The following is a 111,881-nucleotide window of genomic DNA, read 5'->3' on the forward strand; positions in this document are numbered from 1 at the left end:
CATCCGGGCGGCGATGGCCTCGGCGGCGCGGTGCGCTTCGGGCAGGTGGCTCGGGTTCGGTTCGCCGTGGCCCTGCGCGCTGGTGAGGCCCAGTCGCCCGAAGCGGCGGCGTAGCGAGAGGGTCAACGAGTTGTCGGCCGTCTGCATGACGAGCGCGATGATGCCGCGCTCGCTCCAACGGTGCAGCGAGGCGAGCCGGAACTGGCGGGCGGGCGATCGCAGCACGAGCCGGACTACCCGGCCGAGGCGGCGGGCGAGCGGGAGCTCGCCCGGCACCATCACGGTCGCCAGCGCGCCCATGAGGTTCGAGCCGGGGCCGTACCGCACGTTCTCGACGTGGGTGCGGTCGTCGACGTGGAAGGAAGTCGTGATGGCGATGCCGTGCGCGAGGCCGAGCGACTCGGGCACCGCGGTCGCCACGGCGCCGTCGAGCGCCTCGGAGTTCGTGCGGGTGAGCCGGCCGACGGTGTCGGAGATCCCGGGCAGCGCGCCGGAGTGCTTCATCCGGTGCAGGAGCTGCTGCGTGCCCCAGGTGCCGGCGGCGAGCACGACCCGCTGGGCGGTGACGGTGCGTTCGCCGCGCCGCAGGCGGCCGTCGGTGCGCCGGGTGGTGACGGCGAAGCCGCCGCCCGGCAGCTCACGCACCTCGGTGACGGTGCGCAGCGGCTCGATGGCGACGCCCCGGCGTTCGGCGAGCGCGAGGTAGTTCTTGACGAGCGTGTTCTTCGCGCCGACGCGGCAGCCGACCATGCAGTTACCGCAGAGCGTGCAGCCGGTGCGCTCCGGTCCCTCGCCGCCGAAGAACGGGTCGGCGGTGCGTTCGCCGGGGCGGCCGAACCAGACGCCGACCGGGGCGCGCCGGAAGGTGTCGCCCACGCCGAGGTCCTCGGCCGCACCCGCCATGATCCGCTCGACGGGGCCGTGATGCGGGTAGCGCTCGACCACCCCGAGCATGCGTTTGGCCGTCGCGTAGTGCGGGGCGAGCTCGCTCGCCCAGTCGGCGAGTCCTCGCCACTGCGGATCGGCGAAGAAGCCGGGTCCGGGCTCGTAGAGCGTGTTCGCGTAGTTCAGCGAGCCGCCGCCGACCCCGGCGCCCGCGAGGATCATCACGTGCGGCAGCCGGTGGATGCGTTGCACGCCGTAGCAGCCGAACGCTGGGGCCCAGAGGTAGCGACGCAGGTTCCAGCTCGTCTTCGCGAAGTCCTCGTCGGCGAACCGCCTTCCGGCCTCGTACACGCGGACGCGGTAGCCCTTCTCGGCGAGTCGCAGCGCCGCCACCGAGCCGCCGAAGCCCGAGCCGACGATGACGACGTCCTCGTCGAACGTCGCCTGCGCGCTCATGCTCGACCGCCCTCGGCGTGCGCGGCGTCGCCGGCCTCAGGCCGGGGGGTCGCGTGCGGCACCATGATGCGCAGCGCGCCCGCCCGCGACACGATCTCGCACGCGCCGCTGCCCACGCGCTCGCCGTCGGCGTAGACCGTGAGCCCCGGGGCCGAGACGTGCACCTCGCGGGCGCGCCGGTGGGTGACCTCCGGCCGCCGGTCGTGCCGGCCGCGCAGCAGCAGCGGGAACAGGCGGACGAGCCGCAGCCTCGTCAGCGGGGCGACGTGCACGATATCGAGGAGCCCGTCGTCGGGGAGCGCGCCGACGCACACCGGCATCCCGCCGCCGTAGCTCTCGGTGTTTCCGACGGCGACGAGGGTGCCGGGGGCGTGCTGGGCCGCCTCGCCCTCGATCCGGATCGTGAAGTCCATGGGCCGCAGCCGAACGAGCTCGATGGCGAGCGCCAGATAGTAGCGGAGAGCCCCGTGCGGCCAGCGCAGCCGGTTGGTGCGGTCGCTGACCTTCGCGTCGAAGCCGAGCGCGGCGACCGTCAGGAACGGGGTCGACCGGCCCTCGCTCCGCACCACGCCGACGTCGATGATGCGCACCGTGCCGGTGAGCGCGAGCGCGGCGGCCGCTGCGGCGTCGTCGCGCGGGAGCCCGAGCGCGCGGGCGAGGTCGTTGCCGGTGCCCGCGGGCACGAGCACGATCGGCGTGGGCCCGGCGAGGAGCAGGACCTCGAGGATCCCGGAGAGCGTCCCGTCGCCGCCGACGACCACGAGCGCGGTCGGGGCGTCCTCGAGCGCCTGCGCGGCGAGCGCCGCGGTGTCGGCGGCCGAGGCGCCCTCGTAACTGCGCACCTCGGCGCCGTGCGCACGCAGCCCGGCGATGGCGGCCGCCGCGGCGGCGCGCCCGCGCCCCTTGCCGGCGAACGGGTTGGCCAGCACCGCGATGTGCCCGCCCACGCTCATCCCTCCCGGCGCGTCGCCGGCTCGGCGGCGATGACCGCGCCGGGGTTCAGGATCGCGCGTGGATCGAGCTCGCGCTTGATCGCCCGGAGGATGCGGATGCCGGTCTCGCCGATCTCGGCCGGCAGCCACGGGGCATGGTCGCGGCCCACTGCGTGGTGATGACTGATGGTGCCGCCGGCGGCGAGGATGGCGTCGTTGACCTCGGCCTTCACCCGGTCCCAGACCTCGAGCGGCTCCTCGCGGATGCCCGCGAGGACGGTGAAGTACAGCGAGGCGCCGGTGGGGTACACGTGCGAGACGTGGCACATCACGTACGACTTCGCCCCGGCCGTGGCGAGCCCGTCGCGGAGGGTGCGCTCGACGGCCTCGCGCAGCGCGGGGAGCTTCGACCAGGTCGTCGCCGTCTCGAGCGTCTCGCAGAACACGCCGGCGTCGAGCAGGGCGTCGCGCAGGTACGGCCCGTCGAATCGGCTGCCCAGCCAGTCGGAGGCGGCACCCGCGCCGGAGGAGGTGCCGCCCGCGGCGCGCAGCAGCTCCGCGGTCCGCGCCCGACGTTCCTCGAGGTGCGCGCCCTCGTAGACCGTGACGGCGCTCGCGCCCTTCGCGAGCGCTTTGCCGAGCTTGCCGAGCTGGGCGAGGCTCACGGCCGTCTCCGCCTCGTCGGAGAGCCGGATGACGGTGGGGCCGCCGCCGTGCTGGGCGACCCGGCGGAGCCCCTCCGCACCCGCGGCGAAGTCGGGGAAGGTCCAGGACTCGAAGACGCGCTCCCGGGGCACCGGGTGCACGCGCACCCGGACCTCGGTGATGACCCCGAAGATGCCCTCCGAGCCGAGGAAGACGCGGACGAGGTCGGGACCGGCGGCGGAGCCGGGGGAGCGGCCGAGTTCGAGCTCGCCGGTCGGGGTGGCGACCCGCAAGCCCGTCACCATGGCGTCGAAGCGCCCGTAGCCGGCGGAGTTCTGGCCCGAGGAGCGCGCCGCGGCGAAACCGCCGACGGTCGCGTAGCGGAAGCTCTGCGGATAGTGGCCGAGCTCCAGTCCGCGTGCGGCGAGAAGCGCCTCCGCCTCGGGGCCGGTGGTGCCGGCGGCGAGCACGGCCTCGCCGCTCAGTTCGTCGAGGGCGAGGAGGCCCGAGAGTCGGCGGAGGTCGAGGCTCACGACGGCGCGCTGGGCGCCGCGCTCTGGGTCGAGGGCGCCGACGACGCTCGTGCCGCCGCCGAACGGGATGACGGCGATGCCCAGCGAATCCGCGAGCTCGAGGCATGCGAGCACCTCGCCGTGATCGTGGGGGCGGACGACCGCGTCGGGAGCGAGCTGCTCCGGTTCGCGGCGGCGCAGCAGGTCCGGGGTGGAGCGGCCGCCGGCATGGCGCAGCCGGGCCTCGGGGGAGAGGTCGACGTGCTCCGCACCGACCGCTCGGCGGAGGGCGGCGACGTCGTCGTCCGTGAGCGCGGACGGAGCGAGACGCACGGCATCGAGTTCGACGGGCGGGGCCGGCCGACGGACGCGGCCGAGCAGGAGCGGCAGGAGCGTGCGCACCGCGAGCGGGAGCTCCTTGGCCTTGGCCGGGTCGCCCCAGCCGTTCCACCGCATCGGCGGGTCGGCGTCGACCCTGTCGCGTGCATCGCTCATGCGTTACAGTGTGACAGATCATGGAAGAACGTCAAGCGATGCTGCCGCCGTTCGGGGAGGGCGTCCCGGCGTGGGACGCGACGCAGTCGCGCGTGCTCGACGCCGCTGACGAGCTCATCCGCCGCCGCGGCGTCGGTGGCGTCACCATCGCCGAGCTGTCCCGTCGATCCGGACTCAGCCGGCCCACCGTCTACCGCAGCTGGAGCGACGCCGACGACGTGGTGCGCTCGGCACTGCTGCGGCGCGTCATCCGCCTCCTCGACACCTTCGAGCGCCCCGCGAGCACCCGCACCGAGCTGGTCGACGACGTGCTGCGCTTCTCCGCCGGATTCCGCGCCGACGTCGTCTACGGGCGTCTGCTCGACGAGGAACCCGAGGCATTCACGAGGTACACGCTGCAGCGGGTCGGCTCGAGTCAGCGGATGATCCTCGCCTGGCTCGCCGCGGCGATCGCGGCCGCACAGGACGACGGCTCGGTGCGCCGGGGCGAACCCCGGGAGATCGCGGTCATGCTGCTGCTCATCGCCCAGTCCGCCGTGCTCTCGCACGGCACCGTCACCGAGCTCATCGACGAGGATGCCTGGGAGCGCGAGCTCCGCGCAGCGCTCGACGGGCACCTGCGGCCATGACCGGGCCGGTGGCCGAGCTCGACGCGCGGCGGCGGCCGCACGAGCTCGAGCGCGCCGCCGCGGAGCCGGCAGACCTCCTCGTCGTCGGCGGTGGCATCACCGGCGCCGGCGTCGCCCTCGACGCGGCATCCCGAGGCTTGCGCGTCGTGCTCGTGGAGGCGCAGGACCTCGCGTTCGGCACCAGCCGGTGGAGCTCCAAACTCGTGCACGGGGGGCTCCGCTACCTCGCGACCGGCGACGTCGCGACGGCCCGGGAGAGCGCGTTCGAGCGCCACCTGCTGATGACCGCGATCGCCCCGCACCTCGTCCGACCGCTGCCGCAGCTCCTGCCCTTCCTGCCGGGCGTCTCGTTCCGCCAGCGCGCCGCGGGCGCGATCGGCATGGGGCTCGGCGACCTGCTCCGCGTGCAGGCGCGCACCCCGCGCAGCGTGCTGCCCCCGCCACGGCCCGTGACGGCCGGCACGGCGCGCCGGCTCGTGCCCGGGCTCGAGCGCCGGGGCCTCCGCGGCGGCATGCTCTCGTACGACGGGCAGCTCGTCGACGACGCGAAGCTCGTCGTCACGGTGGCCCGGACGGCCGCCGCGCACGGGGCGCGGATCCTCACTCGCGTCCGCGCGCTCGAGCTGCGCGCCGACGGGGCCTCAGCGCAGGACACGACGACGGGGGAGCGCTTCGAGCTCCGTGCCCGGGCCGTGGTGAACGCGACCGGCGTGTGGGCGGGCGGCCTCGACGACGGCATCACCGTGCGACCGAGCCGCGGCACGCACCTCGTGCTCGACGGTGCGCTCCTCGGCCATCCGACCGCGGCGCTCACCGTTCCGCACGAGGGCTCGATCAGCCGCTACGTGTTCGCCCTGCCGCAGCAGTCCGGTCGCGTCGTCGTCGGCCTCACCGACGAGGACGCGCCGGGCCCGGTGCCGGAGGTGCCCGAGCCGAGCGAGGCCGAGATCGCCTTCCTCCTCGCGAGCGTGAACCGGGTCGTCGAGACCCCCGTGCGCCGGGAGCAGGTGCTCGGCGCCTTCGCCGGGCTGCGACCGCTCATCGACAGCGGCGCCGACCGCACGGCCGACATCTCGCGCCGGCACCTCGTCGCGGTCTCCGGCGGCGGGTTCGTCTCCGTGCTCGGCGGCAAGCTCACGACCTACCGACGGATGGCGGAGGAGGCGGTCGACCTGGCGGTGGCGACGCGGGCGATCGAGGCGCCGCCGAGCCGCACCGCCGGACTGCGGCTCGTGGCGGTCGACGACGCTGTCGCGCGCTCCCGCCGGGCCGACGCGGCGGAGCCGATCGTCGAGGGCATCCCCGTCCGCCGCGCCGACGTCGAGTACGCCGTGCGGGTCGAGGGCGCCCTCACCGCCGCCGACGTGCTCGACCGGCGCACGAGGATCGGCTTCGTCGCCGCCGACCGCGCGCGCTGCCTGGCCGCCGTCGAGCAGCTCGTCGCCGAGGCGCTCGGGCAGGGGTGAACCCGTTCGGTGCATTCGGGTCCGCTCGGGGTCGGAATCGGGGGATATCCCCATACCGACCCCGAGGCGCGATCCGTAGCGTTGGAGCCATGACCACCACCATCGATCCCACCGTCACCCCCGTCCACCCGGCGGGCGGGGCTCAGCAGCCCGCCCCGGCGCAGCCCCAGACGGCCGAGACGAACGGCTTCTCGATCGCGAGCCTCGTGCTCGGGCTCGTGTCGATCGTCGCCGGCTTCACCTTCCTGGTGCCGATCGGCGGTCTCGTGCTCGGCATCGTCGGCCTCCAGCGCGAGCCCGCCTCGCGCACCATGGCCATCTGGGGCGTCGTGCTGAACACCGTGATGCTCGTCGGTACCGCGCTCGTCGGCTTCGGGATGCTCGCCTTCGGCGCGCTCACGCTGCCCTTCCTGCCCTTCGTCGCGACCGCGTTCTGACGGTCGCACCGCGAACGGGGCGCGCCGGCGGGCGCGCCCCGTTCGGCGTGCCAGCGGTCAGCCGCCGGCGGTCAGCCGTCAGCCGCCGGCCGTCAGCCGCCGGCCGTCAGCCGCCGGCGGTCAGCCGTAGAAGCCGCGCAGCAGCGCCTCGGTGCCGATGAGGTGCTCGGCCATGGCCTGCGCCGCCTCGTCGGGGCTGCCCTTCAGGATCGCTGAGACGATGGCCCCGTGCTGCTCGTCGGAGTGCGCGATGTTCGGCGCGAGCAGCGGGATGCCGTCGAGCAGCTCGTTGATGCGCATCCGCACCTCGGCGACGAGCGGGGTCACCGACTCCGCCCCGACCACCTCGGCGATGACGAGGTGCAGCCGGGAGTCCGCGACCCGGTAGCCCGCCTCGTCGGCCTGGCCGCACGCGAGGTGCGCCTGCCAGAGCCGTTCCCGGTCGGCGGCGCTCAGCTCGCTCTCCGCCGCGCGGCGGGCGACCCCGACCTCGACCACGGCCCGCAGGGCGAGGGTGTCGTCGAGCGTCCGCCGCTCGATGGGGCGGGGTACGCCGGGGCCCGGCTCCGGCAGCGGATCCGAGACGAAGGTGCCGCCGTAGCGACCGCGCCGGGCGACCACCCAGCCGGCGTCGGCGAGGGAGCCGATCGCCTCGCGCAGGGTGTCCCGGCTCACCTCGAGGGTCGCGGCCAGCTCGCGTTCGGCCGGCAGGCGCTCGCCGGGCGCGATGAGCCCGAGCCGGATCGTCTGCAGCAGCCGCTGCACCGTCTCCTCGAAGGCGTTCGCGGGCCGCGCGGGCCGCAGCAGCAGGCCGGCGTCGAGCATGCCCGCCTGCTCCGCTCCCCGCTCGTCCATGGTTCCGAGCCTAGAGGGGGGTGACGTAGGCGGCGCTGATGCCACCGTCGACGAGGAAGGTCGACCCGGTGATGAAGGAGGCGTCGTCGCTCGCGAGGAAGGCGACCGCCGCCGCGAGCTCCTCCGGGTTCGCGAAGCGCCCGACGGGCACATGCACGAGCCGGCGCTGCGCCCGCTCGGGGTCCTTCGCGAAGAGCTCCTGCAGGAGCGGCGTGTTCACCGGGCCGGGGCAGAGCGCGTTCACCCGGATGCCCTGGCGCGCGAACTGCACGCCGAGCTCCCGGCTCATGGCGAGCACCCCGCCCTTCGAGGCGGTGTACGAGATCTGCGAGGTCGCCGAGCCCAGCACGGCCACGAAGGAGGCGGTGTTGATGATCGAGCCGCGGCCCTGCGCGACCATGTGCCGGAGCGCGGCCCGCGAGCACAGGTACACGCTCTTCAGGTTGACGTCCTGCACCTTCTGCCAGGCCGGCAGCTCCGTGGTCTCGATGGAGTCGTCGTCGGGCGGCGAGATGCCGGCGTTGTTGAAGGCGATGTCGACCGAGCCGTAGACCCGGGCGGCCTCGTCGAAGAGGTGGTCGACCTGCGCCTGGTCGGTGACGTCCACCTGCACGAAGAGGCCGTCCACCCCCGCGGCCGCGGCCGCGCCGCTCGTCGGGTCGAGGTCGCCGATGACGACCTTCGCGCCCTCCGCCGCGAGGCGGCGGGCGGTGGCGAGGCCGATGCCGGAGGCGCCGCCGGTGATGACGGCGACGCGCCCGGCGAGGCGCTGAGTGAGGTCGAGCGGGGTGACGGTCATGGTGCTCCCTGGGGTTTGCGGTGGTCGGATCGGGGCGAAGTGCGGGCCCGCCGGCTCAATCGACGGCGATGAAGACGTTCTTCGTCTCGGTGAAGGCGGCGGGGGCGTCGGGCCCGAGCTCGCGGCCGAGCCCGGACTGCTTGAACCCGCCGAACGGGGTCGAGTAGCGCACGGAGGAGTGCGAGTTCACGGAGAGGTTCCCGGATTCGACGCCGCGGGCGACGCGGATGCCGCGGCCGATGTCCCGGGTCCAGATCGAGCCGGACAGCCCGAAGCGGCCCGCGTTCGCGAAAGCGACGGCATCCGCCTCGTCGTCGAAGGGGAACACCGACACGACCGGGCCGAAGATCTCCTCCGTCGCGGTGCGCGCGTCGCGGGCGGGCGTGAGCACCGTCGGCGGGAACCAGAACCCCGGGCCGTCGGGCGCACTCCCGCGGAACGCCACGTCGCCATCGTCGGGCACGAACTCGCGCACCCGGTCGCGGTGCGCCGCCGCGACGAGCGGGCCCATCTCGGTGCCCTCGTCGCGCGGGTCGCCGACCTTCACCCCCTGCACGGCCGGTTCGAGGAGCTCCATGAAGCGCTCGTAGACGCTCCGCTCGACGAGGATGCGGCTGCGCGCGCAGCAGTCCTGGCCGGCGTTCTCGAACACGCCGTACGGCGCGGTGGCCGCGGCGCGCTCGAGGTCGGCGTCGGCGAAGACGATGTTCGCGCTCTTGCCGCCGAGCTCGAGGGTGACCCGCTTCACCTGCGCGGCGCAGCCGGCCATGATCCGCTGGCCGACCTCGGTGGAGCCGGTGAAGACGACCTTCCGCACCGTCTCGTTCGTCACGAACCGCTCGCCGACGACGGAGCCCTTGCCGGGGATCACCTGGAACAGGCCCTCCGGCAGGCCGGACTCCAGGGCGAGCTCAGCGAGCCGGAGGCTCGTGAGCGGGGTCCATTCCGCGGGTTTCAGCACGACGGCGTTCCCCGCCGCGAGGGCGGGGGCGAAGCCCCAAGAGGCGATCGTCATGGGGAAGTTCCACGGCGTGATGACGCCGACGACGCCGAGCGGCTCCTGGAAGGTGACGTCGAGGCCGCCGGCGACCGGGATCTGCCGGCCGAACAGCCGCTCGGGGGCGGCCGAGTAGTAGTCGAGCACGTCGCGGACGTGGCCGGCCTCCCAGCGGGCCTGGCCGATCGGATGCCCCGAGTTGCGCACCTCGATGGCCGCGAGCTCCTCGACGGCGCCGTCGACGGCCTCGGCGAAGCGGCGGAGCGCCCGCGCCCGGTCCGCGGGAGCAGCGGCCACCCAGTCCCGCTGCGCCACGGCGGCGGCGGCGATCGCGGCATCCGTCTGCTCGACGTCGGCGCCCTCGACCACGGTGACGAACTCCTCGTCGGCGGGATTCACGATGGTGTGCGTCATGGCGCGGTCCTCTCTGGGGCGGCGGATGCGGGGGAGGTGGCGGCCGCGTCGGCGGGCACGGCGGCCGCGCCCCGCTCGCGCGCCGCCCGGTGCGCCCGGGCGGCCTCGACGAGCCCGGCGAACAGCCGGCGGTCGCGGGCGTTCTCCTCCGGGTGCCACTGCACGGCGACGCCGAACGGCGCGGCGGGCAGTTCGACCGCCTCGACGACGCCGTCCTCGCTCCGCGCGGTGACGACGAGGCCCTCGGCGACCCGGTCGAGCGCCTGGTGGTGGTAGACGTGCACGGGCAGGGCGTCGGCCTCGCCGACGAGCCCGGCGAGGCGGGACCCGGGCTCGACGCGTACGGTCGTCTCGCCGAACACGGCGGGTGCGGGCTGGTACGCCGCCGAGCCCACGAGATCGGGCAGGTGCTGGTGCAGCGTGCCGCCGAGGGCGACGTTCAGCATCTGGGCGCCGCGGCAGATGCCGAGGAACGGCACGCCGTCGTCGATCGCGGCGGTGAGCAGGGCGTCCTCCCAGTCGTCGCGGTCGACCCGCGGGGCGCCCGTGCGCTCGTGCGCGGGCTGCCCGTAGCGGGCGGGGTCGACGTCGGCGCCGCCGGCCACGATCAGCCCGTCGAGCGAGGCGAGCACCCGGCGTGCGAGCGGCGCGTCCGCCGGCTGCGGCGGCAGCAGCACCGCGATGCCGCCCGCGTCGGTGACGGCGTCGAGGTAGACCTTCGGCAGGAATGACGCGGGGACGTCCCACACCCCGGTCTGCGCCTGCTCGAGGTAGGTCGTGATGCCGATGATCGGAGCGTCGGCGCTCGCCGCGGGGGAGCGGCTCGGCTCAGAGTCGTTCGAAACCACGCACCCGCTCCCAGTCCGTCACGGCCGCGTCGTAGGCGGCCAACTCGACGCGCGCGTTGTTCAGGTAGTGCTCGACGACCTCGTCGCCGAACGCCGCGCGCGCGATCGCCGAGCCGGCGAAGAGCTCGGCCGCCTCGCGGAGGGTCGCCGGCACCCGCGCGACATCGGACTCGTAGGCGTTGCCGGCGAACAGCTCCTCGGGCTCGAGCTCCTGCTCGATGCCGTGCAGGCCCGCGGCGATGAGCGCGGCGACCGCGAGGTACTGGTTGACGTCGCCGCCCGGCACCCGGTTCTCGACCCGCATGCCATGGCCGTGGCCGACGACGCGGAGGGCGCAGGTGCGGTTGTCGAGGCCCCAGGCGATCGCGGTCGGCGCGAAGCTGCCCGCGACGTAACGCTTGTAGGAGTTGATGTTCGGCGCGGAGAAGAGCGTGAGCTCGCGCATGGCCGCCAGCTGCCCGGCGAGGAAGTGCCGGAACAGCTTGGACATGCCGTGCGGGGCGGACTCGTCGGCGAAGACCGCCTCGCCGTCGGCGCCGCGGAGCGAGATGTGGATGTGGCAGCTGTTGCCCTCGCGCTCGTCGTACTTCGCCATGAAGGTGAGCGCCTTGCCGTGCCGGTCGGCGATCTCCTTCGCGCCGTTCTTGTAGAGCGAGTGGTTGTCGCAGGTGGTGAGCGCGTCGGCGTAGCGGAAGGCGATCTCCTGCTGCCCGAAGTTGCACTCGCCCTTGACGCCCTCGCAGTACATGCCGGCGCCCTCCATCGAGCGCCGGATGTCGTGGAGGAGCGGCTCCATGCGGGTGGAGGCGAGGAGGGCGTAGTCGATGTTGTAGTCGCTCGCCGGGGTCAGCTCGCGGTAGCCCTTGCGCCAGGCCTCGCGGTACGAGTCGTCGAAGACGATGAACTCGAGCTCGGTGCCGACGAAGGCGGTGAGGCCGCGCTCGGCGAGCCGGTCGAGCTGGCGCTGCAGGATGCGCCGCGGCGAGGGCTCGACGGGGGAGTCGTCGAGCCAGCGGAGGTCGGCCGTGACGATCGCGGTCTGCTGCAGCCACGGCGCCATGCGCAGCGTCGCGAAGTCGGGGATGAGCGCCATGTCCCCGTAGCCGCGCTCCCAGCTCGACATCGCATAGCCGTCGACCGTGTTCATCTCCACGTCGACGGCGAGCAGGTAGTTGCACGCCTCGACGCCGTGCGCGGCGGCGTCTTCGAGGAAGAGTCGGGCCGACACCCGCTTGCCGATGAGCCGCCCCTGCATGTCGGTGAACGAGACGATGATCGTGTCGACGTGGTCGTCGGCGATCGCCTGGCGCAGCTGGTCGAGCGTGAGGGGTCCCGTAGGTGCCGACATTCGTTGCTCCTCCTCGAGTGGAATGGTCGGTTGTGGCGACCATTACATCACGACGAAGCGTCGCTGGGAATGGATGCCTCGCAGCCGACCTGGATGTTTCAAGAAGATTTCTTCACAAAAGGTCTGTACGGCCGACCATTGACGCCCCTATCATCGTGGCCAACACACCGCACCCCCGCGCTCGCCCGAACGGCGCGCGCCATGAATGCAAGGGAGCACCATGGCCAAGGACACGCTCAAGGTGTCGGGCGTCACGTACTCGACGGCCGACGAGGGGTACTTCGAGAAGCGCCGGCTCAAGCGCTCGGCCGGCGTCTGGGGGCTCTGGGGCCTCGCGGTCGCCGCCGTCATCTCCGGCGACTTCTCGGGCTGGAACTTCGGCATCGACTTCGCCGGCTTCGGCGGCATGCTGATCGCCTTCGCCGTGCTCATCGTGATGTACTACGGCCTCATCTTCTCCATCGGGGAGATGAGCTCCGCCATGCCGCACACGGGCGGCGCCTACTCGTTCTCGCGCGCCGCCATGGGGCCGTGGGGCGGCTTCGTCACCGGACTCGCCGAGACCATCGAGTACGTCGCCACCACCGCGGTGATCGTCTACTTCTCGGCCGCCTACGCCGACGGCATCACGAGCGAGCTGCTCGGGTTCTCGATGCCGGCGCCGATCTGGTGGGCCATCCTGTACCTCGCGTTCATCGCGCTGAACGCGGCCGGTGCGAACATCTCGTTCAAGTTCGCGATCGTCGTCTCGATCATCTCGATCGCAATCATCCTCGTGTTCTCGGCGATGGCGCTGTTCTCCGGCCAGTTCTCCTGGGACGCCCTCTGGGACATCGCGCCCGACGCCGGCCAGACGGCCTTCCTGCCGCACGGCGTGCTGCCGATCCTCTTCGCGCTGCCGTTCGCCATGTGGTTCTTCCTCGGCATCGAGGAGCTGCCGCTCGCCGCGGAGGAGTCGCACAACCCGGTGCGCGACATCCCGCGCGCCGGCCTCATCGCCCGGGCGACGCTCATCATCACCGGCCTGCTGGTGCTGTTCCTGAACACCGGCGTCATCGGCGCCGAGGCGACCGGCACCGCGGGGGAGCCGCTGCTCGACGGGTTCCGGGCGATCGTCGGCGACGGCGCGGCCGCCGTGCTCGCGCTCTTCGCCCTCGTCGGCCTCCTCGCCTCGCTGCAGGGCATCATGTTCGCCTACGGACGCAACATGTACTCGCTGTCCCGCGCGGGGTACTATCCGAAGTTCCTCTCGCTCACGGGGTCGCGGCAGACGCCGTGGGTCGCGCTGGTCGCCGGCGCCATCATCGGCTTCGTGGCGCTGATCATCGTGGATCTCGCGGGTGGCGCGTCGGGCGTCGCCGGTGCGATCGTGCTGAACATCGCGGTGTGGGGCGCCGTGCTCGCGTACCTCATGCAGATGGTCGCCTTCGTGCTGCTGCGGCGGAAGTTCCCGAACGCGAGCCGGCCCTACCGGAGCCCGTGGGGTGTGCCGGGTGCCGTCGCCGCGGCGGTCATCGCGGGGCTCATCTTCGTCGGCTTCCTGCTGAACCCGACCTTCGTCCCGGCGATCATCGCGATCGCGGTGGTGTACGTGGTGATGCTCATCGGCTTCGGCGTCTGGGGGAGGCACCGGCTCGTGCTCTCCCCGGAGGAGGAGTACGCGGTCTCCGGCGGCCTGCACGGCGATCCCCAGGCCGAGGGATACGGCGGCGCGGTCGAGGAGACGCTGCTCGCGAGCGACGGCGTCGACGAGCCGGCCGAGGGGCGCCCGGCGGGTGGCCCGGGCGGTGCGGCGCCGCTCGGCTGAGCGGGAAGCGGGATCCCGGCGTGGGGGCGCCGGGAGGGGTCGGCCGGCGGGGCGCGGGGGGTGCTCCGCCGGCCGGCGCTTCGGGCTAGGCTCGGTAGAGGCGCGGAACCGCGCCGGTACCACCCGCCGGGCGACCCTCGGCGGCCGAGGCGATGGAGCCAGCGTGTCGATCTCCGCACACCCGACCCACGAGCGCCGCCTGGAGGCGAACATGATCGGACCCGACGTCCCCACCCGAGTCGAACGCGACTCCCTCGGCGAAGGCCGCGTGCCGATCGACGCCTACTGGGGCGTGCACACGCTCCGCGCCCTCGAGAACTTCCCGATCACCAAGCGCCCCATCTCCGTCTACCCCGAGCTCGTCGTCGCCCTCGCCTCGGTGAAGCAGGCCGCTGCCCGGGCGAACCGCGAGCTCGGCGTGCTCACCGAGCAGAAGGCCGCCTGGATCGACGAGGCCTGCCAGCGCATCATCGACGGCGAGCTGCACGACCAGTTCGTGGTCGGGGTCATCCAGGGCGGCGCCGGCACGTCCACGAACATGAACGCGAACGAGGTCATCGCGAACTTCGCGCTCGAGATCGGCGGCTACGAGAAGGGCCGCTACGACGTCCTGCACCCGATCGACGACGTCAACCGCAGCCAGTCGACGAACGACACCTACCCGACCGCGGTGAAGCTCGCCATGGCGTTCTCGCTGCGCACGATGCTCACCGAGCTCGACCTGCTGCGCATCGCGTTCGGCAAGAAGGGGCGCGAGTTCCACGAGGTGTTGAAGGTCGGCCGCACGCAGCTGCAGGACGCGGTGCCGATGACGCTCGGCCAGGAGTTCCACGGTTTCGCGACCACGCTCGGCGAGGACGTCGACCGGCTCCGCGAGACCATCAAGCTGCTGTCCGAGGTGAACCTCGGCGCCACCGCGATCGGCACCGGCATCACCGCGGAGCCGGGCTACACCGCGGCCGTGGTCCGCACGCTCAGCGAGATCACCGGGCTCACGCTCGAGTCGGCCCCCGACCTCATCGAGGCCACCAGCGACACCGGCGTCTTCATGACCTTCTCGAGCGCGCTGAAGCGCAGCGCCATCAAGCTCTCGAAGATCTGCAACGACCTGCGGCTGCTCTCCTCTGGCCCGCAGGCGGGCCTCGGCGAGATCAACCTGCCGCCGAAGCAGGCGGGATCGTCGATCATGCCGGGCAAGGTCAACCCCGTGATCCCCGAGGCCGTCAGCCAGGTGGCGTACGCCGTGGCGGGCGCCGACCTCACCGTCACGATGGCCGCCGAGAGCGGTCAGCTGCAGCTGAACGCGTTCGAGCCGGTCATCGCGCACTCGCTGCTGCAGTCGATCACCTGGATGCGTCAGGCGTGCTGGACCCTCCGCGTGAACTGCGTGGACGGCATCACCGCGAACACCGACCGCCTGGAGCACATGGTCTCGACGAGCGTCGGCGTGATCACCGCCCTCATCCCGTTCATCGGCTACACCGAGGCCGCGACGCTCGCGAAGCTCGCGCTCGCGACCGGCCGCCCGGTGGCGGACCTCGTCGTCGAGGCCGGGCTGATGAGCCGTGAAGAGGTGGAGCGTCAGCTCTCGCCGTCGAAGCTGTCCGGCATCCGACCGATCACGACGGCCATCCCGGTGCAGCAGCTGCAGGCCGAGCCGAGCGAGTAGCGGGCGACGCGAACGGCGCCCCGGCCGAGGCCGGGGCGCCGTTCGCATGCGGGGGTGGGGCGGCTCAGACGACCCGGCAGTGGGTCGTGAGCGAGCCGATGCCCTCGACGGTGATCGTGACGGTCGAGCCATCCTGCAGGAACACTTGCGGGTTGCGCGAGTAGCCGGCGCCGCCGGGGCTGCCCGTGCTGATCAGGGTGCCGGGCGGGATCGTCGCCGAGCGCGACAGATACGAGATGATCTCCGCGACGCTCCGCACCATCTCGTTGGTCGAGGCGTCTTGCAGGATGCGGCCGTCGAGGTTCGTCGTGAGCCAGAGATCCTGCGGGTCGGCGATCTCGTCGGCGGTGACCACGACCGGGCCGGTCGGGGTGAAGCCGTCGAAGGACTTGCAGCGCGACCACTGCGCCTCGCTGAACTGGATGTTGCGCGCCGTGATGTCGTTCACCACGGTGTAGCCCCAGACGTAGTCGAGGGCGTCGCGCACGTGCACGCCGCGCGCCGGACGGCCGATGATGACGCCGAGCTCGGCCTCGTAGTCGACCTGCGTCGAGAGGTCTTCGGACCAGCTCGTCGTGGCGCCGTGCGAGGTGAGCGAGTTCGGCCAGAGCGAGAAGATCGTCGGGGCGGTCTCGTGGCGGAGCTTCAGCTCCTGCGAGTGCGCGGCGTAGTTCGCGCCGATGGCGAGGATGTGCGGGGGGCGCAGCACCGCGGAGGCGTGGCGCAGCTCGGAGACGGGGGTGAGCTGTGCACCCGCCGCGAGGGCGACGTCGACCGCGACGCGGACGGCGCCGAGCCCCTCGGGGCCCTGCTCGATGAGGTCCTGCAGGTCGCGCGGGGCCGGGTCGAGCACCTCGTCGAGGAAGAGCGCTGCTTCGGCGATCACCACCGCGAGCCGGGGGGTCGTCTGGCCTTCGACTCTCAGGTGCGCGAATTTCACCATTCCAAGCTATCGGGTGGCATCCGGGCGGAACCTGACGGCATGTACAACACTCCAGCGGGATCCTTCCACAATGGCGACAGTTGCTTCCGCCATCCGAAATGAACCGTCAGGTTGCGGCGCGCCAGAGGTGCATCGACGCATAGCTCCGCCACGGCGCCCAGCCCGCTCCGCGGCGGGCGAGCTCGGCGGCGTCGCCCGGGAGTCCGAGCGCCAGCGCGCCGGCTCGGAGAGCGAGGTCGCTCGTCAGCAGCACGTCGGGCGCGCGCGTCACGCGCATCGCGACGTAGCCGGCGGTCCAAAGGCCGATCCCGCGGATGGCGAGAAGCTCCTCGGTGAGCTGCTCGCGGGAACGGTCGGCCGACACCACGAGTTCGCCGTTCGTGAGCCGCTCGGCGACATCGACGATCGTGGCGATCCGCGCCTTCGGGCCGGCGAGCACCTCCCCGCCGCGTTCGGCGATCGCCGCGGCGGTGGGGAAGAGGAGAGTGAGCTCGCCTGAGGTCGCCGAGGGCATCGGCTCGCCGAGGGCGGCCGCCAGCCGGCCGAGCGCGGTGCGTGCCGCGGCGACCGAGATCTGCTGGCCGATGAGGGCGCGGAAGAGCAGTTCGTGGGCGTCGAGGCAGCCGGGGACACGGATGCCGGGGACGCGCGCCACGGCCGGCGCGAGTGCCGGATCGTCGGCGAGCGCCTCGTCGATCGCGACCGCGTCGGCATCGAGGTCGAAGAGCCGCCGCACCCGGGCGACGAGCGGTGTCAGGTCGCCGAGGGTGCTCAGCCGGGCCTCGACCTCGATCGCGCCGCCGCCGGCGGCGTTGGTGAAGGCGAGCCGGGCCGGGCCGCCCGGCAGCCGCAGGGTGCGCTCGAAGCCGCCCTCCGTCGCCCGTTCGACGCCGGCGACGGCCCGGGTCGCGAGCCACGCGAACACGCCGTCGGCGTCGAACGGCTCGCGCGCGGGAAGCCGGAGGTGCACCTGGGCGCCGCCGTCCGCGGTCACCTCGGACGGCGGCGCACCCACCCCGGAGCGATGCGCGGCGGCGCGCAGCTCCAGCGGCGTGCGGTCGTAGACCTCCCGGATCGTCTCGTTGAACTGGCGCACGCTGCCGAAGCCCGCCGCGAACGCGATGTCCGCGGCCGGCATGCTCGTGGAGAGCAGCAGGGTGCGGGCCGTCTGCGCGCGGTGCGCCCGCGCGAGCGCGAGCGGGCCCGCCCCGAGCTCGGCACTGAGCACCCGTGTGAGGTGCCGGGTCGTGTAGCCGAGGCGTGCGGCGAGGCCGGGCACCCCCTCGCGCTCGACGACCCCGTCGGCGATGAGGCGCATCGCGCGGGCGGCGAGGTCATCACGGAGGTCCCACTCGGGAGAGCCCGGAACGGCGTCGGGGAGGCAGCGCTTGCAGGCGCGGAGCCCCGCCTCGTGCGCGGCGGCCGCGGTGAGGTAGAAGGTCACGTTCGACGGCTTCGGCGAGACCGCGGGGCAGCTCGGCCGGCAGTAGATGCCGGTGGAGTGCACGCCCGTGATGAACTGCCCGTCGAAGCGGGCGTCGCGGGCGCGCATCGCCCGGTACCGCTCGGCGAAGACCGGATCGGCGAGGGCGGCGTCATCGCGGGCGGCGGCCCGCTGCGGGCGGTCGGTGATGATGGGCATGCGTCCAGCCTGCCACCGTCCACCGACCATGACTCGCGGAATTCGGACACGAGCGGCGGGGCTAGGCTGCATCCATGTCGAACGAGGTCGTCCAGCAGTTGATCGCCGAGCTCGGGGACGCGGTCGTCCTCGACGGCGCGGCGCTCGACGCGAGCCGCGAGGACCGCTCGGGCCACCGCGCGGAGGAACGGCCCCTCGCCGTCATCCGCCCGGCGACGGTCGCGCAGGTGCAGGCGACGATGCGCATCGCGCACGCGACCCGGACCCCGGTCGTCCCGCGCGGCGCCGGCACCGGGCTCGCGGGCGGCGCGATCGCGAGCCCCGGGGCCGTCGTGCTCGACGTCTCCGGCATGGACCGCATCCTCGAGGTCGATGAGGACGATGAGCTCGCCGTCGTCGAACCCGGGGTGCTGAACGGCGCCCTGAACGCGCAGCTCGCCCCGAGCGGGCTCTGGTTCGCGCCCGATCCGGCCAGTCGCGAGATCTCCTCGATCGGCGGCAACATCGCGACGAACGCGGGAGGCCTCCTCTGCGCGAAGTACGGCGTCACGCGCGAGGCGGTGCTCGGGCTCGCCGTGGTGCTCGCCGACGGGCGGCTGATCCGCACGGGCCGCCGCACCGTCAAGGGCGTCACCGGCTACGACCTCACCGCGCTCCTCACCGGTTCCGAAGGCACCCTCGGCGTCATCGTGGAGGCGACGGTGCGGCTCCGGCCGATCCCGCTCGGCGGCCCCGTGACGATCGCCGCCGCGTTCCCCGACGTCGAGGCGGCCGCCGCGGCGTGCGCCGCGGTCACCGCGGCCCGGCTCAGGTCCGCGATCCTCGAACTGCTGGACGCCGGATCCATCGCCCGGATCGCCGAGTACCTCGGCGCGACGGCGCTCGTCGACACCCCGCTCGCGGGACTCGCGCCGGGCGAGGCCTTCGTCGTCGCCCAGTGCGACGATGCCGGGGCCGAAGCCGACGCCATCGCGCTCGCGGCCGTGTTCGAAGCGGCGGGCGGGCGCACCCGACGCTCCGGCGACGTCGCCGAGGGGGAGCGCCTGCTCGGCATCCGCCGGGCGATGCACCCGGCGATGGCGGCGCGCGGCGAGGTGCTCATCGAGGACGTCGCCGTCCCCCGCTCGAAGCTCGCCGAGATGTTCCGGGCGATCGAGGACATCGGCGCGCGCCACGGCGTCGAGATCCCGACCATCGCGCACGCCGCCGACGGCAACCTGCACCCGAACTTCGTCTACGACGGCGGCGAGGTGCCCGCGCACCTCTGGGCTGCCGCCGACGAGATGTTCCGCACCGCCGTCCGCCTCGGCGGCACCCTCACCGGCGAGCACGGCGTCGGCATCCTGAAGCGCCGCTGGCTCGCCGAGGAGCTCGGCCCCGACGTCTTCGAGCTGCAACAGGGCATCAAACGGCTCTTCGACCCGCTCGGCATCCTGAACCCCGGGGTGATGTTCGAACCGGCGCCGCCGGCTCGCTAAGCTGCGCGCGTGAGCTTCCATCCGCAGGCCCAGCCCCAGTTCCTCCCGCCGGCCGCGACGCCGCCGCGCCGCTCGGCCGGCCTCGTCTTCGCCGTCGTCGGCATCTCGGTCGCCGGCCTCGTGGGCCTGCTGGTGCTCGCCTACCTCGCGGTCGCGCTCGGGATGTCGAGCCTCGTCGTCGGTTCCGTGCTCGCCCTCGTGCCGCTCGCGATCGTGCTGCTCGCGGTGCGCTGGGTCGACCGCTGGGAACCCGAACCGCGCTGGGCGCTCTGGTTCGCCTTCCTCTGGGGAGCGGCGGTCTCCGTGGCGATCGCCCTCATCGTCGACCTCGGGGTGCAGATCGCGGTGGCGGTGACGACGCCGGGCGGCGCGAGCGACGAGGTGGTGCAGTCGGTGGTGCAGGCGCCGATCGTGGAGGAGACGGCGAAGGGCGTGGGCGTCCTCCTCGTGTACCTGTTCTCACGCTCGCACTTCGACGGCCCCGTCGACGGGCTCGTCTACGCCGCCACCGTCGCCGCCGGCTTCGCCTTCACCGAGAACGTGCTCTACTTCGGCGTCGCGCTCGCCGAGGGCGGCACGGAGGAGCTCGGCGCGACGTTCGTCGTGCGCGGGCTCTTCTCGCCCTTCGCTCATGTGCTGTTCACCGCGTGCACGGGGCTCGCGCTCGGCATCGCCGCCAATCGCGGCGGCGGAGCGCGGGTCGGCGGCTGGTTCCTCGGCGGCCTGGTGCTCGCGATCGGCTTGCACGCGCTCTGGAACGGTTCCCTCGTCTTCGCCGACGCCGTGGCGCTCTACGTGACCGTGCAGGTGCCGATCTTCGTGGCCGCGATCATCGTCACCGTGCTGCTGCGCCGCCAGGAGGTGCGGGTCACCCGGCTCCGGCTCGGCGAGTACCAGGCGGCGGGATGGTTCGACGCGGGCGAGGTCGAAGGCCTCTCGACCCCGGCCGGCCGCCGGGCCGCACTTGCCTGGGCGAAGGCGCAGCGACCGCCGCGCACGGCCGCCGTGCGGAGCTTCATCGCGGACTCCACGCGACTCGCGTTCACCAGGAACGCGATCGCGACGGGCCGGGCCGACGTGCGCCGCCTCGAGGACGAGCGGGTGCTGCTCGAACGGGTGACGGCCGCTCGCCGCGCGATCATGGGGTAGTGGCGGGCCGTGGCCGTGGCCGTGGCCGGCACGGAAGAAGCTCGTCGCCCTGGGGTGTGGCACTGCCGACAGCTCTCCTGGGCGACGAGCTCCTTAGGGTTCCAGGGTGCACGCTGTTCGCAGTCAGCGCAAGAGCGGAGTGGACGCCCGTCCGCGATTGCTCTCGGCCGTGGCATCCGTTTGGATGGACGCATGACCGACACCAACAGCAAGCCTGAGATCGACGCCCCCGAGGGCCCCGCCCCCACCGAGCTCGTCATCGAGGACATCGTCGTCGGCGACGGCGCCGAGGCCCAGCCCGGTTCGACCGTCGATGTGCACTACCTCGGCGTCGAGTACGACTCGGGCGAGGAGTTCGATTCCTCGTGGAGCCGCAACCAGTCCATCAACTTCCCGCTGCAGGCGCTCATCGCCGGCTGGCAGGAGGGCATCCCCGGCATGAAGGTCGGCGGGCGCCGCAAGCTCACCGTCCCGCCGCAGAAGGCCTACGGGCCCGCGGGCGGCGGCCACCGCCTCTCGGGCCAGACCCTGATCTTCGTGATCGACCTGCTCGGCGTCAGCTGAGCGAGCGAGTCCACGACGAGGGCCGGCGGGGGATCCCCGCCGGCCCTCGCCGTCTGCGCGGGCCGCGCTAGCATTCCTGCTGTGCTGCCCCCGTTCCTGCCCTATCTGGGCCTCTCCGTCGTACACCTCGTGCTGCTCTCGATCGGGCCGGACTGGTCGGTGACCGCGACGAAGGCGCTGCTCATGCCGGCGCTCATGCTCGCGGTGCTGCTCGCCGCGCCGCGACCGCGGGGGGCGGCGTGCCGGCTGCTGATCGTCGGCCTCGTCTTCTCCTGGGGCGGTGATGTGGCGCTGAGCTTCCCGGGCGACGGCTGGTTCACGATCGGCCTGGGCTCGTTCCTCGCCGCGCACCTCGTCTACCTCGCCCTCTTCCTGCAGCTGTCGCGCGGCGCGGGCGAGGTGCGGCTGCGCCGGCGGCGGCGTCTCCCGCTCTGGGCGCTCATTGTCTACCCGGTGTGGTTCGTCGGCTTCCTCGCGCTGCTCGGCCCGCACACCGGGGCGCTCCTCGTGCCGGTGGCGGCCTACGGGCTCGCGCTCGGAGCGATGGCGACGCTCGCCGCCGGGAACGGCCCGATGCTCGCGACGGGCGGCGCGCTGTTCGTGCTGTCCGACTCAGTGCTCGGGCTCGGCCGGTTCCTGCCGGGCTACGACTTCGCCGGGCACGATGCCGTCGTGATGGTGAGTTACCTCGCGGCGCAGGGGCTCATCGCCCTGGGCGTCGTGGTGCACCTCCGCGTCGGGGCGAGGCGGTCTGCCGCACTCGGTCGACCAGCTCCTGCCACGGCCCGGTGAGCTGGCGCTCGGCGAGTTCGACCTCGTTCGGCGGGCAGCTGATGCGGTAGACGTAGCGGTCGGGCTCGGGCGGCGCCGCGGGAACCTCGTGCCAGGGCAGCTCGTCGATGAGCAGCACCCAGTCGTCGCGATCGGGTTGCTCGTCGACCTCGACCTCCCAGGTGAGGCGGAGCCCGGCGAGTCCGCCGCTGCGTTGCACGATGACGTCCATCGCGCCAGATGCTACTCCGCCCGGCCCGGCTCTGCGGGCTCGGGCTCGATGCCGACCTCGCGCCAGCCGCGCAGGACCGCCCCGTGCTCTCGCGACCCGGCGCCGAACCGCTCGGCCGCCGTGCGCAGGGTCTCGGCCGCGAAGCCGGAGAAGGTCTCGTCTTCGCGGAGCCGGCCGGAGACGAGCGCGTCGTACCAGACCCGCCCGACGTGCTCCCAGGCGAAGCCGCCGAGCTCGCGCGCGGCGAGGGCGAACGCACGGTTGGGGATGCCGGAGTTCAGGTGCACCCCGCCGTGGTCGTCGCTCGTCTCGACGTAGTCGCGGAAGTGCGCCGGCTGCGGGTCGCGGCCGAGGACGTCGTCGTCGTACGCGGTGCCGGGCTCGAGCATGGAGCGGAGGGCCCGGCCTTCGACCTCCGGTGTGAAGATGCCCTCGCCGATCAGCCAGTTCGCGGCCTCGGCGTCTTGCCCCAGGGCGTACTGCTCGACGAGCGCGCCGAACGCGTCGGAGACATGCTCGTTGAGCGCGCCCGACTGCCCCTCGTAGCGCAACCGGGCGGTGTGCTCGGTGAGGCCGTGCGCGAGTTCGTGGCCGATGACGCTGAGCGAGCCGGTGAAGCCCTGGAACACCTCGCCGTCGCCGTCGCCGAACACCATGCGCTCGCCGTCCCAGAAGGCGTTGTCGTAGCGGTCGCCGAAGTGCACCGTGGCCTCGAGCGGCATGCCCGCGCCATCGATCGAGTCTCGGCCGAACACGCGCTCGAACATGCGGTGCGTGTCGCCCAGGCCGTTGTACGCCTCGTCGACGGCCTCGTCGCCGGTGGCCGGTTCGCCCTCGCGGCGGACGAGCCGGCCGGGCAGCTTCTCGAGCCCTTCGGCATCGGAGATGCGGCGCACCGGCGTCGACGGTGCGTCGGGCAGCACGCTCGGCAGCCCGGGCAGCGGGCCGGGACCGAGTCGTGGTGAGGGGGGACGCAGCAGCGCGCGGCGCGCGGCCTCAGCCGCGAGCGGGAAGCGCGGGCCGGCGGCCTCGGCGATGCGATCGAGGAGGTAGGGCGGGACGATCTCCGGCATGACTCGATGCTGCCACCGACCGCCGACAGCGGCCACCTCTAGGCTGGAACGATGCCAGCGCTTCCGACGGGCGAGCTCCGCCGCCATGCGATCGGGCTCCTCCCTGCCGCCGCCGTGTGCGGCGCGGCCGTGCTGCTGTTCGGGCTGCAGCTGGTCTGGCCGGGCTACGCGCTGCTCGCCGCAGGGCTCGTCGGGGCGTGGCTCTGCGATCGCGCCGGCCGCACCGAGCGGCTCGCCGCCGACCTCGCGCTCATCGCGCTCGGCCAGCTGATCATCTCGACCGTCTCGCTGAAGGCCGACCTCTCGAACGCGGGCATGATCCGCTTCACCGTCGTCCTCGGGCTGGCGGTGGCCGTCCCGTACCTCGTCTCGCGCTTCCTCTACCGCGAACGGGTGATCCGATTCCCCTGGCGGACGGGGCAGCGCTGGACGCTCGTGCAGTGGGGCTACCTCGCCGCCGTCGTCGTGGCGGGATGGCTCATCCTGCCGTTCTACTTCATCACCTCCGGCGTGTACGAGAACTGGCCGACCGTCGTCGCACCCGACGAGATCGCACGCCTGTTCGTCGGGGTGAACGCCGTCGGCACCTGGGACGAGCTCTTCTTCATCTGCACGGTGTTCACGCTGCTCCGCCGGCATTTCCCGGTGTGGCAGGCGAACCTGCTGCAGGCGACGGTGTTCGTCTCCTTCCTGTGGGAGCTCGGCTATCAGTCGTGGGGTCCGTTGCTCACGATCCCGTTCGCCCTGGTGCAGGGCTGGACGTTCACGCTCACGAAGTCGCTCACCTACGTGCTGACCGTGCATCTGCTGTTCGACGCGGTCGTCTTCGCCGTCATCGTCTACGCGCACAACGGTTGGCCCGCGATCTTCCTGCTCGCGCCGTAGGGTTCCGACGTGCGGGGGAGACGGTTCCGCCGTGCGGGGGAGGCGCGGCATCCGCCGGATCCGCTTCGCTGGGACCCATGAGCGATTCCGAGACGACCACGGTGCAGGGGCCGACCGGGGCGGGCGCCGCGGGCGCCGCCGACCGCCAGCGGGCGAAGAACTCCGAGCGCGGCGCGGTGCTGCCGACGTCCGTGCCGTGGCGCGCGGTGGTGGTCTTCCTCGTCATCGCGCTCGGCGGGGCCTGGCTCGTCGAGCTGCCGGTGTGGCTCTCGGGGGAGGGGCTCGCGAGCCCGCTGTTCGGCCCGCTCACGCTCGCGATGATGTTCACCCCGACGGTCGCCGCCCTCGTCGTGGTGTTCTGGGTGCACCGCGCCCCGAGTGCACCGCGCTGGCTCGGGCTCTGGCCCCTGCGGCCGGCAGGGCGGACCTGGCTGTTCATCGCGCTCGGCGCGGTCGGCTTCACCCTCATCCCGTTCGCCGCCCTCCTCCTCGGCGAGGCGATGGGACTCATCCGCCTCGACCTGACCGGGTTCAGCGGCGTCGCCGCGGCGCTCGCCGCGAGCGGCGGGCAGGGCGCGGATGCCGCGACCGTCGTGACGATCACGCTGCTCATGCTGCCGGTCGTGACGCTCGTGAACTGCGGCGCGACCTTCGGCGAGGAACTCGGCTGGCGCGGTTGGCTGCTGCCGGCGCTGCGGCCGCTCGGCACCTGGGCGGCGCTCCTCGCGAGCGGCGTGATCTGGGGGCTCTGGCACGCGCCCGTCATCCTGCTCGGCTACAACTACGGCCGCACCGACCTCGTGGGCGTCCTCTGCATGGTCGTCTTCTGCGTGCTCGTCGGCACCGTCTTCGGCTGGCTGCGCCTGCGCAGCGCCTCGGTGTGGCCGGCGGTCGTCGCCCATGCGGCGCTCAACACCGCCGGCTCGCAGTTCCTGATCTTCGTGGACGCGAGCGATCTCCCGGCAGATCCGTGGGGCTCGATGCTCGGCTGGCCCGGCTGGATCCTCTTCGCCGTCGTGATCGTCCTGCTCGCGATCACGGGGCAGTTCCGGAAGCAGCCGCAGCCCGGGCTCACGCTCGCCGAGTCGCGCGCCTGAGCCGGGCGAGCCCGTCGCTCCGGCAGGCGAGCGGCGCGCTCAGTCGGGCCGCTCGACCTCCGCGCCGTGCTCGGCGAGCCAGTCGAGGAGCACCGTCGCGTGGTTCACCCGCTGATCGCGCGCGCCGAAGAGCAGGGTGACGCGAGGCTGCTCCCGGCCGAACTCGAGCAGCTCGGCACCCGCCGTGCCCGCGTCGAGCTCCTGCCGGTACTGCGCGGCGAAGTGCGCGAAGTCCTCGAGCTGACGGTGCCAGGCGGTGCGGAGCTCGGGGGAGGGGGCGACGTCCGTGTCCCAGCGGTCGAGCTCGGCCCGCTCCCGGCTCACGCCGCGCGGCCAGAGCCGGTCGACGAGCACTCGGACTCCGTCGTCGGCCGAGGCCGCCTCGTACACCCGCTTGATCGCGAACACCATGCCTCCAGTCTGGGGCAGGCCGGCCTCCCGCGCTCTGCTAAGCTAGTTCGGTTGCCGTCCACCGGCCGCGCATGAAGAGAGCCCAGGCATCAGGCCCCGGGCAGCGCGCAACGAGAAGAAAGGGGATCCCTCTATGGCACTGGATTCAGAGACCAAGAAGGCGATCATCGAAGAGTACGCGACGCACCCCGGTGACACTGGATCCCCTGAGGTCCAGATCGCGATCCTCACCAAGCGCATCAAGGACCTCACCGAGCACCTGAAGGAGCACAAGCACGACCACCACTCGCGTCGTGGTCTGCTGCTCCTCGTCGGTCAGCGTCGTCGTCTGCTCGGCTACCTCGCCGACGTCGACATCGAGCGCTACCGTACGCTCATCGAGCGTCTCGGGCTGCGCCGCTAAGCACGGCAGTCCGCGCGGCTCTCGACGACTCCGCGAACTTCTTGCGAAGGCCCCCGCACCTGCTCCTCGGAGCAAGGCCGGGGGCCTTCGTCATGCCCGGCGTCCGGCGACCCGCCCGGGGTCAGCCCCTGGCCCGGTAGGCGCGCACGGCCATCCGGTTGCCGCATCGTGTCGAGCAGAACCGGCGCGAGCCGTTCTTCGAGAGATCGAGGTAGGCGGCGTCGCAGTCGTCGGCCCCGCAGCGGCGCAGCCGGTCGAGCTGATCGGCGCGTACGACGTCGACGAAGGCCATGGCGACCTCGACCAGGATGCGCTCGGCGAGCGGAGCCTCGGCCGAGGTCGCGTGGATGTGCCAGTCGAGCGCGTCATGCCGGACGAGCCGCGGCACCGCGTCGGACTCGGCGAGGATCGCGTTCACCTCGGCGACCGCGTCGTCGCGGTCGCACGACCACAGGGCGCGCAGGCGCTCGCGTGCTGCGGTCACCTCGGCGAGCTCGCGGGCGTCGCCGTCGCGTCGGCCCGAGTACCACCAGCGATCCAGGATGGCGGCGAGCGCCGCGGGATCGGCGAGCTCGTCGGCGCCGGACCCGCTGGCCTCGGGCACCGTGTTGGCCAGGGCGGCGGCGAACTGCAGGGCATCGATCGTGTCATTGGTGAAAATCATTTGACTCCTGACTTTCGCGTGCCGTACTGTCACGAGCATAACGGTGTTCGCCCATGACGGCGGGCACTTCGGCGACGGAGTCGAGGAGGGCTCGTGCGCGGATCGCGCGGTGTGACGGGGATCGCCCTGGGCGTGGCGGCGGGGCTCGCCTTCGGGGTGGGCGGCGTCTTCGTGAAGCCGTTGCTCGAGAGCGGCTGGAGCCCGGGTGCGGCAGTGCTCGCCCGCATCTCGATCGCCGCCGTCATCCTCGCCGTCCCCGGCCTGGTCGCCCTCCACGGCGACCTGCGCCCGCTGTGGCGGGCGCGCTGGACCGTGCTCCTGTTCGGCTTGATCGCCGTCGCCGGCGTGCAGTTCTTCTTCTACGCCTCACTCGAGCGCATCCCGGTTTCGCTCACGCTCCTCATCGAGTACCTCGCACCGATCGCCCTGGTGCTCCTCGCCTGGGCGCGCTCCCGACGGATGCCGCAGCGCATCGTGCTCGCGGGCTCCGTGCTGGCGCTCACGGGGCTCGTGCTCGTCATCGGCCCGGGCGGCGGCCGGCTCGACCCGCTCGGGCTCGCTTTCGCGGCGCTCGCGATGGTCGGCGTCTGCGTCTACTACCTCGTCGGCGAGTCCGCCGCGGCGCAGCTGCCGCCGCTCGCGCTCATCGCGGCGGGCTTCGTCGTCGGGGCGGTGGCGCTCGCACTCCTCGGGGCGACCGGACTGCTGCCGATGCGCTTCGTGTTCGACGACGTCGCCTTCCTCGGCGGCGACGCGCCCTGGTTCGTCGCGCTCCTCGCGGTCGGCCTGCTCTCCACGGCGTTCGCCTACACGGCGGGCCTCGCCGCGATCGGCCGCCTCGGATCCCGTCTCGCCGCATTCCTCGGCCTCTCCGAGGTGGTCTTCGCCGCCATCGCCGGCTGGGTCTTGCTCGGCGAGGTGCTGGGCGGCCTGCAGATCCTCGGCGGGGTGCTGATCCTCGCCGGCATCGTGTGCGTGAAGCTCGAGCGCCGGCCCGTGACGCCCGGCGCCCTCGGCGAGCGAGCTGTCGCGGCCTCCGCGGTCGCCGTCGAACTCGGCGCGGAGCCGATGCCGGTCACGGCTTCGCTGCCGCTCCCGCCCGGTGCGGACGACGGACGAGCGGCTTAGGCTCGGCGCATGCGCTTCGGCATCGTCATCCTTCCCCAGTACCCGTGGCCGGACGCCGCCCGGCGATGGCAGGCGGCGGAGACCTTCGGCTTCGACGTCGCCTGGACGTACGACCACCTCTCCTGGCGCTCCCTCGCCGACGAGCCGTGGCACGCGACCGTGCCGACGCTCACCGCGGCGGCGATGGTGACCTCGCGCATTCGGCTCGGCACCTTCGTCGCGAACCCGAACTTCCGTGACCCGGTGCCGTTCGCGAAGGAGCTCGGGACCCTCGATCAGATCGCGGGCGGGCGCGTGGTCTCCGGGCTCGGCTCCGGTGGCACGGGTTTCGACGCGCACGTGCTCGGTCAGGCCGCGCTGTCGCCCCGGCAGCGCCACGATCGCTACGTCGAGTTCGTGGAGGCGCTCGATCGGCTGCTCCGCTTCGAGGAGCCCGGCTCAGGCGGCATCTCGTACGCGGGTGACTGGTTCACGGCCGAACGTGCCCGGATGGTCGGTGCGCCGGCCCAGCCGCCGCGTCTGCCGATCCAGCTCGCGGCGAACGGTCCGCGCGGCCTCGCGCTCGCCGCGCGGCTCGCCGACGGCTGGATCACGACGGGGCGCTCCGAGCTCGACGCGGAGGCGTGGTGGCGGCACGTCGGCGAGCTGTCGCAGCGCTTCGCGGAGGCGTGCGCCGCCCAGGGCCGCGAGGTCGCCGGCGTCGCCCGGGTGCTCTCGCTCGACGAGGGCGAGCGATACTCGCTCGCGAGCGCCGCCGCGTTCGAGGACGCCGTCGAACGGGCCCGGGCGCTCGGCTTCGACGAGGTCGTCGCGCACTGGCCGCGCGAGTCCGGCATCTACGCCGGCGACGAGCGGGTGCTCGAGGACGTCGCCGCCCGGCTGCCCGCTCTGCGCTGAGACGGTGCGCCCGGGCGGAGCGCCACCGCGCCGCCCCGCCGCGCCGCAGCGCTGGGAAGGCGCCGTGAGTCGGCCGCTGGCGAGCAGATACCGTTGAGGGCATGTCAGCCCCCCGCCGCAAGCCCCTGCTCCTGTGGGAGCCGTTCCCGTACCTCGCGCTCTTCGTCGTGCTGCTGGCGACGAGCTTCGTGCGGCCGGGGGCCGAGCCGTGGCTGTTCTGGCCGCTCATCGTGCTGCTCACGGTGGCGCTCGTCTACCTGGTGATCTCGATCGGCCGGGAGAAGCGGGGCGCGAACCCCGACCAGTGGGGAAACCTCCTCGGGGTCGACGACCTCACCCTCGTCGAGGCTCCCTCGGCCTACCGCGAGCTGCGCACCGTCGTGCCGATCGACGGCGCCGCGCATCGGCAATCGGGCATCGAGATCGCCCGCACGCAGGGCGGACCCGAGCAGCCGGCGGTGCTCGTGCCGCGCGCGAGCCGCTGGATGGCCCGCCGCTACCGGGTCGGCGTGCAGCTCGTCGGCGGGCAGCGACCCCGGCACGCGGGCTACCTCGGTCAGGCGGCGGAGGACCGCTACGTGGACCGGCTCGACGCGCTGCGCGGCGAGGGCAGGTACGTGCGAGTGCCGGCGCGCATCGTCGGCGACGGCCGGCCGTTCAAGGTGGAGCTCGACCTCAGCGGACTCGACGAGGCGATCTGAACCGGCTCGCCCGGCGCGCTGAAGCCCGGGTCAGGAGGCCTGGCCGTCTTCCTCGCGCGCGAGCTGCTCGCGCACCTGATCCATGTCGAGCTCGCGGACCTGCGAGACGAGGTCGTCGAGCACCGGGCGGGGAAGCGCACCGGCCTGAGCGAAGACGCCGATGCCGTCCTTGAACGCCATGATCGTCGGGATCGAGGTGATGTTCATCGCCGCGGCGAGCTGCTGCTGGTCCTCGGTGTCGACCTTCGCGAAGACGAGGTCGGGGTTCGCCGCGGCCGCGGCCTCGTAGTTCGGCGCGAACTGCAGGCAGGGGCCGCACCAGGACGCCCAGAAGTCGACGAAGACGGTGCCGCCCTCGAGGATCGTCTTCTCGAAGGTGTCCATGGTGAGCGCGACGGTAGCCATGCGCGCCAGCCTACGTGCCGCAGCTTTGAAGCCGCCCAGTGTTCGCTCTCGGCGATGGCCGGGCGATGCCCCGCGCTTCCGCCGATTCGAGCAGCCTCGGCGCTATCGTGAGGGCGTGACTGAGCACGGTCCCGATGAGGCCGAACGGGCGACGGATGCCGCCATCCGGAGCACCCCGGCGGGCGTGCTCGCGCCGCCGCCCGCGGGGTGGGCGGCGAGGGCGGCCGAGCTCGATCGCGCCATCCCCGACTTCGACTGGCGCGCGCTTCCGGCCGGGGCCGAGCGGCTCTGGTTCGACGTCCCGAGCGGCCGGCTCGCCGGCCTCGGCATGGGGCCGGCCGACGGCGCCCGGGTGCTCCTCGTCCCGGGCGCGACCGGGTCGAAGGAGGACTTCGTCCTCATGCTGCCGCTTCTCGTCGACGCCGGCTACCGGGTCGAGGCGTTCGATCTCGCGGGGCAGTACGAGTCGGCCGGGGCCGGCCCGTGGCGACTCGATCCGCCCGCCGCCCGCTACGAGCGCTCCCTCTTCCTGGACGATCTCCTCGCGGTGCTCGCCGCGGGTCGCGGGCCGGCGCACGTGCTCGGTTACAGCTTCGCGGGCACGCTCGCCCAGGAGGCGCTGAGCCGCGAGCCAGATCGCTTCGCGAGCCTGGCGCTGCTCTCGAGCCCACCGGAGCCGGGGCAGGCGTTCCGTGGGGTCAAGCGCATCGGCGCGGTCTCGGGATTCACCACGCCGCGGCAGGGGGCCGCCCTCATGCTGTGGGGCATCCGGAACAATCTGAACCGTGTGCCGCCCGGCCGGCTCGCCTTCGTGCGCGAGCGGTTCCGGCTGACGCGGCGCGACAGCGTGGACGATCTCATCGCCTGCATGATGGCGACCCCTGACCTGCGGCGCGAGGTCGCGGCATCCGCCATCCCGAAGCTCGTCGCGGTCGGGGCGCACGATCTCTGGCCGACCGAGCTGCACGAGCGCTCGGCGCGCGAGCTCGGCGCGCGCTTCGTCGTGTATCCGACGGGGCACAGCCCCTGCGAGACGACGCCGCACCAGCTCGTCCGCGACCTGCTGGCGCTTTACGCCACGGCCTGATCGCCGGCGTCCGCTGCCGCATCACGCGCAGCCTCCCGGTGTTCGGCCCGCCTGGCGAGCGCGGGCCACTCGCGCCACTCCACGGCGAGCGTGTGAAACGCCATCCGCAGTCGGCGGCCGAGGGCGGCCCAGCTGTCGAAGGGGCGCGCCGACACCTCGACGACGAGCGTGGGCTCGTACGCGACCGACATGCCGGGGCGGAGCCACCAGGCGAGATCGAGGTCGTCGTGCACGTCGGCGCGGTCGCGGTGCACGATCCCGCGCAGCTCGCGCCAGGCGTCGGCCCGGAGCGCGTAGTTCGAGCCGAACAGCGGGGGATGGCCGAGCAGGATGCCGATGGCCCAGAAGTAGCCGCCGATGTAGAGGTACCTGGCGACCCAGCGGGTGAACGCGGTGCCGCCGTAGAAGCGGCCCGGGCCGGTGACGGCGGTCGGGGCGTCGGTGCGAGCCATCCGCTCCTCGACGCGGGCCAGCCAGTCGGACGGGGGCACCGAGTCCGCGTCGAGGCGGGCGAGCAGTTCACCGCGGGCGGCGTCGAAGCCCGCGGCCGTGGCGGGCCAGATGCCGCGCCGGGGCTGCGTCACCACTCGGGCGCCGGCCGCGAGCGCCACGGCGGCCGAGTCGTCGCGGGAGCCGTTGTCGACGACGATCACCTCGTCGGGCGGACGGGTCTGCCCGGCGAGTGCGGCGAGGCACGCCCGGAGCATGGCGGCATCGTCCAAGCAGGGGATGACGACCGAGATGCTGCCCATCACCCCGGAGTCTAGACCCGGGGTGCGCGCCGACGCCGGTGGCAGGGCAGACTGGATCCGGCGCGTCATCCGCGTCGCCGTCGTCGGGATCGGCAACGTGGGAATAGCTTCGGGGCCCGCCTCGTTCACACTCTATGCAAACGCATTGAACAGCCATCGACCCGCACCCCAGGAGGACGCCGTGCAGTTCGGAATCTTCACCGTCAGCGACATCACGCAGGACCCGACGACCGGCCGCACGCCGACCGAGGCGGAGCGGATCCAGGCGACGATCGCGATCGCCAAGCACGCCGAAGAGGTCGGCCTCGACGTCTTCGCGCTCGGCGAGCACCACAACCCGCCGTTCTGGTCCTCGTCGCCCACGACGACGCTCGCCTACATCGCCGGCCAGACCTCGACGCTGCAGCTCTCCACCGCGACGACGCTCATCACCACGAACGACCCGGTGAAGATCGCCGAGGACTACGCGATGCTGCAGCACGTCTCCGGGGGGCGCGCCGACCTCATGATCGGCCGCGGCAACACCGGGCCGGTCTACCCCTGGTTCGGCAAGGACATCCGCCAGGGCCTGCCCATCGCCGTCGAGAGCTACGAGCTGCTGCACCGCCTCTGGCGCGAGGACGTCGTCGACTGGGAGGGCAAGTTCCGTACCCCGCTGCAGGGCTTCACCTCGACGCCCAGGCCGCTCGACGGCGTGCCGCCGTTCGTCTGGCACGGCTCGATCCGCACGCCGGAGATCGCCGAGCAGGCCGCCTACTACGGCGACGGCTTCTTTGCGAACCACATCTTCTGGCCCGCCTCGCACACCCAGCGCATGATCGCGCTGTACCGGCAGCGCTTCGAGCACCACGGCCACGGCACCGCCGCGCAGGCGATCGTCGGCCTCGGCGGCCAGGTCTTCATGCGCCGCAACTCGCAGGACGCGGTGCGCGACTTCCGGCCCTACTTCGACAACGCGCCCGTCTACGGTCACGGCCCGAGCCTCGAGGAGTTCAGCCAGCAGACTCCGCTCACCGTCGGCAGCCCGCAGGAGGTCATCGACCGCACCCTCGGATTCCGCGACTACGTGGGCGACTACCAGCGCCAGCTGTTCCTCGTCGACCACGCGGGCCTGCCGCTGAAGACCGTGCTCGAGCAGCTCGACCTGCTCGGCGAGGTCGTCGGGGTGCTCCGCACCGAGTTCGCGAAGAACCGCCCCGCCGAGGTGCCCGACGCCCCGACGCACGCCGCCCTCGTCGCCGCGAAGTACGGTGACGAGGCGCCCCGCCAGGCGACCCCGAACGCCAACCGCGGCGACAACCTGACCGTGGGCGCCTCGCCCTATCAGGACGCCGCCGCCCCCACCGGCTCGGCCTTCGGGCCCGCCGCGACCCGTGCCGGAGGTGCACGTTGACCGCCAAGCAGATCGTCGTCGTCTCGGCCGGGCTCTCCACGCCGAGCTCCACCCGTCAGCTCGCCGACCGGCTCGCCGCCGATGCGGTGGCCGCCCTCGCCGAGCGAGGGGTCGAAGCGGAGGTGCGCACCTTCGAGCTGCGCGAGCTCGCCCACGACATCACGAACCACCTGCTGCTGGGCTTCGCGCCGCCGAAGCTCGAGGAGGCGCTCGACGCCGTGGCCTCGGCCGACGGGCTCATCGCGGTCACGCCGATCTTCACGACGAGCTACGCGGGCCTGTTCAAGTCGTTCATCGACGTGATCGACCCGCAGGCGCTCACCGACCTCCCGGTGCTCCTCGGCGCGACCGGCGGCACGCCCCGGCACTCGCTCGCGATCGACTACGCGATGCGGCCGCTGTTCACCTATCTGCACGCGGTGCCGGTGACCACCGGGGTGTTCGCCGCCACGAGCGACTGGGGCGGCGCGGACGGCGACGGCGTGCGCTCGCTGCCCGAGCGGATCTTCCGCGGTGCGAAGGAGTTCGCCGAGCTCGTCGAGCGCACCGACCGCTCGCAGCACGTCGCCGACCCGTTCCGGCTCGACCGGCCGATGGGTCACCTCATCGGCGGCCTCGCCGGCGAGTAACCCTCCGCCCCCGGAACCGAGTTGCCCGACTTTCATGAAAGTTGGGCAACTCGGCGTTTCGGCGGGCTCAGGGGGCGAAGCGGCGGACGAGCGCGTCGACCCCGAGGCCCGCGACGATCGCGACCGGGATCGAGACGACGAGGGCGAGCAGCGGCTGCTCGGCGAACGCCGAACCGACCACCGCCCCCATCGCCGTGTTGAACACCGCCCAGGCGAGCCCGGCCGCCGCCGACAACGGGAGGTACCGGCCGAGCGGAATCCGCACGGCCCCGGCGGCGAGGTTCACGGCGATGCGGGCGAAGGGCACGTAGCGGGCGGTGAACACGAGCACCGCGGTGCGCCGGCCCACGGTGCGTCGCACCCGTTCGATCGCGGCGGCCACCCGCGGCCTCCGCTGCCACGCCCAACGATCGAGGCCTCCCGCACGGCCGATGGCGTAGCAGGCGAGGTCGCCGACGACGGCGCCGACCGCGGCGACCGGGACCACGAGGAGGGGATTCGGGTGCCCCGTCGTCGCCGCGAGCGCCCCGAGCGCCACGACGAGCGTCTCGCTCGGCAGGATGACGAGGAAGGCATCGCCGACGACGAGCGCGAAGAGCGCGGGCAGCAGCCAGGGCGAGGCGGCGAGCGATCCGAGGGCGTCGACTGACACCCCGCCTTGCTATCCCGGCGGGGTGAACGGCGGGTGGCCGAGCGGCGACCGGCCCGCGACCGCGGTCAGTCGTCGAGCACGAAGGTGACTTCGAGCGTCACCGACCAGCCGGTGATCACCCCGTCGCTCGCCTCGATCTTCTGCTCCTTCACCCACGCCCCCGAGACGTTCCGGAGCGTCTCCGACGCCCGGGCGACGCCCGCGGAGATCGCGTCGTCGAAGCTCTGCTCGGAGCGCGCGGTGATGGTGGTCACGCGGGCGACGGATGCCATGGGATCCTCCTCGATCGGGGTGGCGGCGGTCGCGGATGCGGCACCGCTCCGTCCATGCAACGCCGCCTGCAGCCCGGCGGCAAGCGCCGAGCGCCGTCCGTCCGGCGACGCGTTCGCGACCGGTCGGCGAACGCCCGCCGACGCGGCGGTGAATCCTCGGTGCCCGGGGCCGCTTCGGCGCCGAGCGGCGGTGCGCTCGGGCACCCTGGTCTCGTGAAGGTCGCGATCCTCGCCGAATCGTTCCTCCCGCACATGAACGGGGTCACCCACTCGCTCCTCCAGGTGCTGGGTCACCTGGAGCGCGCCGGACACGAGGCGCTCGTCGTCGCGCCGCGCGCCGGCCGCGTCCCCGAGCAGGCGCTCCGCGGTGCGCGGCTGCTCCAGCTGCCCTCGACGCCGCTGCCTCGCTATCCGCAGGTGCGGATCGCGGTCCCCGGTGTGCGCCGGCTCGCCGCCGCGCTCGCCGAGTTCGCCCCCGACGTGGTGCACCTCGCCTCGCCGTTCGTGCTCGGCTGGCAGGGCGTGCGCGCCGCCGAGGCGATCGGGGTACCGAGCGTCGCGGTCTACCAGACGGATGTCCCGGCCTACGCCGCGCGGTACGGCGTGCCGGCCGCGACCCCGGCGCTGGAGCGGCACGTCGCCCGACTGCACGGCCGGGCGACGCTCACGCTCGCCCCGTCGAGCTCGGCGCTCGAGCGCCTGGACGCGCTCGGCGTCCGGGATGCACGGCTCTGGCGTCGCGGGGTCGATCTCGAGCGCTTCCGCCCCGCTCGGCGCGACGAGGCCTGGCGGCGGCGCATCGCGCCCGGTGGCGAGGTCGTCGTGGGGTACGTCGGCCGGCTCGCCCCGGAGAAGCAGGTCGAGGACCTGCTGGCCCTTCGCGACGTGCCCGGCATCCGGCTCGTCGTCGTCGGCGACGGCCCGTCCCGCGACGAGCTCGAGGCGCTGCTGCCCGACGCCGTCTTCACCGGTTTTCTGGGCGGCGACGAGCTCGCGACGGCCCTCGCGAGCTTCGACGTGTTCGTGCACCCGGGTGAGAGCGAGACGTTCTGCCAGACGGTCCAGGAGGCGCACGCGAGCGGCGTCCCGGTGGTCGCCACCGGGGCCGGCGGTCCGCTCGACCTGGTCCGGCAGAGCGTCGACGGCTGGCTGTACCGACCGGGGGATCTCGCCGAGTTCGCCGCCCGCGTGGCCGACCTCGCGGGTGATGCCGCGAAGCGCCGCGCCTTCGGCCGGGCAGCCCGCCGCAGCGTCGAGGGCCGGGGCTGGGACGTGCTCTGCGAGGAGCTGCTCGGGCACTACCGCGACGCGCGGGCGCTCGCCGCGGGCGTCTCGAAGGCGGTCGCCGAGGCCGCGTCGCCGGATGCCTCGTCCGCCGCTCGGTCGAGGCAGCCTCGCCGCGGCGCGAGTGACGCACGGGCGGTGCCGAGCACCCCGCTCCGCTTCGTCGCCGTGGGCGACTCGCTCACCGAGGGGCTCTGCGACGACTCGCGCACGGCGCCGGGGGAGTACCGCGGCTGGGCCGACCGGTTGGCGATGCTGCTCGCGATGAGTCGGCCCGGTCCCGGTGTCGAGTACGCGAACCTGGCCGTCCGCAGTCGCCGCATCCGCGACGTCGTCGACGAGCAGCTGCCCGCGGCGATCGGGCTCGGCGCGGAGCTCGTCGGCGTCTTCGTGGGCGGCAACGACCTGGTGCAGCGCGGCGCCGACCCCGTCGCGCTCGCCGAGCGGCTGGGCGAGGGCATCCGAGCGGCCGCCGACACGGGCTGCCGGGTGCTCGTCGTCACGCCCTTCCTGCCCGAGCGCTGGGAGGTCAGGGGACTCCGCGCCCGGTTCGCCCGCTTCGACGAGCGGCTCCGTGAGCTCGCCGCGGAGCACGGCGCCGTCCTCGTCGACGTCGAGCACGCGCCGGAGCTGCGCGCCCGTTCCAGCTGGGCAGCGGACCGGGTGCACCTGAACCCCGCCGGCCACCGCACCCTCGCCTACGCCGCGGCGCGCGCGCTCGGCATCCCCGACGCCGCCGTCCTCGCGGACCTCGAGCTCGCCCTGCACGACGGCGCGCACTCGACGCGGGTCTCGGGGCCGACCTGGATGGCGGTGCACGTGCTGCCGTGGGTGGTCCGCCGACTGCGCGGGCGGACCGCGGGCGAAGGGCGCTTCCCGAAGCGTCCCGCGCTGGCCGCGCTGCGGGTTCCGGCCCCCGCCGAGGCCGCTCTGCTAGAGTCGAAGCGGTTGCCCGAGTGGTCACCGCCTCGCAGCTCTGCCTCGCAGCAGGCTGCGAACCGCAACTGAACACCGAGCACCTTCGGAGCAGGCCGGCAGGAAGCTGGTCCCCTGTGGTGGCTTACCGACTCGATTCGGTGGACTTCTACTGGTGGCCAGCGTGAGTGCATCGTCCTGATGCGATTCGTATTGCCTGTTCCTGCTCCTTCGTATGCAGTCGTGCCCACACGGGGTGCGACGGGAAACAAAGGAGAGAGACCTCTTGGAAGGTCCTGAAATCACGTTCGCCGAGACCGTCATCGACAACGGCAAGTTCGGCACCCGCACCATCCGCTTCGAGACCGGACGCCTCGCCCAGCAGGCGCAGGGCTCCGCGGTCGCCTACATCGACGAAGAGACCATGCTGCTCTCGGCGACGAGCGTCTCGAAGCAGCCGAAGGATCACTTCGACTTCTTCCCGCTCACGATCGACGTCGAGGAGCGCATGTACGCCGCGGGCCGCATCCCCGGCTCGTTCTTCCGCCGCGAGGGCCGCCCCTCGACCGAGGCGATCCTCACCTGCCGCCTGATCGACCGGCCGCTGCGCCCCTCCTTCGTCGAGGGCCTGCGCAACGAGGTCCAGGTCGTCGTGACCGTCCTCGCCATCGAGCCCGACGAGCTCTACGACGTGCTCGCCATCAACGCCGCGTCGCTCTCGACGCAGCTGTCCGGCCTGCCGTTCTCCGGCCCGGTCGCCGGCGTCCGCGTCGCGCTCATCGACGGCCAGTGGGTCGCGTTCCCGAAGCACAGCCAGCTCGAGGAGGCCGTGTTCAGCATGGTCGTCGCGGGCCGCGTCGTGACCGAGGCCGACGGCTCCGAGGACGTCGCGATCATGATGATCGAGGCCGAGGCCACCGACAACGCGTGGAACCTCATCCAGGCCGGCGCCGTGAAGCCCGACGAGACCGTCATCGCCCAGGGCATCGAGGCGTCGAAGCCCTTCATCAAGCAGCTCGTCGTCGCGCAGCAGCAGGTCGCCAAGACCGCCGCGAAGCCGACCGCCGACTACCCGACCTTCCCGCCCTACCAGGCGGACACGAAGGCCGTCGTCGAGGCGCTCGCGCTCGACGAGCTCAAGGGCATCTACCAGATCGCCGGCAAGGTCGAGCGCCAGGACGCCGACGACGCGCTCAAGGCGCGCGTCAAGGAGCAGGTCGCGGCCAAGGTCGAGGCGGGCGAGCTGCCCGAGTCGGCGAACGCCGAGGTCTCCGCCGCCTACAAGTCGGTGACGAAGCACGTCGTGCGTTCGCGGGTCCTCGAGGAGGGCGTCCGCATCGACGGCCGCGGCCTCGCCGACATCCGCCCGCTCGACGCCGAGGTGCAGGTCGTGCCCCGCGTGCACGGTTCGGCCATCTTCCAGCGCGGCGAGACCCAGATCCTGGGCGTCACCACGCTGAACATGCTGAAGCTCGAGCAGCAGATCGACTCGCTGAGCCCGGTCACCAAGAAGCGCTACATGCACAACTACAACTTCCCGCCCTACTCGACCGGTGAGACCGGCCGCGTCGGGTCGCCGAAGCGTCGCGAGATCGGGCACGGCGCACTCGCCGAGCGCGCGCTCGTGCCGGTGCTGCCCACGCGCGAGGAGTTCCCCTACGCGATCCGTCAGGTGTCCGAGGCCCTCGGCTCCAACGGCTCGACCTCGATGGGCTCCGTCTGCGCCTCGACCCTGTCGCTGCTGAACGCCGGTGTGCCGCTGCGCGCCCCGGTCGCCGGCATCGCCATGGGCCTCATCTCCGACACCGTGAACGGCGAGACCCGCTACGCGGCGCTCACCGACATCCTCGGTGCCGAGGACGCGCTCGGCGACATGGACTTCAAGGTCGCCGGCACGAGCGAGTTCGTCACGGCCATCCAGCTCGACACGAAGCTCGACGGCATCCCCGCCTCGGTGCTCGCCGGCGCGCTGACCCAGGCCAAGGAGGCCCGCACCACCATCCTCGCCGTGCTCAACGCGGCGATCGACGGCCCGGACGAGATGGCCCCGACCGCTCCGCGCGTCATCAGCGTGCAGATCCCGGTCGACAAGATCGGCGAGCTGATCGGCCCGAAGGGCAAGACGATCAACGCGATCCAGGACGAGACCGGCGCCGACATCTCCATCGAGGAGGACGGCACCGTCTACATCGGCGCCACCGACGGCCCCTCGGCCGAGGCGGCCCGCGCCCAGGTGAACGCGATCGCGAACCCCACCAACCCGGAGGTCGGCGAGCAGTTCCTCGGCACCGTCGTGAAGATCGCCACCTTCGGCGCCTTCGTGTCGCTGCTGCCGGGCAAGGACGGCCTGCTGCACATCTCCGAGGTGCGCAAGCTCGCCGGCGGCAAGCGCGTCGAGAACGTCGAGGACGTGCTGGGCGTCGGGCAGAAGCTGCTCGTCGAGATCACCAAGATCGACGACCGCGGCAAGCTCTCGCTCGCCCCGGTCCTGCAGGAAGACGCCGACGCCGAGGGTCGTGCCGCCACTGGCGAGCACACCGACGCGCCGGCCGAGGGCGCCGAGGTCGAGTGACCGCGGTTCCCGCCTGACACGCGGATGCCCCGCCCGATTCGTTCGGGCGGGGCATCCGTCGTTTCCGGGCCGCTGCGGACGACGCGCAGCGCCGGCCCGTCGCTCAGAGCGGGAGATAGCCCGCGCTGCGGAACAGCTCGTCGCGCTCGGCGAGGGCGCGCTCGGCGGCGGCCCGGGCCTCGGCCCGGCCGAGCAGCTGCTCGCGGTCGGTGCGGCGGCTGGCGCGGCGCAGGCCCCAGCTCGCGAGCCCGAGGCCGCTGCGGACGGCGAGGCCGGCGAGGCGGCCGGCGCCGGGGGAGAGGGTGGCGGTGGTCATGATGGTCACTCCTTCCGAGTGCGGTCCTGGGTGGCCTCGCCGCGCACGAGCGGGAAGGCGTTGAGGTGGATCTGCACGGGCATGGAGCCCGGCGTGGGCGTGCGCTTGTAGCGCTCGCCGAACTTCAGGAACACCGCGTCGATCTCGGCGACGAGCTCGGCGAGCTGCTCGACGGTGAGCCGGAGGTTGATCGTGTCGCTGGTGGCGACCTCGAGCCACTCCTTGCCGAAGACGTGCGGGCCGTCGGCGACGAAGTCCCGGTAGTTGCGGTCGCGGATCGTGAGCCACTCGTCTTCGACGAGCTTCGCGGCCAACCGCTCGGCGCTGCCCGGGGGCAGGTCCTGCGGGTCGGGTACGGCGACCGAGCCGGGCGTGCGCTCCCACCACCGTTCGCGGCCGGTGCCGCGGCTGGTGTCCTCGCGGACGAGGCCGGCGCGCTCGAGCTGGCGGAGGTGGTAGCTCATGGAGCCGCTCGACTCGCTCAGCCGTTCGCCGAGGCCGCTCGCGGTGAGCGGGCCGTAGGAGGACAGCTCGTCGTAGATGCGGATGCGGAGCGGGTGGCCGAGCGACTTCAGGGCCGTCGCCGACAGCACATGGTCGATGCCGGGATGGCGGGTGCTGCTCGGCTGTGCCGCGATGTGGGACGGGGTGGTGTCGCTCATGGATGCAAAGATACCCTTGCAAAGAAAGCTTTGCAAGTATTTATTTGCAAGTATTCGTTTGCAACGGTTTCTTTGTGATCGCGCCGCGCGCGGTGCGGCTCAGCGATCGAGCAACGGCCCGAGTCGGTAGGGGATGAGCTCGCCCATCGAGAGCGAGGTCTCGGTGCGTTCGACCCCGTCGACCGCGAGGATCTCCCCGTCGATGCGGAAGAGGTCGTGCGCGTCGCGGCAGACGACGCGCACCAGGAGATCGACCGATCCGGAGAGGCCGTGCGCCTGCAGCACCTCGGGGATCGCCGCGATCCGCTCGACCACCTCCGAGAGCCGCTTCTGGCGCACGTGCACCGCGACGAAGGCCTCGAGCGGGTACCCGAGCGGCGCCGGATCGATCGCGCGCTCGAAGGAGGCGAAGGCGCCGGATGCCTCGAGCCGGGCGAGCCTGGCCTGCACCGTGTTGCGGCTGAGACCGAGCCGCTCCGCCAGGGCGACGACGGTCGCCCGGTGGTCGGCGGCGAGGGCGGCGAGGAGGGCGCGGTCGAGCTGGTCGAGAGTGCTCATGCTGCGCAGTGTAGCGAGATTGTGTGGATTCCGATTGAGCAACATGCTCAGTCGATACGGCGATGCTTGAGCTGTGTGACCTTCGGACGTAGCCTCGGGGGTATCCGGCGACGTGGCCGGCGAGTCGGAGGGCCCACGAAGCGCTCCGCCGAAACAGGAGGATCAACGATGACCCTTTCCGACCGGGATGCGACCGGACTCTTGACGAGGCCCGGGTCGTTCGTTCAGCTCGTCGACGAGACGGGCGCCCGGCGCCACGATGCCGAGTTCGACCCCTGGGTCGCCGACGTCGACGCCGCGGCGCTCGGCCGGCTCTACCGGGACATGGTCATCGTCCGCCGGCTCGACGCCGAGGGCGTCGCCCTGCAGCGCCAGGGCGAGCTGGGGCTCTGGCCGCCGCTCGCCGGGCAGGAGGCCGCGCAGATCGGCTCCGTCCGTGCGCTGCACGACGACGACTTCGCGTTCACCAGCTACCGCGAGCTGGCGGTCGCCTGGGCGCGCGGCGTCCCGCCCGAGGGCCTCGTCGCCACCTGGCGCGGCACCGCGTCGTCCGGCTGGGACCCGGCCGCGCATCGCGTCGCCGTGCCGCAGATCATCATCGGTGCGCAGGCGCTGCACGCCACCGGCTACGCCATGGGGCTGCGCTGGGACCACTCCGACGCGGCGGCGATCGCGTACTTCGGCGACGGCGCGACGAGCGAGGGCGACGTCAGCGAGGCGTTCGTCTTCGCCTCGAGTTTCGAGGCGCCCGTCGTCTTCTTCTGCCAGAACAACCAGTGGGCGATCTCCGAACCCGTCGGGCTGCAGTCCAAGCAGGAGCTGGCCCGCCGTGCCGACGGCTTCGCGATGCCCGGCATCCGGGTCGACGGCAACGACGTCCTCGCGGTGCTCGCCGTCACCCGCATGGCCCTCGAACGCGCCCGCCGCGGTGAAGGCCCGAGTCTCATCGAAGCGGTGACCTACCGGATGGGGCCGCACACGACCGCCGACGATCCCAGCCGGTATCGCGACGACACGGAGCTCGCCGCCTGGCGCGAGCGCGACCCCATCGCCCGCGTGCTGGCGCTCCTCGACGGACTCGGCGCCGACGTCGCCGGCCTCGAACGCGAGACCGCCGAAGCTGCAGGCCGCGCGGCCGCCGAGCTCCGTGCCGCGTGCCTCGGCCTCACCGACCCGCCCGCGCTCAGCGTCTTCGATCACGTCTACGCGGAGCCCAACACCCACGTCGAGCGTCAGCGCGAACGGTACGCGCGGTATCTCGCGCTCTTCGACGGGACGCCCGACGAGGCATCCGACGAGCACGGAGGCGCGCGATGACCACGCTCACCCTCGGCAAGGCCCTGAACCGAGGCCTCCGCAACGCCCTCGCCGCCGACGACCGCGTCGTGCTCATGGGCGAGGACATCGGCACCCTCGGCGGGGTGTTCCGCATCACCGACGGGCTCCAGGCGGAGTTCGGCCGCGAGCGGGTCGTCGACTCGCCGCTCTCGGAGGCGGGGCTCATCGGCACCGCGGTCGGGCTCGCGTACCGCGGGTTCCGTCCGGTCGTCGAGATCCAGTTCGACGGATTCATCTACCCGGGCTTCGACCAGATCGTCGCGCAGGTGGCGAAGCTGCACTATCGCTCGCGGGGTGCGGTGAAGGTCCCGATCACGATCCGCGTGCCGTTCGGCGGCGGGATCGGCGCCGCCGAGCATCACTCGGAGTCTCCCGAGGCGTACTTCGCGCACACCGCCGGGCTCCGGGTGGTGGTCTGCTCGAACCCGGCCGACGCGCACGTGATGATCCAGCAGGCGATCGCGAGCGACGATCCCGTGCTCTTCTTCGAGCCGAAGCGCCGCTACCACGTGAAGGGCGAGGTCGACGAGGAGGCGAGCCTCGCCGACGCGAAGCCGATGGGCATCGCGACGGTCGTCACCGCGGGCGACGACGTGACGCTCGTCACCTACGGCGGACTCGTGCAGACGGCGAAGGACGCCGCGGTCGCCGCGGCCGAGGACGGCATCTCCATCGAGGTCATCGACCTCCGCTCGCTCGCCCCCGTGGACTATCCGACGCTCGAGGCCTCGCTGCGACGCACCGGGCGGCTCGTGATCGCGCACGAGGCCGGGCAGCAGGGCGGCGTGGGCGCGGAGATCGCGGCGAGCCTCACCGAGCGCTGCTTCGACTTCCTCGAGCACGCGCCGGTCCGGGTCACCGGGCACGACATCCCCTACCCGCCGGCGAAGCTCGAGCAGCACCATCTGCCGGATCTCGACCGCATCCTCGACGGCGTCGACCGGGTCCTCGGCCGCGCGAACTCGCTCTCGGAGGTCGAGGCATGAGCGGCGTGCGGGCATTCGCGCTTCCGGACCTCGGCGAGGGGCTGACGGAGTCCGAGCTCGTCGCGTGGCGGGTCTCGGTCGGCGACCGGATCGAGCTCAACCAGATCGTGGCGGACGTCGAGACGGCGAAGGCCGTCGTCGAGCTGCCCTCGCCGTTCGCGGGGGTGATCACGGCGTTGCACGCCGAGCCGGGGCAGACGGTCGAGGTCGGCGCCCCGCTCTTCTCGTGCGAGACCGGCGACGCCGCGGTCGCCGATGCCCCCGCCGGGGGTGCGTCGAAAGACGCGGATGCCTCGGGCGTAGCGGATGCCGCAGGCGAGGCGCCCGAGGAGCCGGATCGCGAGCCGACCCTCGTCGGCTACGGGGCGACGGCGGATCGCGGGCCGCGGCGGCGCCAGCGGCCCGCGTCCCCGGGCGCGGGCGCCGGAGGCGGTACCTCGGTCGCGGGCAGCGGCGCGGCATCCGGTGCCGGCCCGGTCGTGGCGCCGTCGCGGCGCGGCGAACGGCCCCGTTCGACGCCGCCGGTGCGCCGGCTGGCGCGGGAGCTCGGCCTCGACCTCGAAGCGATCGAGGGCACGGGCGAGCGCGGGCTGATCACCCGCGACGACGTCGAGCGCGCCGCGACCGCCGCACCGATCCCAGCGACCGAGGCGTCCGCGACGGCCCCTCCGGCGGGCGGTCGCCCGGCGGAGACGCGGATCCCGATCCGCGGGGTCCGCAAGCACACCGCCGCCGCCATGGTGCGCAGCGCGTTCACCGCGCCGCATGTGACCGAGTTCCTCACCGTCGACGTGACCGCGACGATGGATCTCCTGCGCGGCATCCGCGAGGACCGTGAGTTCGCCGGCCACCGGATCACCCCCCTGGCCATCGTCGCCAAGGCGGTCTGCCTCGCCGCGGCGCGCACCCCCGAGGTGAACGCCCGCTGGGACGAGGAGGCGCAGGAGATCGTGCAGTTCGGCGGCGTCAACCTCGGCATCGCCGCGGCGACCGAGCGGGGGCTCGTCGTCCCCGTCATCCCGGGAGCGGAACGGATGACGCTCGTGCAGCTGGCCGACGCCATCGGCGCACTCGCGGAGACCGCCCGGGCGGGGCGCACGAGCCCGGCCGAGCTCTCGGGAGGCACGATCTCGATCACGAACATCGGCGTCTTCGGCATCGACGCGGGCACGCCGATCCTGAATCCCGGAGAGGCGGCGATCCTCGCGACGGGCCAGGTGCGCCGGCAGCCGTGGGAGCATCGCGGCGAGATCGCGCTCCGAGAGGTGATGACGCTCTCGCTCTCCTTCGACCATCGGCTCGTGGACGGCGCGCAGGGCTCCCGATTCCTCGGCGACGTCGGTCGCCTCCTGCGGGAGCCGGGGCTCGCCCTGACGATGTGAGCGGACCGCGGCGGGGGATGGCGGCACCGTCCCCCGCGGCGTAGCCTCGGGCTGGCGGGCCGTGCGCGCGGCCCGGGACGGAGGCCAGGATGGACGACCGCACGCTGCTCCTCGCCGACGAGACCGCCCAGGCGCTCGCCGGGACGCCGTTCGAGCACGCCGTCGATCATCTCGTCGCGAGCTACGAGACCGGGGACTTCTCGGCGGGGGTCCGGTTCCTCGACCGCGTCGCCGTCGTCGCGGACGAGCTCGGCCACCACCCCGACGTGCACGTGCGCTGGGGCTCGGTCACCTTCGAACTGCGGTCGCACGACGTCGGCGGGGTGACCCGGCGCGACGTCGAGCTCGCGCAGCGCATCCACGCGCTCGCGAGCGAGTAGCCTCGGCCGCAGGCTGCCGGCGATCAGTCGAGTTCGTAGACGACCCGTTCCGTCTCGCCGCCACGGGCGGGAGCGAACACGAGTTCGCGCGCGACCTCGGCGAAGCCGAGCTTCGCGAGCACCGCTCGGGAACCTGCGTTGTCCGCGGCCACCCTGGCGCGCACGGGCCGCTCGGGCAGGCCGTCGAGCAACAGACGGAGGGCGCGGGTGGCGATGCCGCGACCCCAGTGGTCGGGGTCGATCCACGAGTCGAGCACGGCCGCGCCCTGCTCCCGGCGGACCTCGACGTCGCCGACGATGCGGCCGTCGGCGCGCACGGTCCGGGTGGTGAGCGCGGGATCGGCGAGCCGCTCGGCCCAGCGGGCGGCGAACGTCGAACGATCGTCGTCGCCCGGCGTGAACGCGGCCTGCCGAACGGCGGTCTCGTCGTGGTGGAATCGGTACAGTGCGTCGAGATCGGCGGCGCGTGTGGGGCGCAGCGTCACGACATGAGGCTCGCCCATGTCATTTCCTCCAGAATGCCGCGGATGGTGGTCGCGGCGGGTCGGCGCCCAGGGGTGCGGGCGCTGTGCGGAGTGGAGTTCATGAGGCCGAAGGCGGCGTGTGCCCGGACTCTGAGCTCCTCTTCGGCCAGATCCGGCCGGAGTCGATCGAGCACGCCCACCCAGTGTTCGACGTACCTGCGCTGGAGGGTGCGCATCTCGTGCCGTGCGGCGTGGTCGAGCTGGGTGACCTCGCGCTCCTGCACGGCGATGACGTCGGCGTCGCCGACGGCGAACTCGACGTGGAATCGGATGAGGGCGCGGAGCGCCGCCTCGGGCGCCGCGTCGACGGCGAGCACGCGTTCGGCGCCGTCGAGGAGCGCCCGGCTCGCGTCGACCAGGATGGCGGCGAGCACGGCGCCCTTGCCGGGGAAGTGTCGGTAGACGGCCGGTCCGGAGACTCCGACGGCCGCGCCGAGCTCGTCGAGGGTGACCCCGGCATAGCCGCGGGCGGCGAAGAGGGTCGCCGCGGCATCGAGGATCGCGGCGCGTCGGTCGGCCTTCCGGAGGCTCCGCGGGGTGGGGGCCTCGACCTCGGTGCCACTCGTCATGCCGCTCCACCTGCTCGGGATTCAGTGAATGCAGGTTAACCGGGCGGCGTTCGCTCGGTCAACCGGGCGCGGGATCCCCGGGTGCGGGCGGCCGGGGTGGTCGCCCGGGGAGGAGCACGTCGCGCCGGGAGGCGCCGAAGCGCCGCGGAGGCCTCCGCGGGTGACCATCTCCTCCGGCGGTGCGAGCGGGCGGGGCGCGGTGGCAGCGGGATGCCGCACGCCGTGCTTGCCGTTTCGGTTAGTCGCCACTAACATAAACTCGAGTTAGCGGGCATTAACCGAATTTCCCGCCGACGCCACGATGGAGAGGCGGACATGGGCGCGTTGCAGACCGCAGTCGACCCGGCATCCGATCGCGCGGTCGCGAACGCCGCCGCCCACGCCGAGCTCGCCGCCGAGCTGCGCGAGCGGCTGGCGCGCGCCGCCCGCGGCGGCCCCGAGTCATCGCGGGAGCGCCACGTCGCGCGCGGCAAGCTGCTGCCGCGCGAGCGGGTCGAGCGGCTGCTCGACGAGGGCAGCCCGTTCCTCGAACTCTCCCCGCTCGCCGCTGAAGGGCTCTACGGGGGCGACTCGCCGGGTGCCGGGCTCATCACCGGCGTCGGCCTCGTGCACGGCCGACCCGTCATGGTCGTCTGCAACGACGCCACGGTGAAGGGCGGCACCTACTACCCGATGACGGTGAAGAAGCACCTCCGGGCGCAGGAGGTCGCGCTCGAGCACCGTCTGCCCTGCATCTCGCTCGTCGACTCCGGCGGCGCGTTCCTGCCGATGCAGGACGAGGTGTTCCCCGACCGCGAGCACTTCGGCCGCATCTTCTTCAATCAGGCGACCATGTCGTCGCGCCGTATCCCGCAGCTCGCCGCCGTCCTCGGCTCCTGCACCGCGGGCGGCGCCTACGTGCCGGCGATGAGCGACGAGACCGTGATCGTGCGCGGGCAGGGCACCATCTTCCTCGGCGGGCCGCCGCTCGTGAAGGCGGCCATCGGCGAGGTGGTCACGCCCGAGGAGCTCGGCGGCGGAGAGCTGCACGCGCGCACCTCCGGGGTCGTCGACCATCTCGCCGAGGACGACGAGCACGCCCTCGAGCTCGTCCGGGACATGGTCGCCACGCTCCCCGCGCCCGCCGAGCGCGCCTGGGCCGTGCGCGAGCCGCGCCCGCCGCTCGTCGATCCGGCCGAGCTCACGAGCGTCGTCCCCGTCGACGTGCAGCAGCCCTACGACGTGCGCGAAGTCATCGCCCGGCTCGTCGACGGCAGCGAGTTCGCCGAGTTCAAGCCCGACTACGGCGACACCCTCGTGACCGGCTTCGCCCACCTCGACGGGCACCCGATCGGCATCGTCGCGAACAACGGCGTGCTGTTCAGCGAATCGGCGCTGAAGGGCGCGCACTTCATCGAACTGTGCGACCAGCGCGGCATCCCGCTCGTCTTCCTGCAGAACATCTCCGGCTTCATGGTGGGCCGCGACGCCGAGGCCGGCGGCATCGCGAAAGACGGCGCGAAGATGGTCACCGCCGTCGCGACGACGCGCGTGCCGAAGCTCACCGTCGTCATCGGCGGCTCCTTCGGGGCCGGGAACTACTCGATGTGCGGGCGCGCGTACTCGCCCCGCTTCCTCTGGATGTGGCCGAACGCGCGCATCTCGGTGATGGGCGGCGAGCAGGCCTCCTCGGTGCTCGCCACCGTGAAGCGGGACCAGCTCGTCGCGCGCGGGGAAGACTGGCCAGAGGCCGACGAGGCGGCGTTCCGTGCGCCGATCCGAGCGCAGTACGAGGAGCAGGGCAGCCCGTACCACTCGACTGCGCGGCTCTGGGACGACGGCATCATCGAGCCCGGCGACACCCGCACGGCGCTCGCCCTCGCCCTCGAGCTGGCCAGCCGCACCCCGCTGCCCGAGCCCCGCTTCGGCCTGTTCAGGATGTGACCGCGATGACCGATCAGCAGCTCCGCCGCCCCGCCGGCCCCCGCCCCTTCGACCGCGTGCTCGTGGCCAACCGCGGCGAGATCGCCGTCCGCGTCATCCGCACCCTGCAGCGACTGGGCATCGATGCCGTCGCCGTCTACTCCGACGCCGACCGGGACGCCCCGCATGTCGCGCTCGCCGACCGTGCGGTGCGCATCGGACCCGCGCCGGCCGGTGAGAGCTACCTCGACCCCGAGCGCCTCGTGCGCGCCGCGGTCGAGAGCGGGGCCGAAGCGGTGCACCCGGGCTACGGCTTCCTCTCCGAGCACGCGGGCTTCGCCCACGCGTGCGCCGAGGCAGGGCTCATCTTCATCGGCCCGGGGGCGCGGGCGCTCGAGGTCATGGGCGACAAGATCCGGGCGAAGCGCCACGTCGCGGCGAGCGGCGTCCCGATCGTGCCGGGCGTGGCCGACCCGTCGCTCGACGACGAGGCTCTGCTGGAGGCCGCCGAGGGCGTCGGCTTCCCGATCCTCGTGAAGCCCTCGGCCGGCGGCGGAGGCAAGGGCATGGAGCTCGCGCACGACCGACGCGAGCTGGCGGCCGCGCTGCCGACGGCGCGTCGCGTCGCAGCGGCCGCGTTCGGCGACGACACGCTGCTCCTCGAGCGCTTCATCGAGCGCCCGCGGCACATCGAGGTGCAGGTGCTCGCCGACGCGCACGGCGGCGTGGTGCACCTCGGCGAGCGCGAGTGCTCGCTGCAGCGGCGCCACCAGAAGGTCATCGAGGAGGCACCCTCGGCGCTGCTCGACGAGGCGACGCGCGAGCGCATCGGCCTCGCGGCCTGCGAGGCGGCGAGAAGCGTCGACTATCGGGGGGCGGGAACGGTGGAGTTCCTGGTCTCGGATGCCGCGCCGGGCGAGTTCTTCTTCATCGAGATGAACACCAGGCTGCAGGTGGAGCATCCGGTCACGGAGCTCGTGACCGGGGTCGATCTCGTGGAGCAGCAGCTCCGGATCGCCGCGGGCGAGCCCCTCGCGCTCGCCCAGGACACGCTGCGCCTCGACGGGCACGCGATCGAAGCCCGCCTCTACGCCGAGCGGCCTGCCGACGGCTTCCTGCCCTCGACCGGGCCGGTGCTCGCGTGGGTGCCGCCATCGGGCGAGGGCATCCGCGTCGACGCCGGCCTGCGGGAGGGGCAGGAGATCACCGCGCACTACGACCCGATGCTCGCGAAGCTGGTCGCCTGGGCGCCCGATCGTGCGACGGCGATCGCGAGGCTGCGCGCCGCGATCGAGCAGACGGTGCTGCTCGGCGTCGACACGAACCTCGACTTCCTCGGCGAGCTCCTCGACGATCCCGAGGTGCGCGCCGGTCGACTGCACACGGGGCTGATCGACGAACGCCCGGCGCCGGTCGATGTCCCGCCGACTGAGGCCGCGTTGGCCGAGGCGGCGGCGCTCGCGGAGCGCGAGGCGCTCGCCGCAGCCGGCCCCGTCGCCCGCGCGTGGCAGCGTGAGCGGGGCTGGCGGGCATCGCGGCGGGCTGCGGCCGCCGAGCCGCCCGCCGCCGCGCCCGCCGCCGCGCCCGCCGCCGCGGTCACCGACGCGCCCGCCGACGCGGTGGAGGCCGGGGCCATCGCCGTCCGCGCGCCGGACGGCGCGATCTGGGTGCATGTCGACGGTCGGGCCGAGCGCATCGTCCCGCTCGGACGCCGTGCCGCGCTCGAACGACGCCTCGCCGCCGCGGAGCGCGGGGGAGCGGCGGATCCGGTGCTCCGTGCGCCGATGCCCGGCAGCGTCACGGCCGTGCTCGTGGCCGACGGCGAGGCGGTCGAGGCGGGCGCCGCGATCCTCGCCATCGAGGCGATGAAGATGGAGCACCGTGTCGTCGCCCCGTTCGCCGGGGTCGCGCGGGTCTCGGTCGCGGTCGGCGCGCAGGTGTCCCGAGACCAGGCCGTGGCACGGGTCGAGCCGGTCGAGGGCGGCGCGAGCGACGGCCGCCTCCCCGACCCCGACTCCGACCTCCCCGATCCCGGCCGCGCCGAGCCCGACGCCGCCGAGCCCCCGGCCCACGAGGCCACGACCCATGAGCAAGGAGCACCGCAGTGGACTACCAGCTGAGCGACGAGGAGCAGGCGCTCTTCGACCGCGTCAAGGACTTCGCCGACACCGTCGTCGCGCCCGCCGCGTACGAGTACGACACGAAGCGCCGGCTGCCGCTCGAGATCATCGCCCAGATGGGCGAGCTCGGTCTGTTCGCGCTGCCGTTCCCGGAGTCGGTGGGCGGGCTCGGCAAGTCGTACTTCCAGCTCTGCCTCGCCGTCGAGGCCCTCGGGCGGGTCGACCAGTCGATCGGGGTCACGCTCGAGGCGGGGGTCGGCCTCGGCGTCATGCCGATCTACCGCAACGGCACACCCGAGCAGCACGCGGAGTACCTGCCCGACCTCGTCTCGGGGCGCGCCCTCGCCGGCTTCGGGCTCACCGAGGCCCGCGCCGGATCCGACGCGGGCGCGACGCAGACGACCGCCGTGCTCGACGGCGACGAGTGGGTCGTCAACGGGTCGAAGCAGTTCATCACGAACTCCGGCACCCCCATCACGAAGCTCGTCACCATCACCGCGGTCACCGGCGAGCGCGAGCTGCCCGACGGCACGGTGAAGAAGGAGCTCAGCTGCATCATCGTGCCGAACGGCACCCCCGGCTTCACCGTGGAGGAGGGGTACGACAAGGTGGGCTGGCACACGAGCGACACCCACCCGCTCACGCTCCGCGACGTGCGGGTGCCGGCCGCCAACCTCCTCGGTGAGCGCGGCCGGGGCTATGCGAACTTCCTGCAGCGGCTCGACGAGGGACGCATCGCCTTCGCGGCCCTCGCGACCGGCGCGGCGCAGGGATGCCTCGAGGAGGCGCTGCGCTACGCCAAGAGCCGCGTCGTGTTCGGTCACGAGATCGGGCGCAACCAGCACATCGCCTTCAAGATCGCGAAGATGCAGGCCAGAGTGCACCAGGCGCGGCTCGCCTGGCACGACGCCGCCCGCAAGATGGACGCCGGACTGCCCTTCAAGATGGAGGCCTCGATCGCGAAGATGGTGTGCGGGGAGGCGGCGATGGACAACGCGCGAGACGCGACGCAGATCTTCGGCGGCTACGGATTCATGAACGAGAACCCGGTCGCCCGCCACTACCGTGACTCGAAGATCCTCGAGATCGGCGAGGGGACCACCGAGGTGCAGCTGATGATCATCACGAGGGAGCTCGGGCTGACGGCCTGAGCGGCGAGGAGGTCGCCATGACGGATGCCGGCGCCGAGACTCCGGCGATGCGCGAGATCGTGCAGCGGGGGCTCTGGTTCGAGGAGTTCGAGGAGGGGGTGCGTTACGTGCACCGCCCGGGGCGCACCGTGACCGAGGCCGACAACGTGCTCTTCACGACGCTGACGATGAACCCGCAGCCGCTCCATCTCGATCGGGCCTTCGCCGAGACCCAGCCGTTCGGCCGAGTGCTCGTGAACTCGATGTTCACGCTCTCCACGCTCGTCGGGCAGTCGGTCGCCCAGCTCACCCTCGGCACCCTCGTAGCGAACCTCGGCTTCGGCGAGATCGCGTTCCCGGCGCCGGTGTTCGTCGGCGACACGCTCTCGGGCGAGAGCCTCGTCGAGGGCAAGCGGCTGTCGTCGTCGCGGCCGGGCGAAGGGGTGGTGACCCTCCGGCACACCGCCCGCAATCAGGAGGGCGTCGTCGTGGCCCGCTGCACGCGGAGCATGCTGGTGTGGACGCGCGAGGCGGGGGAGCGGGCCGCCGCCGGGGGAGCACGACCATGAGCGGCGCGTTCCGCTTCGGCCCGGCCCTGCTGTTCTGTCCGGCCGACCGGCCCGACCGCTACGCCAAGGCGCTCGAGCGCGCCGATGCGGTCATCCTCGACCTCGAGGATGCGGTCGCCGCCGCGGCGAAGCCCGCGGCGCGACGGGCGCTCGTCGAGCATCAGCTCGACCCCGAGCGGGTGATCGTCCGGCTGAATCCGGCGGCGAGCGGCGAGCTCGAGGCCGACCTCGAGGCGCTCGCGCAGACGGTATACCGCACCGTGATGCTGGCGAAGTGCGAGGGGACGGCCGACCTCGTCGAACTCGGTGAACTCGAGGTGATCGCGCTCTGCGAGACGGCCCGCGGGGTGCTCGCCGCGGGCGAGCTGGCCGCCCTCGCCCCCGTGATCGCCCTGATGTGGGGCGCGGAGGACCTCATGGCGTCGCTGGGGGGCACCTCCAGCCGGTTCTCGGACGGTCGGTACCGTGACGTCGCACGGCATGCCAGGTCCCAGGTGCGCCTCGCGGCCGCCGCGTACGGGGTCGCCGCCGTCGACGCGGTCCACCTCGACCTCGACGACGACGCGGGGCTGCGGGCGGAGGCGGACGACGCGGTCGCGCTCGGCTTCGAGGCGACCGCGTGCGTGCACCCGCGTCAGGTCGAGCTCGTGCGGGCGGCGTACCGGCCGGATCCGGGCGCGCTCGCGGAGGCGCGGGCCGTGCTCGCCGCAGCGGCGGGGGAGGGCGGCGTGTTCGCGTACGAGGGGCGCATGGTGGATGCCCCGCTGCTCCGCCAGGCCGAGGCCGTCGTTCGCCGAGCGGGCGGTTCGCCAACGATTCGGTAACGCTTCGGCGGTCGTTCACGGCCGGTGGTATCCCTGCCCCGTACGCTCGAAAGCGATCCTGGGGAGGAGGACTGGTGGCACGCCACACGATGACGAGAGCCGAGCCGCACGAGCTCGAGGCGGTCGAGGTCGAACTCGACGCGGCGTCCATCGACGAGCCCACCGAGCTCCTGGTCCAGTCGAACCCCGTCTCCGGTCCGATCCGTGTGCCGCGCACGGCCGCCCTCGGCGACACCGGCATCGCGGTGCACCCGCTGGCCCTCGGCGGCAGCGTCTTCGGTTGGACGCTGTCGCACGAGGCATCCTTCGCCGTGCTCGATCGCTTCGCCGGCCTCGGCGGCGAACTCGTCGACACGGCCGACGCGTACGCCTCCGGCCGCAGCGAGCAGATCATCGGCGCCTGGCTCGCCGATCGCGGTCTCCGCGATCGCATGACGATCATGACGAAGGCCGGCCGGCACCCGGAGCACCGCGGCCTCTCGCCGCGATCGCTGCAGGGTGCCGTGGACGCCTCGCTCGTCCGCCTCGGCGTGGAGCGCATCGACGTGCTGTTCTTCCACGGCGAAGACGCCGAGGTCCCGCTCGAGGAGAGCCTCGGCGCCGTCGACCGGCTCATCGAGGCGGGCAAGGTGCGTTCGATCGGTGCCAGCGACTTCTCGCCGGAGCGCCTGATCGAGGCGCGAGTGCTCGCGGCGAACGGGCTGCCGAGGTTCCAGACCGTCACGACCGCGTACAACCTGATGGACCGGCGGGGTTTCGAGGGGGCGCCCGAGCTCGTCGCGCACGCCCAGGGGCTCGCGGTGCTGCCGTACTTCGCGCTCGCCGGCGGGTTCCTCGGTGGTCGTGTGCGCCGCCGCACCGACCTTCGGCACGACGCGAGGGGGGCACGCGTGGCGCGTCACCTCGGCCGGCGCGGTCACCGCGTGCTCGCCGTGCTCGACGACATCGCCACGGAGCACGGCGTCACCACCGCCACGATCGCCGTGGCGTGGCTGCAGTCGCGCTCGACCGTCGCTGCGCCGGTCGCGGGCGTCTCGCACCCCGACCAGGTGGATGCGCTGATCGCCGCGGCCTCGGTGCAGCTGCAGCGCTCGGAGCTCGTCGAGCTCGACCGCGCTTCGGCCTGATCCGTTCACCCCGCCGGACCTCCCGCTGTGCCGTGGTCGCCCGGAGAGGGGCGACCCACCTCCGGGGGACGTGGCTTAGGCTGTTCGGGATGAACGGCGCTGTCGACCTCCCTCTCGGCCTGGCCGAGCTCTCCTTCCGGGCGGCCGGGGAGTCGCTCGTCCGGCGCAGCGTCCTCCCTTCGGGCGTGCGGGTGCTGAGCGAGCAGGTGCCGGGCGCACGGAGCGCCACGATCGGCTTCTGGGTCGCGGTCGGCTCGCGCGACGAGCAGCCCACCGAGGCGGGCCATCCGGCCACCTACGGCTCGACGCACTTCCTCGAGCACCTGCTCTTCAAGGGCACCGCCGGGCGCAGCGCGCTCGACATCGCGGTCTCCTTCGACGCGGTCGGGGGCGAGCACAACGCACTCACCGCGAAGGAGCACACCTGCTACTACGCGAAGGTGCAGGACCGCGATCTGCCGATGGCGGTCGAGGTCCTCGCGGACATGTTCACGTCGTCCCTGCTCGACGCGGGCGAGTTCGAGACCGAACGCGGCGTCATCCTCGAGGAGCTCGCGATGGCCGGCGACGACCCGGCCGATGTCGCCGGTGAGCGCTTCTTCGCCGCCGTGCTCGGCGAGCACCCCCTCGGCCGACCCATCGGCGGCACGCCCGAGACCATCCGGGCGGCCACCCGCGACGCCGTCTGGGAGCACTATCGGGCCAACTATCGGCCGCAGGACCTGGTCGTCACGGTCGCGGGGGCGGTCGATCACGACGAGCTCGTCCGCCTGCTGGAGACGGCACTCTCGGCCGCGGGCTGGCGCATGGACCAGCAGGGGGCCCCGGTCGAGCGTCGGACCACGGCCCCGGCCCCGCTCCAGCGCGGGCCGGAGCTCACCGTCGTGGAGCGCCCGATCGAGCAGGTGAACCTGCTCGTCGGCGTGCCCGGCCTCGTCGCCTCCGACGCACGACGTCCGGCGATGAGCGTGCTGAACGCGATCTTCGGTTCCGGCATGAGCTCGCGCTTGTTCCAGGAGGTGCGCGAGCGCCGCGGCCTCGCCTACTCCGTGTACTCCTTCGCACCGGCCTACTCCGACGCGGGCCTCTTCGGCATGTACGCCGGCTGCGCCCCGCAGAAGGCAGGCACCGTCGCCGGGCTGCTCCGCAGCGAGCTCGAGCGGCTCGCCGAGCACGGAGTGACCACGGAGGAGCTCGCCCGGGCAGCGGGCCAGCTCGGCGGCGCCTCCGCGCTCGCCCTCGAAGACTCCGACACGCGCATGTCGCGTCTCGGTCGGGCCGAGCTCACGCTCGGCGAGTTCCAGGATCTCGATGAGGCGCTCCGGCGCATCGCACTCGTCACCGTCGACGACGTGCGGGCGCTCGCAGCAGACCTCGTCTCCCGGCCGTTCTCGGTCGTCGCCGTTGGCGCGACCGACGAGGCCGCCCTCAGCGGAGCGGCCGAGGCCGTCTCCGCGACCAGCGTCGCCTGAGCGCGGCATCCGATCGACGACAGGGAATCGAAACCTCGTGGCACACCACCTCTACCTCGTACGCCATGGCGAGCAGCTCGACGCCGAGCACGGCATGCCGGACGGACCGCTCTCGCCGAGGGGACGCCGACAGGCGGAGCTCCTGGCGGAGCGGCTCGGCGGCATCCCCTTCGACGCCGCGTGGCACTCGCCGCTGCAGCGTGCCGCGGAGACGGCGGAGATCGTCGCTGCGAAGCTCCCGGCCGTGACGCCGGAGCCCTCGGCCCTGCTGTTCGACTGCATCCCCTCGGGACCGGCGCCAGAGACGCCCTCGGCCTACGCCCCGTTCTTCGGGGCCGTCACGGACGCCGAGATCGAGGCGGGCAGCGCGCAGATGGCCGACGCCGTGGCGGAGTTCCTCCGCTCGCACCGCGACGACCGGCACGAGCTGCTGATCACGCACAACTTCGTGATCGCCTGGTTCGTGCGTGAGGTGCTGGGCGCCCCCGACTGGCGCTGGGTGTCGATCAACCAGGCGAACTGCGGCCTCACCGTGCTCACGCAGAAGCCGGGGCGGCCATGGAGCCTCGTCGTGCACAACGACCTCTCGCACCTCCCGCCGGAGCTGCGCACCGGACTGCCCGAGCCGTACGCGCTCTGAGCGCGGCGGCTCGCGCCTCGTGGCGCGCGGCCTACCGAGGGCGGAGAGGCGGATGCCTCAGCCGAGTCGCTTGCCGAACCAGTCCGTCGCGTTCGGGTTCGCGTTGTAGGGCTCGATCGGCGTGAAGCCGCTCGCGCGGTAGAGCCCGCCGGCCGCCTCGAGGCTGCGATTGGTGTCGAGCACGAGCTCCTGCGCACCGAGCTCCCGCGCCCGCTCCTCGAGGGAGTCGAGCAGCCGCCGGCCCTCCCCGCCGCCGCGTGCCGCGGGAGCGAGCCAGAGGTGCTTGACCTCGAAGCGGATCAGCTGCTCGGGCTCGGGGGAGCGTTGGATGCGCCGCACGCCGCCGCAGCCGACCGCACGCCCGTCCTCGGCCGCGACGAGCAGGAACGCGCCGGCCGGCGGGGCGAACTGCGCCGGATCGGGGAACGTCGGGCGGTACTCGCCCTGCTCGGGCGGGAAGCCCACGGCCCGCTCGGCGAAGTACGCCGTGAGCATGGCCTGCGCGTCCGCGTCGGCGACGTCGACCTCTCGGTGCTGCAGCATGGGTCCAGCCTACGGCTGAGCCCGGTGGGAGCCGACGGCCCGGGCGCCCGCTCGGGATAGGCTGGCGGGGTGACGATACGGGTCGCGGTGGCCGGAGCCACCGGCAAGATGGGACAGCTCGCGACGAGGCTCATCGAGGCCGCAGACGATCTCGAGTTGCACGCCGGACTCGACTCGCGCACCCCGCTGAGCGCGCTCGACGGTGCCGATGTCGTGCTCGACGTCACTCACCCCGCCGCGAGCGCGGCGATCGTGGAGCACGCGGTGCGGGGAGGCATCCCCGTCGTCGTCGGCACCTCCGGCTGGTCGGCCGACCGCATCGTCGGCATCGAGCGGCTCGTACGCGACACGGAGGGCGCGCGCGCCGTGCTCTTCGTCCCGAACTTCTCCATCGGCAGTGTGCTCGGCTCCGCGTTCGCGGCGCTCGCCGCTCGGTTCTTCGACTCGATCGAGGTGGTCGAGGCGCACCACGCAGGCAAGGTCGACTCACCGTCGGGTACGGCGGTGCGCACGGCCGAGCTCATGGGCGAGGCCCGAGCCGCGGCCGGCGAACCGCCCGTCGCTGCGCCGCACGTCGACCAACGGGCCCGCGGTCAGCTCGTCGCCGGTATCCCCGTGCACAGCCTGCGCATGACCGGACTCCTCGCCGAGCAGAGGGTGCTCCTCGGCGGCGACGGCGAGACCCTGCAGATCACCCACTCGACGCTCTCGTCGAGCTCCTACGAGGCGGGCATCCTCCTCGCCCTCCGTCGCGCACCCGACGCGGACGGCGTGAGCGTGGGACTCGACGCGCTGCTCGACCTCGGGCTCGGCGCGCGATGAGCGTGCGCGTCGGCGCCGCCGTCATGGCGGTGCTGCTCGCCGTCTACCTCGTGCTGGTGGGCTGGCGAGCGGTGCAGTTCATCGGTACCGGCGAGCCGATCGCGGTGGCGATCGGGGTGGCGCTGCTCGTGCTGCCGCTGATCGGGGCCTGGGCGCTCTGGCGCGAGGTGCTCTTCGGGGCCCGCTCGCAGACCTTGATGACCAGGCTCGCGGCGGAGGGCGGCACCGAGCTCGGGCTGCCGATGCTGCCGAGCGGCCGCCCCGAGCGGCAGGCCGCCACCGAGCGCTTCGACGAGTTCCGGCTCGCGGTCGAAGCCGAACCGGAGTCGTGGCGCGCCTGGCTTCGGCTCGGGCTCGTCTACGACGCCGCGGGCGATCGGCGACGGGCCCGCCAGGCCGTGCGCCGGGCGATCGAGCTCTCCCGGGCCTGAGGCCTCAGCGCGCCGAGGCGAGCATCGCGTCGAGCGCCGTCTCGACCGAGGGGCGGGTGAAACGGTAGCCGTCGGCCAGGAGCCGCTCGGGAATCGCGGCCTGGTCGGCGAGCAGCAGCTCGTCGGCGGCCACCCCAAGCCCTAGCCTGAGAAGCGGGGCCGGGACGGCGAAGAAGTACGGCCGACGCAGCCGGGTGGCGAGCGCGGCGAGGACGTGATCGGCGGTGGCCGGCGCGGGCCCGACGAGATTCACCGGGCCGGCGAGCTCCGAGTCGAGCAGGTGCAGCATCGCCCCGACCTCGTCGTCGAGGGCCACCCACGGCCAATGCTGACGCCCGCTGCCGAGGCGGCCGGACAGCCCGAACCGGGTGAGCCCGGCGATGCGGCGCATCGCCCCGCCGCGACCGACGACGATGCCGGAGCGCAGCAGCACCGTTCGGGTCGCAGGTGGCGCGCGCAGCGCCTCCGCCTCCCAGACCTCCACCACCTCGGCCAGGAATCCCTCGCCCCGTCCGGCCGACTCGGGGAGCGACTCGCCCGGCCGGTCGCCGTAGGCGCCGACGGCGGAGGCGCTCAGCAGCACCGCCGGCGGGGAGTCGGCCGCCCGCATCGCCTCGACGAGGGTCCGGGTCGCGGCGACCCGCGAGGCGACGATCTCGGCGCGGTACCCGCGCGTCCAGGGCAGGCGCGCGAGGGAGGCGCCGGACAGGTTCACGACCGCGTCGGCCCGCTCGATCTCGGTGAGGTCGATCTCGCCCCGCTCCGGCGCCCAGGCGGACTCGTCGCCAGCCGATGCCGGGCGGCGCACGAGCCGCACGACCTCGTGCCCCGCGGCCCGCGCACGGGCCACGAGCTCGGTGCCGAGGAAGCCGGACGCGCCGGCGACGAGCACCCGCACGATCAGGCCAGCTCGGCCTCGATCGTGATCGGGATGCCGGTGAGCGCCTGCGAGATCGGGCAGTTCTGCTTCGCGTCCTCGGCGAAGGTCTGGAACTCCGCCTCGCTGAGGCCCGGAACGCGTGCGCTCACGAGCAGGTGGCTGCCGAGCACACCCTTGCCGGCCTCGAAGGTCACGGCAGCCGTCGTCTGGATGCTCTCGGGCTCGTGCCCGGCACCGGACAGCGCGTGCGAGAGCGCCATCGAGAAGCAGGAGGAGTGCGCCGCGGCCAGCAGCTCCTCGGGCGTCGTCGTCGCGTCGGCGCCCTCCGAGCGGGCGCGCCAGTTCACGTTGAACTCGGCGAGCTTCGAGGAGTCGAGGCGGACGCTGCCGGAGCCGGCGACGAGGCTCCCGTTCCAGACGGTGGTGGATTCGCTCGTGACGGCCATGGGGTCCTCCTCTTCGCGCCGGGGATCCGGCGTTCGTTCGGTGCGTCGAGCGTCACATGACGCGGACTCCGGCCGCTCGGGCCGGGCCCGGCGTCCCGTTCGGGCGCCCGCCGGAGCTCGTCTTCGAGCCGTGAACCAGCCTAGCGAAGCGAACCGGCGAGCGGTCGAGCGGGGCGGATCACCCGGGCGCGGATCAGCAGCAGATACAGCTGGCAGCCCAGGCAGAAGCCGAACGCGGCGTTCAGGAAGGCGGCGACGAAGGCGGCGGCGGCCGCGATCGGCACGGCGAGCGGAAGGCCGAGTGCGCCGAGGACGACCCCGGCGCCGGCGACGACGAAGCCGACGCCCTGGGCGAAGGTCGGCGGACGCGGGTCCTCGAGCTCCGTGGGCGGTGCGAGCCGCGGGCGGAGGAGGCCACGGTAGAGGAGCCCGAACGGATGCCGGGCGACGCCGGCCAGGGCGCCCCAGGCGAAGAGGAGCGTGAGCGCGGTCAGCAGCAGCCAGGCCGCGGCGTTCGCGCCGGCGAGGCCGAGTACGACGTCGGCGAGCAGCAGCGCCGCGGTGACGGCCGCGCTGAATCGCGGCCCGCGCGGGTCGATGGGGGCGGGTTCAGCTCGTGACACTGGTCCTCCTCGTGAGCGAGTCGACGAGCTCAACGAGCTCGTTCATGCGGGGCGGGCCGCCGATGCGGGCGTGTTGGCGTCCGGCGGCGTCGAGCACCAGCGTCGTCGGCGTCTGCAGCACGGCGAAGCGCGCGGCGAGCTCCGGATCGTCGGTGAGGTCGATCTCGAGGTGCCGGACGCCGGCGGAGCCGGCGGCGAGCTCGCCGAGCAGGCGGGCGGTGGCGGGGCAGCGGCTGCAGTACGCGGTGGAGAACTGCACGAGCGTGATGCGCTCGCCGAACGAGGCCGGGTCGACGCCGAGCGCGGCGGCCGCGGAGTCGGCCGGCGAGGCATCCGCCGCCGAGGCATCCGTCGGTGCGGCGCCGGGGGAGCGGACCACCCGCCCGCTGCGCGCTCGCAGCAGCACCCCGAGCACCGTCGCCGCACCGAGCAGGGCGAGGGCGATGAGGAGGGCCGTGGTCCAGGGCATGCGGCGATGCTAGGCGCGGCGGATCCCGCCCGCGAGGATGTTGCGCCGGGTGACGCGGCGTGACGCCCGGCGGCCCAGCGCGGCACGCCCGCGGCGTCGGCGGGCGGGGCTAGCATCGAGGGGTGGCAGCTGCGATCCCGACCCCGTACGAAGACCTGCTCCGCGACGCGCTCGAGCACGGCACGCACAAATCCGATCGCACCGGCACGGGCACCACGAGCGTGTTCGGCCGGCAGATCCGCTTCGACCTCGCGCAGGGCTTCCCGCTCATCACGACGAAGCGCGTGCACTTCAAGTCGATCGCGTACGAGCTGCTCTGGTTCCTCCGCGGCGAGTCCAACGTGCGCTGGCTGCAGGAGCACGGCGTCTCCATCTGGGACGAGTGGGCCGACGCCGAGGGCGAGCTCGGTCCCGTGTACGGCGTGCAGTGGCGCTCCTGGCCGACGCCTGGCGGCGAGCACATCGACCAGATCGCCCAGGTGATCGAGCAGATCCGCCAGACGCCCGACTCGCGCCGGCTCATCGTGTCGGCGTGGAACCCGGCCGACATCCCCGACATGGCGCTCGCGCCGTGCCACGCGATGTTCCAGTTCTACGTGGCCGACGGCAAGCTCTCGTGCCAGCTGTACCAGCGCAGCGCCGACCTGTTCCTCGGCGTGCCGTTCAACATCGCCTCCTACGCCCTGCTCACGCTCATGGTGGCTCAGCAGACCGGGCTCGAGCCGGGCGACTTCGTCTGGACGGGCGGCGACTGCCACATCTACGACAACCACCTCGAGCAGGTGCGCACCCAGCTCGAACGCGAGCCCTACCCGTCCCCGACGCTGCGCCTCGCGCGGAAGCCCGAGTCGATCCTCGACTACGAGTACGACGACTTCGTCGTCGAGGGCTACGAGCACCACCCCGCCATCCGCGGCGCGGTCGCCGTATGAGCGACGGCGCCGCCGGCTCGGCCCCCGCGGCCGCGCTCGGGCTCGTCTGGGCCGAGGCGCACGGGGGAGTGATCGGTGCCGGTGGCGGCATGCCGTGGCACGTGCCCGAAGACCTGGCGCACTTCAAGGCCGTGACACTCGGCGCGCCCGTCGTGATGGGTCGCAAGACCTGGGACTCGCTGCCCGAGCGCTTCCGCCCCCTGCCGGGCCGAGCGAACATCGTGGTGAGCAGGCAGGCCGAGTGGGCGGCCGACGGCGCGCAGCGGGCCGGCACGCTCGACGAGGCGCTCGCGCTCGCGGTGGCGGATGCCCCGGCCGGTCGGGTGTGGGTCATCGGCGGCGGCGAACTGTTCCGTGAGGCGGTCCGGCGCGCGGATCGCCTGGAGGTGACCGAGCTCGACCTCGAGGTCGCGGGCGACGCCTTCGCCCCCGAGCGCGGTTCCGAGTGGCGGCTCGTGGCCGTCGATCCCGAGTCGGCCGGTGGCGAGCCGCGCTGGCACACCTCCCGCTCCGGCATCCGGTACCGCTTCCTCACGCTCGAGCGCTGACCGGCGCCCGCCGGCCACGCCCGCCCGCCCGTCACGCCCGCCGGCGCGAGTTGCACGACGATCCGCCCGGCGCGCCCGCTCGGCCCGCGCGTCGTCGGATCCGTCGTGCGACTCGCACGCACGCACCGGGCCCGCGCCTCGTCCTCACCAGCCACCCGTCGGCCCGATTCGTGCACAGATGCACCCCGCCGGAAGCCACGCGCACCGCACCGCACCAGGCTGCCGGTATGCCCCTCCCTCCCGCCCTCGTCCGTCGCCGGTGCTTCAGATCGGGCGGCGTCGCCCGCACCAGCGAGCTCGCGGCGAGCGGCATCGACCGATCCTCCCTCGCCCGTGCGGTGGCCGACGGTGAGATCGTCCGGCTCCGAGAGGGGGTCTACGCGGTGCCCGACCTCCCGGTGCCGGTGCAGACCGCGATCCGTCACGGGGGAGCGCTCGGATGCCTCAGCCGAGTCCACGCCGCCGGGCTCTGGGTGCTCGAGCCGCCCGAGACCGTGCACGTGTCGATGCCGCGAACCGGGCGGAGGCGTCGCCACGAGGGCTGCCGCTGCGTCACGCACTGGAGCCGCGCGCCTGCGACGGAGCCTCGGGCGTCGCTCGAGGAGGCCCTGCTCCAGCTCCACGGCTGCCGAGGGTCCGAGGAGTTCTTCGTCGCGCTCGAGTCGGCGATGCGCAAGCGATTCCTGACGAAGCCCCGCGTGGCGGCGCTGCGGGCGCGGCTGCCCGCGAAGCATCGCTGGCTCGTCGACTTCGCCCGGTGGAACGCCGACAGCGGGCTCGAGTCGCTGCTCCGGCTGCGGCTGCGCTCGCTGGGACTCGAGCTTCGGTCGCAGGTCCGGGTACCCGGGGTCGGCCGGGTCGACTTCGTGCTGGGCGACCGCGTGATCCTGGAGGCCGACGGCAAAGCGAACCACGTCGACGCTCCCGATTCGCCGTCGTCCGCCTCGAAGCGGCACAAGGATCTCGTGCGCGATGCCGCAGCGGCCGCGCTCGGCTTCGAGACGCTGCGCTTCGACTACGCCCTCATCGTCCACGACTGGCCGACGGTCGAGGCCGCCATCCTCGCCCTCGTCGCCGGCGGACGGCACCTCGATGCGCGAGTTGCACGATGAAGCGGTCGGCGGGCGCTCCGTGTGCGGCGCGTCGTGACGTTCATCGTGCGACTCGCGGGCGAGGTTCCGCGAAGCGCAACGGATCGTCGCCCGGCGCGCGGAACCGATAGCCTGGAGGGCGTGACTCAGGAAAACCCCTTCGGACAAGTGCTCGTCGCGCTCGTCACGCCCATGACGGCGGACGGCGAAGTCGATTGGGCCGGGGTCGAGAAGCACATCGACGACGTCATCACGAACGGCGCCGACGGCATCGTCGTCACCGGCACCACGGGGGAGACCTCGACGCTCACCGACCCCGAGAAGCTGCGGCTCGTCGAGGTCGGCAAGGACGTCGCCGCGGGCCGGGCCAAGATCATCACCGGCGGCGGCTCGAACGAGACGGCCCACGCCATCGAGCTGTACCAGCACAGTGAGAAGGCCGGCGCCGACGGCATCATGATCGTCACGCCGTACTACAACAAGCCGACCCAGGCCGGCATCCTCACTCACTTCCGCATGGTCGCCGACGCGACCGACCTGCCGGTCATCCTCTACGATATCCCCGGCCGCACGGGCGTGCCGATCACGTACGAGACCATCCTGCGGCTCGCGAAGCACCCGAACATCCTCGCCGTGAAGGACGCCAAGGGCGACTTCAGCGAGGTCAGCCGGGTGCTGAACCAGACCGAGCTGATGTACTTCTCCGGCGACGACGCGAACGTGCTGCCGCACCTGGCGATCGGCGCAACCGGGCTCATCGGCGTCACCGCCAACATCGCGCCGGCGCCCTACCGGGCCATCGTGGACGCGGTGAACCGGGGCGACCTCGCCGCGGCGACCGCTGAGCACCAGCGGCTGGAGCCGCTCGTGCGCGCGACCATGACGCACGTGCCCGGCACGGTGGCGGCGAAGTACATCCTGCACGGCCTCGGCCGCATCGGCAGCCCGCGCGTGCGTCTGCCGCTCGTCGGCCCCGAGGAGTGGGAGGCCGCCCTCATCGAGGACGAGATCGCCCTCGTGCAGGGCGTGCCCGGCGCCGACTTCCACAACTTCCGGCCCGACCGCAACGCCGCCGCCGGCGGTGCGTTGCCGAAGATCGCCGGAACCACGCGCTGAACGGCGCCCCGAGACATCCGCTGGGCCGCGCGGCCCGCACCGTCAACTGAACATCAACACGAAGGAGGGCCTATGCCCGACGTCTTTGAACCCGCCACGCTCGAGGCGGGCACGCTGCGCGTGATCCCGATCGGCGGCCTCGGCGAGGTCGGCCGCAACATGACGAGCTTCGAGATCGACGGCAAGATCCTGATCGTCGACTGCGGCGTGCTCTTCCCGGAGGAGCACCAGCCCGGCGTCGACCTGATCCTGCCCGACTTCGGCTTCCTCGAGGAGCGCCTCGGCGACGTCGTCGGCGTCGTGCTGACGCACGGTCACGAAGACCACATCGGCGCCGTGCCCTACCTGCTGAAGCGCCGCGCGGACATCCCGCTGATCGGCTCGACCCTGACGCTCGCGCTCGTCGAGGCGAAGCTGAAGGAGCACCGCATCCAGCCGTACAGCCTCACGGTGCGCGAGGGGCAGCGCGAGACGCTCGGCCCCTTCGACCTCGAGTTCGTCGCGGTGAACCACTCGATCCCCGACGCGCTGGCCGTCGCGATCAAGACCCGGGCGGGCAGCGTGCTGGCCACCGGCGACTTCAAGATGGACCAGCTGCCGCTCGACGGCCGGCTCACCGACCTGCGCGATTTCGCACGGCTCGGCGAGGAGGGCGTCGACCTGTTCCTCGTCGACTCGACGAACGCGGATGTGCCGGGCTTCACCCCGCTCGAGCGCGAGATCGGGCCGGTCCTCGACCAGGTGATCTCCCGGGCGACGAAGAAGGTCGTGGTGGCGAGCTTCTCGAGCCACGTGCACCGTGTGCAGCAGGTGCTCGACGCGGCGCACTCGAACGGGCGCCGGGTCGCGCTCCTCGGCCGCAGCATGGTGCGCAACATGACGATCGCCGCCGAGCTCGGCTATCTGAAGGTGCCGGAGGGCGTGCTCGTCGACTACAAGAAGGCCGGCGACATCCCCGACGAGCAGATCGTCTACATGTCGACCGGGTCCCAGGGCGAGCCGATGGCCGTGCTCAGCCGCATGGCGAGCCGCGACCACCAGATCGAGATCGAGCCCGGCGACACCGTCATCCTCGCCTCGAGCCTCATCCCGGGCAACGAGAACGCCGTCTACCGCGTCATCGACGGGCTCACGAAGCTCGGTGCCAACGTCGTGCACAAGGGCAACGCCCGGGTGCACGTCTCGGGCCACGCCGCGGCCGGCGAGCTGCTCTACTGCTACAACATCCTGAAGCCGCGCAACGTGCTGCCGATCCACGGCGAGTACCGGCACCTGGTCGCGAACGCGAAGCTCGCGCAGGACACCGGCATCCCGGCGCGCAACACCTTCATCGGCGAGAACGGCACCGTCTTCGACCTGAAGGACGGCGAGGTGCGCGTCACCGGGCAGCTCGACCTCGGCTTCGTCTACGTCGACGGTTCGACCGTCGGCGAGATCACCGACGCCGATCTGAAGGACCGCCGCATCCTCGGCGAGGAGGGCTTCATCTCGGTCATCGTCGTCGTGGACGCCGCGACCGGCCGCGTCATCTCCGGGCCCGAGATCCATGCCCGCGGCTTCGCCGAGGACGACGCGGTGTTCGAGGACGTGAAGCCGAAGATCGTCGGCGCGCTCGCGGATGCCGCGCAGAACGGCGTGCGCGACGCGTACGCCCTGCAGCAGATCGTGCGCCGCACGCTCGGCACCTGGGTGAACCGGCGACTCCGCCGTCGGCCCATGCTCGTGCCGCTCGTCATCGAGGCGTAGTCCGCCGCCGTCCCGTTTCCTCGCACCGCCCGCGGCTCCGGCCCGGGCGGTGCGTGGCGTTTCGGAGGCGGCGCGTGCACCCCGGTGACCTGGAAGTGGCGCGTCAGCGACCGGCGCTCGGGGTTTTCCCGGATTCATCCCCGAGACGTATGAAGCGGAGCCGATTCACCCCATATGGTGGTCCAGTGCCCGGGGGCCGGGCTGAAGGATTGGGGTGTCGTGGGCGTCTGGCGCAAGTGGATCTTTCCGATCATCAGGGTGGTGCTCGTCGCGGTCGTCGCGGTGGCGCTCGTGAAGCTCGCGTTCTTCCCCGACCGCGCCGAGGACGACGCCGCGCTGCAGCCGGGCGGCAGCCTCACCCAGCCCGAGGTGATCGTCTCGACCGGCACCATCACGAACGATCTCGTGCTGAGCGGCACGGTGAACGCCGACGCCGCGGTCACCGTGAAGGCCACCGGCACCGGCACGGTCGACGAGATCTTCATCGGGGCGGGGAGCACGGTCACCAGGGGTGACAAGATCTTCGACATCAAGGTGGAGAACCCGCCCGCGGTGGTCGAGGCGCCCGGCCCCGACGGGCAGCCGATGAGCGTGCCGGCCGAACCGACGTACCGCTTCGAGAAGGTGCTCGCCCCCGCCGACGGCGTCCTCACCTCGCTCGACGTGATCGAAGGGCAGCCCGTCACGACGGGCGCCGCGGCCGGCAAGGTCGCGCCGCCGTCCTTCAACGTCACGGCCACACTGAGCCCCGAGCAGCAGTACCGGCTCACCCAGCAGCCGAGCGAGGCGACCGTCGCGATCACCGGCGGGCCGGCTCCCTTCACCTGCACCGGGCTCACCATCGGCACCCCGCAGACTGCGAGCGGCGACGGCGGCGGCGACGGTGGCGGTGACGGCGGCAGACCGTCCGATACCGGCGCGACCGCCGCGACGGTGCGCTGCGCGGTACCGGGCGACGTCCGTGTCTTCCCCGGTCTCGCCGCCGAGGTCACGATTCAGGCCGGCTCGGCCGAGAACGTGCTCATCATCCCTACCACCGCGGTGAAGGGCGGCGCGGAGACGGGCGTCGTGTGGGTCGTCGACGCCGAAGGCGCCCAGACGGAGCGCAGTGTGAAGCTCGGCCTCAGCGACGGCACCCAGGTCGCGGTCGCCGAGGGGCTGGCCGAGGGCGACACGATCCTCGAGTTCGTGCCCGGCGCCCCCGCGGTCGTGCCGGGCATGGACGGCTGCGAGCTGCTGCCGGACGGCAGCCAGGTGTGCCTCGGATGAGGCTCGTCGAGGCCATCGACGTGGGTCGCACGGTGCAGATCCCGGACGCCGACCCGCTCACGATCCTCCGCGGCATCGACCTCACGGTCGAGGCGGGCGAACGCGTGTCGATCGTCGGGCGCAGCGGCTCCGGAAAGTCCACGCTCCTGAACCTGCTCGGACTCATCGACAGTCCGACCGAGGGCGAGCTGCGCATCCTCGGCGAGGACGCCGCGCGGCTCCGCGGCGCCCGGCGCGATCGGATGCGCGGTCGCGAGATCGGGTTCGTCTTCCAGCAGTTCAACCTGCTGCCCGGTCGCACGGCGATCGAGAACGTCCAGACGCCGCTGCTCTACGCCGGTGGCGCCTCCTTCTGGCGTCGCGAGCGGATCGCGCGCGAGATGCTCGAACGGGTCGGCCTCGGCGAGCGCACCGCTGCGCGGCCCGAACGCCTCTCCGGCGGCGAGCAGCAGCGTGTCGCGATCGCCCGTGCCCTGGTCCGCCGTCCGCGGCTGATCCTCGCCGACGAGCCGACCGGTGCCCTGGACCTGGAGACCGGCGGCACCGTGATGGAGCTCATCGAAGAGGTCGCCGCCGAGACTGACGCCGCCCTCGTCACGATCACCCACGACCCGGCCATCGCCCGCCGGGCCGACCGCCATCTTCGTCTCAGCGAGGGCCGGCTCGTGCCGCTCGACGATCCCGTGCCCGCCGGGAGCGCCGCATGAACGCGCTGGCACGGATCGCGACCGGCTTCGTGAGCGCCGTCGCCGAGGCGATGGAGGAGCTGCGCATCCACCGCGGACGTGTGCTGCTCTCGCTCGTCGGGGTCGCGGTCGCCGTGTGCGCGCTCGCGACCGTGGTCGGGGCGGGCGCGGTCGCCGAGCAGGGCGTCCGCGAGACGTCCGAACGCGGCGGCGGACGTGCGGCGACGGCGACGTTCAACGTGAATGCGACGACCCCGCCCGAGCCCGAGCGCGTCGATGCCGCCTGGCGCGAGGTCCTCGACCGCTACGCCGTCGCCTACGGCACGAGACTGAGCTACGGCGAGATGCTCGTGCAGTTCACGGACGGCGCGGTGGCCGTGCCCGTGCAGGCCGTCGATCCGGCGTACGGCATCATCCACCGGGTCCGGGTCAGTGAGGGCGTCTGGTTCGGCGACGCCGACGCAGAGCGGCTCGCGCCGGCCCTCGTCATCAACGAGGCGTTCTGGGACCGCCTCGGCCGCCCGCCCCTCGCGACGCATCCGACGGTGGAGCTGCTCGGCGAGGGCGGCCGCACCGCGGTCGTCGTCGGCGTCACGCCGCGCAACGGGGAGTGGGACACCGAGCCGACCGCCTTTATGCTCGCCGACGCATACGCCTCGCTGCCGGTGCCGGGCGGCACCGGCTCGTCCATGATGGGCAGCCTGCTGCCGAGCTTCGAGGCGTGGATCGACCGGAACCAGGCCGACCCGATCGTCGAGGCGATCCGTCGCGACTTCGCGGCCGCGCTCGGCGATGGGGCGCAGGTCGACGCCTTCCGCACCGACTACGCGGCGTTCGGTGACGATCCGCTGCTCTTCGTCAAGCTGCTCGTCGTCGGAGTCGCCGTCGTGATCCTCCTCCTCGGTGCGCTCGGTCTGGTGAACATCGCCCTGGTGACGGTCCGCACCCGCATTCGCGAGATCGGCATCCGGCGCACCTTCGGCGCCACCGCGGGACGGGTGTTCTTCGCCGTCCTGATGGAGAGTGTCGTCGGCACCTTCGTCGCGGGCGTCGTGGGGGTCGGGGCCGCGATCCTGCTCGTGCGCAGCCCCCTGATGACGATGGTGCTCGGCGGCGGGGAGCTCGAAGACCTCCCCGGCTTCCCGATCGAGGCCGCCGTGATCGGGCTCGGTTCGGCCGTGCTGGTGGGGGCCCTCGCCGGGATCCTGCCCGCGTTCGCGGCGATCCGGGTGCGGGTCATCGACGCGATCCGGTTCTGAGCGTGTGCCAGCGGATCCGGAACATTCCCGCGCAGCTGCAGGCCGGTGACGGCGGGCGGTCGTAGCCTGGTGGGCATGGCAACGAGCACGAAGTCGACGGGCCGTGCCTCGGGTACCTCGACCCGCGGCACCGCCGCGCGAACTGCCGCGACCAAGAAACTGCCCGCCGCGACGGCGAAGCAGAGCAAGGCCGCCCAGGCGAAGGCCGCGCAGTCGGAGGGGCCGAACCTGCTCGTCCGAGCCTGGATGGGGCTCGCGCACGTCGCGGGCGGCGCGGCTCGCGCGCTGGGCCCCGAGACGCTGCAGAAGGAGGAGCGCCGCGACGGGTTGCCCTTCTTCCTCGTGCTGCTCGCGTTCGCCGGGGCCGTCATCGAGTGGTTCCTGATCAACGATCCGGTGGCCCAGACGCTCGACGCCTGGAGCTTCGGCGCGCTGTTCGGGCGCGTCGCCTTCGCCCTGCCGGTCGTGATGCTGCTGTTCGCGGTGTGGTTGTTCCGCCATCCGAGCTCCGTGCACGACAACACGCGCATCGGGATCGGCCTGGGGCTGCTCCTCGTCACCGTCTCCGCGCTCTGCCACATCTTCGGCGGGCAGCCCGAGCCGAGCGAGGGCATGGCCGTCCTGGCCAAGGCCGGCGGGGTGCTCGGGTGGATGCTCGCGCAACCGCTGATCTTCCTGATCACCCCGATCGGCGCCACCGCCGTCGTGATCCTGCTCCTGCTGCTGGCGCTCCTCATCATGACGAAGACGCCGCCGAACCGGATCGCCGCGCGGTTCCGCGAGCTCTACGTCTGGCTCTTCGGTGCGCCCGAGTCCGAGCTCGCAGACGACGAGCCCGCGACGAAGCCCAGCCGGCGCAAGAAGGAGCGCAGCGAGCCGGTCGAACTCGACGGGCTCGACGATGACGACGACGAGCCCAGCGCGAGCGGTCTCGTTCCGTGGTGGCGTCGAAACAGCTCGAACCGCGAAGAGGACCCGGGGTTCGAGGCCCCAGGCGTCGACGGGCTCACCGAGGTGTTCGGTCCCGGTTCCGCCGACGGCAGCTTCGAGTCGGCGATCGAGGGGGAGGGCGGCTACGACGCCGAAGTGCTCGGCGAGCTCGAGCGCGCGGAGTCCGCGGTGGCGCGGTTCACGGGCGAGGTCCCGCACGGCGGCACCGGGCTGCGCGGCGACGACGCGGGCGCCACGGCCGTGCTCGAGCCGCTCGCCGGCCTCGACGACGACCCGTCGGGCGAGGCCGGAGCGGAGCTCGTGCCCGACGCGGCCGCCGAACCGCAGCCCGACCGCCCGTACCATCTGCCCGCCTCCTCCACGCTCGCGGCGGGAGCTCCGGCGAAGACGCGTTCGCAGGCGAACGACGACGTGGTGCGCGCGATCACCGGCGTGCTCGAGCAGTTCTCCGTCGATGCGAAGGTCACCGGCTTCTCGCGGGGTCCGACCGTGACCCAGTACGAGATCGAGCTCGGGCCGGGCGTGAAGGTCGAGCGGGTCACCGCGCTGTCGAAGAACCTCTCCTACGCGGTCGCCTCGAACGAGGTGCGCATCCTCTCGCCGATCCCCGGCAAGAGCGCGATCGGCGTGGAGATCCCGAATGCCGACCGTGAGATCGTCACGCTCGGCGACGTGCTGCGGGCGCCGGCCGCGGCGAACGCGAAGCACCCGATGACGATCGGTGTCGGCAAGGACGTGGGCGGCGGCTACGTCATCGCGAACCTCGCGAAGATGCCGCACCTCCTCGTGGCAGGCTCGACCGGCTCGGGCAAGTCGAGCTTCGTCAACTCCATGATCACGAGCCTGCTGATGCGGGCGAAGCCGAGTGACGTGCGCATGGTGCTCATCGACCCGAAGCGCGTCGAGCTCGCCCCGTACGCGGGCGTCCCGCACCTCATCACCCCCATCATCACGAACCCGAAGAAGGCGGCCGAGGCGCTGCAGTGGGTCGTGAAGGAGATGGACATGCGGTACGACGACCTCGCGTCGTTCGGCTTCCGCCACATCGACGACTTCAACAAGGCCGTCGTGAACGACGAGATCGTGCTCCCGGCGGGCAGCGAGCGGGTGCTGAAGCCGTACCCGTACCTGCTCGTCGTCGTCGACGAGCTCGCCGACCTGATGATGGTCGCCCCGCGCGACGTCGAGGACTCGATCGTGCGCATCACCCAGCTCGCGCGCGCCTCCGGCATCCACCTGGTGCTGGCGACCCAGCGCCCCTCGGTCGACGTCGTCACCGGTCTGATCAAGGCGAACGTGCCGTCGCGCCTCGCGTTCGCGGTGACGAGCGTCACCGACTCCCGCGTCATCCTCGACCAGCCGGGTGCCGACAAGCTCATCGGCCAGGGTGACGGGCTCTTCCTGCCGATGGGGGCGTCGAAGGCGCTCCGCGTGCAGGGCGCGTGGGTGAGCGAGTCCGAGATCGAGCGAGTGGTCTCGCACGTGACGCGCCAGGCCCGACCCGACTATCGCCAGGACGTGCAGGCCGCGGTCGAGCGGAAAGAGATCGACTCGGACATCGGCGACGATCTCGAGCTGCTGCTCGCGGCCGCCGAGCTCGTGGTGTCGACGCAGTTCGGCTCGACCTCGATGCTGCAGCGCAAGCTCCGGGTGGGCTTCGCGAAGGCGGGCCGGCTCATGGACCTGCTCGAGTCGCGCGAGATCGTCGGTCCCTCCGAGGGATCGAAGGCGCGCGACGTGCTCGTGACCGCCGAGCAGCTCCCGGGCGTCCTGGCGAAGCTCCGCGGCGAACCCTCCGGTCCGGCTGCAGCGCAGGCACCGGCGCAGGCACCGGCACCGGCGGCTCAGGCCGCCCCGGTGGCGACGCAGGTCGACGACCGCTACGACGACCCGGTGGGACGCATCCCGGAGGGGCTCGAAGAGGTCGAAGCGGTCGACGACGAGGATGCCTGGGGCCTGACCGGTCGTGACTGACCGGGTAGCCTTGGCCCTATGACCTCCTCCGCCGAAGGGCGTGCTCGACCGGCGAACTGGAACCTGCCGAACGCGATCACGGTCGTGCGCATCCTGCTCGCACCGATCTTCTTCTGGTTGGTGCTCGCCGATGCGGGCGAGGGCGGCGGCCTGCGCTGGGCGGCGACCGCACTCTTCGTGGTCGCGATCGCCACCGACGGCATCGACGGGCACATCGCCCGAAGCCGCGGGCTCGTCACCGACCTCGGCAAGATCCTCGATCCCATCGCCGACAAGCTCCTCACGAGCGGCGCGCTCATCTGCCTCTCGATCCTCGCCGAGGTGCCCTGGTGGGTGACCGGACTGATCGTGCTCCGCGAGGTGGGCATCACGGTCTGGCGGTTCGTGGAGCTCGGCCGGGGCAACGTGGTGCCGGCGTCCTCAGGGGGCAAGCTGAAGACCGTCGTGCAGGCGGTCGCGATCTCGGTCGCGCTCGCGCCGCTGCCGGTGCTCTTCGGCGAGTGGATGGCCTGGGTGAACGCGGTGCTCATCGCTGCGGCGCTCGTGCTCACCGTCTGGTCCGGCCTGCTGTACGTGCGTGACGCGGTCCGGCTCGCCCGTACGGGGCGCGCAGGGCGCGCATGAGCGACGGCGCGGATGCCTCGGCCGATCCCGCACTCCGGGTCGTCGGGGCCGCATCCGCCGACGAGACGGCCGCGCTCGTCGCCGAGCTGACCCGTCACGGCCTGCGCCTCGCGATCGCCGAGTCGCTCACCGGGGGACTCCTGGCCGCCGAGCTCATCCGCATCCCCGGTGCCTCGGCCGTCGTCAACGGCGGCATCGTCGCCTATGCCACGCCCCTCAAGCACCGACTCCTCGGCGTCGATGCCGAGCTCCTGGCGGTCGAGGGCGCGGTGCATCCCGAGGTCGCCAGGCAGATGGCCCGTGGCGCCCGTTCGGCACTCGCCGTCGGAGGCCGCGACGCGGAGCTCGGCATCGCCACGACCGGGGTCGCCGGGCCGGACCCGCAGGACGGCCGGGCGCCCGGCACGGTGTACCTGGGTCTCAGCGGGCCGGCGGGGGAGCGTGCGGTCGAACTCCGGCTGTCGGGCGATCGGGCGGAGATCCGCGCGGAGACGGTGCGCCGGGCCATTCGAGAGCTGCGCGCCGAGCTCTAGCGGGTCGAACGTCGCCGGTAGCGGTGCTCAGGGCGGCCCGCCGCGCCGTAGCGGGGGGCGACCTCGGCGGCGCCGATCGCCACGAGGTGCTCGAGGTAGCGCCTGGCGCTCACCCGACTCATGCCGAGCGATCGGGCGATCTCGGCGGCCGAGGCATCCGGTGCCGCGTTCGCGAGCTCGGCCGTCACCCGGCCGAGACTCACTCCCGACAGTCCCTTCGGCACCGCCGGCGAGCCGCTCGGCGCGGCCGCCGTGCCGAGCAGCCGGTCGACCTCCTGCTGGTCGAGCGCATCGGGCCGGCGCTCGCGGCGAAGATCGCGGCGCACCTCGTCGAGCCGCTCGCCGAGCGTCGCGCCGGTGAACGGCTTGACGAGATACTGGCGAACCCCGAGCAGCCGCGCCCGGCGCACCGTATCGAGGTCGCGCGCAGCGGTGACGGCGATGACCTCGACCTCGTCGCCCGACGCGCGCAGCGCGCGGAGCACCTCGAGGCCGCCGAGATCGGGCAGGTAGACGTCGAGCAGGACGAGCTCCGGACGGTGCTGTTCGATCGCGGCGAGGGCAGCGGCCCCGGTGTGGGCCTCGGCGACGACGACGAAGCCGGGCCTGGCGTCGACGAACGCCCGATTGACCTGGGCGACGGCGAAGTCGTCATCGACGATGACGACGCGGACGTCGCTCATGCGTCGGCCCTCGCACGGTCTCTGGCGGAGGGGAGCCGCACGACGAAGCGGGCGCCGCCGGCGGGGGAGGTGCCGGCCTCCGCGGTGCCTCCGAGCCGCTGCGCGATCCGCTGGACGATCGTGAGCCCGATGCCGCGGCGGGCTTTGCCCGGCGCCGGCGGCTTGTCGCTCACGTCCGGCTGGAAGATGGCGGCACGCCGCTCCGCGGGGACGCCCGGGCCGTCGTCGTCGACCTGCACGAGTACGACGTCGGGCTCGAGGTCGTCGCGAACGAGCAGTCGCACGCCGCCGCCGAGCACGCAGGCTTCGACGGCATTGTCGAGGAGGTTCGCCACGACGGTGCGGAGGTCGTCGGCCGCCGGGTGCCCGCTCTCGAGGTGGGAGGCGGGATCGACCTCGAGCCCGATGCCGAGCTCGTGGGCACGGGAGCGCTTGGCGAGCACGAGCGCGGCGGTCTCGGCGTCGGCGATGCCGCCGTGGTCGTGGAGCGAGCTGAGCGCGCCGCCCGCACCGACCCGTCCGATGAAGGCGGTCGCGGCCTCCAACTGCCCGAGCTCGATGAGCCCGCCGAGCACGTGCAGCGTGTTCGAGAACTCGTGCGACTGGGCGCGGAGATCGTCCGCGAGGCTCTGCGCGCCCTGCAGCTCGCGGAGCATGGTCTCGAGCTCGGTGCGGTCACGGAGGATCGCGATCCAGCCGACCTCGCGGCCGTCGACGCGGATGCGGTCGGCGTGCACGAGGAGCACGCGTTCACCCGAGAGCACCGGGGTCTCCGCGGGTTCGTCGGCGACGATGAAGCCCGCGAGCTCGCCGTCCAGCACCTCGTCGACCGCGCGGCCGAGCACCGCGCCGGCATCGACGCCGAGGAGACGGGCCGCCGCGTCGTTCACGAGCACGATGCGCCGCTCGCCGTCGAGGGCGACGAGGCCCTCCCGGATGCCGTGCAGCATCGCCTCGCGGGTCTCCAGCAGCCCCCGGATCTCCTCCGGTTCGAGGCCGTAGATGCGTCGCCGGATGAGCCCGCCGATCCACGCGGAGCCGAGCACTCCGACGAGGGTCGCCCCGACGAGCGCCGCGAAGAGCGCCCACAGGCCGCCGAGGAAGTCCTCGCGGAGTTCGGCCTCGAGGATCCCGACCGAGACCTGGCCGATCACGGTCGTCCCGTCCGCCGCGAAGATCGGCACCTTGACCCGCCAGGATTCGCCGAGCGTGCCCGTCTGCGTGCCGACGTAGATCCGGCCGGAGAGCGGAACAGAGGGGTCGGTCGAGACCCGCTCGCCGATCCGCTCGGGATCCGGGTGCGAGTAGCGGATGCCCTCGTCGTTCGCGACGACGACGTAGGTCACGTCGGAGGCCTCCCGGATGACCTCGGCGATCGGCTGGATCGTGCGCGAGGGCGCCTCATCGTCGAAGGCGTCGATGATCACGGGCAGCGAGGCGACGGACTGGGCCACGGCGACCATCCGGTCCTCGTACGACTCGCGGAGCTGCTGCTCCTGCAGCAGGGCGGCGACGAGCCCGGTGCCGACGACGGTGGCGAGCACGATCGTCACCTGCAGCAGCAGGAGCTGCATGCGCAGCGACATCGACCGGCCCACTGGAACAGTGTGCCGCACGCGGGGGCGGCTCCAGGCATCCGGAGCCGTGAACACTACGACCGAAACGACCGCAACGACCCTTACGACGCTTACGACCGCAGTGTTCCGCCTGGCGGAAGCGAAGCTCTAGCTTCGTGCCGTACCGATCGACCGGCCAGGGTGGCCGGCGCTCAAGGAGGAGTCTTGCGATCAGCATCCGGACCGCGGTCCGCGGTCCTTTCCCGACCCACAGCCCGGCGCTTCGGCGTCGCAACGCTCGCGCTCGCGACCGGACTCGGCCTCGCGGCCTGCTCCGCCACGGGAGCGCAGCCCACCGGCGGAGGTGACGCCGAGGCGGTGTCGCTCGACGCCGTCCAGCTCATCGCTCCGGCCGACCCGGGCGGCGGCTGGGACCAGACGGCCCGCGCCCTCGGAGAGGTGCTCACCAGCGAGGACCTTGTCGGCAAGGCGCCCGTCGAGAACATCGGCGGCGCCGGCGGCACCGTCGGGCTTGCGGCCCTCGCGAACGAGAAGGACCCGGCCACGCTCATGGTGACCGGCCTCGTCATGGTCGGTGCGGTCGAGACGAACGCCTCGCAGTCGCGCATCGAGGACGTCACCCCCATCGCCAGGCTCACCGAGGAGCCGCTCGTCGTGGTCGTGCCCTCGTCGTCGCCGTACGAGTCCGTCGGCGACCTCGTCGACGCGATCGTGAAGGAGGGCGCGGCGATCTCGGTCACCGGCGGCTCGGCCGGCGGTGCCGATCACATCCTGGCCGGCATGCTCGTCACCGAGGCGGGGGTCGACCCCGCCGATGTGCCGTCGACGCTGAACTACATCCCGAACTCGGGCGGCGGCGAAGCGGTCACCATGCTGCTCGGCGGCACCGTGCAGGCCGGCATCTCCGGCGTCGGCGAGTTCGTCGAGCAGGTCGAGGCGGGCGAGCTCCGTGCGCTCGCGGTCTCCTCGGGCGAGCCGAGCGAGCTGCTCCCCGAGGTGCCGACCCTCGCCGACGAGGGCTACGACATCGAGCTCACCAACTGGCGCGGGCTCCTCGCCCCTCCCGGCATCGACGACGCCGACCGTGAGGCGCTCGTCGAGCTCGTGACCGAGCTGAACGCCTCCGACGCATGGAAGACGACCCTGGCCGACAAGGGCTGGAGCGACGCCTTCCTCGTCGGCGACGAGTTCCAGGAGTTCCTCGACGGCAACATCACCGAGGTCACCGAGACGCTGCAGACGATCGGCCTGGTCGCGAAGTGACCGCCGAGACTCCGGACCCCGCCGGCACCCCCCGGCCGGCGGGGGCCGGACCCCGGCGACCGATCGGCGAACTCGCGTTCGCCGTCGTCTGCGCGCTCCTCGGCGTCGGCGTCATCGTCGGCGCCGGGGCCATCCGCGTTCCCCCCGGTTCGGCGAGCGTGCTCGGCCCGCGGGTCTTCCCGTACTTCGTCGGCGCGCTGCTGCTCGTCGCGGCGGTCGCGGTGATCGTCGCCATCGCGACCGGGCACCGGGGCCAGCCCGACGACGGGGAGGACGTCGACCCGAACGCGAAGACCGACTGGCGGGCGGTCGTACTGCTCGTCGCCGTGTTCTGCTCGCAGCTCGTGCTCATCGAGTTCGTCGGCTGGCCGATCGCGATCGCCGTCGTCTTCGCCGGGGCGGCGCTCACCCTCGGCGCGAAGCGCTGGTGGGTCGCCGTGCTCGTCGGGCTCGGGCTCGGGCTCGCCACGCAACTGCTCTTCGGGACCTGGCTGGGCCTCTCGCTCCCCGCCGGCCCCCTGCTCGACTGGATCCCGATCTTCAATGGATAGTCTCGCCGCCCTGCTCGAGGGCTTCGCCACGGCCCTGCAGCCGCAGTACCTGCTCTACGCCCTGTTCGGCGTGTTCGTCGGCACCGCGGTCGGCGTGCTGCCGGGCATCGGCCCGGCCATGACCGTCGCCCTCCTGCTGCCGCTCACCTACTCGCTCGATCCCACGGGCGCCCTCATCCTCTTCGCCGGCATCTACTACGGCGGCATGTACGGCGGCTCGACCACCTCGATCCTCCTGAACACCCCGGGGGAGTCCGCCTCGATCGTCACCGCGCTCGAGGGCAATCGCATGGCGAAGGCCGGTCGCGGAGCGGCCGCACTCGCGACGGCAGCGATCGGCTCCTTCGTCGCGGGCACGATCGCGACCGTGCTGCTGACATTCCTGGCGCCCGGCATCGCGAAGCTCGCCGTGCAACTGGGCCCGGCCGACTACTTCGCCCTGATGGTCGTGGCGTTCCTCACCGTGGGCGCCCTGCTCGGCTCGAGCGTGCCGCGCGGACTCGTCTCCCTCGGCCTCGGCCTCATGCTCGGCCTCGTCGGCACCGAGGTGCTCTCCGGCCAGCAGCGGTACACCTTCGGCGTGCCGAGCCTCGCCGACGGCATCGACGTCGTGCTGATCGCGGTCGGCCTCTTCGCCCTCGGCGAGACGCTGTACGTCGCCTCGCGCCTCCGGCACGGCGCGGTGCAGATCATCCCCGTCACCCGCGGATGGCGCAGCTGGATGACGCGCAGCGATTGGCGGCGCTCGTGGAAGCCGTGGCTGCGGGGCACCGCGATCGGCTTCCCGATCGGCACGATCCCCGCCGGTGGCGCCGACGTCGCGACCTTCCTCTCCTACGCGAGCGAGCGGAAGCTCGCCAAGGGGCGGGCCCGCGAGCAGTTCGGGCGCGGCGCGATCGAGGGCGTCGCCGGCCCGGAGGCCGCGAACAACGCGGCCGCCGCCGGGGTGCTCGTGCCGCTGCTGACGCTCGGCCTGCCGACCACGGCGACCGCGGCGATCATCATCTCCGCGTTCCAGTCCTACGGCATCCGCCCGGGTCCACTCCTCTTCGAGAACCAGTCGGGCCTCGTCTGGGCCCTCATCGCGAGCCTGTACATCGGCAACGTGCTGCTGCTCGTGCTGAACCTCCCGCTCGTCGGGATGTGGGTGAAGGTGCTGCGCATCCCGCGCCCGTACCTCTACGCCGGCATCCTGGCCTTCGCCGGCCTCGGCGCATACGCCCTGCACTTCAACGTCTTCGACACGCTCACCCTGCTCGTCGTCGGCGTCGCGGGCTTCCTCATGCGACGCTACGGCTACCCCGTCGCCCCGATGGTCGTCGGCGGCATCCTCGGGCCGATGGCCGAGGAGCAGCTGCGCAAGTCGATGGCGATCAGCCAGGGGGATCTCCTCTACCTCGTGCACAGCCCCTTCGCGATCGTCGCGTACTCGACGATGGCCGTGATCGTCGTCACCGGCATCTGGCTGAAGCGCCGCCGGGCGAAGCTCGAGGCTGCGCCGAAGCTCGTGCCGACCTCGGCGATCCAGGCGATCGACGAACCGACGAAGTGACTCCGCGCGACGCCGGACGGGCCTCGCGGCGATCCCGCCGGATCGCCGCGGGGACCTGCGGAATACCGACCGGTTCCGAGCCGTTACATGTGACGAGTTCACACGGGAATTCCAGTGTGCAAGGCTAGAGTCTGACTCACGGGAGACGTCGGTTAGACTGACCCTCCCGTTCCGGTCCATCCGGACCGAGAGGCAGAAGAGAAGGAGGTTCCGATGGTTCTGGTTCGTCAGGAGATCGGCGATGTGCTGAGGGACTTCCGGCTGCAGAAGGGGCGCACCCTTCGTCAGGTGGCGTCCAAGGCGTCCGTCGCTCTCGGTTACCTCAGTGAGGTCGAACGTGGGCAGAAGGAAGCATCGAGCGAGATCCTCGCCTCGGTCGCCGAAGCGCTCGACACTCCCATCTCGGTGATCATGCACGAGGTCGGCGACCGCATCGCCGTCCTCGAGGGCGTCACCGCGGTGCCCGACAGCCTGCCCGACGAGCTCGTCGCCGAGTTCGACGCAGACATGATGGTGCGCTGAGCCACGTTCTCAGTGCTCCCCGATTTCCCGAACGGCCGGTCATCGACCGGCCGTTCGGCTGTTCCGGCCGCGCGGCCGTCAGGAGGTCGACGTGAAGCTCAGCGAATTCCAGCTCGCCGTCGCTGAGGAGTTCGGCGAGGGGTACGGCGGGGTCCTGGTCGCCGACCTGGCGCTCGCGCCGTTCGGCGGTCGCACCGCCAAGGAGGCCCTCGCCGACGGGGTTCCGGCGCGCGAGGTCTGGGCTGCGCTCTGCGAGGCGACGGATGTCCCGATGCCCCATCGCCACGGGCCCGCGATCCGCGAGCCGCGCACCGCGAGCTGAGATCGACCGAAGATCTGTTCGACACGCCGAGTCGGGTTCGAACATGCGTTCGGTGCTGCGGTACTGTCCTCAACAGGTGAGGTGTTCCACGGATCCGTCCACGGTCCACCGCCTTCGGCACCCGGTGTCGGTGGCGGTGACTAGCGTCGGAGGCGTCGGATCTTCCGATCCGAACCAGCCTTGTCGTAAGGCGGGCGGGGTCACGGCCCCGCTCGAGGCGCGACAGCCTAGAGGCAGCCGACCGAATCAGAAGGAGCCCACCTCATGCCCTCTCCCGCAGACCGCGAGAAAGCCCTCGAGACCGCACTCGCCCAGATCGATCGCCAGTTCGGCAAGGGCTCCGTCATGCGCCTCGGCAGTGAAGAACGCGCCCCGGTCGAGGTGATCCCGACCGGCTCCATCGCCCTCGACGTCGCGCTCGGCGTCGGCGGCCTGCCCCGCGGCCGCATCATCGAGATCTACGGCCCGGAGTCCTCGGGCAAGACCACGCTCACCCTGCACGCCATTGCGAACGTGCAGCGCGCGGGCGGCATCGCCGCCTTCGTCGACGCCGAGCACGCGCTCGACCCCGACTATGCGAAGAAGCTTGGGGTCGACATCGACTCGTTGCTCGTCTCGCAGCCCGACACGGGTGAGCAGGCGCTCGAGATCGCCGACATGCTCGTCCGTTCCGGGTCGATCGACCTCGTCGTCATCGACTCCGTCGCCGCGCTCGTGCCCCGCGCCGAGATCGAGGGCGAGATGGGCGACTCGCACGTCGGTCTCCAGGCCCGCCTCATGTCGCAGGCGCTCCGCAAGCTGACCGGTGGGCTCAACCAGACGAACACCACCATGATCTTCATCAACCAGCTCCGCGAGAAGATCGGCGTGTTCTTCGGTTCCCCCGAGACGACCGCCGGCGGCAAGGCGCTGAAGTTCTACGCCTCGGTGCGCCTCGACATCCGTCGCATCGAGACCCTGAAGGACGGCACCGAGGCGGTCGGCAACCGCACCCGCGTCAAGGTCGTCAAGAACAAGATGGCCCCGCCCTTCAAGCAGGCCGAGTTCGACATCCTGTACGGCGTCGGCATCTCCCGCGAGGGCTCGCTCATCGACTACGGCGTCGACCAGGCCATCGTGAAGAAGTCCGGAGCGTGGTACACCTACGACGGCGACCAGCTCGGCCAGGGCAAGGAGAACGCGCGCAACTTCCTCCTGCAGAACCCCGACATCGCCGCCGACATCGAGCAGAAGATCCTCGTGAAGCTCGGTATCGGCAAGCAGGGCCAGCAGGCCGCCGAGACCGGCGGCAACGTCGAGTCCATCGACGCGAAGCGTCGGGGCGCCTGAGCCAGATGAGCCGTCGGCACGAGCCGGGTGACGGGCGCGAGCGCTCGGGGGCGGTCGGTCAGCCGACCGACTCCGAGCGTCTCGCGCCCGTCGCGTACCTGCCGTGGGCGGTCCCCGGGGTCGAGCCGGGTGCCGTCCCGACGGGTCGGTCCGGCGGAACCGGCCCGCAGCGCCCTGCGTCGCAGTCGTCGGCAGGGGGCCCGGGCGCAGCACCGCCGGCGCCCGCACCGCGCTCGGCCGCCCCACGGTCGCGCGACGCCGAGGGGCGAGCCCGCCGTGGCAGCGAGTGGTCGCACCTCGTGGCCGTGACGCCGGAGTCCTCCGATGAGGGGAGTGCGCCGCATCCGGGCGGTCGCTCGGGCCCGAAGGGCAGCCGGGGGCGCCGCCGTCCGGCAGACGAGATCACCGAGACCGACGAGCCGGGTCCCGAGCGCGACGAGCGCATCGATCGCATCGTCGTCGGAAGACTCCGGCGCTCGGCGCTGTCGGTGTCCGAAGTGCGCGCCGTGCTGGTGGAGCACGGGCTCGACGATCTCGAGGTCGAGGAGTGGCTCGAGCGCTACGAGCGCCTCGGCTATCTCGACGACGCGCGGCTCGCCGAGCAGCTCGTGCACAGCCACGGCGAGCGACGCGGTCGGGGGAGCGGGGCGATCCTCGCCGAGCTCGGCCGGCGCGGCGTCGATGCCGCGGTGGCGCGCGAAGCCGTCGGTGAGCTCGATCCCGACATCGAGCTCACGAACGCGATCGCGGTGGCCGAGCGCCGCGCGCGGCAGCTGGGCGGGCTCGATCGCACGGTCGCCGAGCGCCGGCTCTCGGCATTCCTTGCCAGGCGGGGCTACCCGGGGGACGTCGTGCGGGAGGCGGTGGCGACGGCGCTGCCTCGTGAACGCTCGTAGACTGGGGCGATCATGAGCACGCTTCACGAGGTCTCGCCGGGCGAGGCCGTCCCCGTCCAGGCAGAGTCCGCCCCCCGCACCTACGAGGTGCGCACCTTCGGCTGTCAGATGAACGTGCACGACTCCGAGCGGCTCTCCGGCTCGCTCGAAGCGGCCGGCTACGTGCCGGCGAACGGCGCCGAGGCCGATGTGGTCGTGATCAACACCTGCGCGGTGCGCGAGAACGCCGACAACAAGCTGTACGGCAACCTCGGCCACCTCGCCGGCGTGAAGCGACGACACGCGGGCATGCAGATCGCGGTCGGCGGCTGTCTCGCCCAGAAGGACAAGAACGTCATCCTCGAGAAGGCGCCGTGGGTCGACGTCGTCTTCGGCACGCACAACATGGGTGCCCTGCCGAGCCTGCTCGAGCGGGCGCGCCACAACGACGAGGCGCAGCTCGAGATCCTCGACGCGCTCGAAGTCTTCCCCTCCACCCTGCCGACGAAGCGCGACTCCACCTACAGCGGCTGGGTGTCCATCTCGGTCGGCTGCAACAACACCTGCACGTTCTGCATCGTGCCCGCCCTGCGCGGCAAGGAGAAGGACCGCCGCCCCGGCGAGATCCTCGCCGAGGTGCAGGCGCTCGTCGACGACGGCGCCATCGAGGTCACGCTGCTCGGGCAGAACGTCAACTCCTACGGCGTCGAGTTCGGCGACCGGCACGCGTTCGGCAAGCTCCTCCGGGCCGCCGGCCAGATCGACGGGCTCGAGCGCATCCGCTTCACGAGCCCGCACCCCGCCGCCTTCACCGACGACGTCATCGACGCCATGGCCGAGACGCCGAACGTCATGCCGCAGCTGCACATGCCGCTCCAGTCGGGCTCCGATCGCATTCTCAAGGCCATGCGGCGCTCCTACCGCTCCGAGCGATTCCTCGGCATCCTCGACCGTGTGCGGGCGAAGATCCCGAACGCGGCGATCTCCACCGACATCATCGTCGGCTTCCCGGGTGAGACCGAGGAGGACTTCCAGGAGACGCTGCGCGTCGTCGAGGCGGCCCGCTTCGCGTCCGCGTTCACCTTCCAGTACTCGATCCGCCCGGGCACCCCCGCCGCCACGATGGAGGAGCAGGTGCCGAAGGAAATCGTGCAGGAGCGGTACGAGCGGCTCATCGCCCTCCAGGAGCGCATCTCCTGGGAAGAGAACCAGCGCCTCATCGGCCGCACCGCCGAAGTGCTCGTCGCGACGGGCGAGGGCAAGAAGGACGCCGAGACGCATCGGCTCTCGGGCCGCGCCGAAGACAGCCGGCTCGTGCACTTCGAAGTTCCCGAGGGCTCCGAGGTCCCGCGACCCGGCGACGTCGTCACGGTCGTCATCTCGCAGGCGGCGCCGTTCCACCTCATCGCCGATTCGCCCGACGGCGCGCCCCTCGTCGTCCGGCGCACCCGCGCCGGCGACGCCTGGGACCGTGCCCAGGCCGAGAGCTGCGGCGTGCCGTCCGACGGCGCCGCCGCGGGCGCCCCCGGTCCCGTCTCGCTCGGGCTGCCCGCCGTGCGCGTCTCACGCGAGCCGCTCGTCTCCCCGGGCGTCGGCACCATGCCGATCTACGACCCCACCGACGGTCAGCGCTGACGTGACGCTCGTCGCGGTGGTCGGCGCCACCGGCACCGGCAAGTCGGCCTTCGCCCTCGACCTCGCCGAGGCGTATGCGCGCACCGGACGGCGCGCCGAGATCGTGAACGCCGACGCCATGCAGCTGTACCGCGGCATGGACATCGGCACCGCGAAGCTCCCCGTCGCGGAGCGCCGGGGCATCCCGCACCACCTGCTCGACGTGCTCGACGTGACCGCCGAGGCCTCCGTCGCCGCGTACCAGCGCGACGCGCGCGCGGCCGTCGACCGCATCACGGCCGACGGGGGCGTCGCCGTGCTCGTCGGCGGATCCGGCCTGTACGTCTCGAGCGTGATCCACGACTTCCGCTTCCCAGGCACCGACCCGGCGGTGCGCGCCCGGCTCGAGGCCGAACTCGCCGAGCGGGGGCCGGGGCTGCTGCACGCCCGGCTGCGCGAGATCGACGCCGAGACGGCGTCGGGGGTCGACGCGCAGAACGGCCGGCGCATCGTGCGGGCGCTCGAGGTGATCGAGGTGACCGGTGAGCCCAAGGCGGCCCGCCTCCCCGACGAGCCGGTGCCGTGGCGTCCGCACCGCATCGTGCACCTCCGCAGCGAGCGCGCCGCCCTCGTCGCTCGGCTCGACGAACGGGTCGGGCAGATGTGGCGCGACGGCCTGGTCGACGAGGTCGCCGGGCTCGTGCCCCTCGGGCTCGAGCGCGGAGTGACCGCGCGCAAGGCCATCGGGTACGCGCAGGCGCTCGCGGAGTTGGCGGGACGGATGCCCCGGGCCGAGGCGATCGCGGAGACCCAGCAGCTCACCAGGGTGTACGCCAGGCGCCAGGTGGGCTGGTTCAAGCGCTACCGGGACGCCGCCGTGCTCGACCCCCTCGACGACGTCGCCCGCGCCGCCGAGCTCGCCCGACTCGCCGCCCTAGACTGAAGCGCATGTCGTTCGATCTCAGGTTCACCAAGGGGCAGGGCACCGGCAACGACTTCGTGCTCTTCGCAGATCCCGAGGGCGACCTCGAACTGACCCCCGAGCAGATCCGGGCGGTCTGCGACCGGCGCTTCGGCGTCGGCGCCGACGGCGTCATCCGCGCGGTCCGCAGCCGCAACCTCGAGGCCGGGGCAGACGCCCTCGCCGAGGACGCCGCGGCCGTCTGGTTCATGGACTACTGGAACGCCGACGGCTCCGTCTCCGAGATGTGCGGCAACGGCATCCGCGTCTACGCCGCGTACCTGCTCGACCAGGGCCTCGCCGAGCTGCCCGACGGCGGCGAACTGGTCATCGGCACCCGCGCCGGGGTGCGGCACGTGCGCCGGGCCGGCAGCGGGTACCAGGCCGACCTCGGCGTCTGGCGCCTCGCCGGTGGCGAGCCGCTCGTGCGCGCGAAGAACCTTCCCGTCGCGAGGCCCGGCCTCGGGATCGACGTCGGCAACCCGCACGTCGTCGTCGCCCTCGCCGACGAAGCCGAGCTCGAGGGCCTCGACCTCGGCTACCTGCCGGTGCTCGATCCCGCACCCGAGGCCGGCGCGAACGTGGAGTTCGTGGTCCCGGCCGACCCGCTCGTCGAGGACGGCGTCGGACGCATCCGCATGCGCGTGCACGAGCGCGGCTCCGGCGAGACGCTGTCGTGCGGCACGGGCGCCGTCGCCTCGGCGCTGGCGGTCCGGCACTGGGCCGGCGCCGGCGCCCCCGACACGTGGCGGGTGCAGGTACCCGGCGGCGTGCTCGGCGTCCGCATGGTGAGCGCCCCCGACGGCGAGCACGTCTCACTGTCCGGCCCCGCCGAGCTCGTCTACGACGGCGTGCTCGCGCTCGCATGAGCGGACCCGACCGCCGCACGCCAGCCCGCTCAGCCTTTCCCTGGCTGCTCCTCGTCGGCATCTCGCTCGTCGCGCTGAACTTCCGCGGGCCGCTCGTCACGATCTCGCCCGTGATCGGCGACATCGAGCAGAGCCTCGGCATCACCCCGACGACCGCGGGCCTGCTGACGAGCCTGCCGGTGCTCTGCTTCGCCCTCGGCACGCCCGTCGCGGCCTGGACGATCCGACTGACCGGCGCCGAGCGCGCGGTGGCGATCGCGCTGGTCGGCACCCTGATCGGAACGATCATCCGCTCCGGCGGGACCACTGCGGCCGCCTTCGTCGGAACGATCGTGATCGGCATCGCCATCGCGATCGGCAACGTCGTCGTCCCCGTCGTGATCCGGCGCGACGTGCCGCCTGAGCGCGCCCAGCTCGTGACGGGCGTCTACTCGGCCATGATGAACGTCGGGTCGATGCTGACGATCGCGGCGACGGCACCGCTCGCCGCGCAGATCGGGTGGCAGTCGGCGACGGCCGTGTGGGGCGTGTTCATCCTCGTCGCGCTCGCGGTGTGGGGGGTCCACCTCCGCCGCACCGTCGCCGAGACCCGCGAGGCGCGGGCCGCCGAGGCGCTCGCGGTCACCGGCTCGCTGCAGGCCGTGACGGGCCCCGCCGGCGTCATCCCCGGGGAGCGCTCGGCCTGGCGCAACAGCATGACCTGGCTGCTCGCCGCCGCCTTCGCCACCCAATCCTTCTCCTACTACGGCCTGAGCGCCTGGCTGCCGAGCCTCTACGCGGACGAGCACGGGCTCGATGCGATCGCGGCGGGCAACGTCTCGTCACTGTTCCAGCTGGCCGCCGTCGCCGGGGCGCTCGGTGTCCCCTTCCTCGGCCGGGCGCGCCCGGTCTGGGTGCAGCCCGCGATCGTCGGGGTGCTCTGGATGAGCCTGCCGCTCGGGCTGCTGCTCGCGCCGGACGCCTACCTGATCTGGACCGTGACGGGCGGCATCGCCCAGGGCGGCGGCTTCGTCGTGATCATCGCGTCGGTGGTGCGGTTCACCCGCACCGACCGCGAGACCACGCAGATGTCCGCGCTCGTGCAGGCCGGCGGCTACCTGCTCGCGGCGACGGCGCCGCCGGTGCTCGGAGCGCTGCACGAGTCGACGGGCGGCTGGACGGCGCCGCTCCTCGCCGTGCTGGTGGCGACCGCCGGGTTCCTCGTGCTCACGAGCACCGCAGCGATCCGGGCGGCCCGCACCGGCGCCGCCGATTGACGACCGATCGCGGGCGCGATCGGGGCCGGCCCGCGCGAGCCGGCTACCCTGCTGGCCGGTGCACCTCCAGGAGCCGGAACCCCTTGTCCGTCGTGCGCCGCTCGACCGTGGTGCCGCTCGGCAGCGTCTCGCCGAGCCATCGCTGGAGGGAGTCGGCGCCGAGATTCTTCTGCACGACGAGCCACGCCGAGGCTCCGGCCTCCAGCCGGGGGAGCCAGGTGCCGAGGAGCTCGTGCAGGGGGGCCTTGCCGATCCGGATCGGCGGGTTCGACCAGATCGCGCGGAACGCGACGTCGTCGGGAACACCGGAGGGCAGCACGGCGTTGACATTCCTGAGGCCGAGCCTCGCGGCGTTGCGGCGCACGAGATCCAGGGCGCGTTCGTTGACGTCGACGGCCCAGACCGTCGCGTCGGGGGAGCGGAGGGCGAGGGTCAGCGCCATCGGGCCCCAGCCGCAGCCGAGATCGAGCAGATCACCGTCAGCGGGCGGCTCGGGCGCGTGCTCGAGGAGCACTCGGGTGCCGTGGTCGACATGCTCGGGACTGAACACCCCGGCGGCCGTGAGCAGCTCGAGTTCGCGCCCCGCCAGGCGCACCCGGACGGTGCGCAGCGCGTCCTCCGACGCGGGCTTGGACGAGAAGTAGTGCTCCTGAGACATACAGGGGAACCTATCGCACGAGGGAGAAGTAGGCTGGACACGATGAACGAAGCCCCAGAACAGCACCCCGACGACGCTGTCGAGCGCGTGCTGCGCTCGGCCGACACCCGCGCCGGCATCGCCCGGTTCGGCGCGGAGGCCGCCGCAGCCATCCAGAAGGACGGCGCGGATGCCTCGCCCTGGCAGTCCAGCGACGGCGAACAGCTCGACCGCGAGGAGCGTGCGGCGCTCCGCCGCGTGAGCGGCCTGTCGACCGAGCTCGAAGACGTCACCGAGGTCGAGTACCGCCAGCTCCGGCTGGAGAACGTCGTGCTCATCGGCGTCTACTCGCAGGGATCGCTCGACGACGCCGAGACCTCGCTGCGCGAGCTCTCGGCCCTCGCCGAGACCGCCGGCGCCCGGGTGCTCGACGGCGTGCTCCAGCGTCGCCCGCACCCCGACCCCGCCACCTATCTCGGTCGCGGCAAGGTCGAGGAGCTCCGCCACATCGTGGCCTCGCTCGGCGCCGACACCGTGATCGCCGACACCGAGCTCGCCCCGAGCCAGCGCCGCGCCCTGGAGGACGCGGTGAAGGTGAAGGTGATCGACCGCACCGCCGTCATCCTCGACATCTTCAGCCAGCACGCGAAGAGCCGCGAGGGCAAGGCGCAGGTCGAGCTCGCGCAGCTCGAGTACCTCCTGCCGCGCCTCCGCGGCTGGGGCGAATCGATGTCGCGCCAGGCCGGTGGACAGGTCGGCGGCGCCGGAGCGGGCATGGGCAGCCGCGGTCCCGGTGAGACGAAGCTCGAACTCGACCGGCGGCGCATCCACTCCCGGATGGCGAAGCTCCGCAAGCAGATCGTCGGCATGAAGCCGGCCCGTGAGGCCAAGCGCGCGAACCGCAAGCGCAACGCCGTGCCGTCCGTCGCGATCGCCGGGTACACGAACGCCGGCAAGTCGAGCCTCCTGAACCGCATCACCGGAGCGGGCGTCCTCGTCGAGAACGCGCTGTTCGCGACGCTCGACGCGACCGTGCGGCGCAACACGACCGCAGACGGCCGGGTGTACACGATCGCCGACACCGTCGGGTTCGTCCGCAACCTGCCGCACCAGCTCGTCGAGGCGTTCCGCTCGACGCTCGAAGAGGTCGGCGACGCCGACCTCATCGTCCACGTCGTCGACGCGGCGCACCCAGACCCGGCCGGGCAGATCGCCACCGTCCGCGACGTCATCGGCGAGGTCGGCGCGCGCGACGTGCCCGAACTCGTCGTGTTCAACAAGGCCGATCTCGTCACCGCCGAGGACCGCCTCGTGCTGCAGGGGCTGGAGCCCGACGCCGTCTTCGCTTCCGCGCGCACCGGCGAAGGGGTCGAGGCCGTGCTCGAGGCGATCGGGCGCATGCTGCCCGACCCGGCCGTCGAGGTCGAGCTGCTCGTCCCCTACGAGCGGGGCGACATCGTCTCCGCGCTGCACGAGACCTCGCGCGTCCTCGAGCTCGAGTACGTCGAGGAGGGCACCAGGGTGCGCGCCCTCGTCTCGCCCGAGCTCGCGGGGCAGCTGGCCGAGTTCCGGGCGCCGATCGCGGCGTAGCTCCGCTCAGCCCGAGCGCGCGGGGCAGCTGGCCGAGTTCCGGGCGCCGATCGCGGCGTAGCTCCGCTCAGCCCGAGCTCGCGGGGCAGCTGGTCGAGTTCCGGGCGCCGATCGCGGCGTAGCTCCGCTCAGCTGGTCGTGGACGCGCGCGGGACGCCGGGTCATCCGGCGTCCCGCGGCGTCATCCTCGGTCACACTGCTGCGGGCCGCGCCCCGTGGGCGTATCGTCGCTCGTGATCGTCGGCGACGGGCCGGATGCCCGCCGCCAGGAGCGACCGCCGAGCCCGGCACCCGCCCGCGAGCCCCACCCGCCGCTGTGCGGCGGTGGTCGCGGCAAGCCGTGCCATCGCCCATGCGGCATCCCCTCGAGGAGCCAGCATGACCGGAGCCGCAGGCGACTGTCCCGGCCGCCCGCCGATCTCCTTCGAGCTGTACCCGCCGCGCAGCGATGCCGCGGCGATCGCACTCGGACGCACGATCGATCGGCTGGCCGAGATCGATCCCGCCTTCATCTCCGTGACCTTCGGGGCCGGCGGCTCCTCGCGCGGACGGTCGCTCACGGTGCTCCGGTACATCCTCGAGCAGACGCACGTCGAGCCGATGGCGCACCTCACCTGCGTCGGCTCCTCGCACGCCGAGGCGAACCGCATCGTCCGCGAGTTCCTCGACGCCGGCATCACGAGCTTCCTCGCGCTCCGGGGCGACCCGCCCGAGGGCGGTGACGCGGATGCCGGACTGGGTGACCTCGGTTCGGCCGCGGAGCTCGTGCAGTTGATCCACCGGGTGCAGGAGGAGCGCGAGCCGTTCGGCCAGGCGGGCGTGCCCGGGGCGCCGCGCGCGCGACGCATCGGGGCTCGACCGCGGCCCGAACGGGTCGCCGTCGCGGCGTTCCCGACGGGGCATCCCCGCTCCCGCGGCCTCGCTCAGGACGTCGACGCCCTCCTCGCCAAGGAGGTCGCGGGGGCGACCCTCGCGATCACCCAGCTGTTCTGGCACGCCGACGACTACCTCGGCTTCGTGGAGCGGGCGCGGACGGCCGGGGTCTCGATCCCGATCCTGCCCGGGCTGATGCCCGTCACGACACCGGCCCGTCTCGCCCGGCTCACCGAGCTGACCGGCGTCGAGCCTCCCGCCGAACTGGCGATCGCGCTCGAGATCGAGCCGGACGCCCGGGCTCGCGCGGAGATCGGGGAGGCGCACGCGGCGGCCCTCGCCGCGGCCGTCCTCGAGGGCGGCGCCCCCGGGCTGCACCTGTACACCTACAACCGGCACGAGACGGTCCGCTCCGTGCTCGAGCGGATCGGCATCCACTCGGCCGCGACGCACGGCTGAGCCCGACCACAGACCCGGCCCTGGGCGATCGCCCCGGGCCCTCCCGGCGACCCGCGATCCGGCGGCTTCGCCGACCCTGCAGCACGACGAAAGGACGCAGCACATGACCGCACCCGCCTTCCCCGCGGGCACGATCCTCGGCTACCCCCGGATCGGCCGCCGCCGCGAGCTGAAGCGCGCCGTCGAGGCCTACTGGGCCGGGCGCATCGACGCCGCCGAACTCGATCGGCGCACGGCCGAGCTGCGGTCCGCGACGCGCGCGCGGCTCGTCGAGCTCGGCCTCGGCCGGGACGACTCGGCGATCCCCGACTCGTACGCCGCGTACGACCAGGTGCTCGACACCGCCCTCGCCGTCGGCGCGGTGCCCGAGCGGTTCGCACACCTGCGGGGGACCGACGGCTCGGTCGACCTCGACGGCGAGTTCGTGCTCGCCCGCGGGGAGGCGGGCGAGCCGCCGCTGGAGATGACGAAGTGGTTCGACACCAACTACCACTACCTCGTGCCGGAGCTCGCGCAGGACTCGGCGTTCGGCGCGCACCCCGAGCGGCTGGTGGCGCGCTTCACCGAGGCGCTCGCCGAGGGGGTGCTGACGCGACCGGTGCTCGTCGGACCGGTGACGCTCCTCGCGCTCGCGAAGCCCGCAGCGGAGGCGCCCGAGGGCTTCCGGCCGCTCGACGAGCTCGAGCGGGTGCTGCCCGTGTACGCCGAGCTCCTGGCCCGCCTCGCCGAGGCGGGTGCCGAGTGGGTGCAGCTCGACGAGCCGGCGCTCGCGAGCGAGAGCCTCGACGAGCCCCCGGCCCGGCTGCGTGAGGCCGCTGAGCGCGCGTATGCGGCGCTCGGTGCCGCGGTACATCGCCCCGCGCTGTTCGTCGCGGCGCCCTACGGGGGGATCGGCGAGGCGCTGGGCGTGCTCGCGGAAGCGCCGATCGAGGCGATCGGCCTGGACCTCGTCCGCGGCGAGCTCCCGAGCGGGCTCGACGACGGCGCCCGCCGGGCGCTCGCGGGCAAGACGCTCGTCGCGGGGGTCGTCGACGGTCGGAACATCTGGCGAGGCGACCTGGCGGCCGCATTCGAGCGGGCGAGCGCCCTCGAGGGGCTGGCTGGCTCACTCGCGATCTCGACCTCGACGTCGTTGCAGCACGTGCCGCACGATCTCGCCGACGAGGAGCGGCTCGACCCGCGACTGGCGAGCTGGCTCGCTTTCGCCGACCAGAAGGTCGCGCAGGTCGCGACGCTCGCTCGCGGCCTCGCCGAGGGGCGGGAGGCGATCGCGACGGAGCTCGAGGATGCCTCGGCCGCCCTCGTCGATCGCGCGGGCGCGCGGGGCGTGCGGGTTCCCGCCGTCCGAGACCGGCTCGCCGCGCTCTCCGACGCGGACTTCTCGCGTGTCGCCTACGGCGAACGGGTGGCGGCGCAGTCGGATCTCGCCCTGCCCCAGCTGCCGACGACGACGATCGGCTCGTTCCCGCAGACCGGCGAACTCCGCCGCGCCCGCGCGGAGCTCGCCAGCGGCGCGCTCGACGAGGCGGGCTACCGCACGCTCATCGAGCAGGAGATCGAGCGCGTGGTTCGGCTGCAGGAGGAGCTCGGCCTCGACGTGCTCGTGCACGGCGAGCCGGAGCGCAACGACATGGTGCAGTACTTCGCCGAGCTCCTCGACGGCTTCGCCGTCACCGAGCACGGCTGGGTGCAGTCGTACGGCTCGCGCTGCACGCGCCCGTCGATCCTCTGGGGCGACGTCTCCCGCCCGGCGCCGATGACGGTGGGCTGGTCCGCGTTCGCGCAGTCGCTCACCGAGCGGCACCTGAAGGGCATGCTGACGGGGCCCGTCACCATCCTCGCCTGGTCGTTCGTCCGCGACGACCAGCCGCTGGCCGAGACCGCGCGCCAGGTCGGCCTCGCGCTGCGCGACGAGGTCGCCGACCTGGAGGCGGCCGGCATCCGCATCATCCAGGTCGACGAACCCGCGCTCCGTGAGCTGCTGCCCCTGCGCCGGGCCGAGCAGCCCGCGTACCTCGACTGGTCGGTCGGCGCGTTCCGGCTCGCCACCGGCGGCGCCGCGCCGTCGACGCAGGTGCACACGCATCTCTGCTATTCGGAGTTCGGGGTCGTCATCGACGCGATCCGCGGGCTCGACGCCGATGTGACGAGCATCGAGGCCGCTCGGAGCCGGATGGAGGTGGTCGAGGATCTCGGGCGCAGCGGGTTCGACCACGGGGTCGGCCCCGGCGTCTACGACATCCATTCGCCGCGGGTGCCGGGCGAGGACGAGGTCCGCGAGCTCTTGGAGCGCGCGGTGGCGGAGGTGCCGGCGGCGAGGCTCTGGGTGAACCCGGACTGCGGCCTGAAGACGCGCGGCTACGAAGAGACGGTGGCGTCGCTCGGGCATCTCGTGGGCGCCGCCCGCGCGGTACGGGAGGCACTCGCCCGCGGTTGAGTCGAGCCCGCGGTCGAGCGCTGCGCCCACCGGCTCGCACGAGCTGCGACGAGGAACGGCCCGGGATGCGAGGCATCCCGGGCCGTTCCGTGTATCTCGCGGCTAGACCGCGCGGAGGACCGCGACGACCTTGCCGAGCACCTCGGCGTCGTCGCCGAGGATCGGTTCGAAGGCGCTGTTGCGGGGGAGCAGCCAGGTGTGTCCGTCGCGCTGGCGGAAGACCTTCACGGTCGCCTCCTCGTCGAGCATGGCGGCGACGATCTCGCCGTTCTCCGCGGTGCGCTGCGAACGCACGACCACCCAGTCGCCGTCGCAGATGGCGGCGTCGACCATCGAGTCGCCGACGACCTTCAGCATGAACAGCTCGCCCTTGCCCACGAGCTGACGGGGCAGCGGGAAGACCTCGTCGATCTGCTGCTCGGCGGTGATCGGGATGCCGGCGGCGATGCGGCCGACGAGGGGGACCATCGCCGCGTCACCGACCGGGATCGGCTCGCCCTCGCTCTGCGGTCGCTCGTCGGTGCCGGGCAGCTCGATCAGCACCTCGAGGGCGCGAGGCCGGTTCGGGTCGCGGCGGAGGTACCCGGCGAGCTCGAGCTGATTCAGCTGATGGGTCACGCTCGAGAGCGAGGAGAGGCCGACCGCGTCGCCGATCTCGCGCATGCTCGGCGGATAGCCGCGCGTCGCGACCGAGCGCTGGACGACCTCGAGGATCGAGATCTGCTTCGCGCTCAGGCTCTTTCGGCGGCGCGCACGTGCGGCCGGCTTGCTGCCCTCGGTCTCTGTGCTCACGTGCTGGCGCCCCTCGTCGGCGGTCTCGCGACCGGAATGTCGGTGGTCCCTGATGGACTCTGTTCTGACATTCGAAACTGTATCCGCGCTCGGTGGATGCGGCAAACATTCCTTCGAGTGTGTCGCGAATCCGTTCGGGGGCAATGTTCGAAGAACGGCTTGCAGATTCGAACAATCGAAGATAGATTCGGAACATAGCTTCGCATCCGGCCCTCCGGCCGAGGGCCGGGTGCGATTCTCCTGGAGGTGTTGAGATGAGTGCAATCACGGCGAACGGTGCCGAGTTCACCGCGAACGGCTTCAGCGGTGCGCGCACGCGACTTCGGCTGACACGGCGCGGTCGTGTCGTCTTCACGGCCCTCGGGGCGCTCCCGCTCGTCATCTGGGCCGCGTTCAGCGTGCTCGGTGCTGGGGCCGCAGCCGCCGACGACGCCTTCGGCCAGACCGGCACGAGCTTCGAGTACGTGACGGTCGGCGCGGGCGACACGCTCTGGGAGATCGCCGAGGCCGCCGACCCGGGCGCCGATCCGCGCGTGGTGATCGACGACATCGTCCGGTTGAACGGCCTCGACTCCTCGGTGGTCGAGCCCGGGCAGCGTCTGGCGCTTCCCGCCGTCCGCTGAGGGGCGCCGAGCGGTGCAGCTGCGGCGTCACAGGCGCCCGCGCGTCACTAGCATGAAGTGGTGACGAGCCTCGAAGATCTGCCCATCCGCGACGACCTCCGGGGGCGCTCGCCCTACGGCGCCCCGCAGAAGGTCGTTCCCGTCGCGCTGAACGTGAACGAGAACACGCATCCGATCCCTGAGGACGTCGCGCACGACATCGTCGCGAGAGTCGCTGCGGCCATCCTGCAGCTCAACCGCTACCCCGATCGGGAGTTCACCGAGTTGCGTGAGGCCTTTGCCCGCTACCTCGGGCACGGGCTTCGTGCCGAGCAGATCTGGGCCGCGAACGGCTCGAACGAGGTCCTGCAGCACGTGCTGCAGGCGTTCGGAGGTCCGGGGCGCCGGGCGCTCGGCTTCTCGCCCACGTACTCCATGTACTCCCTGCTCGCCTCAGGAACCGGCACCGAGTGGATCGACGCCCCGCGCGACGCGGACTACGAGCTGACCGCCGAGACCGCCGTCGCGGCCGTCGAACAGCACGACCCCGACGTGGTCTTCCTCTGCGCACCGAACAATCCGACGGGAACGCCGGTGTCTCTCGACACCATCAGCGCCGTCGCCGATGCCGCGCGCGGCATCGTGATCGTCGACGAGGCGTACTTCGAGTTCGCCGATCCGGGAACGTCGAGTGCGCTCACCCTGCTCGAGGGCCGCCCGCGGCTCGTCGTCTCGCGCACGATGAGCAAAGCGTTCGCCTTCGCCGGCGCTCGGGTGGGCTACCTCGCGGCCGATCCCGCGGTCGTCGACGCGCTCCGTCTGGTCCGGCTGCCCTACCACCTCTCCGCCCTCACGCAGGCCGCCGCCCTGGCTGCACTCGCGCACAGCGACGAGATGCTCGCGATGGTCGAGGAGATCCGGGGCCAGCGCGAACGCATCGAGCGCGAGCTCGGCGAGCTCGGGTTCCGCCCCTACCGGAGCGGCTCGAACTTCGTCCTGTTCGGCGGAGTCGACGAGCCCGCCGTGCTCTGGCAGGCCCTCCTCGACCGCGGCGTGCTGATCCGTGACATCGGGCTGCCCGGCAGCCTCCGAGTGAGCGCCGGCACGGAGGCGGAGACCACCGCGTTCCTCGAGGCCATCGCGATGTTCGCGCCGGGCACCGCGAATAGGATCGGAGCATGACCATGGCGAACGAGCACCGCACGGCCCGCGTCCAGCGCGAGACGAGCGAGTCGAGCATCGACCTGTCGATCGACCTCGACGGCACCGGCACGAGCGACATCGAGACCGGGGTGCCGTTCTACGACCACCTGCTCACCGCCTTCGCCAAGCACTCCCTGAGCGATCTCACCGTGCGCGCCGCCGGCGACGTGCACATCGACGTCCACCACACCGTGGAAGACACGGGCATCGTGCTCGGTCAGGCGATCCGCCAGGCGCTCGGAGACAAGCGGGGCATCTCGCGGTACGGCGACGCCCTGGTCCCGCTCGACGAGGCGCTCGCGCAGGCCGTCGTCGACATCTCGGGCCGGCCGTACCTCGTGCACACGGGGGAGCCCGAGGGCTTCGAGTTCCACCTGATCGGCGGCCACTTCACGGGGTCGATGGTGCGGCACGTCCTCGAAGCGATCACCTTCAACGCCGGACTGACCGTGCACGTGCGCGTGCTCGGCGGGCGCGACCCGCACCACATCGCCGAGGCCGAGTTCAAGGCGTTCGCGCGGGCCTTCCGGCAGGCGAAGGCCCTCGACCCGCTCGTCGTCGGCATCCCGTCCACGAAGGGGGCACTGTGAGCCGCACCCGGCGCATCGTCGTCCTCGACTACGGCTCCGGCAACGTGCACTCGGCGGCCAAGGCCCTCGAACGTGCGGGCGCAGAGGTCGAGGTCACCGCGGCGCGGACGGCGGTGATGGAGGCCGACGGCCTCGTCGTCCCCGGCGTCGGGGCGTTCCGCGCGGTCATGGAGCAGCTCCGCGCCGTCCGCGGCGACGAACTCATCGACCGGCGGCTCGCCGGCGGACGCCCCGTGCTCGGCATCTGCGTCGGCATGCAGGTCATGTTCGAGCGCGGCGTCGAGCGCGGCACCGACACCGAGGGGCTCGGCGAATGGCCGGGCGACGTCACCGAACTGCCCGCCGAGGTGCTCCCGCACATGGGGTGGAACACGGTGACGCCCGATCCCGGCAGCGTGCTGTTCGACGGCATCGAGGACGAGCGCTTCTACTTCGTGCACTCCTTCGCGGCGCAGCAGTGGAGTCTCGATGTCATCCCGCCGTTCCCGCAGCCGTCCCTGACCTGGGCCGAGCACGGCGGCCGCTTCCTGGCCGCCGTCGAGAACGGCCCGTTGTCCGCGACGCAGTTCCACCCGGAGAAGTCCGCGGATGCCGGCATCCGCCTGCTCTCCAACTGGATCGGCAGCCTTTCCTGACCAACGGGACGCTCCGGCGCCCCGACCCTGACCGTCACGTGTCAACCGCGACCGCCGGCCGCGACTAGGATGCTGTGACTGTGCCCGAGTGCCGCACAGCGGCCTTCTCTCCGAGGACAGTGATGAGCGAGTTCAACCACACCCCCCGCCTGGTGCTGCTGCCGGCCGTCGACGTCGCCGGCGGCAAGGCCGTCCGCCTGACCAAGGGGGAGGCGGGCACCGAGACGAACTACGGCGACCCCGTCGACGCCGCGGCCGAGTGGGCCGACCAGGGCGCCGACTGGATCCACCTCGTCGACCTCGACGCCGCCTTCGGCCGCGGCTCGAATGCGGGCATCCTGAAGAAGGTCATCCGCCAGGTGCGCGGCGTCAACGTCGAGCTCTCCGGGGGCATCCGTGACGACGCCTCGCTCGAGAACGCGCTCGAGATCGGCGCGAAGCGCATCAACCTCGGCACGGCGGCGCTCGAGAACCCGGAGTGGGCCGCCTCGGTCATCGCCCAGTACGGCGAGGCGATCGCGATCGGCCTCGACGTGCGCGGCACGACCCTCGCCGCCCGCGGCTGGACGAAAGACGGCGGCGACCTCTGGCAGGTCATGGACCGGCTGGAGGAGGCCGGTGCCGCCCGCTACGTCGTCACCGACGTCACGAAGGACGGCACCCTGCAGGGGCCGAACCTCGATCTCCTCCGCCAGGTCATGGAGCGCACCCACCGCCCGGTCGTCGCCTCCGGCGGCGTTTCGAACCTCGACGACATCGCGGCCCTGCGCGAGCTCGTGCCGCTCGGGCTCGAAGGCTCGATCGTGGGCAAGGCGCTGTACGCCGGCGCCTTCACGCTCGCCGAGGCCCTCGACGTCGCCGGGTACTGACGAGCGCGTGATGGACGAGCCGGGCTCAGGCGGCCAGGAGGGCGCCCGGGAGCTGCCCGCGCACCTCGCCGACTCGGCGGGCGTCCCGTGGGCGGGACGCGCCTTCGAAGCGAACCCGCACGCCGGGGACGACGGCTCCGCCCCGCCCGAGCTCGGCGCCGCGCTCACGCGATTCCGGGACGGTGACGGCTCCCAAGCCGCGGTCGTCGCGGAGTTCGGCCGGGCTCGGCTGCTGATCCCGCTGCTCGCGGAGCTCGGCGATCCTTCGACGGTCCCAGGGGGCCTCGGCGGGGCGGAGATCGGCGCGCACGGCCACGCCGTCGACAAGAGCCAGGAACTCTCGATCGTCACGGTGGAAGGCCCCGACGGGCGGCGGGTGCTGCCCGTGTTCTCCTCGGTCGAGGCGATGCGCGCGTGGAACCCCGTCGCGCGGCCGGTGCCCGCCGACGGGGTCCGGGTCTGCCTCGCGGCCGCCGACGACGGCACGGAGCTCGTGGTGCTCGACCCCGGCTCGGGGAACGAGTTCGTGCTGCGCCGACCCGCGGTCTGGGCGGTCGCCCAGTCCCACGACTGGCTGCCGCCGTTCGAGTCCGTGCCGGTCCGCCTCGCGTTCGAGCGCTCGATCGGCAGCGAGCTCGCGGTGCTCGGTGTCGACCTCGCCGCCGGGGACCCGCTCGCCCGGCTGGCCGGCCCCGAGCTCGTCGTCGTGCTGCACCTCGTCGAGGGCCTCACCCGCGAGGAGCTCGATGCCACGACGAGTCGGATCGCCCGCCGCTGGGCGGAGGACGAGGCGATCGCGACCGGTGTCGACTCCCTCGCCGTGCGGATCGTCGGGGGCCGCGCCGCCTGAGCGGCTGGGTGTCGGTGGCATCCGCTTGAATGGATGCCATGACCGATGCGCTCGCGGCGTTCTCGGCGGCCACCCGCACGTGGTTCACCGAGGCGTTCCGCGCGCCGACGCCCGTGCAGGCCGGCGCCTGGTCGGCGATCGGGCGCGGCTCGCACGCCCTCGTCGTGGCGCCCACCGGGTCGGGCAAGACGCTGTCGGCCTTCCTCTCGGCGATCGACCGGCTGCACCGCGAACCGGCCCGTGAGCCGGGTACCCGCGTCGTCTACCTCTCGCCGCTGAAGGCGCTCGGCGTCGACGTCGAGCGAAATCTCCGCGCGCCGCTGACGGGCATCGGGCGGGTGGCCGAACGGCTCGGCGCCACGCCGCCGCCGATCACGGTCGGGGTGCGCTCCGGCGACACCCCGGCCGACGAGCGGCGGGCGCTGCTGCGGCATCCACCCGACATCCTCATCACGACCCCCGAGTCGCTGTTCCTCATGCTGACCTCGCAGGCGCGCGAGACGCTCCGCTCGGTCGAGACGATCATCGTCGACGAGATCCACGCCGTCGCGGGCACGAAGCGGGGCGCGCACCTGGCCGTCACCCTCGAACGGCTCGACGCCCTGCTCGAGCGGCCGGCACAGCGCATCGGCCTCTCGGCGACGGTCCGTCCGGTCGAGGAGGTGGCGCGCTTCCTCTGCGCGAGCGCCCCGGTCGAGATCGTCGCCCCGCCGGCCGACAAGCGCTTCGAGCTGCGGGTCGTGGTTCCCGTCGAGGACATGGCCCAGCTGCCGGCGAGCGACGACGCCACCGGCTCGATCTGGCCGCACGTCGAGCAGGCCATCCTCGATCAGGTGCTCGCGAACCGTTCGTCGATCGTCTTCGCGAACTCCCGCCGGCTCGCCGAGCGGCTGACCGCGAGGTTGAACGAGCTGCAGCTCGAAGAGGCCGAGCGCGAAGAGCTCGCCGTCGCCGCCGCCGCAGGCGGGCCGCCCGCCCAGGTGATGGCGCAGTCCGGGCAGACGAGCGGTGCGCCGCCGGTGATCGCGCGGGCGCACCACGGCTCGGTGAGCAAGGAGCAGCGGGCCGAGATCGAGGACGATCTCAAGTCCGGTCGGCTGCGCTGCGTCGTCGCGACCTCGAGTCTCGAGCTCGGCATCGACATGGGCGCCGTCGACCTGGTGGTGCAGGTGGAGTCGCCGCCCTCGGTCGCGAGCGGGCTGCAGCGTCTGGGGCGCGCGGGCCACCAGGTCGGCGAGGTCTCCCGCGGCGTGATGTTCCCGAAGAACCGCGCCGACCTCGTGCACACCGCGGTCGCTTCAGAGCGCATGCTCGCCGGGGCGATCGAGACGCTCCGGGTGCCGGCGAACCCGCTCGACATCCTCGCCCAGCAGACGATCGCCGCCGCCGCGCTCGACGAGCTCGACGTCGAGGGCTGGTTCGCGACGGTGCGTCGTTCGGCACCGTTCGCCGCCCTGCCGCGCTCGGCGTACGAGGCCACACTCGACCTCCTCGCGGGGCGATACCCCTCCGACCGCTTCGGCGAGCTCCGGCCGCGCCTCGTCTGGCACCGCGAGCAGGGCGTGCTCACCGGCCGGCCGGGAGCGCAGCGGCTCGCGGTGACGAACGGCGGCACCATCCCCGACCGTGGCATGTTCGGCGTCTTCCTCGTCGGTGCCGATGAGGGCGCCGCGCGTCGCGTCGGCGAGCTCGACGAAGAGATGGTGTACGAATCGCGGGTCGGCGACGTGTTCGCGCTCGGCGCCACGAGCTGGCGCATCCAGGAGATCACCTTCGACCGCGTGAACGTCGTCCCCGCCTTCGGACAACCCGGCCGGGTGCCGTTCTGGAAGGGCGATGCGCTCGGGCGGCCCGCCGAACTCGGCCGCGCCCTCGGGGCCTTCATGCGCGAGCTCGCCGCGGCCGAGGAGACGCCGGCGCTCGAACGGCTCAGCGCAGCGGGACTCGACGACAACGCCGCACGCAATCTCGTCGCCTTCCTCGCCGACCAGGCGCGAGCCACGGGCCAGGTGCCGAGCGATCGCACGCTCGTCGTCGAACGCACCCGCGACGAGCTCGGCGACTGGCGGGTCATCCTGCACTCGCCGTTCGGCATGCCCGTGCACGCCCCGTGGGCGCTCGCCGTCGCGGCCCGCGTGCGCGAGCGGCTCGGCGTCGACGGCTCGGCGGTGGCGTCCGACGACGGCATCATCGTGCGCGTCCCCGACACGGGGCAGGACCCGCCGGGCGCGGAGCTCTTCCTCTTCGAAGCGGGCGAGCTCGAGCAGCTCGTCGCCGACGAGGTCGGCGGGTCCGCGCTGTTCGCGAGCCGATTCCGCGAGTGCGCGGCGCGGGCGCTCCTGCTCCCGCAGTACCAGCCGGGTCGCCGGTCCCCGCTCTGGCAGCAGCGGCAGAAGGCGGCCCAGCTCCTCGAGGTCGCGAGCGCCTACCCGACCTTCCCGATCATCCTCGAGACCGTGCGCGAGGTGCTGCAAGACGTCTACGACGTGCCCGGGCTCGTCGAGATCGCCGCCGATCTCGCGGCGCGGCGGGTGCGACTCGTCGAGGTGACCACCGACACCCCGAGCCCCTTCGCGAGCGCCCTGCTGTTCGGCTACGTCGGGGCGTTCATGTACGAGGGCGATTCGCCGCTCGCCGAGCGCCGCGCCGCGGCGCTCGCGATCGACCAATCCCTGCTCGGCGAGTTGCTCGGCCGCGTCGAGCTGCGCGAACTCCTCGATCCGGGCGTCATCGACGAGACCGAGGCCGAGCTGCAGCGGCTCGCCCCCGAGCGCCGGGCGCGGGGCGTCGAGGGTGTCGCCGATCTGCTGCGGGTCCTCGGTCCGCTCCGCGACGAGGAGCTCGCGGCCCGGGTCGACGAAGGCACCGACGCCTCGGCCGCCCTGGCCGAGCTGATCGCGGAGCGGCGCGCGGTTCGGGTCTCCTTCGCGGGGGCGGAGTTCGCCGCGGCGGTCGAAGACGTCGGCCGCCTGCGCGACGCGCTCGGCGTGCCCGTGCCGCCGGGCGTCGCTGCGGCATTCGGCGAGGGCGTGGCCGATCCGCTCGGCGACCTCGTCGGACGGTACGCGAGAACGCACGGCCCCTTCGCGGTCGAGGACGTCGCCGAGCGCTTCGGCATCGGCGTCGCGGTCGCCCGCGCGGCGCTGCGCCGGCTGGCCGACGAGCGCCGGGTGGTCGAGGGGGAGTTCCGTCCCCACGGCACCGCGACCGAGTGGTGCGACGCCGAGGTGCTGCGCCGCCTCCGCAGGCGCTCGCTCGCAGCCCTCCGGCACGAGATCGAGCCGGTGCCGCAGGAGGCGCTGGCTCGCTTCCTCCCGGCCTGGCAGCATGTCGGCGGCACGCTGCGCGGCCTCGACGGCGTCGTGGCCGTGATCGAGCAGCTCGAGGGTGCGAGGCTGCCCGCCTCGGCCTGGGAGTCGCTCGTGCTGCCGGCGCGGGTCGCCGACTACTCGCCGGCGATGCTCGACGAGCTGATGGCGGCCGGTGAGGTGCTCTGGGCGGGCTCCGGCGCGCTCTCCGGCGACGACGGCTGGGTCACCCTGCACCTGGCGGAGACCGCACCGCTCACGCTGCCCGCGCCGGCTCCGCTCGAGCTCGACCCGGTGCAGCGCGAGCTCCTCGTCGCACTCGGTTCCGGCGGTGCGTTCTTCTTCCGGCAGCTGGCCGACGCGGTGGGAGCCTTCGGCGAGCTCGAGCACGCGCCGGACGACGCCGCGCTCGTCGAGGCGCTCTGGGGGCTCGCCTGGTCGGGGCTCGTCACGGGCGACACCTTCGCGCCCGTCCGAGCGCTGGTGGGCGCCGGGCGCAGTGCGCACAAGTCCTCGCGTCCGGTGCCGCGCGCACGGATGCTGCGCGGCCGAGCGCTGCCCCGCGCGACGATGCCGAGCCGCAGCGGGCCGCCGTCGGTCGCGGGCCGCTGGTCGGTGCTGCCGGTCGCCGACGAGGATGCCACGCGGCGCGCGCACGCGCTCGGCGAGACCCTGCTCGACCGCTACGGCGTGGTCACTCGGGGCAGTGTCGTCGCCGAAGGGGTGCTCGGCGGCTTCGCCCTCGCCTACAAGACTCTGCGCGGGTTCGAGGACTCGGGCCGCTCCAGACGGGGCTACTTCGTCGAACGGCTCGGCGCGGCCCAGTTCGCCGCGCCCGGTGCGGTCGATCGGCTCCGCGGGTTCGCCGACGCCGCGAGCGAGCAGAGCTCGGCACGCGGGGAATCGGCTCCCGGCGGCCGCGGCGCCTCCGCCCAGGGCCCACGGCCCGTGGCCCTCGCCGCCACCGATCCGGCGAACGCCTACGGCGCCGCGCTGCCGTGGCCCGAGCCGCCGGGGGAGAGCTCGCACCGCGCCGCGCGCAAGGCCGGCGCGATCGTGGTGCTCGTCGACGGCGAGCTCGTCTGCTACGTCGAGCGCGGCGGCAAGACGGTGCTGGTGTACCGCGACGACGAGGCGACGCTGCAGGCGGCGGCTGCGGCGCTCGCCGAGCTGGTGCACTCGGGCCGGGTCCGCCGGCTCGCCGTGGAATCGGTCAACGGGGTCTTCGTGCTCGGCACCCCGCTCGGCCGGGCGCTCGGCGCCGCGGGCTTCGGGGAGACCCCGAAGGGGGTGCGGCTCGATGCCCGAAGGTGACACCGTCTACCGGGCCGCCGCACGGCTCCGGACGGCGCTCGCGGGCCGGGAGCTCGTCCGCAGCGAGTTCCGGGTGCCGCGATACGCGACCGCCGACCTCTGCGGCGAGACCGTCGACGAGGTGGTGAGTCGCGGCAAGCACCTGCTCGTCCGCACGCCGTCGTGGAGCATCCGCACCCATCTGAAGATGGAGGGGGAGTGGCGGGTGTACTCGCCCGGCCAGCCCTGGGGCAAGCCAGCTCACCTCGCCCGGCTCGTGCTCGCGAACGACGAGGCCGTCGCGGTGGGCTTCGAGCTCGGGGAGGTCGAGCTGCTGGCCCGCGACGCCGAGGACGCGGCCCTCGACCGGCTCGGTCCCGACCTGCTGGGCGACGACTGGGACCCGGTCGAGGCGACCGCGAGGCTCGTCGCCCGCGCCGAGCAGCCGATCGCGGTCGCCCTGCTCGACCAGCGGGTGCTCGCGGGGCTCGGCAACGTGTACGTCAACGAGCTGTGCTTCCTCCGCGGCATCCGTCCGGAGCGCCCGGTGGCCGAGGTCGACGACCCGGCCCGGATCGTCGACCTCGCGCACCGGCTGATCATGGCGAACCGCGAGCGTCCGGCCCGGGTCACCACCGGTGTGGATCGGCGCGGAGCGCGTCTGTGGGTCTACGGCCGCGGGGGCGCACCGTGCCGACGCTGCGGCACGCTCGTCGAGCGCGGCGAACTCGGGCGCGGGCGCACCGATTCGGTCACCGACCCGCAGGAGCGCGTCGTCTACCTCTGCCCGCACTGCCAGCGCTGAACCGCGCCGGAGCCCGCGATCGTGGCTCAGCTGACCGGGCCGGTCCACTTCTCGCCCGGCCCCTGCCCGATCGCGTCGGGGATGGGCGAGGCCTCGCGGAACGCGAGCTGCAATGAACGCAGCCCGTCGCGCAGTGAGCGGGCATGCATGTCGCTGATCTCGGGAGCGCCGGCGGTGATGAGCCCGGCCAGAGCATTGATGAGCTTGCGGGCCTCGTCGAGGTCGAGCTGCGAGTCGGGGTCGTCGGCGAGCCCGACCTTCACGGCGGCGGCGCTCATGAGGTGCACCGCGGCCGTCGTGATCACCTCGACCGCGGGCACCTCGGCGATGTCGCGGGTGGCGCCGGCGGCCTCGGCCGCGACCGCTGCGGCGTACTGGTCGGCCTCCTCCCCGTGCGAGTGGACGGCGGGGGACTCGGCGGAATTGTCGGTCACGGATTTCCTCTGCTAAACTTCTGCGGGCTCCGGGGTTCATCCCCGGTACGAAAGTGGATCTTCTCCCACCCGCGCTGACCGCTCAAGGTTACCGGGTCGTTGCACTCCGCCGGGTCTCGTGAGAGGCCGGGTAGTCAGGGTGCCGCACCAGCCCTCGGAATCCGTTCCGGGCCACGGTGCGTGCCAGAGTTTCTGGCCAGGAGTGCCGCTCTCGTCGTCGGGCGGCATCCGTCTCCCGATCGGCTTCTGAAGAATGCCTTGAGCAGAGGAGACACGCATCAGCGATCCGCGTACCAATGACCGTATCCGCGTCCCCGAGGTCCGTCTCGTGGGTCCTGGCGGAGAGCAGGTCGGCGTCGTGAAGATCGAGGTGGCCCTGCGGCTCGCGCAGGAGGCGGACCTCGACCTCGTCGAGGTCGCACCGAACTCCCGCCCGCCGGTCGTCAAGATCATGGACTACGGCAAGTACAAGTACGAGGCTGCGCAGAAGGCCAAGGAGGCTCGGCGCAACCAGGCGAACACCATCCTCAAAGAGGTCCGGTTCCGTCTCAAGATCGACAAGCACGACTACGAGACCAAGATGAAGCGCGCCGTCGGCTTCCTGAAGGCCGGCGACAAGGTCAAGGCGATGATCCTGTTCCGCGGTCGCGAGCAGTCGCGTCCCGAGATGGGCGTCCGCCTGCTGCAGCGCTTCGCGGAGGACGTTGCGGAGTTCGGCACCGTCGAGCACACGCCCACCATCGACGGCCGCAACATGGTCATGGTCATCGCTCCGCTCAAGAACAAGTCCGAGGCCAAGGCCGAGGCGAACGCACAGCGTGCTGCGTCCAAGGCGCGACCGGCCGAGGCCGGCGAGCCCGAGGCGCAGACGGCAGAGTCCGGCACGGACGAAGCCTGACACCCCCGTCCGCCATTCGTGGCGGCAGATCCAAGGAGAACACGAGATGCCGAAGCAGAAGACCCACTCCGGGTCCAAGAAGCGCTTCAAGATCACCGGCAGCGGCAAGATCAAGAAGCAGCAGGCCGGTATGCGCCACAACCTCGAGGGCAAGTCCTCGGTGCGCACCCGCCGCCTGAACCAGGACAAGGTCGCCGCGGCGCCCGACGCCAAGGTCATCAAGAAGCTTCTCGGCCGCTGAGCCGAAGAGACCCGTAAGGAACACACGTCATGGCAAGAGTGAAGCGCGCTGTCAATGCGCACAAGAAGCGTCGGGTCATCCTCGAGCGCGCCGAGGGCTACCGCGGTCAGCGGTCGCGCCTCTACCGCAAGGCGAAGGAGCAGGTCACCCACTCCCTCGTCTACTCGTACAACGACCGCCGCAAGAAGAAGGGCGACTTCCGTCGCCTGTGGATCCAGCGGATCAACGCGGCCTCGCGTGCGAACGGCCTCACCTACAACCGCCTCATCCAGGGCCTTGGCCTGGCCGGCGTCGAGGTCGACCGTCGCATCCTCGCCGAGCTCGCGGTGAACGAGCCCACCGCGTTCGCGGCGCTCGTCGAGACCGCCAAGAAGGCGCTCCCCGCCGACGTCAACGCGCCTTCGGCCGCGTAACGTTGCTTCGGCACCCGGAGGGCCCGGCATCCTGCACAGGATGCCGGGCCCTCCGCCGTTCGAGGGCGTACCCGCTCGGCTCGGCGCGCGGTCGGCTGCCGGGGAGCGGCGCCCCCGCTCGCTAGGCTGAAGGCATGCTCGAGAACCCCCGTTCGCCGCGCGTCCGCGCCGTGGCGAAGCTCGCGAAGAAGCCCGCGCGCCAAGAGAGCGGTCGCTTCCTGCTCGAGGGACCGCAGTCCGTCGGCGAGGCCCTGACCTTCCGCCCCGAACTCCTCGACGAGCTCTTCGCGACCCCGACGGCCCTGGAACGGCACCCGGAACTCGCCGAACGCGCGCGCGAGCGCGGCATCGACGTCGAGTTCGTGACCGAGCAGGTGCTCGAGTCGATGGCCGACACGGTCACCCCGCAGGGCTTCGTCGCCGTCTGCCGGCAGTTCCCGACCGCCGTGAAGGACGTCTTCGCCGCCGAGCCGAAGCTCATCGCCATCCTCGAGGAGGTTCGCGACCCCGGCAATCTCGGCACCATCGTCCGCGCGGCCGACGCGGCCGGGGCCGATGCGGTCATCCTCACAGGGCGCGCGGTCGACCTCTACAACCCGAAGGTGGTGCGGAGCTCGACCGGCTCGATCTTCCACCTCCCCGTCGCGATCGGTGCCGAGCTCGACGACGTCGTGACCCGTGCCCGCGCCGCCGGGCTCACCGTCCTCGCCGCCGATGTGAAGGGCGACGACCTGCTCGCCGTGCGCACGGAGGGGCTGCTGGCACAGCCGACGGCATGGATCTTCGGCAACGAGGCGCGCGGCCTCGACCAGGAGAAGCTCGCGCTCTCAGACCGCGCGGTCGTCGTCCCGATCTACGGCAACGCCGAGTCGATGAACCTCGCCACGGCGGCCTCCGTCTGCCTCTACGAGAGCGCCTTCGCGCAGCGGAGCTGATCACGAATCGGTAAACCCGCCGGTCGCGCTCTGGCGATTCCGGTGCGCTTGTCCCTAACTTGGGGGATATGCAGCGCAGCGAACCCGTCACGGACACGTCGAACTTCTCCGCGCGCCGGGGCGAGCCGCTCGTCGTCGTCGACCACGTCGAGAAGCACTACGGCCAGTTCCACGCGCTGAAGGACGTCTCCCTCAGCGTCGATCGCGGCGAGGTCGTGGTCGTCATCGGGCCGTCCGGCTCCGGCAAGTCGACGCTCTGCCGCACCATCAACCGGCTGGAGACGTTCACCTCGGGCTCGATCCGCATCGACGGCGAGGAGCTGCCGAAGGAGGGCAAGGCGCTCGCGGCGCTCCGCGCCGACGTCGGCATGGTGTTCCAGTCCTTCAATCTCTTCGCGCACCTCTCGGTGCTCGACAACGTGACGCTCGGGCCGATCAAGGTCAAGCGGCAGTCGAAGGCGGATGCCGAACGCGCGGCCCGCGTGCTGCTCGAACGCGTCGGCGTCGCCCAGCAGGCGGAGAAGCTGCCCGGGCAGCTGTCCGGCGGGCAGCAGCAGCGCGTCGCGATCGCCCGCGCCCTCGCCATGAACCCCAAGGTGATGCTGTTCGACGAGCCGACGAGCGCCCTCGACCCGGAGATGATCAACGAGGTGCTCGACGTGATGGTCGGCCTCGCCCAGGACGGTATGACGATGATCGTCGTCACCCATGAGATGGGCTTCGCCCGGAAGGCGGCCGACCGCGTCGTCTTCATGGCCGACGGTCAGGTCGTCGAAGAGGCCGTGCCCGAGCAGTTCTTCACGGCGCCGACGAGCGCCAGGGCGAAGGACTTCCTCTCGAAGCTCATCACCCACTGAGACGTCCGCGCCCTGCCGCGGCGACCCGAACGACGCTACGAAACCAGGAGGATCACATGCGAAGCAGAACACGACTCGCCGGCACCATCGCCGGGCTCGCGGTCGCCGCACTCGCCTTGACCAGCTGCAACAGCGGCAGCCCCGGAGAACCCACCGGCGATGCAGGAGACGCGAGCGACGCGGCCCTCTGGGAGGTCGCCACCGACGTGCAGCTCGAGGGCAGCCCGACCTTCGACGCCATGACGAAGCGCGGCAAGGTCGTCATCGGCGTGAAGAACGACCAGCCGGGCCTCGGCTATGAGGACGCCGCCTCGGGCGAGCGCAGCGGCTTCGACATCGACACCGCCCGCTGGATCGCGGCGTCGCTCGGCTTCGACGAGGACCAGATCGAGTATCAGACGATCCCGTCCGCGAACCGCGAGCAGGCGATCGTGAACGGCGACATCGACTACTACGTCGGCACGTACTCGATCACCGACAAGCGCAAGGAGCAGATCGACTTCGCCGGCCCGTACCTGATCACCGGCCAGGGCCTGCTGGTCGCCGCCGACAACAAGGACATCAACGGGCCCGACGACCTGGCCGGCAAGATCGTCTGCTCGGTGACGGGGTCCACGCCGCTCCAGCGCATCCGCGACGAGTACAACCCCGGCGACACCGTCGAGTACGACACGTACTCGCAGTGCGTCGACCAGCTCGTGCAGGGCTCGGTGGACGCGATCACCACCGACGAGGCGATCCTCGCCGGCTACGTGGCGCAGCAGCCCGACAAGCTGAAGATCGCGGGCGAGCCGTTCAGCGAGGAGCGCTACGGCGTCGGCATCGCGAAGGGCGACTCGGAGCTGCAGGCGCACATCAACGAGCTCTTCACCGATGGCGGCGACGTCTGGCAGGCGCTCTTCGACGAGCACCTCGCTCCCGCCGGCATCAAGGGCGAGCAGCCGGCCGTCGACTGAGCCGGCGCGGGCGGGGGCCGACCGGCTCCCGCCCGCACCGCCGTCCGACCCGATCCGCGGAGGAGCACGATGGGCATCATCACCGACAATCTCGACCTCTGGTCGTCGACCCTGCTCGGCACCCTCGTGCTGTTCGTCGCGGGCGGCCTGCTCGCGCTCGTCCTCGGCACGATGGTCGGGGCGATGCGGGTGTCGCCCATCCCGGTCGCCAGGGCGGTCGGCACCTTCTACGTCAACACCATCCGCAACACCCCGCTCACCCTGGTCTTCTTCGCGTTCGCGTTCGCGCTGCCGCCGCTGCTCGGGCTCCGGCTCACCGGCGACGTCTCGCTGACCCTCGCGATCTGCGCGCTCGGCATCTACACCGCCACCTACGTCGCCGAGACCATCCGCTCAGGCATCAATACGGTGCCGGTCGGGCAGGCGGAAGCGGCGCGCGCCCTCGGCCTCACGTTCGGGCAGGTGATGACGCTGGTGGTGCTGCCGCAGGCGTTCCGCTCGGTCATCCCGCCAATGATGAGCGTGTTCATCGCCCTGCTGAAGAACACCACGGTCGCGGCGGGATTCTCGGTCGTGAACCTCGGCTCCGTCCGCAGCTACCTCAGCGAGCGCGGTGAGAACCAGTTCATCGCGATCGTCTGGGTGATGGTCGTCTTCGTCGCGCTCGTGCTGCTGCTGTCCTGGGCGCAGCGAGCGCTCGAGAACCGCTGGAAGGTGGCGCGATGAGCAGCGTCCTGTACGACGTCCCCGGCCCCCGCGCCATCGCGCGGAACCGCATCCTCGGCGTCATCACCGTGCTCGTGGTGCTCGCCCTGCTCGGTTTCATCGTCTGGCGGCTCTGGGACACCGGCCAGTTCTCCGCCGAGAAGTGGGACGCGTTCACCTACTCGAACGTGTGGCTGCAGATCGCCCTCGCCACCGGGCGCACGCTCGCCGCCTTCGGCGTCGCCGCCGTCGGGGCGCTCGCCCTGGGCTTCGCGCTCGCGATCGGCCGGCTGAGCGACCACCCGTGGCTGCGCGGTCCGATCGGCGCGGTCGTCGAGGTGCTGCGGGCCGTCCCCGTGCTCGTCTTCATGTTCCTGCTCTACTACGGGCTGCCGGTGCTCGGCATCCGCATGGAGCCGTTCTGGGCGGTCGTCATCGCGCTCGTCGCCTACAACGGATCGGTGCTCGCCGAGGTGATCCGCGCGGGGGTGGAGTCGCTCCCGAAGGGGCAGAGCGAGGCCGGCTACGCGATCGGGCTGCGCAAGGCAGCGGTGATGCGCCTGGTGCTGCTGCCGCAGGCGATCCGCGCGATGATGCCGGTCATCATCGCCCAGCTCGTGGTCACGCTGAAGGACACGGCGCTCGGCTACATCATCACGTACCAGGAGCTGTTGTTCTACGCCCGCTACATCGGGTCGCAGTCCACGTACGGCTCGCCGATCGTCCCGGCGACCATCGTCGTCGGTGCGATCTACATCGCGCTCTGCCTCATCCTCTCCTTCGTCGCGAATCGCGTGGAGCGACGGCTCCGCCGCACCGCGAAGCTCGGCAAGGGCGTCGCGCCGGTCGACGACGCCATGACGGCGACGCGCGCCGTCGCCGTGCAGGCGGGACTCGACGACCCCGAGCCGCGCCGCTGAGCGCCGGGCACCGCCCGGTCGCGGCGGCCGACTAGACTCGATCTTCGTGCCAGAGCCCACTGAAATCACCGAGCCCGCGGTCGCCGCGGCCGTCGACGCCGCCCTCGCGGCGATCGCCGCCGCCGTCGACTCCGCCGCGCTCAAGCAGGTCCGCGCCGAGCACACCGGCGAGAAGTCGCCGCTCGCCCAGCTGAACGCCCTGCTGCGCAGCGTCCCGAACGAGCAGAAGGCCGCGCTCGGCAAGCTCGTCGGCGGTGCGCGCGGTCGGGTGAACCAGGCGTTCGCGGCGCGCGAGGCGGAGATCACCGCTGCGGAGGCCGAGGCGCGGCTCGCCGCGGAGGCCGTCGACGTGACCGCGCTGCCCGCGCGCTACACAGCCGGGGCGCGGCATCCGCTCACCCTGCTGCAGGACCGCGTCACCGAGATCTTCACCGGCATGGGCTGGGAGATCGCGGAGGGCCCCGAGGTCGAGAGCGAGTGGTTCAACTTCGATGCGCTGAACTTCGACCCCGATCACCCCGCGCGCGCGATGCAGGACACCTTCTTCATCGACCCGCCGGAGCAGCACCTCGTGCTGCGCACGCACACGAGCCCCGTGCAGGTGCGCTCGATGCTCGAGCGCGAGGTCCCGATCTACGTGCTCGCACCGGGCCGCGTCTACCGTACCGACGAGTTCGATGCCACGCACCTGCCGGTGTTCATGCAGTTCGAAGGCCTCGCGGTAGACCGCGGGCTGACGATGGCGCACCTGAAGGGCACCCTCGACCACTTCGTGAAGGCCGTCTTCGGCGAGGAGGCGAAGATCCGCCTGCGCCCGAGCTACTTCCCGTTCACGGAGCCGAGCGCCGAGCTCGACTTCTGGCATCCGACCTTCAAGGGCGGGGCCCGCTGGATCGAGTGGGGCGGCTGCGGCATGATCCACCCGAACGTGCTGCGCTCCGCGGGCATCGACCCCGAGGTCTACTCGGGCTTCGCGTTCGGCATGGGCGTCGAGCGCGGGCTCATGCTCCGCAACGACGTCTCGGACATGCGCGACATGGCCGAAGGCGATATCCGGTTCTCCCAGCAGTTCGGAATGGTGGTCTGACGATGCGAGTGCCGCTCAGCTGGCTCGCCGAGTACGTCGAGCTCGTCCCTGGGACGACGCCCGAGGACGTCCACGCCGCCCTCGTGAAGGTCGGCCTCGAAGAAGAAGAGGTCCACGGTTTCGAGCTGCAGGGCCCGATCGTCGTGGGCGAGGTGCTCGAGTTCGTCGAGGAGCCGCAGTCCAACGGCAAGACGATCCGCTGGTGCCAGGTGCGGGTCGCGCCCGAGGGGGAGACGGCGGCCGACGGCGGGGATGCCGTGCACGGCATCGTCTGCGGCGCCCGCAACTTCTTCCCCGGCGACAAAGTCGTCGTGACCCTGCCCGGCTCGGTGCTGCCCGGGCCGTTCCCGATCGCCGCGCGCAAGACGTACGGGCACGTGTCGGACGGCATGATCGCCTCGGCGCGCGAGCTCGGCCTCGGCGAGGACCACGACGGCATCCTCCGGCTCGCGGAGCTCGGCATCGACGCGCCCGTCGGCAGCGATGCGATCGAGTTGCTCGGTCTGAACGACGCCGCGGTCGAGATCAACGTCACGCCGGATCGCGGCTACGCCTTCTCGATCCGCGGGGTCGCGCGCGAGTACGCGCACGCCACGGGCGCCGCCTTCCGCGACCCGGTCGCCCGCTCGGTGCCGGCGGATGCCTCGGGCGAGGCGTTCCCGGTCGTGATCGCCGACGACGCGCCGATCCGCGGACGCGTCGGCTCGAGCGTCTTCGCGACCCGCATCGTGCGCGGGGTCGATCCGGCGCGGCCGACGCCGCCGTGGATGGTCGCGCGGCTGAAGCTCGCCGGCATCCGCTCATTGTCGCTGCTCATCGACATCACGAACTACGTGATGCTCGAGCTCGGCCAGCCGATGCACGGGTACGATCTCGACACGCTCGTCGGCGGCATCACCGTGCGCCGGGCGCGCGACGGGGAGACGATCGAGACCCTCGACGGCAAGCAGCGTACGCTGCACGCGGAGGATCTGCTGATCACCGACGAGGCCGGGCCCATCGGCATCGCCGGGGTGATGGGCGGCGCCCGCACCGAGATGAGCGACACCACCAGGAACGTCCTCATCGAGGCCGCGAACTTCGACCCGGTGTCGATCGCGCGCGCCGCCCGCCGGCACAAGCTGCCGAGCGAGGCCTCACGGCGCTTCGAGCGCGGCGTCGACCCGCAGATCGCCACGGCGGCCGCGAGTCGCGTCGCGCAGCTCATGGTCGATCTCGCCGGCGGCACCGCCGACGCTGTCGGCGGGCTGATCGACGAGACCCCCGCGCGCGAGCCGATCGCGCTGCCCGACGGCTACGTCTCGGGACTCATCGGCGTCGAGTACACCGAGGCGGAGATCCGCGGCGCGCTCGCAGAGATCGGTGCGGACGTCGAGGAGGGCGAGGGCGGGCTCGCCGTCACCCCGCCGAGCTGGCGCCCCGACCTCACGGGCAAGGCCGAACTCGCCGAGGAGGTGGCCCGGCTCGTCGGGTATCACCGCAT

Annotated in this window: 110 protein-coding genes (2 of these 110 cut by a window edge); 77 read left to right on the top strand and 33 right to left on the bottom strand. The window is 72.6% G+C overall.

The window, feature by feature from the left end; translation table 11 throughout:
• The 3 genes in view from M3147_RS05585 to M3147_RS05595 are tightly spaced (at most 2 nt apart) and all read right to left on the bottom strand, a layout consistent with a single transcriptional unit that may run on beyond the window.
• Nucleotides 1–1,341: the 5' portion of a GMC oxidoreductase gene (locus M3147_RS05585; protein ID WP_251202483.1), read on the bottom strand. It extends 309 nt beyond the left edge of the window; only the first 1,341 of its 1,650 coding nucleotides appear in the window; its start codon is at nt 1,339–1,341; its stop codon lies off the left edge, out of view.
• On the bottom strand, nt 1,338–2,288 hold the full coding sequence (locus tag M3147_RS05590; protein WP_251202484.1) for a YegS/Rv2252/BmrU family lipid kinase: 951 nt from the start codon (nt 2,286–2,288) through the stop codon (nt 1,338–1,340). The genes M3147_RS05585 and M3147_RS05590 overlap by 4 nt, the downstream gene beginning before the upstream one ends.
• A 2-nt stretch (nt 2,289–2,290) precedes the next feature.
• The gene (locus tag M3147_RS05595) at nt 2,291–3,925 is read right to left on the bottom strand and encodes an FAD-binding oxidoreductase (RefSeq protein WP_251202485.1); all 1,635 of its coding nucleotides are present in this window, start codon (nt 3,923–3,925) and stop codon (nt 2,291–2,293) included.
• Nucleotides 3,926–3,945: 20 nt separating this feature from the next.
• Here M3147_RS05595 and M3147_RS05600 point away from each other — a divergent pair, with 20 nt between their 5' ends.
• The 3 genes from M3147_RS05600 to M3147_RS05610 all read left to right on the top strand — a co-directional run bounded on the left by M3147_RS05600 (nt 3,946) and on the right by M3147_RS05610 (nt 6,457).
• Nucleotides 3,946–4,554: a TetR/AcrR family transcriptional regulator gene (locus M3147_RS05600; protein WP_251202486.1), complete on the top strand. Its 609-nt coding sequence runs from the start codon at nt 3,946–3,948 to the stop codon at nt 4,552–4,554.
• Nucleotides 4,551–6,020 carry a glycerol-3-phosphate dehydrogenase/oxidase gene (locus tag M3147_RS05605; protein WP_251202487.1) on the top strand — a complete coding sequence of 490 codons (1,470 nt, stop codon included), beginning with the start codon at nt 4,551–4,553 and terminating at the stop codon, nt 6,018–6,020. The genes M3147_RS05600 and M3147_RS05605 overlap by 4 nt, the downstream gene beginning before the upstream one ends.
• 89 nt (nt 6,021–6,109) lie before the next feature.
• Nucleotides 6,110–6,457, top strand: coding sequence for a hypothetical protein (locus M3147_RS05610; RefSeq protein WP_251202488.1), 348 nt, complete (start codon nt 6,110–6,112; stop codon nt 6,455–6,457).
• A 120-nt stretch (nt 6,458–6,577) separates the two neighbouring features.
• Here the strand turns inward: M3147_RS05610 and M3147_RS05615 are convergent, their stop codons facing one another.
• The 5 genes from M3147_RS05615 to M3147_RS05635 are packed head-to-tail and all read right to left on the bottom strand — an operon-like array spanning nt 6,578 to nt 11,718.
• Nucleotides 6,578–7,312, bottom strand: a complete 735-nt coding sequence (locus M3147_RS05615) for a FadR/GntR family transcriptional regulator (RefSeq protein WP_251202489.1) — start codon at nt 7,310–7,312, stop codon at nt 6,578–6,580.
• A gap of 10 nt (nt 7,313–7,322) precedes the next feature.
• Nucleotides 7,323–8,111 (bottom strand): 3-oxoacyl-ACP reductase, encoded by a 789-nt coding sequence (locus tag M3147_RS05620; RefSeq protein WP_251202490.1) that lies wholly within the window; start codon nt 8,109–8,111, stop codon nt 7,323–7,325.
• A gap of 55 nt (nt 8,112–8,166) precedes the next feature.
• On the bottom strand, nt 8,167–9,522 hold the full coding sequence (locus M3147_RS05625; RefSeq protein WP_251202491.1) for an aldehyde dehydrogenase family protein: 1,356 nt from the start codon (nt 9,520–9,522) through the stop codon (nt 8,167–8,169).
• Nucleotides 9,519–10,370, bottom strand: coding sequence for a gamma-glutamyl-gamma-aminobutyrate hydrolase family protein (locus M3147_RS05630; RefSeq protein ID WP_251202492.1), 852 nt, complete (start codon nt 10,368–10,370; stop codon nt 9,519–9,521). The genes M3147_RS05625 and M3147_RS05630 overlap by 4 nt, the downstream gene beginning before the upstream one ends.
• On the bottom strand, nt 10,351–11,718 hold the full coding sequence (locus M3147_RS05635; RefSeq protein WP_251202493.1) for a glutamine synthetase family protein: 1,368 nt from the start codon (nt 11,716–11,718) through the stop codon (nt 10,351–10,353). Before M3147_RS05635 ends, M3147_RS05630 begins: the two co-directional genes overlap by 20 nt.
• Nucleotides 11,719–11,938: 220 nt before the next feature.
• On the opposite strand from M3147_RS05635, the gene M3147_RS05640 reads away from it, so the two are divergent.
• Complete coding sequence (locus tag M3147_RS05640; protein ID WP_251202494.1) at nt 11,939–13,525, top strand: amino acid permease; 1,587 nt, start codon at nt 11,939–11,941, stop codon at nt 13,523–13,525.
• A gap of 211 nt (nt 13,526–13,736) precedes the next feature.
• On the top strand, nt 13,737–15,194 hold the full coding sequence (locus M3147_RS05645; protein ID WP_251202605.1) for an aspartate ammonia-lyase: 1,458 nt from the start codon (nt 13,737–13,739) through the stop codon (nt 15,192–15,194).
• A 64-nt stretch (nt 15,195–15,258) separates the two neighbouring features.
• Here M3147_RS05645 and M3147_RS05650 read toward each other — a convergent pair whose 3' ends face one another.
• Nucleotides 15,259–16,134: a fumarylacetoacetate hydrolase family protein gene (locus M3147_RS05650; protein ID WP_251202495.1), complete on the bottom strand. Its 876-nt coding sequence runs from the start codon at nt 16,132–16,134 to the stop codon at nt 15,259–15,261.
• Between the two features lie 109 nt (nt 16,135–16,243).
• Complete coding sequence (locus M3147_RS05655; protein ID WP_285873449.1) at nt 16,244–17,779, bottom strand: AlkA N-terminal domain-containing protein; 1,536 nt, start codon at nt 17,777–17,779, stop codon at nt 16,244–16,246.
• 74 nt (nt 17,780–17,853) lie between these two features.
• Here M3147_RS05655 and M3147_RS05660 point away from each other — a divergent pair, with 74 nt between their 5' ends.
• The 4 genes from M3147_RS05660 (at nt 17,854) to M3147_RS05675 (ending at nt 21,762) form a co-directional block, all read left to right on the top strand.
• A complete protein-coding gene (locus M3147_RS05660) occupies nt 17,854–19,257 on the top strand; it encodes an FAD-binding oxidoreductase (RefSeq protein ID WP_251202496.1) in 1,404 nt (467 codons plus the stop codon).
• A 9-nt stretch (nt 19,258–19,266) separates the two neighbouring features.
• Complete coding sequence (locus M3147_RS05665) at nt 19,267–20,406, top strand: PrsW family intramembrane metalloprotease (RefSeq protein ID WP_251202497.1); 1,140 nt, start codon at nt 19,267–19,269, stop codon at nt 20,404–20,406.
• Nucleotides 20,407–20,598: 192 nt separating this feature from the next.
• Nucleotides 20,599–20,970 carry an FKBP-type peptidyl-prolyl cis-trans isomerase gene (locus M3147_RS05670; protein WP_189086090.1) on the top strand — a complete coding sequence of 124 codons (372 nt, stop codon included), beginning with the start codon at nt 20,599–20,601 and terminating at the stop codon, nt 20,968–20,970.
• Between the two features lie 81 nt (nt 20,971–21,051).
• Nucleotides 21,052–21,762 carry a lysoplasmalogenase gene (locus tag M3147_RS05675; protein WP_251202498.1) on the top strand — a complete coding sequence of 237 codons (711 nt, stop codon included), beginning with the start codon at nt 21,052–21,054 and terminating at the stop codon, nt 21,760–21,762.
• On the opposite strand, the gene M3147_RS05680 is transcribed toward M3147_RS05675, so the two are convergent.
• The gene (locus tag M3147_RS05680; protein ID WP_251202499.1) at nt 21,674–21,973 is read right to left on the bottom strand and encodes a protealysin inhibitor emfourin; all 300 of its coding nucleotides are present in this window, start codon (nt 21,971–21,973) and stop codon (nt 21,674–21,676) included. The two genes, M3147_RS05675 and M3147_RS05680, sit on opposite strands and share 89 nt — an antisense overlap.
• Before the next feature lie 11 nt (nt 21,974–21,984).
• Nucleotides 21,985–23,046 carry a M4 family metallopeptidase gene (locus M3147_RS05685; protein ID WP_251202500.1) on the bottom strand — a complete coding sequence of 354 codons (1,062 nt, stop codon included), beginning with the start codon at nt 23,044–23,046 and terminating at the stop codon, nt 21,985–21,987.
• Between the two features lie 51 nt (nt 23,047–23,097).
• Between M3147_RS05685 and M3147_RS05690 the strand changes: the two genes are divergently transcribed.
• Together M3147_RS05690 and M3147_RS05695 are read left to right on the top strand one after the other, a co-directional pair.
• A complete protein-coding gene (locus tag M3147_RS05690; protein WP_251202501.1) occupies nt 23,098–23,931 on the top strand; it encodes a CPBP family glutamic-type intramembrane protease in 834 nt (277 codons plus the stop codon).
• Nucleotides 23,932–24,008: 77 nt separating this feature from the next.
• A complete protein-coding gene (locus M3147_RS05695; protein ID WP_251202502.1) occupies nt 24,009–25,028 on the top strand; it encodes a CPBP family intramembrane glutamic endopeptidase in 1,020 nt (339 codons plus the stop codon).
• Between the two features lie 39 nt (nt 25,029–25,067).
• Here M3147_RS05695 and M3147_RS05700 read toward each other — a convergent pair whose 3' ends face one another.
• A complete protein-coding gene (locus M3147_RS05700; RefSeq protein ID WP_251202503.1) occupies nt 25,068–25,439 on the bottom strand; it encodes a DUF488 domain-containing protein in 372 nt (123 codons plus the stop codon).
• Nucleotides 25,440–25,572: 133 nt separating this feature from the next.
• Here M3147_RS05700 and rpsO point away from each other — a divergent pair, with 133 nt between their 5' ends.
• Nucleotides 25,573–25,842, top strand: a complete 270-nt coding sequence (rpsO, locus tag M3147_RS05705) for a 30S ribosomal protein S15 (RefSeq protein WP_251202504.1) — start codon at nt 25,573–25,575, stop codon at nt 25,840–25,842.
• 121 nt (nt 25,843–25,963) lie between these two features.
• Here the strand turns inward: rpsO and M3147_RS05710 are convergent, their stop codons facing one another.
• Nucleotides 25,964–26,506, bottom strand: coding sequence for a CGNR zinc finger domain-containing protein (locus tag M3147_RS05710; RefSeq protein ID WP_251202505.1), 543 nt, complete (start codon nt 26,504–26,506; stop codon nt 25,964–25,966).
• Nucleotides 26,507–26,599: 93 nt separating this feature from the next.
• Between M3147_RS05710 and M3147_RS05715 the strand changes: the two genes are divergently transcribed.
• The 3 genes from M3147_RS05715 (at nt 26,600) to M3147_RS05725 (ending at nt 29,232) form a co-directional block, all read left to right on the top strand.
• Entirely contained in the window at nt 26,600–27,634 is a 1,035-nt protein-coding gene (locus M3147_RS05715) for an EamA family transporter (protein WP_251202506.1), read from the top strand.
• A 9-nt stretch (nt 27,635–27,643) separates the two neighbouring features.
• Nucleotides 27,644–28,531, top strand: a complete 888-nt coding sequence (locus tag M3147_RS05720; RefSeq protein ID WP_251202507.1) for an LLM class flavin-dependent oxidoreductase — start codon at nt 27,644–27,646, stop codon at nt 28,529–28,531.
• Between the two features lie 101 nt (nt 28,532–28,632).
• Nucleotides 28,633–29,232: a hypothetical protein gene (locus tag M3147_RS05725; protein ID WP_251202508.1), complete on the top strand. Its 600-nt coding sequence runs from the start codon at nt 28,633–28,635 to the stop codon at nt 29,230–29,232.
• A gap of 30 nt (nt 29,233–29,262) precedes the next feature.
• Here the strand turns inward: M3147_RS05725 and M3147_RS05730 are convergent, their stop codons facing one another.
• Complete coding sequence (locus tag M3147_RS05730; protein WP_251202509.1) at nt 29,263–29,637, bottom strand: thioredoxin family protein; 375 nt, start codon at nt 29,635–29,637, stop codon at nt 29,263–29,265.
• A gap of 115 nt (nt 29,638–29,752) precedes the next feature.
• On the opposite strand from M3147_RS05730, the gene M3147_RS05735 reads away from it, so the two are divergent.
• Complete coding sequence (locus M3147_RS05735) at nt 29,753–30,724, top strand: alpha/beta fold hydrolase (protein WP_251202510.1); 972 nt, start codon at nt 29,753–29,755, stop codon at nt 30,722–30,724.
• On the opposite strand, the gene M3147_RS05740 is transcribed toward M3147_RS05735, so the two are convergent.
• Nucleotides 30,709–31,476: a glycosyltransferase family 2 protein gene (locus M3147_RS05740; protein WP_251202511.1), complete on the bottom strand. Its 768-nt coding sequence runs from the start codon at nt 31,474–31,476 to the stop codon at nt 30,709–30,711. The genes M3147_RS05735 and M3147_RS05740 overlap by 16 nt on opposite strands.
• Before the next feature lie 181 nt (nt 31,477–31,657).
• Between M3147_RS05740 and M3147_RS05745 the strand changes: the two genes are divergently transcribed.
• Both M3147_RS05745 and M3147_RS05750 read left to right on the top strand, forming a co-directional pair.
• The gene (locus M3147_RS05745; protein ID WP_251202512.1) at nt 31,658–32,869 is read left to right on the top strand and encodes an LLM class flavin-dependent oxidoreductase; all 1,212 of its coding nucleotides are present in this window, start codon (nt 31,658–31,660) and stop codon (nt 32,867–32,869) included.
• A complete protein-coding gene (locus M3147_RS05750) occupies nt 32,866–33,498 on the top strand; it encodes an FMN reductase (protein ID WP_251202513.1) in 633 nt (210 codons plus the stop codon). The genes M3147_RS05745 and M3147_RS05750 overlap by 4 nt, the downstream gene beginning before the upstream one ends.
• A gap of 67 nt (nt 33,499–33,565) precedes the next feature.
• Here M3147_RS05750 and M3147_RS05755 read toward each other — a convergent pair whose 3' ends face one another.
• Together M3147_RS05755 and M3147_RS05760 are read right to left on the bottom strand one after the other, a co-directional pair.
• Nucleotides 33,566–34,150 carry a DedA family protein gene (locus M3147_RS05755; RefSeq protein WP_251202514.1) on the bottom strand — a complete coding sequence of 195 codons (585 nt, stop codon included), beginning with the start codon at nt 34,148–34,150 and terminating at the stop codon, nt 33,566–33,568.
• Nucleotides 34,151–34,215: 65 nt separating this feature from the next.
• Complete coding sequence (locus M3147_RS05760) at nt 34,216–34,422, bottom strand: dodecin family protein (RefSeq protein ID WP_243568674.1); 207 nt, start codon at nt 34,420–34,422, stop codon at nt 34,216–34,218.
• A 213-nt stretch (nt 34,423–34,635) separates the two neighbouring features.
• Here M3147_RS05760 and M3147_RS05765 point away from each other — a divergent pair, with 213 nt between their 5' ends.
• Together M3147_RS05765 and M3147_RS05770 are read left to right on the top strand one after the other, a co-directional pair.
• Nucleotides 34,636–36,714, top strand: a complete 2,079-nt coding sequence (locus M3147_RS05765) for a glycosyltransferase (RefSeq protein WP_251202515.1) — start codon at nt 34,636–34,638, stop codon at nt 36,712–36,714.
• A 193-nt stretch (nt 36,715–36,907) separates the two neighbouring features.
• Complete coding sequence (locus tag M3147_RS05770) at nt 36,908–39,193, top strand: polyribonucleotide nucleotidyltransferase (RefSeq protein WP_251202516.1); 2,286 nt, start codon at nt 36,908–36,910, stop codon at nt 39,191–39,193.
• Nucleotides 39,194–39,296: 103 nt separating this feature from the next.
• Here M3147_RS05770 and M3147_RS05775 read toward each other — a convergent pair whose 3' ends face one another.
• The 3 genes from M3147_RS05775 to M3147_RS05785 form a co-directional block, all read right to left on the bottom strand.
• On the bottom strand, nt 39,297–39,509 hold the full coding sequence (locus tag M3147_RS05775; RefSeq protein WP_189086071.1) for a hypothetical protein: 213 nt from the start codon (nt 39,507–39,509) through the stop codon (nt 39,297–39,299).
• Nucleotides 39,510–39,514: 5 nt separating this feature from the next.
• A complete protein-coding gene (locus M3147_RS05780; protein ID WP_251202517.1) occupies nt 39,515–40,171 on the bottom strand; it encodes an ArsR/SmtB family transcription factor in 657 nt (218 codons plus the stop codon).
• Nucleotides 40,172–40,270: 99 nt separating this feature from the next.
• Complete coding sequence (locus M3147_RS05785; protein WP_251202518.1) at nt 40,271–40,729, bottom strand: Lrp/AsnC family transcriptional regulator; 459 nt, start codon at nt 40,727–40,729, stop codon at nt 40,271–40,273.
• 168 nt (nt 40,730–40,897) lie between these two features.
• Between M3147_RS05785 and pdhA the strand changes: the two genes are divergently transcribed.
• From pdhA to M3147_RS05805, 4 genes are all read left to right on the top strand, one after another.
• The gene (gene pdhA, locus M3147_RS05790) at nt 40,898–42,046 is read left to right on the top strand and encodes a pyruvate dehydrogenase (acetyl-transferring) E1 component subunit alpha (RefSeq protein ID WP_251202519.1); all 1,149 of its coding nucleotides are present in this window, start codon (nt 40,898–40,900) and stop codon (nt 42,044–42,046) included.
• Complete coding sequence (locus tag M3147_RS05795; protein WP_251202520.1) at nt 42,043–43,053, top strand: alpha-ketoacid dehydrogenase subunit beta; 1,011 nt, start codon at nt 42,043–42,045, stop codon at nt 43,051–43,053. Before pdhA ends, M3147_RS05795 begins: the two co-directional genes overlap by 4 nt.
• Entirely contained in the window at nt 43,050–44,435 is a 1,386-nt protein-coding gene (locus M3147_RS05800; protein WP_251202521.1) for a dihydrolipoamide acetyltransferase family protein, read from the top strand. The genes M3147_RS05795 and M3147_RS05800 overlap by 4 nt, the downstream gene beginning before the upstream one ends.
• An 89-nt stretch (nt 44,436–44,524) precedes the next feature.
• On the top strand, nt 44,525–44,815 hold the full coding sequence (locus tag M3147_RS05805; RefSeq protein ID WP_251202522.1) for a 4a-hydroxytetrahydrobiopterin dehydratase: 291 nt from the start codon (nt 44,525–44,527) through the stop codon (nt 44,813–44,815).
• Between the two features lie 23 nt (nt 44,816–44,838).
• Here M3147_RS05805 and M3147_RS05810 read toward each other — a convergent pair whose 3' ends face one another.
• Both M3147_RS05810 and M3147_RS05815 read right to left on the bottom strand, forming a co-directional pair.
• Entirely contained in the window at nt 44,839–45,318 is a 480-nt protein-coding gene (locus tag M3147_RS05810) for a GNAT family N-acetyltransferase (protein ID WP_251202523.1), read from the bottom strand.
• Nucleotides 45,297–45,908, bottom strand: coding sequence for a TetR/AcrR family transcriptional regulator (locus M3147_RS05815; RefSeq protein WP_251202524.1), 612 nt, complete (start codon nt 45,906–45,908; stop codon nt 45,297–45,299). Before M3147_RS05815 ends, M3147_RS05810 begins: the two co-directional genes overlap by 22 nt.
• A gap of 315 nt (nt 45,909–46,223) precedes the next feature.
• On the opposite strand from M3147_RS05815, the gene M3147_RS05820 reads away from it, so the two are divergent.
• From M3147_RS05820 to M3147_RS05855, 8 genes are all read left to right on the top strand, one after another.
• Entirely contained in the window at nt 46,224–47,831 is a 1,608-nt protein-coding gene (locus M3147_RS05820) for a carboxyl transferase domain-containing protein (protein WP_251202525.1), read from the top strand.
• Nucleotides 47,832–47,836: 5 nt separating this feature from the next.
• The gene (locus M3147_RS05825; RefSeq protein ID WP_251202526.1) at nt 47,837–49,930 is read left to right on the top strand and encodes an acetyl/propionyl/methylcrotonyl-CoA carboxylase subunit alpha; all 2,094 of its coding nucleotides are present in this window, start codon (nt 47,837–47,839) and stop codon (nt 49,928–49,930) included.
• Complete coding sequence (locus tag M3147_RS05830; protein WP_251202527.1) at nt 49,915–51,081, top strand: acyl-CoA dehydrogenase family protein; 1,167 nt, start codon at nt 49,915–49,917, stop codon at nt 51,079–51,081. Before M3147_RS05825 ends, M3147_RS05830 begins: the two co-directional genes overlap by 16 nt.
• Nucleotides 51,082–51,098: 17 nt before the next feature.
• Nucleotides 51,099–51,629 (top strand): MaoC family dehydratase, encoded by a 531-nt coding sequence (locus tag M3147_RS05835; RefSeq protein ID WP_251202528.1) that lies wholly within the window; start codon nt 51,099–51,101, stop codon nt 51,627–51,629.
• Entirely contained in the window at nt 51,626–52,453 is an 828-nt protein-coding gene (locus tag M3147_RS05840; RefSeq protein ID WP_251202529.1) for an HpcH/HpaI aldolase/citrate lyase family protein, read from the top strand. The genes M3147_RS05835 and M3147_RS05840 overlap by 4 nt, the downstream gene beginning before the upstream one ends.
• A gap of 74 nt (nt 52,454–52,527) precedes the next feature.
• The gene (locus M3147_RS05845) at nt 52,528–53,580 is read left to right on the top strand and encodes an aldo/keto reductase (protein ID WP_251202530.1); all 1,053 of its coding nucleotides are present in this window, start codon (nt 52,528–52,530) and stop codon (nt 53,578–53,580) included.
• Between the two features lie 89 nt (nt 53,581–53,669).
• Nucleotides 53,670–55,052: a M16 family metallopeptidase gene (locus M3147_RS05850; protein ID WP_251202531.1), complete on the top strand. Its 1,383-nt coding sequence runs from the start codon at nt 53,670–53,672 to the stop codon at nt 55,050–55,052.
• Between the two features lie 37 nt (nt 55,053–55,089).
• The gene (locus tag M3147_RS05855; RefSeq protein WP_189086055.1) at nt 55,090–55,692 is read left to right on the top strand and encodes a histidine phosphatase family protein; all 603 of its coding nucleotides are present in this window, start codon (nt 55,090–55,092) and stop codon (nt 55,690–55,692) included.
• A 57-nt stretch (nt 55,693–55,749) separates the two neighbouring features.
• Here the strand turns inward: M3147_RS05855 and M3147_RS05860 are convergent, their stop codons facing one another.
• Nucleotides 55,750–56,235 (bottom strand): GNAT family N-acetyltransferase, encoded by a 486-nt coding sequence (locus M3147_RS05860; protein ID WP_251202532.1) that lies wholly within the window; start codon nt 56,233–56,235, stop codon nt 55,750–55,752.
• Between the two features lie 69 nt (nt 56,236–56,304).
• Here M3147_RS05860 and dapB point away from each other — a divergent pair, with 69 nt between their 5' ends.
• Together dapB and M3147_RS05870 are read left to right on the top strand one after the other, a co-directional pair.
• On the top strand, nt 56,305–57,057 hold the full coding sequence (gene dapB, locus M3147_RS05865) for a 4-hydroxy-tetrahydrodipicolinate reductase (protein ID WP_308201046.1): 753 nt from the start codon (nt 56,305–56,307) through the stop codon (nt 57,055–57,057).
• Nucleotides 57,054–57,488: a hypothetical protein gene (locus M3147_RS05870; protein WP_251202533.1), complete on the top strand. Its 435-nt coding sequence runs from the start codon at nt 57,054–57,056 to the stop codon at nt 57,486–57,488. The genes dapB and M3147_RS05870 overlap by 4 nt, the downstream gene beginning before the upstream one ends.
• A gap of 4 nt (nt 57,489–57,492) precedes the next feature.
• Here M3147_RS05870 and M3147_RS05875 read toward each other — a convergent pair whose 3' ends face one another.
• The 4 genes from M3147_RS05875 to M3147_RS05890 form a co-directional block, all read right to left on the bottom strand.
• The gene (locus M3147_RS05875; protein ID WP_251202534.1) at nt 57,493–58,386 is read right to left on the bottom strand and encodes a TIGR01777 family oxidoreductase; all 894 of its coding nucleotides are present in this window, start codon (nt 58,384–58,386) and stop codon (nt 57,493–57,495) included.
• Nucleotides 58,387–58,388: 2 nt separating this feature from the next.
• Complete coding sequence (locus M3147_RS05880) at nt 58,389–58,814, bottom strand: OsmC family peroxiredoxin (protein ID WP_251202535.1); 426 nt, start codon at nt 58,812–58,814, stop codon at nt 58,389–58,391.
• 140 nt (nt 58,815–58,954) lie between these two features.
• Nucleotides 58,955–59,437 (bottom strand): DUF4395 domain-containing protein, encoded by a 483-nt coding sequence (locus tag M3147_RS05885; RefSeq protein ID WP_251202536.1) that lies wholly within the window; start codon nt 59,435–59,437, stop codon nt 58,955–58,957.
• On the bottom strand, nt 59,424–59,906 hold the full coding sequence (locus tag M3147_RS05890; RefSeq protein ID WP_251202537.1) for a TlpA family protein disulfide reductase: 483 nt from the start codon (nt 59,904–59,906) through the stop codon (nt 59,424–59,426). Before M3147_RS05890 ends, M3147_RS05885 begins: the two co-directional genes overlap by 14 nt.
• A gap of 122 nt (nt 59,907–60,028) precedes the next feature.
• Between M3147_RS05890 and M3147_RS05895 the strand changes: the two genes are divergently transcribed.
• The 11 genes from M3147_RS05895 to M3147_RS05945 all read left to right on the top strand — a co-directional run bounded on the left by M3147_RS05895 (nt 60,029) and on the right by M3147_RS05945 (nt 72,635).
• The gene (locus M3147_RS05895) at nt 60,029–60,838 is read left to right on the top strand and encodes a thymidylate synthase (protein ID WP_251202538.1); all 810 of its coding nucleotides are present in this window, start codon (nt 60,029–60,031) and stop codon (nt 60,836–60,838) included.
• Complete coding sequence (locus M3147_RS05900) at nt 60,835–61,386, top strand: dihydrofolate reductase (RefSeq protein WP_251202539.1); 552 nt, start codon at nt 60,835–60,837, stop codon at nt 61,384–61,386. Before M3147_RS05895 ends, M3147_RS05900 begins: the two co-directional genes overlap by 4 nt.
• A gap of 227 nt (nt 61,387–61,613) precedes the next feature.
• On the top strand, nt 61,614–62,498 hold the full coding sequence (locus M3147_RS05905; RefSeq protein WP_251202540.1) for a type IV toxin-antitoxin system AbiEi family antitoxin domain-containing protein: 885 nt from the start codon (nt 61,614–61,616) through the stop codon (nt 62,496–62,498).
• Between the two features lie 120 nt (nt 62,499–62,618).
• Nucleotides 62,619–63,593 (top strand): 4-hydroxy-tetrahydrodipicolinate synthase, encoded by a 975-nt coding sequence (gene dapA / locus M3147_RS05910; protein ID WP_308201047.1) that lies wholly within the window; start codon nt 62,619–62,621, stop codon nt 63,591–63,593.
• Nucleotides 63,594–63,665: 72 nt separating this feature from the next.
• Entirely contained in the window at nt 63,666–65,339 is a 1,674-nt protein-coding gene (locus tag M3147_RS05915; RefSeq protein ID WP_251202541.1) for a ribonuclease J, read from the top strand.
• Between the two features lie 219 nt (nt 65,340–65,558).
• Entirely contained in the window at nt 65,559–66,608 is a 1,050-nt protein-coding gene (locus M3147_RS05920) for an efflux RND transporter periplasmic adaptor subunit (protein ID WP_251202542.1), read from the top strand.
• Nucleotides 66,605–67,315, top strand: coding sequence for an ABC transporter ATP-binding protein (locus M3147_RS05925; RefSeq protein WP_251202543.1), 711 nt, complete (start codon nt 66,605–66,607; stop codon nt 67,313–67,315). The genes M3147_RS05920 and M3147_RS05925 overlap by 4 nt, the downstream gene beginning before the upstream one ends.
• Complete coding sequence (locus tag M3147_RS05930; protein WP_251202544.1) at nt 67,312–68,553, top strand: ABC transporter permease; 1,242 nt, start codon at nt 67,312–67,314, stop codon at nt 68,551–68,553. Before M3147_RS05925 ends, M3147_RS05930 begins: the two co-directional genes overlap by 4 nt.
• A 75-nt stretch (nt 68,554–68,628) precedes the next feature.
• Nucleotides 68,629–71,478 (top strand): FtsK/SpoIIIE family DNA translocase, encoded by a 2,850-nt coding sequence (locus M3147_RS05935; RefSeq protein ID WP_251202545.1) that lies wholly within the window; start codon nt 68,629–68,631, stop codon nt 71,476–71,478.
• A gap of 18 nt (nt 71,479–71,496) precedes the next feature.
• A complete protein-coding gene (gene pgsA / locus M3147_RS05940; protein WP_251202546.1) occupies nt 71,497–72,102 on the top strand; it encodes a CDP-diacylglycerol--glycerol-3-phosphate 3-phosphatidyltransferase in 606 nt (201 codons plus the stop codon).
• Nucleotides 72,099–72,635, top strand: a complete 537-nt coding sequence (locus M3147_RS05945; protein WP_251202547.1) for a CinA family protein — start codon at nt 72,099–72,101, stop codon at nt 72,633–72,635. Before pgsA ends, M3147_RS05945 begins: the two co-directional genes overlap by 4 nt.
• Here the strand turns inward: M3147_RS05945 and M3147_RS05950 are convergent.
• Together M3147_RS05950 and M3147_RS05955 are read right to left on the bottom strand one after the other, a co-directional pair.
• Nucleotides 72,632–73,318, bottom strand: coding sequence for a response regulator (locus M3147_RS05950; RefSeq protein ID WP_251202548.1), 687 nt, complete (start codon nt 73,316–73,318; stop codon nt 72,632–72,634). The genes M3147_RS05945 and M3147_RS05950 overlap by 4 nt on opposite strands.
• On the bottom strand, nt 73,315–74,916 hold the full coding sequence (locus M3147_RS05955) for an ATP-binding protein (protein WP_251202549.1): 1,602 nt from the start codon (nt 74,914–74,916) through the stop codon (nt 73,315–73,317). Before M3147_RS05955 ends, M3147_RS05950 begins: the two co-directional genes overlap by 4 nt.
• Nucleotides 74,917–75,099: 183 nt before the next feature.
• On the opposite strand from M3147_RS05955, the gene M3147_RS05960 reads away from it, so the two are divergent.
• The 11 genes from M3147_RS05960 (at nt 75,100) to M3147_RS06010 (ending at nt 86,009) form a co-directional block, all read left to right on the top strand.
• Complete coding sequence (locus M3147_RS05960; RefSeq protein WP_251202550.1) at nt 75,100–76,158, top strand: Bug family tripartite tricarboxylate transporter substrate binding protein; 1,059 nt, start codon at nt 75,100–75,102, stop codon at nt 76,156–76,158.
• Entirely contained in the window at nt 76,155–76,709 is a 555-nt protein-coding gene (locus M3147_RS05965; RefSeq protein WP_251202551.1) for a tripartite tricarboxylate transporter TctB family protein, read from the top strand. The genes M3147_RS05960 and M3147_RS05965 overlap by 4 nt, the downstream gene beginning before the upstream one ends.
• A complete protein-coding gene (locus M3147_RS05970; RefSeq protein ID WP_251202552.1) occupies nt 76,702–78,261 on the top strand; it encodes a tripartite tricarboxylate transporter permease in 1,560 nt (519 codons plus the stop codon). Before M3147_RS05965 ends, M3147_RS05970 begins: the two co-directional genes overlap by 8 nt.
• 213 nt (nt 78,262–78,474) lie before the next feature.
• Entirely contained in the window at nt 78,475–78,783 is a 309-nt protein-coding gene (locus tag M3147_RS05975) for a helix-turn-helix domain-containing protein (protein ID WP_251202553.1), read from the top strand.
• Nucleotides 78,784–78,874: 91 nt separating this feature from the next.
• Complete coding sequence (locus M3147_RS05980; RefSeq protein ID WP_251202554.1) at nt 78,875–79,105, top strand: DUF3046 domain-containing protein; 231 nt, start codon at nt 78,875–78,877, stop codon at nt 79,103–79,105.
• Between the two features lie 264 nt (nt 79,106–79,369).
• The gene (gene recA / locus M3147_RS05985) at nt 79,370–80,434 is read left to right on the top strand and encodes a recombinase RecA (protein WP_230766598.1); all 1,065 of its coding nucleotides are present in this window, start codon (nt 79,370–79,372) and stop codon (nt 80,432–80,434) included.
• Between the two features lie 5 nt (nt 80,435–80,439).
• Nucleotides 80,440–81,330 carry a regulatory protein RecX gene (locus tag M3147_RS05990; protein WP_251202555.1) on the top strand — a complete coding sequence of 297 codons (891 nt, stop codon included), beginning with the start codon at nt 80,440–80,442 and terminating at the stop codon, nt 81,328–81,330.
• Nucleotides 81,331–81,342: 12 nt separating this feature from the next.
• Nucleotides 81,343–82,944, top strand: a complete 1,602-nt coding sequence (gene miaB / locus M3147_RS05995; RefSeq protein ID WP_251202556.1) for a tRNA (N6-isopentenyl adenosine(37)-C2)-methylthiotransferase MiaB — start codon at nt 81,343–81,345, stop codon at nt 82,942–82,944.
• Between the two features lies 1 nt (nt 82,945).
• Nucleotides 82,946–83,866 carry a tRNA (adenosine(37)-N6)-dimethylallyltransferase MiaA gene (miaA, locus tag M3147_RS06000; protein ID WP_251202557.1) on the top strand — a complete coding sequence of 307 codons (921 nt, stop codon included), beginning with the start codon at nt 82,946–82,948 and terminating at the stop codon, nt 83,864–83,866.
• A gap of 5 nt (nt 83,867–83,871) precedes the next feature.
• Nucleotides 83,872–84,753: a diaminopimelate epimerase gene (dapF, locus tag M3147_RS06005; protein ID WP_251202558.1), complete on the top strand. Its 882-nt coding sequence runs from the start codon at nt 83,872–83,874 to the stop codon at nt 84,751–84,753.
• Nucleotides 84,750–86,009 (top strand): MFS transporter, encoded by a 1,260-nt coding sequence (locus M3147_RS06010; protein WP_251202559.1) that lies wholly within the window; start codon nt 84,750–84,752, stop codon nt 86,007–86,009. The genes dapF and M3147_RS06010 overlap by 4 nt, the downstream gene beginning before the upstream one ends.
• 43 nt (nt 86,010–86,052) lie before the next feature.
• On the opposite strand, the gene M3147_RS06015 is transcribed toward M3147_RS06010, so the two are convergent.
• Nucleotides 86,053–86,667, bottom strand: a complete 615-nt coding sequence (locus M3147_RS06015; protein ID WP_251202560.1) for a class I SAM-dependent methyltransferase — start codon at nt 86,665–86,667, stop codon at nt 86,053–86,055.
• Between the two features lie 42 nt (nt 86,668–86,709).
• On the opposite strand from M3147_RS06015, the gene hflX reads away from it, so the two are divergent.
• From hflX to metE, 3 genes are all read left to right on the top strand, one after another.
• Complete coding sequence (gene hflX, locus M3147_RS06020; protein WP_251202561.1) at nt 86,710–88,236, top strand: GTPase HflX; 1,527 nt, start codon at nt 86,710–86,712, stop codon at nt 88,234–88,236.
• 378 nt (nt 88,237–88,614) lie between these two features.
• On the top strand, nt 88,615–89,568 hold the full coding sequence (locus M3147_RS06025) for a methylenetetrahydrofolate reductase (RefSeq protein ID WP_251202562.1): 954 nt from the start codon (nt 88,615–88,617) through the stop codon (nt 89,566–89,568).
• Nucleotides 89,569–89,671: 103 nt separating this feature from the next.
• Entirely contained in the window at nt 89,672–92,005 is a 2,334-nt protein-coding gene (metE, locus tag M3147_RS06030; RefSeq protein WP_251202563.1) for a 5-methyltetrahydropteroyltriglutamate--homocysteine S-methyltransferase, read from the top strand.
• A 102-nt stretch (nt 92,006–92,107) separates the two neighbouring features.
• Here the strand turns inward: metE and lexA are convergent, their stop codons facing one another.
• Nucleotides 92,108–92,797: a transcriptional repressor LexA gene (gene lexA, locus M3147_RS06035; protein ID WP_251202564.1), complete on the bottom strand. Its 690-nt coding sequence runs from the start codon at nt 92,795–92,797 to the stop codon at nt 92,108–92,110.
• 254 nt (nt 92,798–93,051) lie between these two features.
• Between lexA and M3147_RS06040 the strand changes: the two genes are divergently transcribed.
• The 8 genes from M3147_RS06040 to M3147_RS06075 all read left to right on the top strand — a co-directional run bounded on the left by M3147_RS06040 (nt 93,052) and on the right by M3147_RS06075 (nt 102,952).
• On the top strand, nt 93,052–93,420 hold the full coding sequence (locus M3147_RS06040) for a LysM peptidoglycan-binding domain-containing protein (RefSeq protein ID WP_251202565.1): 369 nt from the start codon (nt 93,052–93,054) through the stop codon (nt 93,418–93,420).
• A gap of 60 nt (nt 93,421–93,480) precedes the next feature.
• A complete protein-coding gene (locus tag M3147_RS06045; protein WP_251202566.1) occupies nt 93,481–94,581 on the top strand; it encodes a histidinol-phosphate transaminase in 1,101 nt (366 codons plus the stop codon).
• Nucleotides 94,582–94,583: 2 nt separating this feature from the next.
• On the top strand, nt 94,584–95,192 hold the full coding sequence (gene hisB / locus M3147_RS06050) for an imidazoleglycerol-phosphate dehydratase HisB (protein ID WP_251202608.1): 609 nt from the start codon (nt 94,584–94,586) through the stop codon (nt 95,190–95,192).
• The gene (gene hisH / locus M3147_RS06055) at nt 95,189–95,827 is read left to right on the top strand and encodes an imidazole glycerol phosphate synthase subunit HisH (RefSeq protein ID WP_251202567.1); all 639 of its coding nucleotides are present in this window, start codon (nt 95,189–95,191) and stop codon (nt 95,825–95,827) included. Before hisB ends, hisH begins: the two co-directional genes overlap by 4 nt.
• Before the next feature lie 122 nt (nt 95,828–95,949).
• Entirely contained in the window at nt 95,950–96,696 is a 747-nt protein-coding gene (gene priA / locus M3147_RS06060; RefSeq protein WP_251202568.1) for a bifunctional 1-(5-phosphoribosyl)-5-((5-phosphoribosylamino)methylideneamino)imidazole-4-carboxamide isomerase/phosphoribosylanthranilate isomerase PriA, read from the top strand.
• 10 nt (nt 96,697–96,706) lie between these two features.
• Nucleotides 96,707–97,546, top strand: coding sequence for an SseB family protein (locus tag M3147_RS06065; RefSeq protein ID WP_251202569.1), 840 nt, complete (start codon nt 96,707–96,709; stop codon nt 97,544–97,546).
• Nucleotides 97,547–97,584: 38 nt separating this feature from the next.
• A complete protein-coding gene (locus tag M3147_RS06070; protein WP_251202570.1) occupies nt 97,585–102,168 on the top strand; it encodes an ATP-dependent helicase in 4,584 nt (1,527 codons plus the stop codon).
• On the top strand, nt 102,155–102,952 hold the full coding sequence (locus M3147_RS06075; RefSeq protein WP_251202571.1) for a DNA-formamidopyrimidine glycosylase family protein: 798 nt from the start codon (nt 102,155–102,157) through the stop codon (nt 102,950–102,952). The genes M3147_RS06070 and M3147_RS06075 overlap by 14 nt, the downstream gene beginning before the upstream one ends.
• 26 nt (nt 102,953–102,978) lie before the next feature.
• On the opposite strand, the gene M3147_RS06080 is transcribed toward M3147_RS06075, so the two are convergent.
• Nucleotides 102,979–103,386, bottom strand: a complete 408-nt coding sequence (locus M3147_RS06080) for a DUF1844 domain-containing protein (RefSeq protein WP_251202572.1) — start codon at nt 103,384–103,386, stop codon at nt 102,979–102,981.
• A 277-nt stretch (nt 103,387–103,663) separates the two neighbouring features.
• On the opposite strand from M3147_RS06080, the gene infC reads away from it, so the two are divergent.
• From infC to pheT, 10 genes are all read left to right on the top strand, one after another.
• Nucleotides 103,664–104,284, top strand: coding sequence for a translation initiation factor IF-3 (gene infC, locus M3147_RS06085; protein ID WP_189086189.1), 621 nt, complete (start codon nt 103,664–103,666; stop codon nt 104,282–104,284).
• Nucleotides 104,285–104,330: 46 nt separating this feature from the next.
• Complete coding sequence (gene rpmI, locus M3147_RS06090) at nt 104,331–104,525, top strand: 50S ribosomal protein L35 (protein ID WP_243568617.1); 195 nt, start codon at nt 104,331–104,333, stop codon at nt 104,523–104,525.
• Nucleotides 104,526–104,554: 29 nt separating this feature from the next.
• A complete protein-coding gene (gene rplT, locus M3147_RS06095) occupies nt 104,555–104,938 on the top strand; it encodes a 50S ribosomal protein L20 (protein WP_189086013.1) in 384 nt (127 codons plus the stop codon).
• Between the two features lie 134 nt (nt 104,939–105,072).
• Nucleotides 105,073–105,873 (top strand): TrmH family RNA methyltransferase, encoded by an 801-nt coding sequence (locus tag M3147_RS06100; RefSeq protein ID WP_251202573.1) that lies wholly within the window; start codon nt 105,073–105,075, stop codon nt 105,871–105,873.
• Nucleotides 105,874–105,941: 68 nt separating this feature from the next.
• Nucleotides 105,942–106,730: an amino acid ABC transporter ATP-binding protein gene (locus tag M3147_RS06105; RefSeq protein WP_251202574.1), complete on the top strand. Its 789-nt coding sequence runs from the start codon at nt 105,942–105,944 to the stop codon at nt 106,728–106,730.
• 56 nt (nt 106,731–106,786) lie between these two features.
• Nucleotides 106,787–107,686 carry a glutamate ABC transporter substrate-binding protein gene (locus M3147_RS06110; RefSeq protein WP_251202575.1) on the top strand — a complete coding sequence of 300 codons (900 nt, stop codon included), beginning with the start codon at nt 106,787–106,789 and terminating at the stop codon, nt 107,684–107,686.
• Between the two features lie 69 nt (nt 107,687–107,755).
• Nucleotides 107,756–108,412: an amino acid ABC transporter permease gene (locus tag M3147_RS06115; protein WP_251202576.1), complete on the top strand. Its 657-nt coding sequence runs from the start codon at nt 107,756–107,758 to the stop codon at nt 108,410–108,412.
• Complete coding sequence (locus M3147_RS06120; RefSeq protein ID WP_251202577.1) at nt 108,409–109,311, top strand: amino acid ABC transporter permease; 903 nt, start codon at nt 108,409–108,411, stop codon at nt 109,309–109,311. Before M3147_RS06115 ends, M3147_RS06120 begins: the two co-directional genes overlap by 4 nt.
• Nucleotides 109,312–109,357: 46 nt before the next feature.
• The gene (gene pheS, locus M3147_RS06125) at nt 109,358–110,398 is read left to right on the top strand and encodes a phenylalanine--tRNA ligase subunit alpha (protein WP_251202578.1); all 1,041 of its coding nucleotides are present in this window, start codon (nt 109,358–109,360) and stop codon (nt 110,396–110,398) included.
• A gap of 2 nt (nt 110,399–110,400) precedes the next feature.
• On the top strand, nt 110,401–111,881 hold the 5' portion of the coding sequence (gene pheT / locus M3147_RS06130) for a phenylalanine--tRNA ligase subunit beta (protein ID WP_251202579.1). The gene runs 1,045 nt beyond the window's last position; 1,481 of the gene's 2,526 nt are visible here — the first part of the coding sequence; the start codon lies at nt 110,401–110,403; its stop codon lies off the right edge, out of view.

The organism is Agromyces mediolanus (assembly GCF_023715325.1).
Taxonomy (GTDB): Bacteria; Actinomycetota; Actinomycetes; order Actinomycetales; family Microbacteriaceae; genus Agromyces; species Agromyces mediolanus_A.

Bases quoted from the DNA above. Each gene is read 5' to 3' on its own strand.
- M3147_RS05860 (WP_251202532.1), bottom strand. From the start codon at position 56,235: ATGCTGCAGCACCGAGAGGTCGACGTCGCCGACGCGGACGCGCAGGCC.
- M3147_RS06075 (WP_251202571.1), top strand. From the start codon at position 102,155: ATGCCCGAAGGTGACACCGTCTACCGGGCCGCCGCACGGCTCCGGACG.
- M3147_RS05935 (WP_251202545.1), top strand. From the start codon at position 68,629: ATGGCAACGAGCACGAAGTCGACGGGCCGTGCCTCGGGTACCTCGACC.
- M3147_RS05760 (WP_243568674.1), bottom strand. From the start codon at position 34,422: ATGGCATCCGTCGCCCGCGTGACCACCATCACCGCGCGCTCCGAGCAG.
- metE (WP_251202563.1), top strand. From the start codon at position 89,672: ATGACCGCACCCGCCTTCCCCGCGGGCACGATCCTCGGCTACCCCCGG.
- pdhA (WP_251202519.1), top strand. From the start codon at position 40,898: ATGACCCTTTCCGACCGGGATGCGACCGGACTCTTGACGAGGCCCGGG.
- M3147_RS06115 (WP_251202576.1), top strand. From the start codon at position 107,756: ATGGGCATCATCACCGACAATCTCGACCTCTGGTCGTCGACCCTGCTC.
- pgsA (WP_251202546.1), top strand. From the start codon at position 71,497: ATGACCTCCTCCGCCGAAGGGCGTGCTCGACCGGCGAACTGGAACCTG.
- rplT (WP_189086013.1), top strand. From the start codon at position 104,555: ATGGCAAGAGTGAAGCGCGCTGTCAATGCGCACAAGAAGCGTCGGGTC.
- M3147_RS05595 (WP_251202485.1), bottom strand. From the start codon at position 3,925: ATGAGCGATGCACGCGACAGGGTCGACGCCGACCCGCCGATGCGGTGG.
- M3147_RS05610 (WP_251202488.1), top strand. From the start codon at position 6,110: ATGACCACCACCATCGATCCCACCGTCACCCCCGTCCACCCGGCGGGC.
- priA (WP_251202568.1), top strand. From the start codon at position 95,950: ATGAGCGAGTTCAACCACACCCCCCGCCTGGTGCTGCTGCCGGCCGTC.
- M3147_RS05605 (WP_251202487.1), top strand. From the start codon at position 4,551: ATGACCGGGCCGGTGGCCGAGCTCGACGCGCGGCGGCGGCCGCACGAG.
- M3147_RS05870 (WP_251202533.1), top strand. From the start codon at position 57,054: ATGAGCGTGCGCGTCGGCGCCGCCGTCATGGCGGTGCTGCTCGCCGTC.
- hflX (WP_251202561.1), top strand. From the start codon at position 86,710: ATGAACGAAGCCCCAGAACAGCACCCCGACGACGCTGTCGAGCGCGTG.
- hisB (WP_251202608.1), top strand. From the start codon at position 94,584: ATGGCGAACGAGCACCGCACGGCCCGCGTCCAGCGCGAGACGAGCGAG.
- miaB (WP_251202556.1), top strand. From the start codon at position 81,343: ATGAGCACGCTTCACGAGGTCTCGCCGGGCGAGGCCGTCCCCGTCCAG.
- M3147_RS05685 (WP_251202500.1), bottom strand. From the start codon at position 23,046: ATGCCGGAGATCGTCCCGCCCTACCTCCTCGATCGCATCGCCGAGGCC.
- M3147_RS05945 (WP_251202547.1), top strand. From the start codon at position 72,099: ATGAGCGACGGCGCGGATGCCTCGGCCGATCCCGCACTCCGGGTCGTC.
- M3147_RS05800 (WP_251202521.1), top strand. From the start codon at position 43,050: ATGAGCGGCGTGCGGGCATTCGCGCTTCCGGACCTCGGCGAGGGGCTG.
- M3147_RS06105 (WP_251202574.1), top strand. From the start codon at position 105,942: ATGCAGCGCAGCGAACCCGTCACGGACACGTCGAACTTCTCCGCGCGC.
- M3147_RS05690 (WP_251202501.1), top strand. From the start codon at position 23,098: ATGCCAGCGCTTCCGACGGGCGAGCTCCGCCGCCATGCGATCGGGCTC.
- M3147_RS05695 (WP_251202502.1), top strand. From the start codon at position 24,009: ATGAGCGATTCCGAGACGACCACGGTGCAGGGGCCGACCGGGGCGGGC.
- M3147_RS05625 (WP_251202491.1), bottom strand. From the start codon at position 9,522: ATGACGCACACCATCGTGAATCCCGCCGACGAGGAGTTCGTCACCGTG.
- M3147_RS05975 (WP_251202553.1), top strand. From the start codon at position 78,475: ATGGTTCTGGTTCGTCAGGAGATCGGCGATGTGCTGAGGGACTTCCGG.
- M3147_RS05835 (WP_251202528.1), top strand. From the start codon at position 51,099: ATGACGGATGCCGGCGCCGAGACTCCGGCGATGCGCGAGATCGTGCAG.
- M3147_RS05850 (WP_251202531.1), top strand. From the start codon at position 53,670: ATGAACGGCGCTGTCGACCTCCCTCTCGGCCTGGCCGAGCTCTCCTTC.
- M3147_RS05720 (WP_251202507.1), top strand. From the start codon at position 27,644: ATGCGCTTCGGCATCGTCATCCTTCCCCAGTACCCGTGGCCGGACGCC.
- M3147_RS05680 (WP_251202499.1), bottom strand. From the start codon at position 21,973: ATGGACGTCATCGTGCAACGCAGCGGCGGACTCGCCGGGCTCCGCCTC.
- M3147_RS05655 (WP_285873449.1), bottom strand. From the start codon at position 17,779: ATGCCCATCATCACCGACCGCCCGCAGCGGGCCGCCGCCCGCGATGAC.
- M3147_RS05670 (WP_189086090.1), top strand. From the start codon at position 20,599: ATGACCGACACCAACAGCAAGCCTGAGATCGACGCCCCCGAGGGCCCC.
- M3147_RS05990 (WP_251202555.1), top strand. From the start codon at position 80,440: ATGAGCCGTCGGCACGAGCCGGGTGACGGGCGCGAGCGCTCGGGGGCG.
- M3147_RS05620 (WP_251202490.1), bottom strand. From the start codon at position 8,111: ATGACCGTCACCCCGCTCGACCTCACTCAGCGCCTCGCCGGGCGCGTC.
- M3147_RS05925 (WP_251202543.1), top strand. From the start codon at position 66,605: ATGAGGCTCGTCGAGGCCATCGACGTGGGTCGCACGGTGCAGATCCCG.
- M3147_RS05775 (WP_189086071.1), bottom strand. From the start codon at position 39,509: ATGACCACCGCCACCCTCTCCCCCGGCGCCGGCCGCCTCGCCGGCCTC.
- M3147_RS05915 (WP_251202541.1), top strand. From the start codon at position 63,666: ATGCCCGACGTCTTTGAACCCGCCACGCTCGAGGCGGGCACGCTGCGC.
- M3147_RS05930 (WP_251202544.1), top strand. From the start codon at position 67,312: ATGAACGCGCTGGCACGGATCGCGACCGGCTTCGTGAGCGCCGTCGCC.
- M3147_RS06120 (WP_251202577.1), top strand. From the start codon at position 108,409: ATGAGCAGCGTCCTGTACGACGTCCCCGGCCCCCGCGCCATCGCGCGG.
- M3147_RS06065 (WP_251202569.1), top strand. From the start codon at position 96,707: ATGGACGAGCCGGGCTCAGGCGGCCAGGAGGGCGCCCGGGAGCTGCCC.
- M3147_RS05815 (WP_251202524.1), bottom strand. From the start codon at position 45,908: ATGACGAGTGGCACCGAGGTCGAGGCCCCCACCCCGCGGAGCCTCCGG.
- M3147_RS05700 (WP_251202503.1), bottom strand. From the start codon at position 25,439: ATGGTGTTCGCGATCAAGCGGGTGTACGAGGCGGCCTCGGCCGACGAC.
- M3147_RS05780 (WP_251202517.1), bottom strand. From the start codon at position 40,171: ATGAGCGACACCACCCCGTCCCACATCGCGGCACAGCCGAGCAGCACC.
- M3147_RS06110 (WP_251202575.1), top strand. From the start codon at position 106,787: ATGCGAAGCAGAACACGACTCGCCGGCACCATCGCCGGGCTCGCGGTC.
- M3147_RS05785 (WP_251202518.1), bottom strand. From the start codon at position 40,729: ATGAGCACTCTCGACCAGCTCGACCGCGCCCTCCTCGCCGCCCTCGCC.
- M3147_RS06070 (WP_251202570.1), top strand. From the start codon at position 97,585: ATGACCGATGCGCTCGCGGCGTTCTCGGCGGCCACCCGCACGTGGTTC.
- M3147_RS05805 (WP_251202522.1), top strand. From the start codon at position 44,525: ATGGACGACCGCACGCTGCTCCTCGCCGACGAGACCGCCCAGGCGCTC.
- M3147_RS05825 (WP_251202526.1), top strand. From the start codon at position 47,837: ATGACCGATCAGCAGCTCCGCCGCCCCGCCGGCCCCCGCCCCTTCGAC.
- M3147_RS05890 (WP_251202537.1), bottom strand. From the start codon at position 59,906: ATGCCCTGGACCACGGCCCTCCTCATCGCCCTCGCCCTGCTCGGTGCG.
- dapF (WP_251202558.1), top strand. From the start codon at position 83,872: ATGTCGTTCGATCTCAGGTTCACCAAGGGGCAGGGCACCGGCAACGAC.
- M3147_RS05900 (WP_251202539.1), top strand. From the start codon at position 60,835: ATGAGCGACGGCGCCGCCGGCTCGGCCCCCGCGGCCGCGCTCGGGCTC.
- M3147_RS06100 (WP_251202573.1), top strand. From the start codon at position 105,073: ATGCTCGAGAACCCCCGTTCGCCGCGCGTCCGCGCCGTGGCGAAGCTC.
- M3147_RS06040 (WP_251202565.1), top strand. From the start codon at position 93,052: ATGAGTGCAATCACGGCGAACGGTGCCGAGTTCACCGCGAACGGCTTC.
- M3147_RS05725 (WP_251202508.1), top strand. From the start codon at position 28,633: ATGTCAGCCCCCCGCCGCAAGCCCCTGCTCCTGTGGGAGCCGTTCCCG.
- rpmI (WP_243568617.1), top strand. From the start codon at position 104,331: ATGCCGAAGCAGAAGACCCACTCCGGGTCCAAGAAGCGCTTCAAGATC.
- M3147_RS05880 (WP_251202535.1), bottom strand. From the start codon at position 58,814: ATGGCCGTCACGAGCGAATCCACCACCGTCTGGAACGGGAGCCTCGTC.
- M3147_RS06010 (WP_251202559.1), top strand. From the start codon at position 84,750: ATGAGCGGACCCGACCGCCGCACGCCAGCCCGCTCAGCCTTTCCCTGG.
- M3147_RS05640 (WP_251202494.1), top strand. From the start codon at position 11,939: ATGGCCAAGGACACGCTCAAGGTGTCGGGCGTCACGTACTCGACGGCC.
- M3147_RS05740 (WP_251202511.1), bottom strand. From the start codon at position 31,476: ATGGGCAGCATCTCGGTCGTCATCCCCTGCTTGGACGATGCCGCCATG.
- M3147_RS05840 (WP_251202529.1), top strand. From the start codon at position 51,626: ATGAGCGGCGCGTTCCGCTTCGGCCCGGCCCTGCTGTTCTGTCCGGCC.
- M3147_RS06025 (WP_251202562.1), top strand. From the start codon at position 88,615: ATGACCGGAGCCGCAGGCGACTGTCCCGGCCGCCCGCCGATCTCCTTC.
- M3147_RS06015 (WP_251202560.1), bottom strand. From the start codon at position 86,667: ATGTCTCAGGAGCACTACTTCTCGTCCAAGCCCGCGTCGGAGGACGCG.
- M3147_RS05660 (WP_251202496.1), top strand. From the start codon at position 17,854: ATGTCGAACGAGGTCGTCCAGCAGTTGATCGCCGAGCTCGGGGACGCG.
- M3147_RS05645 (WP_251202605.1), top strand. From the start codon at position 13,737: ATGATCGGACCCGACGTCCCCACCCGAGTCGAACGCGACTCCCTCGGC.
- recA (WP_230766598.1), top strand. From the start codon at position 79,370: ATGCCCTCTCCCGCAGACCGCGAGAAAGCCCTCGAGACCGCACTCGCC.
- M3147_RS05970 (WP_251202552.1), top strand. From the start codon at position 76,702: ATGGATAGTCTCGCCGCCCTGCTCGAGGGCTTCGCCACGGCCCTGCAG.
- M3147_RS05905 (WP_251202540.1), top strand. From the start codon at position 61,614: ATGCCCCTCCCTCCCGCCCTCGTCCGTCGCCGGTGCTTCAGATCGGGC.
- M3147_RS05810 (WP_251202523.1), bottom strand. From the start codon at position 45,318: ATGGGCGAGCCTCATGTCGTGACGCTGCGCCCCACACGCGCCGCCGAT.
- M3147_RS05600 (WP_251202486.1), top strand. From the start codon at position 3,946: ATGGAAGAACGTCAAGCGATGCTGCCGCCGTTCGGGGAGGGCGTCCCG.
- M3147_RS05615 (WP_251202489.1), bottom strand. From the start codon at position 7,312: ATGGACGAGCGGGGAGCGGAGCAGGCGGGCATGCTCGACGCCGGCCTG.
- M3147_RS05795 (WP_251202520.1), top strand. From the start codon at position 42,043: ATGACCACGCTCACCCTCGGCAAGGCCCTGAACCGAGGCCTCCGCAAC.
- M3147_RS05710 (WP_251202505.1), bottom strand. From the start codon at position 26,506: ATGATTTTCACCAATGACACGATCGATGCCCTGCAGTTCGCCGCCGCC.
- rpsO (WP_251202504.1), top strand. From the start codon at position 25,573: ATGGCACTGGATTCAGAGACCAAGAAGGCGATCATCGAAGAGTACGCG.
- M3147_RS05635 (WP_251202493.1), bottom strand. From the start codon at position 11,718: ATGTCGGCACCTACGGGACCCCTCACGCTCGACCAGCTGCGCCAGGCG.
- M3147_RS05730 (WP_251202509.1), bottom strand. From the start codon at position 29,637: ATGGCTACCGTCGCGCTCACCATGGACACCTTCGAGAAGACGATCCTC.
- M3147_RS05820 (WP_251202525.1), top strand. From the start codon at position 46,224: ATGGGCGCGTTGCAGACCGCAGTCGACCCGGCATCCGATCGCGCGGTC.
- M3147_RS05950 (WP_251202548.1), bottom strand. From the start codon at position 73,318: ATGAGCGACGTCCGCGTCGTCATCGTCGATGACGACTTCGCCGTCGCC.